55 protein-coding genes and 1 tRNA gene (1 of these 56 running past the window's edge) are annotated in these 115,343 nt (G+C 57.5%); 29 read left to right on the top strand and 27 right to left on the bottom strand.

Features of this window, described 5'->3' with window-relative positions:
• The 3 genes from LOC68_RS00870 to LOC68_RS00880 all read left to right on the top strand — a co-directional run.
• A partial coding sequence (locus LOC68_RS00870; RefSeq protein WP_230214460.1) for a hypothetical protein occupies positions 1 to 805 on the top strand: 805 nt, incomplete at its 5' end.
• Positions 806 to 812: 7 nt separating this feature from the next.
• On the top strand, positions 813 to 1,046 hold the full coding sequence (locus LOC68_RS00875) for a hypothetical protein (RefSeq protein ID WP_230214462.1): 234 nt from the start codon (positions 813 to 815) through the stop codon (positions 1,044 to 1,046).
• 104 nt (positions 1,047 to 1,150) lie between these two features.
• Positions 1,151 to 1,366, top strand: coding sequence for a hypothetical protein (locus LOC68_RS00880; RefSeq protein ID WP_230214464.1), 216 nt, complete (start codon positions 1,151 to 1,153; stop codon positions 1,364 to 1,366).
• Positions 1,367 to 1,965: 599 nt separating this feature from the next.
• Here LOC68_RS00880 and LOC68_RS00885 read toward each other — a convergent pair.
• Entirely contained in the window at positions 1,966 to 2,505 is a 540-nt protein-coding gene (locus tag LOC68_RS00885) for a PsbP-related protein (RefSeq protein ID WP_230214465.1), read from the bottom strand.
• A 617-nt stretch (positions 2,506 to 3,122) separates the two neighbouring features.
• Positions 3,123 to 3,665: a hypothetical protein gene (locus LOC68_RS00890; protein ID WP_230214466.1), complete on the bottom strand. Its 543-nt coding sequence runs from the start codon at positions 3,663 to 3,665 to the stop codon at positions 3,123 to 3,125.
• Positions 3,666 to 4,005: 340 nt separating this feature from the next.
• Between LOC68_RS00890 and LOC68_RS00895 the strand changes: the two genes are divergently transcribed.
• Positions 4,006 to 4,584 carry an ECF-type sigma factor gene (locus LOC68_RS00895; RefSeq protein ID WP_230214467.1) on the top strand — a complete coding sequence of 193 codons (579 nt, stop codon included), beginning with the start codon at positions 4,006 to 4,008 and terminating at the stop codon, positions 4,582 to 4,584.
• Positions 4,585 to 4,678: 94 nt separating this feature from the next.
• Here LOC68_RS00895 and LOC68_RS00900 read toward each other — a convergent pair whose 3' ends face one another.
• The 4 genes from LOC68_RS00900 to LOC68_RS00915 all read right to left on the bottom strand — a co-directional run bounded on the left by LOC68_RS00900 (position 4,679) and on the right by LOC68_RS00915 (position 15,572).
• Positions 4,679 to 4,972, bottom strand: a complete 294-nt coding sequence (locus tag LOC68_RS00900; protein WP_230214468.1) for a hypothetical protein — start codon at positions 4,970 to 4,972, stop codon at positions 4,679 to 4,681.
• Positions 4,973 to 5,192: 220 nt separating this feature from the next.
• Positions 5,193 to 10,091 carry a protein kinase domain-containing protein gene (locus LOC68_RS00905; RefSeq protein WP_230214469.1) on the bottom strand — a complete coding sequence of 1,633 codons (4,899 nt, stop codon included), beginning with the start codon at positions 10,089 to 10,091 and terminating at the stop codon, positions 5,193 to 5,195.
• 410 nt (positions 10,092 to 10,501) lie between these two features.
• A complete protein-coding gene (locus LOC68_RS00910) occupies positions 10,502 to 14,449 on the bottom strand; it encodes a tetratricopeptide repeat protein (RefSeq protein WP_230214473.1) in 3,948 nt (1,315 codons plus the stop codon).
• A gap of 445 nt (positions 14,450 to 14,894) precedes the next feature.
• Entirely contained in the window at positions 14,895 to 15,572 is a 678-nt protein-coding gene (locus tag LOC68_RS00915; RefSeq protein ID WP_230214475.1) for a hypothetical protein, read from the bottom strand.
• A 247-nt stretch (positions 15,573 to 15,819) separates the two neighbouring features.
• On the opposite strand from LOC68_RS00915, the gene LOC68_RS00920 reads away from it, so the two are divergent.
• Positions 15,820 to 16,434, top strand: a complete 615-nt coding sequence (locus tag LOC68_RS00920; RefSeq protein WP_230214478.1) for an RNA polymerase sigma factor — start codon at positions 15,820 to 15,822, stop codon at positions 16,432 to 16,434.
• A gap of 16 nt (positions 16,435 to 16,450) precedes the next feature.
• Here LOC68_RS00920 and LOC68_RS00925 read toward each other — a convergent pair whose 3' ends face one another.
• The 5 genes from LOC68_RS00925 to LOC68_RS00945 all read right to left on the bottom strand — a co-directional run bounded on the left by LOC68_RS00925 (position 16,451) and on the right by LOC68_RS00945 (position 59,895).
• Positions 16,451 to 20,581, bottom strand: a complete 4,131-nt coding sequence (locus tag LOC68_RS00925; RefSeq protein WP_230214481.1) for a serine/threonine-protein kinase — start codon at positions 20,579 to 20,581, stop codon at positions 16,451 to 16,453.
• A 118-nt stretch (positions 20,582 to 20,699) separates the two neighbouring features.
• Positions 20,700 to 20,972, bottom strand: coding sequence for a hypothetical protein (locus tag LOC68_RS00930; protein ID WP_230214484.1), 273 nt, complete (start codon positions 20,970 to 20,972; stop codon positions 20,700 to 20,702).
• A gap of 1,440 nt (positions 20,973 to 22,412) precedes the next feature.
• Positions 22,413 to 22,598 (bottom strand): hypothetical protein, encoded by a 186-nt coding sequence (locus LOC68_RS00935; RefSeq protein ID WP_230214488.1) that lies wholly within the window; start codon positions 22,596 to 22,598, stop codon positions 22,413 to 22,415.
• 777 nt (positions 22,599 to 23,375) lie between these two features.
• Positions 23,376 to 48,092, bottom strand: a complete 24,717-nt coding sequence (locus LOC68_RS00940) for a right-handed parallel beta-helix repeat-containing protein (RefSeq protein ID WP_230214492.1) — start codon at positions 48,090 to 48,092, stop codon at positions 23,376 to 23,378.
• Between the two features lie 373 nt (positions 48,093 to 48,465).
• Entirely contained in the window at positions 48,466 to 59,895 is an 11,430-nt protein-coding gene (locus tag LOC68_RS00945; RefSeq protein ID WP_230214495.1) for a hypothetical protein, read from the bottom strand.
• Positions 59,896 to 60,741: 846 nt separating this feature from the next.
• Here LOC68_RS00945 and LOC68_RS00950 point away from each other — a divergent pair.
• Positions 60,742 to 62,802, top strand: a complete 2,061-nt coding sequence (locus LOC68_RS00950; protein ID WP_230214499.1) for a serine/threonine-protein kinase — start codon at positions 60,742 to 60,744, stop codon at positions 62,800 to 62,802.
• A 332-nt stretch (positions 62,803 to 63,134) separates the two neighbouring features.
• Positions 63,135 to 67,097, top strand: coding sequence for a CHAT domain-containing tetratricopeptide repeat protein (locus LOC68_RS00955; RefSeq protein WP_230214502.1), 3,963 nt, complete (start codon positions 63,135 to 63,137; stop codon positions 67,095 to 67,097).
• Positions 67,098 to 67,790: 693 nt separating this feature from the next.
• On the opposite strand, the gene LOC68_RS00960 is transcribed toward LOC68_RS00955, so the two are convergent.
• The 6 genes from LOC68_RS00960 to LOC68_RS00985 all read right to left on the bottom strand — a co-directional run bounded on the left by LOC68_RS00960 (position 67,791) and on the right by LOC68_RS00985 (position 77,001).
• Positions 67,791 to 68,993 carry a hypothetical protein gene (locus tag LOC68_RS00960; protein WP_230214505.1) on the bottom strand — a complete coding sequence of 401 codons (1,203 nt, stop codon included), beginning with the start codon at positions 68,991 to 68,993 and terminating at the stop codon, positions 67,791 to 67,793.
• 55 nt (positions 68,994 to 69,048) lie between these two features.
• Entirely contained in the window at positions 69,049 to 70,833 is a 1,785-nt protein-coding gene (locus LOC68_RS00965) for a c-type cytochrome domain-containing protein (RefSeq protein ID WP_230214507.1), read from the bottom strand.
• Positions 70,834 to 70,947: 114 nt separating this feature from the next.
• A complete protein-coding gene (locus LOC68_RS00970; RefSeq protein ID WP_230214510.1) occupies positions 70,948 to 74,322 on the bottom strand; it encodes a caspase family protein in 3,375 nt (1,124 codons plus the stop codon).
• A 225-nt stretch (positions 74,323 to 74,547) separates the two neighbouring features.
• On the bottom strand, positions 74,548 to 75,183 hold the full coding sequence (locus tag LOC68_RS00975; protein WP_230214513.1) for a hypothetical protein: 636 nt from the start codon (positions 75,181 to 75,183) through the stop codon (positions 74,548 to 74,550).
• 304 nt (positions 75,184 to 75,487) lie between these two features.
• Complete coding sequence (locus tag LOC68_RS00980; RefSeq protein WP_230214516.1) at positions 75,488 to 76,402, bottom strand: hypothetical protein; 915 nt, start codon at positions 76,400 to 76,402, stop codon at positions 75,488 to 75,490.
• The gene (locus LOC68_RS00985; RefSeq protein ID WP_230214518.1) at positions 76,399 to 77,001 is read right to left on the bottom strand and encodes an RNA polymerase sigma factor; all 603 of its coding nucleotides are present in this window, start codon (positions 76,999 to 77,001) and stop codon (positions 76,399 to 76,401) included. The genes LOC68_RS00980 and LOC68_RS00985 overlap by 4 nt, the downstream gene beginning before the upstream one ends.
• 455 nt (positions 77,002 to 77,456) lie before the next feature.
• On the opposite strand from LOC68_RS00985, the gene LOC68_RS00990 reads away from it, so the two are divergent.
• From LOC68_RS00990 to LOC68_RS00995, 3 genes are all read left to right on the top strand, one after another.
• Positions 77,457 to 78,584, top strand: a complete 1,128-nt coding sequence (locus LOC68_RS00990; RefSeq protein ID WP_230214521.1) for a hypothetical protein — start codon at positions 77,457 to 77,459, stop codon at positions 78,582 to 78,584.
• Between the two features lie 87 nt (positions 78,585 to 78,671).
• Positions 78,672 to 78,917 carry a helix-turn-helix domain-containing protein gene (locus LOC68_RS28705; RefSeq protein WP_390623320.1) on the top strand — a complete coding sequence of 82 codons (246 nt, stop codon included), beginning with the start codon at positions 78,672 to 78,674 and terminating at the stop codon, positions 78,915 to 78,917.
• A gap of 27 nt (positions 78,918 to 78,944) precedes the next feature.
• Entirely contained in the window at positions 78,945 to 80,129 is a 1,185-nt protein-coding gene (locus tag LOC68_RS00995; protein ID WP_230214524.1) for a tyrosine-type recombinase/integrase, read from the top strand.
• Between the two features lie 206 nt (positions 80,130 to 80,335).
• On the opposite strand, the gene LOC68_RS01000 is transcribed toward LOC68_RS00995, so the two are convergent.
• Positions 80,336 to 80,425 (bottom strand) — tRNA-Ser (locus tag LOC68_RS01000).
• A gap of 265 nt (positions 80,426 to 80,690) precedes the next feature.
• On the opposite strand from LOC68_RS01000, the gene LOC68_RS01005 reads away from it, so the two are divergent.
• Positions 80,691 to 82,304: a M20/M25/M40 family metallo-hydrolase gene (locus LOC68_RS01005; protein WP_230214527.1), complete on the top strand. Its 1,614-nt coding sequence runs from the start codon at positions 80,691 to 80,693 to the stop codon at positions 82,302 to 82,304.
• Here LOC68_RS01005 and LOC68_RS01010 read toward each other — a convergent pair.
• The 3 genes from LOC68_RS01010 to LOC68_RS01020 all read right to left on the bottom strand — a co-directional run bounded on the left by LOC68_RS01010 (position 82,291) and on the right by LOC68_RS01020 (position 85,266).
• Entirely contained in the window at positions 82,291 to 83,298 is a 1,008-nt protein-coding gene (locus LOC68_RS01010) for an FAD:protein FMN transferase (RefSeq protein ID WP_230214530.1), read from the bottom strand. The two genes, LOC68_RS01005 and LOC68_RS01010, sit on opposite strands and share 14 nt — an antisense overlap.
• A 107-nt stretch (positions 83,299 to 83,405) precedes the next feature.
• Positions 83,406 to 85,082 carry a SulP family inorganic anion transporter gene (locus LOC68_RS01015; RefSeq protein ID WP_230214532.1) on the bottom strand — a complete coding sequence of 559 codons (1,677 nt, stop codon included), beginning with the start codon at positions 85,080 to 85,082 and terminating at the stop codon, positions 83,406 to 83,408.
• A 28-nt stretch (positions 85,083 to 85,110) separates the two neighbouring features.
• The gene (locus LOC68_RS01020; protein ID WP_230214535.1) at positions 85,111 to 85,266 is read right to left on the bottom strand and encodes a hypothetical protein; all 156 of its coding nucleotides are present in this window, start codon (positions 85,264 to 85,266) and stop codon (positions 85,111 to 85,113) included.
• 248 nt (positions 85,267 to 85,514) lie between these two features.
• Between LOC68_RS01020 and LOC68_RS01025 the strand changes: the two genes are divergently transcribed.
• Together LOC68_RS01025 and LOC68_RS01030 are read left to right on the top strand one after the other, a co-directional pair.
• Positions 85,515 to 86,186 (top strand): response regulator transcription factor, encoded by a 672-nt coding sequence (locus tag LOC68_RS01025; protein WP_230214537.1) that lies wholly within the window; start codon positions 85,515 to 85,517, stop codon positions 86,184 to 86,186.
• Positions 86,187 to 86,410: 224 nt separating this feature from the next.
• On the top strand, positions 86,411 to 87,910 hold the full coding sequence (locus LOC68_RS01030) for a sensor histidine kinase (protein ID WP_230214540.1): 1,500 nt from the start codon (positions 86,411 to 86,413) through the stop codon (positions 87,908 to 87,910).
• Between the two features lie 177 nt (positions 87,911 to 88,087).
• Here LOC68_RS01030 and LOC68_RS01035 read toward each other — a convergent pair whose 3' ends face one another.
• The 4 genes from LOC68_RS01035 to LOC68_RS01050 form a co-directional block, all read right to left on the bottom strand.
• Positions 88,088 to 89,179 carry a PQQ-like beta-propeller repeat protein gene (locus LOC68_RS01035; protein WP_230214543.1) on the bottom strand — a complete coding sequence of 364 codons (1,092 nt, stop codon included), beginning with the start codon at positions 89,177 to 89,179 and terminating at the stop codon, positions 88,088 to 88,090.
• A 77-nt stretch (positions 89,180 to 89,256) separates the two neighbouring features.
• On the bottom strand, positions 89,257 to 90,126 hold the full coding sequence (locus LOC68_RS01040; protein ID WP_230214546.1) for a PhnD/SsuA/transferrin family substrate-binding protein: 870 nt from the start codon (positions 90,124 to 90,126) through the stop codon (positions 89,257 to 89,259).
• Positions 90,127 to 90,212: 86 nt separating this feature from the next.
• Positions 90,213 to 91,481, bottom strand: coding sequence for a hypothetical protein (locus LOC68_RS01045; RefSeq protein WP_230214549.1), 1,269 nt, complete (start codon positions 91,479 to 91,481; stop codon positions 90,213 to 90,215).
• 303 nt (positions 91,482 to 91,784) lie between these two features.
• Positions 91,785 to 93,185, bottom strand: a complete 1,401-nt coding sequence (locus LOC68_RS01050; protein ID WP_230214551.1) for a hypothetical protein — start codon at positions 93,183 to 93,185, stop codon at positions 91,785 to 91,787.
• 212 nt (positions 93,186 to 93,397) lie between these two features.
• Between LOC68_RS01050 and LOC68_RS01055 the strand changes: the two genes are divergently transcribed.
• From LOC68_RS01055 to LOC68_RS01105, 11 genes are all read left to right on the top strand, one after another.
• Entirely contained in the window at positions 93,398 to 94,186 is a 789-nt protein-coding gene (locus LOC68_RS01055) for a hypothetical protein (protein WP_230214554.1), read from the top strand.
• A 223-nt stretch (positions 94,187 to 94,409) separates the two neighbouring features.
• Complete coding sequence (locus LOC68_RS01060) at positions 94,410 to 96,116, top strand: GspE/PulE family protein (protein ID WP_230214557.1); 1,707 nt, start codon at positions 94,410 to 94,412, stop codon at positions 96,114 to 96,116.
• 57 nt (positions 96,117 to 96,173) lie between these two features.
• Positions 96,174 to 97,379: a type II secretion system F family protein gene (locus tag LOC68_RS01065; RefSeq protein WP_230214560.1), complete on the top strand. Its 1,206-nt coding sequence runs from the start codon at positions 96,174 to 96,176 to the stop codon at positions 97,377 to 97,379.
• Between the two features lie 39 nt (positions 97,380 to 97,418).
• Positions 97,419 to 97,826, top strand: a complete 408-nt coding sequence (gene gspG, locus LOC68_RS01070; RefSeq protein WP_230214562.1) for a type II secretion system major pseudopilin GspG — start codon at positions 97,419 to 97,421, stop codon at positions 97,824 to 97,826.
• Between the two features lie 6 nt (positions 97,827 to 97,832).
• Positions 97,833 to 98,453, top strand: coding sequence for a prepilin-type N-terminal cleavage/methylation domain-containing protein (locus tag LOC68_RS01075; RefSeq protein WP_230214564.1), 621 nt, complete (start codon positions 97,833 to 97,835; stop codon positions 98,451 to 98,453).
• The gene (locus tag LOC68_RS01080) at positions 98,450 to 99,070 is read left to right on the top strand and encodes a type IV pilus modification PilV family protein (protein ID WP_315858990.1); all 621 of its coding nucleotides are present in this window, start codon (positions 98,450 to 98,452) and stop codon (positions 99,068 to 99,070) included. Before LOC68_RS01075 ends, LOC68_RS01080 begins: the two co-directional genes overlap by 4 nt.
• The gene (locus tag LOC68_RS01085; RefSeq protein WP_230214569.1) at positions 99,067 to 100,062 is read left to right on the top strand and encodes a PilW family protein; all 996 of its coding nucleotides are present in this window, start codon (positions 99,067 to 99,069) and stop codon (positions 100,060 to 100,062) included. Before LOC68_RS01080 ends, LOC68_RS01085 begins: the two co-directional genes overlap by 4 nt.
• Entirely contained in the window at positions 100,059 to 101,825 is a 1,767-nt protein-coding gene (locus LOC68_RS01090) for a type II secretion system protein GspK (protein ID WP_230214572.1), read from the top strand. The genes LOC68_RS01085 and LOC68_RS01090 overlap by 4 nt, the downstream gene beginning before the upstream one ends.
• Before the next feature lie 17 nt (positions 101,826 to 101,842).
• Positions 101,843 to 103,411, top strand: a complete 1,569-nt coding sequence (gene pilM / locus LOC68_RS01095; protein WP_230214575.1) for a type IV pilus biogenesis protein PilM — start codon at positions 101,843 to 101,845, stop codon at positions 103,409 to 103,411.
• Positions 103,408 to 104,589: a putative Ig domain-containing protein gene (locus LOC68_RS01100; RefSeq protein ID WP_230214577.1), complete on the top strand. Its 1,182-nt coding sequence runs from the start codon at positions 103,408 to 103,410 to the stop codon at positions 104,587 to 104,589. Before pilM ends, LOC68_RS01100 begins: the two co-directional genes overlap by 4 nt.
• A 274-nt stretch (positions 104,590 to 104,863) precedes the next feature.
• Positions 104,864 to 108,502 (top strand): secretin N-terminal domain-containing protein, encoded by a 3,639-nt coding sequence (locus LOC68_RS01105; protein WP_230214579.1) that lies wholly within the window; start codon positions 104,864 to 104,866, stop codon positions 108,500 to 108,502.
• 1,072 nt (positions 108,503 to 109,574) lie between these two features.
• Here the strand turns inward: LOC68_RS01105 and LOC68_RS28710 are convergent.
• Entirely contained in the window at positions 109,575 to 109,910 is a 336-nt protein-coding gene (locus tag LOC68_RS28710; RefSeq protein ID WP_390623331.1) for a BON domain-containing protein, read from the bottom strand.
• Here LOC68_RS28710 and LOC68_RS01115 point away from each other — a divergent pair.
• The 3 genes from LOC68_RS01115 to LOC68_RS01125 all read left to right on the top strand — a co-directional run bounded on the left by LOC68_RS01115 (position 109,849) and on the right by LOC68_RS01125 (position 112,421).
• Entirely contained in the window at positions 109,849 to 109,995 is a 147-nt protein-coding gene (locus LOC68_RS01115) for a hypothetical protein (protein WP_230214583.1), read from the top strand. The genes LOC68_RS28710 and LOC68_RS01115 overlap by 62 nt on opposite strands.
• A gap of 9 nt (positions 109,996 to 110,004) precedes the next feature.
• On the top strand, positions 110,005 to 110,211 hold the full coding sequence (locus tag LOC68_RS01120; RefSeq protein ID WP_230214584.1) for a hypothetical protein: 207 nt from the start codon (positions 110,005 to 110,007) through the stop codon (positions 110,209 to 110,211).
• Positions 110,212 to 110,612: 401 nt separating this feature from the next.
• A complete protein-coding gene (locus LOC68_RS01125) occupies positions 110,613 to 112,421 on the top strand; it encodes a DUF3352 domain-containing protein (RefSeq protein WP_230214586.1) in 1,809 nt (602 codons plus the stop codon).
• Between the two features lie 7 nt (positions 112,422 to 112,428).
• On the opposite strand, the gene LOC68_RS01130 is transcribed toward LOC68_RS01125, so the two are convergent.
• Complete coding sequence (locus LOC68_RS01130) at positions 112,429 to 113,550, bottom strand: Gfo/Idh/MocA family protein (RefSeq protein ID WP_230214595.1); 1,122 nt, start codon at positions 113,548 to 113,550, stop codon at positions 112,429 to 112,431.
• A 228-nt stretch (positions 113,551 to 113,778) separates the two neighbouring features.
• Between LOC68_RS01130 and LOC68_RS01135 the strand changes: the two genes are divergently transcribed.
• Both LOC68_RS01135 and LOC68_RS01140 read left to right on the top strand, forming a co-directional pair.
• Positions 113,779 to 114,168, top strand: a complete 390-nt coding sequence (locus LOC68_RS01135) for a response regulator transcription factor (protein ID WP_230214598.1) — start codon at positions 113,779 to 113,781, stop codon at positions 114,166 to 114,168.
• Positions 114,169 to 114,789: 621 nt separating this feature from the next.
• On the top strand, positions 114,790 to 115,343 hold the 5' portion of the coding sequence (locus LOC68_RS01140; RefSeq protein WP_230214601.1) for a PrkA family serine protein kinase. The gene runs 1,489 nt beyond the window's last position; the window shows 554 of its 2,043 coding nt (coding positions 1–554); the start codon lies at positions 114,790 to 114,792; its stop codon lies off the right edge, out of view.

The raw sequence follows: 115,343 nt of genomic DNA on the forward strand, positions 1-115,343 counted from the left end.
AGCCGCCGAGTCGTTTGATGCGGCTGGCGATTTCTTAAGCGCCGGGAAAAAACTGTTGGATACGCGATGCCCCGCCTTCAAGGCGGTCTCGGCCGTTCGCAATAACGCCCGCGGCTACTGGCGAGCGATCAGCCTGCCATTTCCCGAGCCCGCGATCCGCCTGATCCCGCAGAATCGGCTGCAGGCGTTTCAAGACGAAATGGGACGCTTTCGCGACGATCTGACGCTCGCGGTGACGAATCTCGACGCAGAGTTTGAGGAGCTCAAGTCAGCTGCCCGGATTCGACTCGGAACGCTCTACAACGAACGGGACTATCCTGTTTCCTTGGACGGCGCTTTTGAGGTGAGCTGGGATTTTCCGAGCGTCGAGCCGCCGACCTACTTGCGACGGCTCGATCCCGAACTGTTTGAAGCCGAGTCACGCCGCGTCCAGGCTCGATTCGACGAAGCGGTCCAAATGGCGGAGCAGGCGTTCGTCGAAGAGTTGGGTCGACTCGTCTCTCACCTGACGGAACGATTGACTGGCGAAGCGGATGGACAACCGAAAGTCTTTCGCGATTCCGCGATCGGCAACTTGCAAGAGTTCTTCACTCGCTTTCAGTCGCTCAATCTGCGATCCAGCGAGCAGTTGGATTCTCTCGTCGAGCAATGCCGACAGATTGTCCAGGGCGTGCGTCCGCAAACGCTGCGCGATGATGCAAATCTGCGGCGAGAAGTCGCCAGTCAGCTATCGGGCGTGACCGGGCTGTTGGATGACCTTCTCGTCGACCGTCCGCGCCGTCGGCTGCTGCGGACTCCAAAGTGAGGTTCGAATGCATCTGATCATCGAAACTGACGGCCAGATTCGCTGTCTCTATGAAGAAGCGATCGACCTCTCGCAGATCGGCCAGTTGACGATCTCTCGCGGCTCCTTCGTTGAGCCAATTCTAAATGGAACCTGGTGGGCCGATCTGACGCCCGTCCAAGGTCCGCGGCTCGGCCCGTTCACTCGACGCAGCGATGCCCTTGCGGCCGAAGTCGCCTGGCTAGAACTCCATTGGCTGTAACCCAGTCAGGTCTCTGTTCTTCAATTCAGCTTTCTATCCCCGGCTGCGCCCAATTACGCGCGGCTGGGGATTTTTTTTGCCAATTAACGATCAAGGAATACAGGATGCGTTTACGAGACATCCATCGCGCCGTCGCCGCTGCGACAGGCGAATCGATCAGTCGGATCGGCCGACTCGGGTTTCAACTCGAGATGTCCCTAGAGGAACTCGACCAGTTTGAGGACGTCAGGAATCCGCAAGTCGTCGACTGGGACGAGTTAGAAGCGGAGCGGTATCAACGGGCTTACTGGGGGCCGAGCGATGCGTCGCGTGCCGCTTAGAAATCCAGCTAAGAACATATTCGGGTGTCGACAGGAGAATCTGCGCTTATTTCTCAACAGTCGGAGGCGTGGAGGTAGAGAACAACGGCGGAGAACGCGGTATTCGCTGGCGAAGCAGAACCCAAATGAAACGCTACCTTTACGCGGAGGTTAGCCTGAACCGGTGGGAGCGTCCGAAAGGGCGCTCCCACCGGTCTTTTTTTTAGATATCAGTGCTCTGAAGGCTAGATTTTGGTTGAATCATGGTCAATCTTTTCTGACGTACGAAGTAAGCGTTGTAGGATTCGCCGAGCAAAACGTTTAGCGATAGGCGGCGCCATTAACGTTTCCATCTGGTTCTCATCTGGGATCCGCTACCGATTGGGGAATCGGATCCATAGCCGCAAAGGCTACCATGTTGGCCGAAGCCGTGGATCGCGACGGCGCTAAATCGACTTTGTGTCAAAATGAACGAAGCGGGCCGCCCCAAGGGCGGCCCGCCGTTTTCATTCTTTTGGCTATTCCGACATGCGATTTGGTTGCTGTTTGGTATGCCAGCGGCTTCCAGTGTGTTCTGTTCGTTGCGAATCTCTCTTAGAACCACAATTCCAACAGTGCTGCTAAAGAAGGCGGATCGACTTGATCATCTCCGTGACTTGCGTTGGGCTCGTTCGCGTCGACTTCGAAGCCCACGTGATGGCGTAGAGTCGGTGCTTGTGCACGACTAGCCAGTGATTGATTCGGTGGCATTCTCCTTCAGCTTCCCACCAAGCGCTGAGCTTCCAAGCTGATTTTCCGTCGATGGTCGTTCTTTTCGGTCGATCCATGGTGGCGTTCGGCAAAAGCTCCTTTAAGTTCTTCTGGACGAACAGCGGAAAATTCGGGTCATAGAATGCCTCCTTGGCCTCGACGCTGATCTCCGTGGCGAGAATGGTCACGTTTTCCTGGAATTCATCATCTGGGACATAGACTGCAAAATCCGCTTCCATTTTCGAGGTATCGGCCTGAACCCAGCCATCGGGTATGGTGAGGGTGAATCGGTGTTCGGAGCAGACGTAATGTTCGGCGGCAATGGTCGAGGCGGCTTGAGTTGCGAAAAACGTGACGACAAGCAGTTGAGAGAAAACGAAGAGTCCTTTGGCGGTGCGATTTTGGAACATGGCTTTGCTCACTTTCTGAAGAAGATTTCGGACGAATGATCGGTACACTGGTCACTCATAAACGGGCTGCAAGACGGGCGGATGACTAGACCTCCGGGGGCGTTGTCGTTGCAGTATCAACGGGAGCGGTCGTTTGCGAGTCAACGTTGCTTTGGCACGGCGCCGTCGCTACCCGTGAATGCCTGAACTGCGGCCGATACTGAAGACAATTCTGGAAAAATCTTGCGGCTTGCAGACAACTCTTCAAGCGATCTGCCGCCGTGATCTGAAGTCCCTTCGCGTGGAATAGTTAGCAGGGATACTTCGATGCCTACGAGTGCCTGGCACCGAAGGGCCTAACCAGTGGGGGCAAGGTGGTACGCTTGGTTCATAAGCAGGTGAAATGAGCGAGGCAGCTAGGAAGTTGGCTGGGTTGTATGTGTGAGCTGTTCTTCTAGAGCCTGGCGTAGAGGTTCCTGCGAAATACATGAATCGAAATCAGCGATCCGAATAAATACCGCTGGAAACGGAACGCATAGAAGTAAAAGCAAAGCCGCTGGCGACATTGCCAACGGCTTTTAGTTTCGTCCGGGTGTTCGTTTCAGATTCGTTTTAGCTCGCATGACGAATGCTGGTTGCTATCTAAATTTTAAGTCTTTCACAATGGCCGTCGCCTCTTTTGCATTTGTGGCGTCCGTGTGCGCAGACCAGGTGATGGAGTATAGTCGCCACTTGTTAACAACCATCCATTGATGAGTAGTCACCGCCCGACCTTCTTCAAGTTCCCAATCGTAATTGAACTTCCACGCATAGTTTCCGCCCACGCAAAGCGGACGCGGTCGCGAGAAAACCGCTCCGGGTATAATGGTCTCGATATACTTCTGGGTCGCCAAAGCAAGGTTCGGGTAGGTAACGCCGTCCACTACCTCGGGTGAGGCAGTCGTTACGTTTACAATTAGAATCTCCGTGAGATCGCTCCGCATATTATAGACACCAAAAGTTTCGCTCGTTTCGTCCCCGCATATATGATCCCAGCGTGCTGGAAGCGTTAGTGCGAACTTATGTTTATTGCTTACGAACTCTTCAGCATTGGCGGTCGAGGCGGATTGAATCGCGAAGAACGCGACGACAAACAGTTGGGTTAAAGCGAAGAATCCTTTGGCGGTGCGATTTTGGAACATGGCTTTGCTCACTTTCTAAAGAAGGCTTTGGAGAAATTAGTGGTACTCGGGTTACTCAATAAGCTGGGCTGCAAGGCGGGAGGGGGAATTGTCCTCCGGGGACGTCTTCGTTGCTAAAGCGTCTGGAACCGTCGTTCGCGGTGGTACGTCGCTTTGGCACGGCGTCGTCGCTACTTCTGGATGCCCATCGCGTTCCCGATACTGAAGGCAATTTCCAAAAAATCTTTGCGGCTTGCAGATAGCTTTTTGGGGGGACGCGATGGTATGATCCGTTGACAGGTTGTGATGGGCGGATAGGAGGCAAGATAAGATGACTGAACCGCACGCGACGGAAGAGCTCTTGGCCCGCGCCAAAAGCGGCGACAAAGCTGCTCAGACGCTGATCGTCAGCCGGTACATGGACAAGCTGATGTCCGCAGCTTCTCGGAATCTCGCGACCTATATCCAGAGGCACATGGAGCCGGAGGATGTGGTTCAATCGACCTTTCGCACCTTTTTTCGCCGACATCAAGCTGGCAAGCTTGACGGGTATAACTTCAATAGAGAGGAAAAGGACGGCTTCCTTGGATTTCTCATTTTGATCCTGATTCGGAAATGCCAGCGGGCTGCGCGAGAAGCGGCCAAACTTCCCAAGAATCCGGCAGGGGGCAATGGATCAGAAGACGAATTGTCGAGTCAGGATTTGGACGCCATTTCTAAAGAACCGGTGCCGCAAGAGATCGCCGCGTTTAGCGATCTGCTGATGGCGCTCACCGAGCGGCTGAAGAATCCGCGGGATCAAGCCATACTTGAGCTCAGAATGGCGGAAGTGCCGATCCGCGAGATTAGCGAGCACGAAGACGTTCAATGCTCGGAAAGAATGGTTTTTATCGCGCTGAACCGGATCAAGGAGCAGCTGCGAAAAATCAGCGAAGATTAAACCCCCATCTTGCGATAGTTTCGCTTGGGAGCGTTACAGCATCGCCTCGCCGCCCCGAGGCGGATCGCATCGGGGCGAGGGACTTCGCAGCTTACTAGCAGGCGGCTTTCGTGCACTCGATTTTGACCACAAAGCCCGCCGCCTTGAAGTAGGCCGCCTTCGCTTTCGCAGCCGAGATAGAGTCAAAGCATTCGTCGCATTTCACCCACGGCCCATCGTCGCAAACGGCGAAATAGACGTAATAGTGATGACAGCTGTCTTCGATAACCCGCGACTGGGCGACGCTCGAACGTCCGCATTCGGCGGCGGGCGCCAGAGAGCCGGTCAACATGGCGGCGACCAAGGCAAGGGCGGCGGGAACGTGACGAAAGGAAGTGGCGGTGAACATAGCAAAGTCTCCGATTGCAGGTTGACGCCGACCGAGCACTGGCGGTCAGTCGCGTTCGTATTGGGCGAAGGTCCGACGCCTTCGCTATACATGAATGCGATTCAAGCGGCTTAACTGCACGGAAATCTAGAGATAATTTTCTGCCCCGATGTCGCGTTGCTTATTTCGCCGATAAACCGCCCCCAGAATCGGTATCGCAGAATGGAATGTTAGATCGACACTACTTAGGCGTTGGGGCGGACGCTGCACTGGAAACTTCCCTCTCCGGCAGGCGCCACGGAGTATCCATCAACGATTCATGAAAGACGACGCACAACGGAAGCGCCGCCTGAAGTTTGGCGGCGCCTTCGGCGGTAACTTTGGTGCGGTTGATGTCGAGGATTCGCAAGCTCTTTAGTTTTGCGAGATGGGGAATAGCGCCATCCGTGATACTTGTGCCTAGCAATTCCAGGCGGTTGAGCTTCTGTAAGGATTTCAAGTGCTCGATCCCACCGTCCGTCACGTTCGGGCTACGGGTCAATATAAGCTGTCGCAGGTTGACGGCCTTGGCAACCTGCTCCAATCCAAGTTCGCCAAGATGCGTATCACTAAACTGCAGGTCGCGCAGATACGGAAAATCTGCCAGGACGAACAGGCCGGCGTCGTCCAGGGATTTACATCTCGACAAAATTAACGTTTCCATTTGGCGGAATCCCCGGAGATGTTCCAATCCCTTCGCCGTCAAATCGGAACCATCAAGACGCAAACTGATAACGCCTTGCAGGGAAGCGATGCGTTCGACGCCGGCGTCCGCATTTTGCAGATTCGGAAATTCGATCGCCGCTACGTATTTCAGCGCCGACAGGTTTTGCATCCCGGTTGCGATATCAGGATCGCTCGCATCGGCAAATACGATTCCCGTTAGCGCGAAATCCGTGGCGCCTAGCTGGTCGATGTTGCTCTTGTCGGGAGCAAACGGCGACCAATAGGAAAATGCCCTCCCACCTTGCTCGGCTACCCAGCGAATCGCATGAAGTTCACCGCCTTGCGTTGGCAAGTCTGGATGAAGCACGACGCATTCCGGCAATAGCTTCTGTAGTTCGGCGGCGCCGGTGCTGGTAATTCTGGTTTCACGAAGTTCTAGTACGCGGAGATTTTTCAGCGTCCCTAGATCCGCCACAACAGAATCGTTCAAGTTGTTGCGCGACAGCAGTAGAACCTGGAGATTCTCGGCGTTTGCCAGTTTCTTGACCCCCGCGATCGTCACCCATGGGCACCCAGAAACGGAAAGCTGTCGCAGCGAAGCGGAAGTCGCGAGCCGTGCGACCCCGACGTCGGTAATCTTTGTGTTGTGAACGTCGAGATCGCGCAGAGATTCCATCTTTGCGAATTGCGTGCAGGAGTCGTCCGAGAGGTTGGTGTAAGCGGCATGAATCGCGTAGGGGCCTTCGCTTGTCGACAAGGATAAGATGTCCGTGTCCGATACGTTCGAATAGTCGAACCAGACATGAGCGTAGGGCAAGTTTCGCTTTAGTCCCGCAACGCCTCCTGACGGGAGACGTGTTTTGTGCAGTTGCAGTTCTTGTAACGACGCGACCTCTTCCAATTTTCTCCAGTCCGCCGCCACATCCAATCGGCCATCCATAAATGCGATCAATTGCACGGCCAGGCGACCTTTCGGTAAATCTCCAACGTCCTTGACTACGTGACGACTAGTGCTGGCAAATACTTCAACTACGCCTCCTCGATCGAGGATCATCTCTGCCAAGCTGTGCTGTGGGTCCTGCATCACAAAAGCCGACTCCGATTTCAACTCCGGCATCCGCCACGGCGTATTCTCCAGCGATTCGTGAAATACGACGCATAGTGGCAATGCGGCCTGAAGTTTGGCGGCGCCTTCCGCAGTGATCTTCGTACGACTGACGTTGAGGGTCCTTAGGCCATTTAGTTGGATTAGATGTGGAATTGCGGCGTCGCTAATTGGCGTGTAGACGAGTCCTAAATGATTCAATCCGGCGAGCGGAATCAGGTGCGGCATACCATCGTCGGATACCTTGTAGCAATGGGACAGGTTTAACTCTCGCAAGTTTTTCGCTTGCCCGATTGATTCAAGACCGGCATTGGTGACTTGCGTTCCCGAGAGAGTTAGCAGACGCAGTTGAGGATACTCCGCGACGACGGAAACCGCTCGGTCGTCGATCTGCTTACACTGACCCAATTTTAAGATTTCTAGTTGTTTAAGGTCCTTTAAAAGTAGCATTCCATCCGCAGTTACGTCCGATTCATTTAGGAATAGTTGCGTTAAACTGTCAAGCGAAGAAATATGGGCTAGGCCCTCGTCGGCGTTTGTTAGTTTGTGCAATTCCAAAGCGAGGAGGCATTTCAAATCGGTTAAATTGCGAAGTCCGGTCGCGATGGCAGGCGAACTGGCGTCCGAGAACAGGATCCCATTAAACGCGAAGTCATATTCCGGAATCGCATCCACATTGTTCTTGTCAGGAATGAACGGCGACCAATGTGAAACGATTCTGGCCCCGTTCTCAATGGCCCATCGCGCCGCTTGAATTTCGCACTTTTCTGTTGGCACGGCAGGGTGCAGGACGATGCAGTTTGGCATCAAGCGTTGTAGTTCCAACGCTCCGGCACTTGAAATCTGCGTATCTCGAACATCAAGAACGCGGAGATTCGTAAGGGACGCAAGATCGGCGATCGCCGAGTCATCCAACTTGTTGTGCGTCAGAAAAAGGACTTCAAGATTCCGGGCCTGGTTCAACTTTCGAATCCCCGGTCCTGTCACCTTGCAACTGGCGATATTCAACCCTCGGATCGTCGGTGAATTGGCGAGATACGTCAAACCCACATCCGTAATCTCCGTATGGGTAAGATCAAGTTCCCTCAGTTGCGACATCTGTCCCAAATGACGACAAGCGGCGTCCGATACTGTCGTAAACGGCAATTGAATAGCCAATGGGCCCCAGTCAGTAGAGAGCGACTTCACCCCATGGTCCGACACTTGAGTTCGACCGAGAGAAAGTGTTAGGTGGGGTAGATGACGATCGAACGCTGCGAGCCCCTGGTCCCCTAGCCGCGTGTTGTAAGCAAACAGCCCGGCCATTCCAAAGCTGTTTTTCAACAAGTCGAAATCGGGATCGGTTATGTCCGGATTGTTTTCGCACCACAGAGTTCCTACGGCAAACCTAGTCGGCGGCAGTTGTTCGAGCTTCGATACCTTGCCCCCGTCGGTAAAAGAGACGATGCCCACGACACCGCCTCGATTTATCGCCATTTCTGCGATCCGGCGATGTGGATCCTCCTGCATCGCAATCGCCGCCGGCTGTTGTTCCGCTTTGGTTGGCGAAGACGCCGAAGGGGCCGGCGTCGTATTTTCCGCTTTTGCCACCTCTACAGGGAGCGGCTCCAGTCGCACGCGGATCGTTTCGTTGGCTCCTCCCTTCACGCGAAACTCCTTCGTGAATGTCTCAAACCCTCCTTTGACCACCTTCAGCGTATGGGTTTTTTCATCGGCCGTTACCTGAAGTGGTTCTTGCCGCTCGCCGGTCTTGATGGTGATTCGCTTTTGGCCATCGACCGTGACCTCGGCGCCGGCGATTTCAGGCTGGTCGATTTCGAGAATAATCGTCCCGGCTGGAGTTTCGACCTTCAGGAAGATCCCGGCCGCCCAGGCGCCGCCGAAACCAGCCAAGCCGAGAAGGCATGCTGCGATGAGGCCCCAGTGCCCGCGGCGGGGCGGCAGAGTCGCAGATGGCGCTGGGGGGGGCAATATTCGGCTGGTTTCGATCGTGGTTGCGGTATCGTTGAAGGCTTGTAGGTCAGAGTCGAGTTGCGGGGGGCGTGCCGCGACATCCTCGCTCGGCAGCGTCAATTGATTCAACGCATCGATCAATTCAGTCATACTCTGAAACCGATCCTCCGGCTTCTTCGCTACCATGCGGCGAAAAACGAGATCGAGTTCGACGGGGACGTTGTCGCTCTCGAGGGAGGGGATCGCGTTTTCGCGGTGGGCGAGGATCGTTTTGACCATGGTATTCTCGACAAACAAAGGGCGTGCGGTCACCAGGTAGTAGAGAGTGCAGCCGAGCGAATAGATGTCGCTGCGAGCGTCGGCAAGACGGGTGTCCAAGGCTTGCTCTGGCGCAAGAAAAGCCACCGTTCCCATAACTGCACCCGGTTGGGTGAGGTCGAGCGACGATGTTTGTTCGGGATGCGGCTCCGTCGATTCGATCCGGGCCAGTCCCATATCGAGAATCTTCACGGTCCCGCTTTTGTCGAGCAGCAGATTGGCCGGCTTAATATCTCGGTGAATGACGCCAAGCTTGTGGGCATGCGCGAGACCGGCGGCCGCCTGGCCGATGTAATTGACTGCTTTAGCCGGGGAGAGTGGTCCGCTTGTGCGAACCAAATTGGCCAGGTCGAGCCCGTCTACATAGGACATCGCCAGAAAAAGAGTTCCCTTCGATTCACGCGCATCGAATGCGGTGACAATATTGGGATGTTCCAGTTTTGCGGCAGCTTTCACTTCGCGTTGAAAACGTTTGGTCTTTTCCTCTGAATCAACAATCGCCTTGGGAAGGATCTTGAGAGCCACGACGCGATCCATCTGCTGATGCAGGGCCTTGTAAACTTCGCCCATGCCGCCGGCGCCAATTTTGTCGAGGATGACGTATCGATCTAAAACCAGCGGCAGATCACGACCGTCGAGTAGGACCGTCGCCTGAAAATGGGTCAGTTTCGTGCCGTTTACCAACTGGTTTGCAAAGGAGACCGCGTCGGATGCTGGGTAATCACGGCGGTAGAGATCGAGATGGCTCTCGTCTACCAATTCGGAATCGACCAGGCTTTGGCAGAACTGATCGAGCGTAAGCGCGGAGGAGGGGAGTTGAACTTGGTTCGCTTGACCATCGACAGCAGCGGCAGCAGGCTGTTGCAGCGCGTCGCCGGAGCGATTTTCATCAGTGTCAACGAACGACTGGAGAGCGTCGACGTTCTTGATTAACTGCGAGAGCTCGCCAAGTAGCTCCGGGAATTCGGCGCAAAGTTGTTCGGCCGAAAGCTGTTCGCCTCGTTCCAGGGCTTCGCCCCAACGCACCAGCATTTCGTAGAGGCGACCATCGTCACTCATCAGAGTTACCTGAGGGCCTCGGAACGAAATCACGAGTCGTCTGACCGACGCTGGCGTCCATGAACTCGAGATGTAGGTTTGTGTCGTCCACCAAGATATCGCCTGCCAATTCGACAGCACAAATGGTCAATTCAAACACATGACCATCTTATCAAGGGACTCTACTGGATTACTAGCTTCTTCCCCTCCTTTTTAATGGCCAGGGCAGGGCTAAAAGGGCCGTCATGGACGTGGCGGGAAGGAAGAGGAGCGGCGGCAATCTATTGTAAAATTCCCGCCAGTCCTCTGGGGTTAATCGGGCATTCTTTCATCTTCTCTTCCTTCTTGAGCCTCTCTCTCTTCATCCAGCCAATTGCTCCTACGGAATAGGAGCGAGCGAAGTGGGCACACGAATCCGGATTCGTTGTCGGTCATTCGTCGTCCCGGTAGGGCATCCCTTGCTGGTACAGTTCCAATCGCAAGCGAAACCCATCTAAATCCTCGTCCTGGCTCTTCGTCGCCAATTCGACCGCTGTGGTTTGCGTCGCGACGGCATTCTCAAAGTCTCCCAGTTCGGCATAGGTCGCGGCAAGTGTGCCAGTTAAATACGCGTCCGGTTCAGTGCTGAGAGAGGTCGCTAGTTTTGCATTCGCGACTGCCTTGGCTCCATCCCGAAATTGCGGATCCGGACAGGTTGCTAGGAACCAAGCGAGTGTATTGAAGTTCCAAGCAGACTCAGGGTCGATCTCAATGCATTTGGTGTAATCGGCGATCGCTTGGTCGTAGTCTTTCTTGTCGCAATTGACGTCACCTCGATAAAGGTAGGCCAGGGCCTCTTGAGGGTCGATCTCGATCGCCTTGTTGATGTCGGCGATCGCTTTCGCATAGTCCTTCTTCATGCGCCAAGCGTCCCCGCGTTCTCGGTAGGCTGCCGCGTCCTTGGGGTCGATTTCAATGCACTTGGTGTAATCGGCGATCGCCTGGTCGTAGTCAGCCTTGTTATACCAGGCGTCCCCGCGACTTTGGTAAGCTACGGTGTCCTGAGGATCGATCTCAATGCACTTGGTGTAATCGGCGATCGCTTGGTCGTAGTCTTTCTTGTCGTAATTGACGTTACCTCGATATCGGTAGGACCGGGCCTCTTGAGGGTCGATCTCGATCGCCTTGTTGATGTCGGCGATCGCTTTCGCAAAGTCCTGTTTCATGCGCCAAGCGTCCCCGCGTTCTCGGTAGGCTGCCGCGTCCTTGGGGTCGATTTCAATGCACTTGGTGTAATCGGCGATCGCCTGGTCGTAGTCAGCCCTGTTATACCAGGCGTCCCCGCGACTTTGGTAAGCTACGGTGTCCTGAGGATCGATCTCAATGCACTTGGTGTAATCGGCGATCGCTTGGTCGTAGTCTTTCTTGTCGTAATTGACGTTACCTCGATATCGGTAGGACCGGGCCTCTTGAGGGTCGATCTCGATCGCCTTGTTGATGTCGGCGATCGCTTTCGCAAAGTCGTCTTTCATGCCCCAAGCGTCCCCGCGTTCTCGGTAGGCTGCCGCGTCCTTGGGGTCGATTCCAATGCACTTGGAGTAATCGGCGATCGCCTGGTCGTAGTCAGCCTTGTTATACCAGGCGTCACCGCGATTTCGGTAAGCTACGGCGTCCTTGGGGTCGATTTCAATGCACTTGGTGTAATCGGCGATCGCCTGGTCGTAGTCTTTCTTGTCGTAATTGACGTTACCTCGATATCGGTAGGACCGGGCCTCTTGAGGGTCGATCTCGATCGCCTTGTTGATGTCGGCGATCGCTTTCGCAAAGTCGTCTTTCATGCGCCAAGCGTCCCCGCGTTCTCGGTAGGCTGCCGCGTCCTTGGGGTCGATTTCAATGCACTTGGTGTAATCGGCGATCGCTTGGTCATATTCCTTCTTGGAATGCCAGCAGGCACCGAGGTAGCTGTAAGCGATGGCATCCAGAGGGTCGATTTCGACTGCTTTTTTAAGATCCGATATCGCTTGATCGTCGTCGCTCTGGAAATACCAGCAGCGCCCGCGTCGCCGATAGGTCTGGGCGTCGAGTGGCGCGATCTCAAGGGCCTTGGTATAGTCCGAGATCGCTTGATCGAAATTGTCCTGGAAATAATAAGCGTCTCCACGCACTCGAAACGCGTATGCGCTTTGGGGATCGATCGCAATCGCTTTCGTGAGATCTGCGATCATCCGGGATTCATCGCCGACGAGTTTCCAGGCATTGGCGCGGTCGAGATACGCAACGTAAGCCGAGTCGGAAATGGCAGTGACAGCTTGACAATAGTCGGCGTCACGATTCTCCACTTCGCCAAGTTTCTCCCAGGATGAACCGCACAGAACAAACGCTGCCGCAAAGCCTGGATCATGTTCAATGGCATGAGAGAAATCGCTGATGGCCCTCTCAAAGTCGGCTTGGCGATAGAAAGCTTTGCCTCGATCGTAGTAGAGCGAGTGGTACTCCGGATCAAGTCGAATCGCATTATCGAATTCAACTATCGCTTTGGAATAGTCGCCAATCGAAACGAAATATTCCGCGGCGCGAAGATGAACCAGGCTGCAGTCGGGGGCGGCTTGGATGGCGGCCTCGAATTCCGCGATCTCGGTTGCACCCCTTAGCGAGTTCTCCAGCGTCTGTTCCTGAGGCTCTTGGATTCGAATCGTCCGATGTAGCCCGGCCGAATTGTCTTGTTCAATTCGCTTCCAGTAGCAACCCTCTTGTCGGAACTCATGGGACAGCACGAATGGGGTCTCATCACAGGGAATCGTGAGGTCAATGATCATCGATCGGCCATCGCTCAATTCGACAAGACAAGCCATGTGACCGGAGGCGCCGAAAGACATTTCCTCGGCCGTTCGGTAGATCTGAATGAAACGAATAGGCAAGCCGACGGAGTGTCCCAACACGGAAATAACCTCTGAGTATCCACGGCAACTTGCCAAGCCTTGGAGGGTGACTTCGTCTAGATGGCCGCAGTTGTAGCCATAGTTGGGAATCATTGACTTGATAAGATCCTTTAGTTGGTCGACGATTTCGGACTCGGCCAACGCGGCGACTGATTCTGAGATTTCGTCTTTATGCATCAGGTCGCGAATGCCATCAAGTTCCGTCTTTAGATGTGCTAAATCCTTCGCATTGCCTCGGAACATTGCAGTGAAGTCGTCGGCGACGTCGCCCGAGTAGCCTAACGCGATTACCTCACGACGCATGGCGTCGGCAAGCGGGCGAAAATCCTGGGCGACTTCCGGAACGAGGGTGTCGTAGGCGTCAAAGTATCTGACGGCTCCCGCGTGGTCTCCCAAGCGATAGCGACGATTGCCTCGATCTCGAATTAAATAGGCCTTGTCGGGATCAAGTTCAGTACACTTGGCGTAATCGGCTAGTGCCCGGTCAACATCGTTCTTGCTTTCCCACGCATCGCCGCGATACCAGTAGGCTACCGAATCGTTGGCATTCTCCTCGATCGCCTTGGTAAAATCGTCAATCGCTTTGTCGTAGTCCCCCTGGTAAAACCAGGCGTCGCCCCGATCACGGTAGAATTCGCCATCCTGAGGGCGGAGCGCAACGGCTTTATCAAAATCTTCGATTGCTCGGTCGTAGTCAGCTTTGGCGAACCAGGCGAGGCCGCGTTTGCGGTAGGCGCGATCATGATCAGGATTCAGTTCAATTGCGCGACTGAATTCCGCAGCCGCTTCGTCGTAGTCCTCCGCCTCCAACCCCTCAACCCCATTCCTATAGGCGACCTCGGGATCAATTTCGTCGGCCTTGGCGAGATCTTCGTACGCCCATCGCCGCTTTACGTCGGCGATGGCGGTCCAGCATTCGGCGCGTAAACGGTAGTAGAGCGGGGCGCCGGGGTCGATATTGATCGCCTTGGAAAAGTCAAGTGAGGCTCTTTCGTAGTCGCCGTTGCCGACGAAGGATGATCCTCGATAGCGAAAGGCTTCTGCGTCTTGCGGGGAGAGTTCGATGGCCTTGGATAGATCCGTGATCGCTTGGTTATAATTGAGTTCGTCGTATTGAACGATTCCGCGCTGGCGATAGGCAGAGGCGTTCTCGGGGGCAATCTCAATCGCCTTGGTAAAATCCTGGACTGCGTTCCCCGGCTCTGGATAGTTTTGCCAAGCGAGACCACGGCCATAGTATCCGGCCTGGTTCTGCGGCTGCAGTTCGATCGCTTTGTCGAAATGCGCTATCGCTTTTTGGAACTCATCGCCCTCAAGGCACTTCATGCCGAGGGCGTAGACGTCTTCGAATTCCGACTGTGCGCGGACGACGCTGCTGGTGGTGAGGGCGATTGGGATCGCAATTAGCATTCCGACGATCGCAACAAAGCTCTTCATGGAACGACGGTTGGGAGCGTACATTCGAAACGCCTCGCTTGATAAAGGAAGTCTGGTATTCCCGACTGGCGACTGCCGTGGCTATGTGTGGATGCCAATTGGGGAGTTCGACCTGCAACGGAATCCGCGGTTTTTTTAGAGAATTCGGATCCGACGTCGATTGTTCGTCTTGGGATGGGCCGCCGGGCGGCCTTTTCCGAGGAAAAAGAGATGCTGCGGAGCTAGGGTCTTAGGACGCTACGTTACGCGAAATCGCGTGGGAGAACTGTCCGAATGGTTGGAAATGAAATGGTGGGACCCCGTTACGGTCCTCACAAAGTCCGTACACTGGAATTCACGCACGCGTGGTTTCCTCCTCTCGGACACAGTCGGAAAATCGCATACGGACGTGTACAGTTGGACGTCTACTCCGCGGCTAGCAAATGGCCATTTACCCAAATTCGCGGAATTTGCGTGGGATTCGATTGCGTTAAGCTAGGTAATCGCCTTCCGATTCCATCCAGTCAAACTTGTGCTCCCAGCGAACTGCCACGCGGTAGATCACGATACACGAGCAGAATCCCAATAGTGACCATAGGAGGCGGCGAACGCCTTCACCGGCGACTCGGTTCCAATTTGGATTGAAGCCGAAGTATTGAATTCTAAGAGTAGCGTCAACGATCGCGTGATTCGTTGAATCGTGGGAAATATCACTCGCGCGAGAGTGCGCTCCGACCTCGATCGTGTATTCGTTTCCATTCACGGAAAAGCTGTAGGTATCGATTCGTTCAACCTCAGATGAACCGGTTCTGACTTGAGCGACGCGTTTAGCTTCTGAATGCGTTGGATCGACCAAGGACGCGTCCCGGTTGCTCGACGAAACGAGTCTTGCCGTCGCAGTCGGTGCGAATAGCCAGACTGTTTCACTGCAGATTCCATACGCGGAACAGAAGACGGCGGCGGCCAAAAAACTACATGCGCCTTTGACGGCGAGCGTAAGAAATTCTTTAAAAATCTCTAGGCAGACCACGTATTGCCAGCTTTCATGGACCGTAACATCTGGGGCCGCTTTCACTGAAGCGTCATGCGCCATAGCGTTCTTTGCCATAGCGGCGTCGCTCTTGGTATACGCCTTAGAAGCAAGGACAAAGAACGGCAGGATAAACATGTGGGATTTGGGCGACTAATGGTGAACATAAACGTGGTAGTAAGGTGCGTCCGACTGGCGTTTTGTCAGGAACTAAGACCAATCGGGGGTATCGACTGAAAGCAGGGCGGCGACGGCCCCAGAGAGTACATGCCAGTTGGCCGTTTTGGACTGCAATGAATTCTTGAAATATTTAGATGGTGATTCGGCACGTATCGAAGATAGAATTTGGGGCGACGTTTCGCTTCCGGGATTCTAGGGGGATGCCATGACCGATTCGTGGGACATAACGGAAACGTTGGCGCGCGCCAGGAACGGAGATCGGGAGGCCCAGGAGTTCCTAGCGATGCGTTATCGCGACCATCTAATGCGAAAGGCGTCGCTTAAGCTCGCGCCCTACGTAAGAAAGCATCTGGATCCAGACGACGTGGTCCAGTCTACGCTGCGGACGTTCTTTCGGCGTCATCAGGAGGGGAAGTTTGACAACTTCGATTTCAACCGCGAGGAGCAGAAGGACGGACTCCTGCGCTTGCTCTGTACGATTCTGATTCGAAAGTGCCAGCGAGTCTCACGAGTAGGACGTCGCGAAGAAGAGGCTCCTGCCTTATTGGGCGATGACGGAGAGTTGTTTCCAAACGACATCCTCGAAGGCATTTCCAAGGAACCGAGCCCCAAAGAGGTCGCTGAGTTAGAGGAATTGGTTCGGGTTGTCAGCGAGCGGCTGATTCATCCGAGAGATCGAAAGATCCTGGAACTTCGAATAGCCGGATATTCGATTCGTGAAATCTGTGAGCATGAAGAGGTGAAATGTTCGGAGAGTATGGTCTTTATCGCGCTACGCCGAATTAAGGAACAGATGCGTCGATATTTTGAGACGAAATGATCGATATTCTGTGGCGTCAATCAGCGGATGGTCCCTCGGCGTCTCGCAGCGGCAACTGTAACTGATCTAATAGGGGCTCCATAGTTGGATCCGAAACGTCCAGATAGCTGCAGCCTATCGCTCTCTGGCGGCAATCTTCGGAGAGGTTGAGGAAGCGATAGTAGTCGCTGAGCGCCTCCTTGGTGGACGAGTTCTGCGCAACTTTGCTTGCGCAAAGAGCATAGCAACATGCAGCGGCATATAGATCTTCTTTGCTCGACGGAGATCTCCAAGAGAGAATCATGGCGGCAAGTTCCGTTTCGGTAAGGCTGTCGCGAAACGTCAACAAGTCGGGGATCTCATTCGGCGGCTGTGCGAGTATCGCATCTAGATCCCCGTATAGAGCGACGTTCAACTGGATCATTTTTTTACTGCGAGAGGAATGCATAGTCAGCTCGTCTAGGAGGTCGCTTACACGGTCGCCGGCAAAGCCGTTATGTTGCGCATCCTGCAGCATTTTTCTAGCGGCCTCAAACTGGGAAATTGCCTCATCGTGAAGGCCAAATCTTTGGTTAAAGATGGCGAGCGATATTCGAGTATTAAAGAGATTTTGTCGCGTCTCGCTTTCATTCTCTTGTTCCGCCTTATTGGCGGCCTCGTCAGCGACCAGTACTTCCGCTTCCAGGCAATTCTTAAACATCAGGAAGTCGGACTCATCTAGTTCATACTGCGCGTCCTGAGTGCTACGAACCGCTTCTAAGAATGCGTTGATATGCTTCTTCGCATCGGAGAAATTGCGATCGTTCATTTCCAAAACGATTAGCGAATGCTGAATCTCCATCCGTTTCTTCAGGTAGAAGCGGCTGGTTTCTTCGTCCGCGATTACCAGAGGGGTCGTGATCAGTTCTTCCGCCTGGTTCAAAAGGCGACGAGCCTCGGCTATATCATGGCGTGCGGATACAAGATTCCCTAGGTTGTTCGTGGCGCCCGCTTGGCGGGCGATCCAAATTGGTTGATCTGGCGCCATTGCTGCGATTTGAGCGAAAATTGCGACTGATGTTTCCGCAAATTCTATAGCCTGCGCCAGGTTTGAATTTGCGTCATCCAAAGGAAGTTGTGAGTAACAGATCACGATACGTTCGCAGATTTGCGAGCGTGTTTGCAGGTTCTCAATGACGGGAGCTTCGCCAGGCGTCGATTGTTGACTGGCCTGAAAAGCGGCTTGGTAATGGTTAAGAGCTTCTGAAATATTCCCGTTTGCGAAATCGGGTTCCGCAAGGCGCCAGTGAGCGAAAATTAAACCTGCTTGCGCTTCTTTTTTCTCCGGCCACCTTTGAAGAATCAGGTTGCTTGTCGTCAGAATCTGCTCCAGCAAATTCAAATGTTCTTGGGGATGTTCGTCGTGTACCAATTCCGCAAGATCGCACCGCAGTTCTAACTCGCGAAGGAGAACGGTAAGGTTAAAACTCCCATATAACGCATCGAGGGATTCGAAGCGGTCATATTCTTGGGAAGCGTGGCGATAGTAGTCAATCGCCTCTGGGATATCGCCAATCCGTTTGCGCATATTGCCAATGTGCACTTGAATCTCCGCGTACTCGGCCGACCGAGACGATTTCTGGGGATCGGCATTTCGAACGTATTCAGCAATCTCAATACAATCAAGTTCCAGTTCTTTAACTAGCTCACGGTCCTGGCCACCCCAGGCACACTGCAGATAGTTAAGCCCGGCGTACTTGCAGATATCCCACGCTTCACCGTTCCGAGGATTGCGTTCGACCAGCGTGCAGGCGATCCGAAAACCTTGTTCAAGCTCTCCCTGGGAATCTGCCAGGGAATTACCTCTCTTGAACATTGCGAGCCCTAACATCGTGTGAGCGCGAGACGCCAGAAGCTGCGCCGGAATCGACGAATTGTCAGCCGCGGAGGCTTTTTCTGCGATTTGGAGGCAATTCTGAAAGGCGAGTTCCGCCGAATCAAGATCGCCCAAGTGCAGTTGCATTTCGCCCATACCATGAATCGCTTCCGCCAACATAAACAGATGGTTCGAGTCTGCACGATTCGTCAGTAAGTCGTGCGTTTGGCGATAATACGTGAGGGCTTCGGAAAGGTCGCCCGCGTTTTCGCAAGCGGTTGCCTGTTGGTAAATTGCACTTGCCAAGTTGTGCCGATCCGCGTCGTTGTGCGGTCGCGAATTGGCAACGCGTTGGAATTCCGCAATCGCCTGTTGGTTAGACTCGCTTGCCGCTGGAGCGTTTCCCTGCGATTCTTTGAGGAGGCCTAGTTTCTTGAAGATTTCAGCGCGTTCCCGTATCAGATCCAGATTGTCCGGGTCCGCCTTCAGGCTGGTTTCGACCGCGCGCATTGCTGCCAAATAGAGCGGTTCGGCTTTGTCATCCGCTTGGATGGCGACGTAGGAGTCTGCGATCGCCAAATAAGCCGTGGCAGTCAATCGCGTCACCTCGTGGTCGTCGATGAGCGATTTTTGCAGGTCTTCGAGTCGTAAGACGCTAGCGTTCAGCAGGCGTTCGCTAACGGCATGCAATTCTGGAACGTTCTCCACGGCGGAACTAACCTCTTCTATCAGCATCCGAAGGCTACCGATCGCAAGTTGTCCCCTTTGTTCAGCAAGTTGCGCGTTCGCTCGCGCCGTGTTTGCATTCCGGGTCGCCTCGGCGGCGAATGCCAGCGATACGATCGTACCGATGGCGAAAGTCGCGGCAATGGCTGAGGTAAAGCCTGCAACCATACGATTCCGTTTGCACCACTTCCAGGCGCGACGAAATACGCCCGGCGGACGTCGGAGGATACTCTTTCCGGTAAGAAATCGTTCTATTTCGTCAGCGAACTCCTGGGCGCTCTGGTACCGATCTTGAACTTGCTTCGACAACGCACCTAAGCAGATTGTCTCAAGATCGGCCGGAATCTTGTGATTGACCTCCCGAAGACGACGCGGTTCGATTGCATCATCGCTGATTTGAATAATGACGTCATTTGCGCTGTAACCACGAAACGGCCGTTCGCCGCACAGCAATTCATAAAGAATGACGCCCATGCTAAAGACGTCGCTTCGTCCATCGGCATGACGAGAATCCCCACGAGCAAGTTCCGGGCTCATATAGGCGGGCGACCCCATCTGATCACGACTGAGGGTGAGTAATACCTCACTGTTTACGAGCTTGGCGAGTCCAAAGTCCAAGATACGGGGTCCATCGTCGGTTGATATCATGATGTTGGCCGGCTTCAGATCGCGATGCACAACGCCGGCCGCGTGTGCGGCCGCCATGGCTCTAGCGACGTTCAAAACGGTTCTGGCTGACTCGGCGAATGTCAATTGTTTCGCCGAATCGCCATGTTCGGCGGTAAACTCGTGAAGGTTTACGCCTTCCACGAATTCCGAGACGATATAGGGGATGTCTCCGACTGAACCTACTTCGTATACCGGAACGATGCCTGGATGTCGCAATTTCGCGGCGCTAACCGCCTCGCGTCGAAAGCGATCGTCGTCCGAAGCGGGAAGGAAGTGGTGATGAGGAATCTTGATGGCGACTACCCGTTTCAATTGCGTGTCAAACGCTTGATAGACGGTTCCAAAGGCGCCTTTTCCGACTTCCGTCAAGAGTTGAAACTTGCCAAACGTGTGATTAGTGAGTTCGGTGGGGTTAACGACATCGAGTTCCTGCTCGCACATCGGGCACCGAAGTCGGTCTTCATCTGGTCGATTCGCTTCATCGAAGACCTGATTGCAACGCGAACAGCGTCTTGGCGATGCAGCAAGCGTTTCCAATTCCCCGCGAATTCGCGCAGCGTAAGCCGGAAAGCGTTCGCAGAATTCTTGCGGATTGACCAACGTGTTACGTCGCTGCCGGTACTTGTACTCGGATAGGAGCAACTGGATGACCGTTTCATCGTTCGCTGGAAGGTTGGGATACCGTTCGAAATAGTGTTCGACGCGAATATCTTCTCCGGCGAGTACTCGAAACTCCAAATCGGAATCGAGCACGTCGGCCAGCAATTGGACGTTCGAGGCTAACTCCGGCGGAATATAGTCCTCGATGGCTGGCAACAGTCCGGCCTGCCAGGATTCGTTCAACGCTTCTAAAGCGTCGTCCCGAAGTTGCTCCAGGAGCGGCCAGGAGTCGTTTGGCGCAGAAGGGTCCGCGTTCATAGGGATAGCCAATCATTTAACGTCGCGAATGCTTTGCTAGATTACGCAGGTTGTAGCCTGGATTCGCCGCACCAGACTCCGAGGCTTCTACGCCTCGAAGTCTCAGGTTTGCTGGCTACTACTCGCAAACAATCCTCGCCGGGTACCCCCGGTCCTCGAATTGGCGTTTCACCTTCAGGGCCTCACATCGCGTTTCAAAGCAGTCGTCATACTCATGCCATTCGCCACTGCACCAGAATTGGACGAAATAGTGGTGGCTGTACGCCACCGTTTCGGTTTGGGCCGCCAGGGCTTGATGGGACGGTTCAGCCGCGGACGACATCGAGCCCGTCAACTGCGAGGCGATCAGGGCGATGGCGGCGAACTTCAGGCAGCTCGTGAAATTGATCATCTTTCGATCTCCGGATGACGTTTTGACGCGACCCAAGCCGGGAAGGGCAGTCGCGGCGGTTATTCGTTACGGCACGTCGCCGTCACTAGTAACAGATGCATTTCGGGGCCCGCGAGCTGTAACGAATTCTTGAAAAAAGTCGGGAAGCACTCCGGGCGCTCCACCCAGATCGGTCGAGAAGCGAGAATAAAGTCTCGCTAAAGTCGCCCGGTTGAGCTTTTCCAGATGCCAGGCTATCCGCATGTTCGTGATATGGCGCAAACCGCCGGAAAGCGATTTTGGATCAAGCTACGCATTCCTGGATTTCAGTCGCGTATCGCATCTTTTGTCGCATTCAAATATGTTGGCGCTTTCGCTTCGCTTGAAGAATTTCCCAGCCGCAATACGCGAGCACTGGAAGTGCGACGCAGGCAAAAATCCCAGCAAATGACATGAAGATGCTCCGTCGCCCCATGCTCTCACGGTTTATTTGAGGAAAGTTTTTTACATATTGAACCGTCACGGGCGGATAGTCGTCCGTGGGGATATTCGATCTGTCCAGTTGGGTGGAGTTGTTTGAAAAACTAGGAGGTACAGATCGTCCCTCGATGAATGATGTCGAAGAGAAAAAGTACTGGTGTCCGTCCACTGAAAATGCGTATTTCACATTGCGATCGATGCCCCATTTGTACAAGGGATGAGTCGTTCTGACTTTAGGTGGAGACGCCATCATCCTTAGAGAGTTTTGTTCGATTATGGAGTGTATTTGTGCTGTGGCCGTAGGCTTGAATAGCCAAGTCAGTTCCGTGAAGTACACGGAAATGCATACGTAAAATAGTGTAAGCCACAATGACGAGAGGAATAGTAAAACGATTGTGGGAAGGTCAGGCAACGGACTCCCATGCAGATCACCGTACGAGACTACTGGAGTTTTTGGCGATTTTCTCGGTTTGATTTTCGGCTGCTCCGAGTTGACGTTATTGCACCGGCAATTACCTTTTGAGTCGACGATAAAATCGGCTTCCCAATCTCTCGGTTTGATTTTTGGCTGCTCCGAGTTGACATCATTGCACCGGCAATTGCCTTTTGAGTCGACGATGAAATCGGCTTTCCAATTCATGTGTATCTTCTCGAAAAAGGACAGCGAGGCCAAAATTCCAATTCCACTCGTGCGTACGTACTTGTTTAGTCTGCCGGTTTCGTCGTTGATATTGAGTTCGTAATACATCTAGCGATGACAAAGCCAGTGGCGACTCCGAAAACGGACGAAATTACCAAGATTTGAGTTTGCGAATTCAATCTGTTGATGGCTTCCTTTTCGTTTCGAGGAGGTTTCTCAGCGACGTTAATGCCCAAGACAACGGCGAGCGCGAGCGGTGCGAGAAGAAAACCGGCCAACATCGTGAAAGAAAAAAGCAGAATGCGCATGGCTAGGTACTCCTACTGGGATCCGCAAAAAAGTCACTGGTAAGTAGTCGGTTTCAAGTATTGCTGAATTAACGCCAGCAGCGCCGGCCCCGCCCCCAGGAAGTCCGCGACGATCTTCTCGAAGCGGGTTGGGATGTGGTGGATTTCTTTCAGCCAGCCGATGAGTCGCTTGACGATGTTGCGGCGGCGATCAGGGCGATGGCGGCAAACTTCAGGCAAACATCGAACTTGAACATTTCGATCGACCATTGGCGTCTTGACGCAACCTAAGCAGATACGGCGGTCGCGAGTTATTAGGGGCAACTCGTTGCTCTAACTAATAACTAATGCATTTCGGGGCCTGAGAGCTGCAATGAAATCTGGAAATCATTTGGGAGAGCTTTCCGTCTGCAGGTTTCCAGTGATTCGATTCGTTACTGGATGGATAAGGTGCCAGAGTTTTCAGCTACAGGGGAATGCCGACCGCCTACTGTTCTAAGGGGGTTTGCGGACAAGAAGGCGACGGAGTTTCAAGATTCCCAGACCACATTCTGATGGCGGTGGAGCAGAAGCTGGGGACCACGCCAAGGGCAAACTAGAACGGAAGAAATCGTAAACCTAGAATTTGTAATGGGTTCGGGCTGCAAAACGCGATCAACGTTTCCATCGCATTCTCATCTGAAGGCCAGATTTTGGATTGAATCATGGTCAATCTTTTCTTACGTACGAAGTAAGTGTTGTAGGATTCGCCGATCAAAACGTTTAGCGACAGGCCGCGCCATCAAGGTATCCGTCAGGTCTTCATCAAAGAGCGCGGAATTCGCTGGCGAAGCAGAACCCAAAGAAAACGCTACCTTTACGCGGTGGTTTGCCTGAACCGGTGGGAGCGTCCTAAAGGGCGCTTCCATCGGTCTTTTTTTATATATCAGCCCCTGTCTCAGTCGGGCATTGGGTTGACGGAAGATGGGTTGTCATGGTCGGCTCAAGCTGCCAGCAGCATTGGGCGAAAGCGTTCGACTAGTTGCTCTCCTGGCGGTTCTTTGGCCGACGCAACGATCCGTCGAAATGGGGACGGAACTCCTCTTCCAGTTTTTCGTGGAGCAGGAACGTCGTGACGTCGTCCGTTGGATCGGTGGTCGCCGATTCTTGCAGCGCCCAATCGGGAACGAACGAGGGACGCCGCGAGTCGCGGTCGTCGGAGATCGCTTGGACGATCGGGTCGTCCGCCGCGATTTCTTCTGCGAATTGCCAGCTATCTTTCTGTGGGTCGAGAGTACCAAACGCGGCGTCGATGTTGGCGGCGTCAAAGCTCTGCGGCGGCGTCGTCGGTTGGAGAAGAACCATCTCGCCTTCGAGGAGAGAGCTTCCAGCTACCGGCGCAAGGGGCTCGACATACGCGATATTTGGATCCGCCGACTCGGCGGCAGTTTGATCCGAATTGGTTTGCGAAGAGATCGACTCGCTTTCCAAGGGGGCTGTGAGCGTTTGCGTCTGCGGTAGGGGAGGCAATCTGACGCTATTTCCGTCGTTGGAGTTGATCCCGACGTTGCGAATGAAGTACGCCAGATCCACAAGCGAGACGACGCCATCTCGATCGAAGTCAAATCGATAGGCGGCCGGCGTCGAGTTAACGGAGTCGCCAATTCGCCGAATCAGGTGGGCCAAGTCGACCAACGAGACTACGCTATCGTCGTCGACATCATACGGGACGACCCGCATTTGCGTCGTCGGCGAAGCTGTCTGCTCGGCCGCCACGTTTCCGTCGTTGGCGAAAGCCAGTTCGATATTGGTCAGCCCAAACTGCAAATCGGTAACGGTTTCCGGATAGGCGCCAACGACGTTATTGGGCAGACCGCCGCTGGGATTGGGCTGGAAGCGGAAACTGCCGATCAGGAAATACACATCCCTTCCAGCGTCGGCGGCGGAAAGTTGACTAGCCGTTACGACGAGAGAGTCGCCGTTGTCGACGACCGACAATTGCCCGACTCCGCCGCTGCGGGTCGAATTCTTCAGCTTGAACCATGTGTTGTTGTAGTTCAGGTTCAAAGTGACGCCGGTTAGATCGTCCGAATACTGTTCGTCGTAACGTATCCAGACGTTGACGGTAAAGGTCTGCCATTCGTGAATGAATTGCAAATCGCCAGGCAGGGAGATCACCTCACCGGAGGCGTCGGTCGCCGCCGGTGCGTCGCTAATCGTGAGAAACGCCTCGGCGAGCGGCAGAACCGTCAATTCAAACGTCGCCTGCGTGACTCCGTTGTCTCCGTCATTGACGGTAATGGTTACCGTCTGGCTATCGCTCAGCTGTGCATTGGCCAGCGACCATGACCAGGTGCCGTCAAGATTGTCGACGACGTCGCCAATCGACGCGGTGAAAACGAGTTGGTCATTGCCGAGATCGCTGTAAACGCCGGTCGCTACCGCCGTGCGACTAGCCGATGCGACCACCGAGGCGGCGTCGACCGTCAGAGTCGGCGCTACGTTGTTAACGACCAGATTAAAGGTGACTTCGGTCGTTTGGTTGGTTGCGTCCGTCGCTGTAATCGTGACCGTCTGCGACTCAGCAGGACCGTTTGTGGTGGCGAAGGACCAGGTCCACTGGCCGGTTTGGTCGTCTTGGAGAACCGTTCCCACGCTGGATGAAAGCGTTACGGCGCCTCCTCCCGACGTGCCGAACGTTCCGCTGTTGGTAGCGGTCGAGCCTTCGTTGACCGTCACCAGGTCGTTATCAATGGCGACTTGCGGCGCGACGTTGGCCTCAACCGAGACCGACACGCTCCGCGTCGCCGACCTGGGAGGAACTCCGTTGTCCGTCGCGACGACGTAGAGAATATGCGAGCCGAGATCGCCTGACTGCGGCGTCCACGAAATCACGCCGGTCGTCGGGTGAATCGATGCGCCGGCAGGACTTCCCGCTCCGAGCGTCCAGGTGATCGAATTGGCGGGCGCGTCGGAGTCGGTAGCCTGCATCGTCAGGTTCCAGGCCTGTCCGACGCCGACCGTCTGCGATGATACCGGCGTGATCACCGGAACCGAATTCACTTCATCGACCGTAACCTGGAAGGTCACGACGGTTGATAGCGGTTCCGGCGCATCGTCGGTCACTTTGATGCGAATCTCGTAGACGCCAGGCCCTTGCCCTTCGGTCGGTGTCCAAGCGAAAAGACCGGTAGCCGCGTTGAGCGTCGCTCCCTCTGGTGGAGTCGAATCAAACGCGTAGGTCAATGTTCCTTGTTCGGGATCGGTGGCGGCGACTTGCAGCGAGAGTTCGAGCAGCTCGGACACGCGCTTGTTGGTTATCTGGGGCACGACCGGCGCATTGTTCTGTTCGCTAACCTGAACTTGCAGCGTCGTCGAGGCCGATAATCCGCCAGGGCGATCCTCGGTGGCGAAGATCTCGATCGTAAAGGTTCCCGGGCCTTGCGATTCCGACGGCGTCCACCGGAAGACCCCAGTATTCGGGTCGATGGTAGCGCCTGAAGGAGCGCCCGTTCCTAGGCTGAAGATCAATGCGTCTTGCTCAGGGTCCGTCGCCGACGCCGTAAAAGTTAGTAGGTTACCCTCGACCACTTGCTTGTCGGAAATCGACGCAATCTCGGGGGCGCCGTTAACTTCGTTCGCGGTGATTTCAAGGGTGGCGCTAGCAGGAAGCCGGAGTAGGGAGAGATCGGTCGCGATCACTTCGATCTGATACGAGCCGGGCGCCTGATCTTCGGACGGCGTCCAGCGGAATTCGCCGGTCATCGGGTCGATCGTCATGCCGGGGAGCGCTCCCTTTCCAAGCGAGTAGCGCACGCTATCGAGATCCGGATCGGTCGCGGAGATCGTCAGGACCAGCTCGCTTCCTTCGTCGACTACCTGTGGGCTTGGCTGAGTAATTACGGGAGGACGATTGGCGATGGGCTGTTCGCCACCAGGATTGCCGTCGTTGTCGCCGTCGAGCTTCAGACCGGCCAAGTCGTGAATGGTCGAGTCGGCTCGCAGGAGAATCTCCAAGGCAGTGCCGTTAAGACTGGCGGCGTCCGTCAGCAGTTGCAGCGTGACGGTAGTGGATCCCGCTTCGTAGTGCGGAATCGAGGCGATGATCAAGTCGTCGCCGTCGCCGAGCACTTGATTCGCTCCACCGCTACGAACGACAAAGTTGGCCGGAGCGTTCGCGTCGATTGGGTCTAACGCTTCGCTGAAGGTGAGAACCATTTGCGGGCCGTCGGCCGTAATGATTAGTTGACTGTCGAGCAACTTGGGGGGAGTTTCGTCGAGCGACGAACCTTGAAATTCGTAAGCGCCGATGTCCACGAACGAAGCTTGTTTCGTTAACGTGAGGGACGAAGCGCTGCTTAGATCCGTACGCTCGCTGTAGCTGGCGACGTACGAATCGCCATTTCCGTACCCGATCCCGATCAGCGGGGTGGCCTCGCTGCTGATCGGGCCATAGCCGAACGTCACTGAACCGTCCGCGTAGAGAACGGCGGCGAACAAGGCCTGGGCGCCGCTATAGTCGGATGCGTCCCAAACGACGGTGATCTGCCCGGGGACGTCGTCGACGACGTAAATGTTATTCTTGTCGGAGTCGCTCGTGTTGAACGAGCCCCAATAAGGTGCGATTCGTACGTCGTCGCCGAGGGCGTAGGCGATTTGGCTGCCATCGCCGACGAACGTCAATGAACCATTCGCAGCGACTTCTACCTGGGTGTAGGAATCTCCGGCAATGGGGAAACTGAACGGCAGGTCGAGCATCCAGGTCGATCCCGCGCCATTCCAGTTCATCGGTTGACCAGGGATCTGATAGAACTCGTTCTTGCCGAGGGCGCTTTCCGAGTAGACGGGCCGCGTCACCGGTTGAACGACAATTGAGTTCGCGTTCTCCAGCGAGGCCGCATTGGAATACGATTCGATGTCGACGACATGTTCGTACGATGCGGAATTGAAGCCGACAAACATGGAATCGGCGGCGTTTCCTGCTCCGTAGTCGAATCGGAAGGAGCCGTCGGCGAACAGCGTCGTCGAGAAATTGAACGGGGAATCGTCCGAATAGTGGGAGGCCTTCCAGCGGAAGGTAACTTGCTGAGACTGGGCGTCGATAAAGATGTCGTCGCCTGACAACAGCGTCGTCAGGTCGGTGTTCAGCGGCTTGATCGACGCGTAGGCCCCAAGCTGAGCGTCGTAGAAGGAGAGATCCCCGTTTAGTCCAACGAACACGGCGTCAAACGACGTTCCATAGAACTCGAAAGCAAAGGGCAATGCGTATTCAAACTCTTCGTCGTCCCCAATCCAGCCCTGCGGTTGTCCGACCTCTTGGAATTGATTGTCCTGCTGAATGTTCACCTGATACGTGCCGATAGTAGCGGTGAATTCCAGGGAAACCGCGTCGCGTAGGTTGGCGGCGCCATCGTACGAGGAAAGGAGCACGCTGTCCGACGTTCCGCCAGAAAGTCCCACGGTAGGCGTAAGATCGGAATTGGCGGCGCCGTAGTCGAACAGGATGGCGCCGTCCGCCTTCAAGGTCGCCGCAAACTGGACGTCGCTACCGCTAATCTTGTGCGTTGCATTCCAACGAATGGTCACTTGGTCGGCAATGGACTCGTCGATAAAGATGTCGTCCCCAGTTCCATCGGTTCGCAAGTCGTCCCACAGCGCCGCGATGCGTACGCCGTCAGCCAATGCCGCAGCGCTGTTGTTCGGATCGGCCGCGCTGCCCGTTCCTCCAAATTGCAGCAAGCCGTTGGATGAGACTTGCAAGCTCGACCAGTCGCTTCCTTGGTAGGGGAATGCGAAAGGAAGAACGTACGACCAGGCTTGGTCGTCTCCCTGCCAACCTTGGGCGACTCCCTGAGCCCGCGCCGTAAAGAGGGGCGCCGAAATCTCCTCAAACGTGATCTCCGGCCCGAGGTTAGCGGTACCGGGATCGTCGACGCGGGAGTTGCCATCCAAATCGATGGGAGATGCGTACGCGGGATCGCCTGCGTCAATGGCGGCGGATTTGGCGGATAGATGGAAATTGTCGTCGCGGCCCCCGTCGATTTTCAGGCTGCGGTCATAGCCCAATTGGTTGTCGGCCCCATTCGGATCAATCCACAAAGGATCTCCGAAAAACGAATTGGAGTCGCCGCTGGTCGCCGTTTGCCAGTCGAGCAACGTCGACTGTTCGGCGTCGTTCCATAGGCCCACGCTGCTGCCGACGCCGACGGAGAAGAGATTCCGGTCGCTACGGAAATTGTTTTGGCTATCGGCGGCGATGCGAACGGCCAATCCAGAATCGACCCGAATCACGTTGTTGAGGAGCGTAACGGCGTTCGATTGGGATTCAACTTTTACGGCGTCTCCCAGACCCTGATAGATCGTATTGTTTACGACTTTCAGGTCGTTGACACGAATGATCTGCAAGCCGGCGTCCGCGTTGCCGTAAATCAGGTTGCCGTTGACTTCGATATCGTAGTTGCCGTAACCCGGCCGATCGGCATACACGCCGATGTCGTTTGAAAACGCCACATTGCGGAGAATCAGGCTGTTACTGCCTGCTTGAATACCCCAGTGATTGCCGAAGATGCGATTCTCTTCGACAGTCGACCCGTTGGAGAAAACGCCGACAATGTTTTCGTATATCTGATTGTTGGACACGTCTGACAGAAAAGATTCGATACCAATACCGCTCCCCGACGTGTGAGCGTATACCTCGTTGTTGGCGATGAAGGAATAGGAGTCGCGAATGCCGTAGTCGCTATTGTGGTGGACTTTGTTGCCCACAATCTGGTACGGCATTGCGTAGGGGCTCGACGTAGCGATCCCGGTTGTGTTGCCGAAGACTTCATTTCCGCGGATCTCTACCGCGGAACCGCCGCCGACGTCGATCCCATAACTCTGGTTTTCGTAGACGCGACTTTGTTCGATGAGGACGCCTTGGGCGTTTCGCGCGTAGATTCCAACCCCGTTGGAGTAGGCGTCGACGTTTTGAATCGTCAAACCGCTGGTTGCGGAGTCTTCGCTAAAGACGCCCCATTCGCCGCCGGTTAAGGCAAGATGCGAAAGCGTGACGTTGGTTGCGCCGAGCAGTTTGAACACAGCCCCTTGAAGAGCCTGTTGGGCCGTTCCGCCGGCCGTGATCGTCGGCTGGTGCTGGTGATCAAGGATCGTTGGATGCGCAGGGTTTGTTGAACCCTGAATGTTTACGCCGCTATCGTCCGCTAGGAGCGTGATATCGGTGAGCAATTGGTAGCGACCAGCGTCGACGTAAATGGTATCCCCGGGGACCAAGTCGTACATCCGCAGTAAAGCGCCCAGACTGGCCATCGGCGCGTCAGGCGTCTTGCCGCTGTTGGCGTTGTCGCCGGCAGCGGTGGTGTATTCGTTGTCGGAGAAGTCGACGTCGCCAGCGATGTTAACGTAGTAGGACTGCCCGGCTGGCGCCACGAAGAGCGGCGCGGAAACTTTCGACTGCAGCGTCTGGAATCCCGCCTTGGACGTTAGCCGCAGGAGCGTCGCTGAGCCGACATCCGCATTGGCGACGTTCCAGCTGAAACTGCCGTGCCCGGTTACGTCGAGCGACAGGTTGGTCGCGAGCGTCCGCCAAGAGCCGCCTCCGTTGGTTGAGATTTCCAAATCGGTGCTGACGTTGGCTGGAGCGTTGGGAACCGACCGCCAGAGTTCCAATCCGGAAAGGATGGCCGGCCACTTGCCTGCTTGATTCGCCAGGAAGACCTCGATGGGGGCGCCGCTGGTCGTTACGTCGAACTCCAGCACCAACGCCTTGTTGAGATCGCCGGCAATTGCAAATACATCGACGTTCGCCTGACGAAGTTCGCCGTTCACATATACGTCAAAGACGCGATTGCCGACTCCGGTCAATTGCGTCTCGGCGAGGTGCAAGCGAACGCGGTAGGTTCCTGCACTAGCCGGCAGCTGGTAACGAAGTCCCTCCCCGTTGTCGAACCGGAACGACTGATAAACTTGCTGCGGGGCAGGCGACGTAACTCCGCTGAGATTGACCGACTCCGCTTGGGTGTACACCGTGCCGACATTGACGAACGGCGAATCCGCAACCCAGGCGCTCGTCGGATCGCTTGACGCGTCGATGCGCGCCGCAATCTCATATGACGTCATTCCCGCCGCTTGCCACTCGATGAGATGCGTCTCGCCAACTTGGACGCGATCGCCTGGTACGGGGAAGAGGTACTGAATTGCCGGCGAATTGCTGGAGGTCGCCTCGCTGGTGTTGCCGTAGGCGCCTAGGTTGGCTCGCAGACCGTTGGGCTGCGGCTCTCCCGCGAAATAGGCGGTGGGATCGGCCCGGTCAATCGCCGGTGAAGTCGATTGAAGATGGAAGTCGTCATCCAGCGAGTAGTCGACGCCGCCGGTCCGATCGAATCCCAAGCGTCCATCGGCGCCAACTGGAGCGACCCACTTCGGATCCGTGGAAACGCTTTGGACGTCGCGGCCCAATTCGAGCATCCACCGACTGAGGTCGTTGATTTCATAACCGGCAAAATTGGCCAGCGTTCCTGATGGTCCCACGAAAAGCAGATTCCAATTGCTTTGGAAATCTTCTGCGGCGCGTCGTCCGACGTCAAACAGGATCCCTTGTTCGACCGCCAGGATGTTATTGGCGATGTAGACTGCGCCCGGGCTGTCGTTTACCTGGATTGCCGTGGCGACCGGTTCAAAGATGGTGTTGAACTGGAAGTCAACGCGTCCGTTCCACTGATTCATCACACTGACGGCGACGTCATCATGTCCGTAGAGGAGATTGTTCGTAATCCGGCCTTGGAAAGTCGATTCCGTTTGGATCCCAATTCGGTTGGAAAAGATCACGTTTCCAGCGACATTCCCTCGTACCGCTACCACCCCAAAGTCGTTGTCGAAGATGCGATTGTCCTCGACTTCGCTGAATGACCGGACGCCGGTTTGGTTGCCGTGAATCAGGTTGCCGCGGGCGATACCTTCCCCGAGATAAAGTCCCGTTTGATTGCCAAACAGGTCGTTTTCCAGGACGCGCACATTTAGCGTGGTACGAACGCCGACGCTGCTGCTGTGGATAATGTTGCCGACGATGTTGGTCCAATCGCCGTCGGGAAGCGCTTCGTAATAGCTTGTGCCGGCGCTCGCGACGATTCCTTCTTCCTCGCCAAAGATCGTGTTGTACGAAATCGTCGCTCCCAGGCCATTGCTCTCAATCCCGGCGGCGAAGAAGTTCGTATGATTGCCGTGGATCAAGTTGCGGGTAACGGTTGCGAGCTTGTTACCGAGCCCAATGAAAATCCCGCCGTCGGCGTTATCAAAGATTTCGCTATCCTGGATCGTGAAGTTGTCGCTTCCGCTATCGCCCGCGATATAGGTCCCGTAGCTGGCCCCAGTCAGTCGCAAGTTGGAGATTGTTACGTTGTCCGCATCGATGAGCGTGAATACGTAGCTGCCGCTATTGAGATTGCCACGATCGAGCGTCGCCACCTTGCCTGGCTGCGTGGGTCCTTGAATCGACACGCCGGAGTCGTCGCTGCCGATCACGATGTTATTGGGCACGACGTACGTGCCGCTGTCGATATAGACGACGTCCCCGGGATTGAGATCGTACGCCGCGAGCAGTGCGGCGAGGCTGGCCATCGGACGGTCAGGCGTCTTGCCAGAATTGGCGTCGTTACCGGCGGCCGTCGTGTACTGGTTGTCGCTGAAGTCCGAATCGCCCGCGAGGTTCACGTAATACTCGTTGGTATTCGCGACGATCAAAAAGCCTTGCTCGCTGGTCGCCTGCGGGTAGGTTCCATCTTTGCTGGAAACGCGGATTCGCGCCGTTGGGGTCGCCAGATCGATCTTCGACGGTACCAACCAGGTAAAGGAGCCGGATCCGAGGTGATCGACCGATTGGTCTTCCGCGATCAACTGCCAGGTAGCGCCGTCGTCGAGCGTCAACTCGATGTCAAAACGGGGATCTGCGATTCCCAAGGGATTCGCGCGCCAGATCTCGAGGCCGGAAAGAATCGCTTTATAGGACTGATTGGGCTCGAAGGTTGCAAGCTCTAGATCGATTCCGTCTTGGCCATTGGCTTGGACCGTCAGCTCTACGACGACTCCTTTTTTTCCGCCGCCAGCGAGTTGAACGATATCGACCCCTTCGACCGCCAATTCTCCTTGGGCATAGACGTTGAATACCCGATCCCCTGTGGACAAAAAGGCGTATGGCTCGGCCAGATGTAGTCGGATCTGGTACGTTCCGGCCGGCGCATCAAAGTGATAACGAATTTGATCGCCGGTCCGATAGGATTGATACACGCCGGATTCGGCCGGATTGATCGTCTGGGATAAGTCGACCATCGGGTCGATCGTGCCGGCGGTCGCATCGCTTTCGTAAGCTTGCTCTTCCAACCAGCTGCCGATATCGTCTCCCCCTACGTTCATGCGCAGGGCGGCGGAATCTAGCGATAAGCCGTCGCTTTGCCAGGCAATCTCCACCGTCGAACCCGCTTCGATGCGTTCGCCCTGGCTAAGAGTCAGCAACTGAACTTGTTGCAGCGGGCCGGTTGTCGCGCGGCTGGAATTTCCATCGGCGCCCAAGTTGGCCCGTCCCCCGGCCGGCGTCGGTTCCGCCACGTAATACGACTGCGGATTGGCCCGATCGATACCCGGAGAATCTGGTTGTAGTGCGAAGTCGTCGTCGGCCGAGCGGTCTCCAATGATCTCAACAACGCGAATTGCATCGGCCACGAAGGAGGTGGAGTACGAAGAGAGCACGTGAACGGTCATCGACGTTGACGTTGCCTGGAAGATCCCCAAGCGATTCCACGCTTGGTCGTCGTCAACAAAATCATCTGGAGTATACCGCTGATCAAAGTACTTCAGGCCAATAAGCTTGCCGTTTTCGACTACTTCATAGCGAACGTAATTCGAGTTGTAGGAAGCGGCGGCCCAAGTCGTCGACAAATCGTACCAAGCGCCCGGCGTCAGGTTATCAATCGTAAAGATCGCCTCCTGGCTGCTGCGGTAACCATTTTCCGACCAATCGTCAAACGAATCGTCGGGCGACGTGGGGGAGCGATGATAGTCCCCCGCATAGTATTCGTTCGTTAAATTGCCTTGCACCGAATGAGGAGTCTCGCCATTGGCCAACCCCACCGCAATTGGACCTCCGCTGATACTGAGTTGCGCCATGGACGCGATCGAAACGGAAGGCGTTCCGCTGACCGAAACCATGACGCTGTTCTCACTCGATTGATCGACGCTGCAACTGGCGCTTCCCAAGTCGGCAATGGCTAGTTCGCAGTACTGGGAAGTCAATTGCGGATGATTTGGCCACTCCACGAACACTTCGAATTCAAATGGAACGTCCTTTACCAATTGGACCGGCCATTCCCAGTACGCGCCGCCGGTTCCCTCTAGGAACGGACTTTGCATATTGCTCCAAGGATCGTCGCCACGGAATTCCGCAACCTGGTCGTTGATGATCCGGGGGGCGGCCGTCGCCACGGAAGAGAAGCCGAGCGTGCTATCCGCTCCTTGCGGAGATACGAACAGCGGATCTGCGGCGAGGCTATTCCGATCGTAGGGAAGCGTTCCCATCCAATCGGCAAGGGTCGCGAACGAGTTGCCTCCGTAGACGCCCAATTCCGTTCCTGCCTGCAGATCGAACAGGTTCCAGTCGCTCTGGAAACCAACCTGGCTGTTGGCTTCGACCTGGATCGCGACGCCGTCGCTGATCGAGAAGATGTTGTTTCCGACGTTCACGTTTCGCGATTGTTCGCTAACGCTTAGCGCTGCCGTTCCTGCCTGGTGGAACGTATTGAATTCGATCACCAGTCCGTTGTTAACGCGTGATGCGCGGAGGCCATAGACGTCGTTGCCGTAGAAGACGTTGTTGGTGATCCGCCCCGTTACATAGTACGTGCTTCCGGCGTCCGCCCCAACGACGTTTGAGTAAACGCGGTTGTTGGTGAATGACCCCGAGACTTCGCCCAGAAACCCAAAGAAGTTTGCGAAGATGTCGTTGTCGGTTAATTCTCCAGGGGCTCCATAGATGCCGATTTCATTGTCGAACACGCGATTGTTGCGAAAGATCGTATGGTCCGACAATTGGGCGCCGGTTCCGCCATTACGCGATGCGGCGACGTCCGCGTAAGAGAAACCTCGCCGATGTCCGTAGATGTCGTTTCCTTCGGCGATGGCGTTCGCGTTTAGAACAAGCCCCACATATTCGTTGGCGAAGATGCGGTTATCGAGAACCTGAATCCAATCTTGCAGCTGGATCGTTTCGTTGAAGTCGTTATTCAGATTCGTCCGAATGCCGGTGTACTGGTTGTAAATGGAGTTCTGCGAGACAAGCGTCCGGTATCCGAAGGCTTCGATCCCAACGCTGTTGTTGTCGTGGATCGAGTTGCCGACAATTTGCACGGAACTGTTGATCTTGCTCGCCATGTTTACGCCGTAGTAGGCGTTGCCGAAGATGTCATTCCCGGATAACGTCACTTCGTCACTGTCATTGACGGAACTGAATTCGACGCCGGTATATGCCCCTGTGATCCCCAGGTTGGCGATGGTGACCCCATCGGCGTCGTTCAGTTCAAACACGAAACTGCCGTACAAATCGTTACCTCGGTCGAGAACGGCATGTTTACCGGAGTCAGTGGGACCCTGGATGACGATTCCCTGGTGCTGCGTCGACAGAATCATGTTCCTTTCGCTGGCGTAGATGCCGGTGTCGATATAGATCACGTCGCCTGGCTTAAACAGAATTCCGCTTGCCAACAGCGTTTGCAGCGAATCGACCGGCGTGGACGGCGAGAGACCGTCGTTGGCGAAGTCCCCTGGCGCCGTGGTGTACTGATTGTCGCCAAGGTCTACGTCACCAGCGACGTTCACAAAATAGGCGTTCACCGGCGGACTGATTTCGAGCGTACCGCTGGTTGTCGTCACTCCATCGGCATTTCGAGTCACGCGCAGCGAGTAAGTCCCAGGTTCGATCCCTGCAGGAACGACCCAGCGGAATTCGCCATTATTGGCGGCGCTGTCGGTTAGAAGTTGAACCACGTTTGCGCCGTCCATCAGTTCGATCGTGACCGAGCCGGCCGTGTCGTGAGAACGCCACGCGATAAGTACCTCGCGGTCTATCGGCCAGACAGCGCCGGTGGCCGGCCGCAACAGCGTCAGGTATTGCGTTGGACTCAGCGAGGCCTGGTTCGTATTGCCGTACGCGCCGAGGTTGACGTAACCGCCAGAAGGAGTCGGCTCTTGCGAAAAGCCGCTCGCCGCATCCCCGCGATCGAGCCCAGGCGAATTCATGGCGTCTGGCGTTAACGTCGCGGAGAGGAATTCCGGCAGTCCCGATGTTCCTCGAACCGGCGCGAGAGAGCCGCCGTGGAAACTTCCCGTGGCGCTTTGCAGGTGAAGGTCGTCGTCGGCGCCGCTGCTAGCGCCCGCCGCTCCCAATACGCCGTCGGCGCCTTTGGGGTTTACGAACAGGGGGTCGGTCGAAAGGCTATTCGCGTCGCCAGAGGTGGAGGCTTGCCAGGATCGTAACGTCGTTCGGTTGGCGTTCTGCCAACGTCCTACTACGCCGCCGCCGGTCACGTAAATCAAGTTGTAATCGCTGTCGAATCCACGATGCGCGTTACTCCCCACCGAGATGCCGACGCCGTTACCGACAACGACCACATTGTTGCGGACGCGGACGTTTTGCGATCCCGTAATTTCGATCCCGTCGGCGACCGGTTCGTAGATGGTGTTGTTTTCCAGCGCAAGGCCGTCGCCATTTCCGACTAACAGACCGACGCTGCCGTTTCCATAAACGACGTTGTTGCTCACGATCCCATCGACAGGAGACGAGTATTCGGAATATCCGCGGATATTGAGGCCCACGTCATTCGAATAGGCGACGTTCCCCACCGCGGAGATTTGATAAGTATGAGTCAGGATGCCGGTATCGTTTCTGTAGACGCGGTTCTTTTCGACTCGGCCAAACCCGAGAATCTCGATCCCCGTCGTATTGTCGTAGACGACGTTCTGGATCGCGTCGATCGCGTAGCCGGTAATGCCACTGACGTTCCAACCAAAATGGCCATGGACCGTATTGCCTGCGATCAGAACAGAGCCGGAAGCGGAGATCCCGCTCCGACCGTTGAACGCGACCTGGTTGCCAAGTCCCAGCGTCAGATCGAGATTGCCAACAACGGTTGTGGAGTCAGCCGCGTCGTTGATGAGAATCCCTTCCTCACCATTCAAGCGGACCGTATTTGCAGCGACGATCGCGGAATGGGGCATTTCGAGGTAGATGCCGCGCCCTTGATTGTTTTCAAGGATGCTGGACGTCACCTTTTGAATCTGACCGTACGCCGCGATCCCATCACCGCCGGCGCCGGAGACTCTGACCGATTCGATGGATGCGCCGGTGGAATCCCCTTGGATCAAGATGCCGCCGAGTCGCGGATTCTGAATGGTCAGGTGATCGATCCGTAGATTCGTGCTGGAGTGATCGACCAACAGCCCGTGGTCGCCTCCGATCAGCTTTAAGTAGCTCATCTCGACGGAGTCGGCGTCATCCAGTTCGATCAAGTTGAACAACACGGAACTTCGATAGGTTTGTAGCGTGGCTTGTCCGTTCCCCGTCGATGGGCCGACGATTCGAAATCCTTCGTCGTCGCCGCGAACGCCGGCGCCGGAGATTACCAGCGTCGAATACAAACGATAATTGCCGGAATCGACGTAGACGGTCTGATTGGGAGTCAGCTGATACGTGCGAAGAACGTTCGCCACGCTCGGCTTGGGCGCGCTGGCGATCTTGCCGGTGTTTCGATTGTTCCCCAGGTTCGACGTGTATTCGTCTGCGGCCAGCGATCGATCGTTCACGTAGTAGTTCGCCGTGTTCTCGGGAACGGTGAACGACTCGGCGGAACGATCAAAGACCATGCTACTGCCGACGAGCGAAACTTGGATTCTCAGTCCGTAAGTTCCGTAAGCGACCAAATTGTCGATCGGCTTCCACAAATAGCTGCCGTCATCCGCCGTGGCGGAGGTAATGTTCGCGACGAAGGTCGGACCATGGGGGCCGTCCTGCAACAAGTCGATACGGACGGTGGCGCCGGCGTCGTTGCCGAAAGTTTCCCAGCGAATTTCCTTGAGCTTGTCCCGTTCCCAGTCGACGTACAGGTCCGGCGAACGGAGCACGATTCGCGGCGCCGTGGCGGCCAGGTCGTCGGCCGTTCCTGCCGAGGCGCCCAAGTCGGGGGCCACATTGCGGGGAACAAGTCGCACCGTAGCTTCGTCGAGGAACGCCGTATTCGCCGGTCCGGCGCCCCGAGTCGCTACATATTCGAAGCGGAGGAAACGCGTACCCACCGGAATATTGGCGCGGGTTCCGATTAGATCCCAGTGATCCACCGAGGCGACGGAATTGGTTTCGATCCGCCCTAGCTCCTCTCCCAGCGAGTTGAGGTAGACCAAAGAAATCTGACCCGTGTCGGGGTTTGACTCGTTCGACGTACGCACGCGACCGCCGAACACGACGCTCCACTGGTCGTCGTCCAATTCGGCCGTGGAGTATCCCCAACTGCTGAGGTTGATCATTTGTTGCAGCGTTCCCACGGCCACATCGCCAGGACTGAAGTATTGTGCTCCCTGATAGGCTGCGAAGAGGGACGATGTCGTCGTCGATTGCGCGCTGGCGATCCAGCCGGTCAATCCCGATTCAAAACTGGGGTTGGCGAGCAGATTCGCATAGCTTTGTTGGATTCCGGCGCTCGACAAAGCGCTGTTGCGATCGACCGTTACGCTTGACGATTCAAGCGTCGCCAGGGGGTTCCAAACGGTGAGATCGCCGTGATAGGGATTCTTCCAAGCCGGCAAGGCGCCCAACGGCGCCAGGACCGTGGTTCCGATCGAATGTAGGTCGTAGCGGTTAACGTCGACTTGCCAGTCGAGAATGTCGATGAAATCGGTATCGGCGAAGTGGACCAGAATCCCCGCCTCGCCCCGATGCAGCAGGTTGAAGTCGCTGGCGAATCCGGTTTCGCTGTCGGCCGCGACGTAGATGGCGTACCCATTCTCCGCCCAGATGATATTGCCGCGGATTTCAACTTCGCGGCTGGACTGAAAGGCGTGGATTGCGTTTCCGGTGGGGGCGAAGATGCTGTTGTCCAGAATCAATACGCGCGTCGCTCCGCCAATCTCGATGCCGTGATTGGTGTCGCCGGAGAACCAGTTCCGCTCAATCTGCTGATTGTTGGTCGCCGAAATATGGACGGAGTTGGCGACAAACTTGTTGAAGCGAATCGTTCCGTTGAATTTCGCTCCGACTTGGTTCCCCTCGATAAGATTTGCCGTCTCGATCGAGCTTCCGCCCAGTACGCCGCTGCCCGTAACGCCGGTTCCGTTTCCGCGGATGTGCTGGCGCTCGAGCGTACCGGCAACAATCGAAACGCCGACTTGATTTCCGGAAATGAGGTTGGCGCCGCTCTGCGAGGAGCCGAGTCCTCCAGTGGCAAAGTCGAGGATTACGCCGGTCTGGCTGCCGGTGATGAGATTGTCGTGCAAGGGTATGTCGGCCCGATATTCCACCGCGACGCTTCCGCCGCCGATCGTATTTGCGGAAATATCGCCGGTGAAGTTCGCCAGCGCTTTGAGCGAACCAATTGTGTTGTGGACGACTGTGACGTCGCCTGCCGTCAGAAGCTGCAGCTCGGCGATCTGGTTGTCCTTGATCGTGTTCGAACTCCCACCATGGACCTTTAAGGCGCCGAGAGTTTGGCCGGTCGCCAGTAGGTTGGCCGTTCCGGAAAGCGTTAGATCTCCGGTTACGATGTTGCCCGTCAATTGAACGCCGGTTCCGCCGGTGATCGTCATATTGGTCGCGGCGGTGTAGCCGACGGTCAAGTTCATCGCGTCGTCCGCCGTGACGTTTCCTGCCACCGTCAGTCGTTCGATGGTGACGTTTGCGGCGCCCTGGACTTGGAGGCTTCCGTTGAGGAGGCTCTGCCCATCGCCGAAGATAGTGACGCCGGAATCATCCGGGCCGATCACGACGTTTTCTGAAATGGCGCCATGAACCAGAATGATGTCGTTCGTACCCAGGCTAGCGGAGTTCAAAATATCCTGAACGGTAAGTCCGGGAGCGTTGTACGCATGGTGAATCGTGATTGGCGCTGGCTGTTCGACGCGGATTTGCAACGGTCGCGATTCAGAGCCCAACAGACCGCTGAGCGTCAATGCGGTTCGTCCCGTGGCGTCGATCGCTCCGGCCAAATGGACAGCGTTCGACGTGGTTGTTCCGGGGACGCCGAGCGTTGACTCTTGCGGCAGCGCTTCCGCAAAGCTGCTGCCGTTCAGCACCAGGCTGCGCACGGACGAAGGTTGATCGACCTCGGCCGATTGAGATCCCGCAACCCACAGCAACCGCAGCTTGCCGCCGCCAGACAACAGCAACGGTTGGCTGGCAATCTCGCCGGCCATGGAGATATTTCCGGGAGCGCTTGTGCCGGCGCCAATCGCGGTCCAGGCCGCGCCGGTGAATCGCGAGGCGAACAGGTACGATCCGGCTTCCCCTTCGGCGATGCTCGTTTGTCGCCAGGCGACGACCGGCGCGCCGGCGTAGTAGGCGACGCTGGGCGTGACTGCCGCAAGGGCGGAGCCGCTGATTCCTCCATTGGAGGCGCTGCCTGCGAGCGCTGACCATGCGCTGCCGGCGAATTCTTTCAGATAGATGGCGCTCCCACCGGACGTCGGTTGCGACCACGCGACGGCTATTTTCGTACCGTCGGTCGCCAAGCTAAAGGACGTAACGCCGGTGGCGGAAGAGGTGACGCCGCCTGAGGAGTTGCTGCCGGCCAGTTCGACCCACTGGGCGCCGTTGAAGCGAAGAGCCTTCACGTTGGCGACGCCAGACGACGAATCGACCCACGCGGCGACAACGCCCAGGTCGGTGCGAACCAGTTGCGGACGTTCCGCTGCGTTTGTCCCGCTGATCCCGCCGGCGCTGTCGGAGTTATCCAAAGCGACCCAGGCTCCGCCGCCGCTGGCGTCCCAGCGCAGCACGCGGATATTGGAACCTGACTCCGTCCATTCTTCCCACGCCACGACCGGTTGTCCCAGACTGTCCAGGACGATCGTTGGGCGTACCGATGCGCCAGTCGCCTGCGAAATTCCTCCCGCGGTCGCGCTGCCGCCCAGGGAGTGCCAACCGGCGGCGTCTTGGTACGCGACATAGATTTCGTGATTGCCGTCGCGCGTGTCGCTCCAGGCGACATATTGCGTGTTGTCGGCGGTGGCCACGGCGACGTCCTGAGCTTGTTCGGCCAGGCCGCCAAGCGGACCGTGCACGGCCGGGTTCGTCCAGCTTCCGTACGTCACGCCGGTTGCCGGCAATTCATAGTCGATCAGGTCAGCATTTTGCACCGGCAGCAGTGCAGGGGAGGGAGTCGCCGCTGGAGCTATAAAGTCCGAGGGAACGGCCGTTTCGCCGCTACCGTAGTTCACGCTGTCGTTGGTTCCGCCTCCGGCCACGATGAGGTCATCTCCCCCTTCGCCGAAGAGGAAGTCGTTGCCTCCTTGACCAAAGAGTTGATCCTGACCCGCCGTCGGTTCATTACCATTGGTACCGAAGTCGCCGTACAGGTAGTCGACGCCGTTGTCGTCACCAGCGCCTGATTGCGAATGGCCATACAGCGTGTCGTGATGGCCTTGGCCGAGCAGGATGTCGGAACCAGCGCCACCTTCCAGTAAGTCATCGCCGTCGCCGCCCAATAGGATGTCGTCTCCTGCATCGCCTGACAGGTGATCGTTGCCCCCGCCTCCGGACAGGCGATCGTTCCCATCTCCGCCGAACATTTCGTCAGCGCCGTCGTCCGAACCGAAGAGCGTATCGTTGCCCGCATCGCCGAAGAGCTGATCGCCGTTTCCGCCTCCTCCATGCAGTTCGTCGTCGCCGGTCCCACCGTGAATCACATCGGCGTCGCCGCCGCCATCCAGGATGTCGTTATCCGCGCCGCCGTCCAATTCATCCTGACCCCCTTGGCCGTACAGGGTGTCGTTCCCTGCATCGCCGAACAGGCGATCATCACCCACCGGCGAACCGTAGATAACGTCGTCGCCGAGCCCGCCGTAGATCGTGTCGCCGAGATCGAGGCCCGCGATCAAGCGATCATTGCCGTCGCCCCCGAGCACATAGTCAGCACCGGCGCCGCTGTCGACGAAGTCGTCACCTTCGCCGGCGTCGATATAATCCGCTCCAGCTAGCGCATAGATTCGGTCGTTGCCCCGCCCACCATAGATTCGATCGCCGACATAAATCGCATCAAAGAAATTGGGATCGATTGGCGGGCCATAGTCGGTGCCGTAGATCACGTCATCGCCGTCGTCCCCTTGCAGAATGCCAGGCAGTCCCAGGCCCGCCACGAGAACGTCATTGCCGCTCCCGCCTGAAAGATTGTCGGCGCCATCACCCCCGTCGAGTTGGTCGTCCCCTTCGTCGCCAAACAGTTCGTCGTCACCCGCTCCGCCATCGATTCGGTCATTCCCCGAATTGCCGTGGATCGTGTCGCGTCCGAGTTCGCCGTAGATGCGGTCGTCGTCGGCGCCCCCTTCGATATTGTCATCGCCATCGCCGCCGTAGATGAGGTCGTTCCCAGCGTCGCCGCGCAAGATATCGGCGCCAGTCAGCCCATAGATCTCATCATCGCCGTCGCCGCCTGAGATCGTATCGTTGCCAACTTCGCCGAAGAGGAGATCGTCTCCTCCTTGACCTTCGATCGTGTCGTCATCATCGCCGCCGTAGATTTGGTCGTCGTCGTCGCCGCCGCGGAGAATGTCTTGGCCTGCTCGACCGTATATGACGTCGCGGCCCGCCTGACCATCGACCTCGTCATCGCCTGCGCCTGCATCGATCCAGTCATCGCCGTCACCGCCGTAAATCTTGTCGCCGCTTTGATCGGTATCGTTCGTAGGAGAACCGCCCCACAGCGTATCGTCGCCGCCGAGACCGAGTAACACATCCTTGCCTAGGCCCCCAACGATGAGGTCGTCTCCTTTGTCGCTGCCGATCAGAACGTCGTCGCCGCTTCCGCCGTCCAGATTAGATCCGACAAACAGCGGTTGTCCGTTGACTAGAAGCTTTCCACTGCTGCCGACCAATTTGTCATCACCATTACCGCCAAGCAGCACGTCCCACGTCGACGTTGGATTGGCGCCGTCGGGACCGGGGCCCGCGCTCAAGTAGTCGTCACCGTCGCCCCCTTCCAAATAGTCGCCGCCGGAATCTCCTGACATCACGTCAGGACCCGATCCGCCGTAGAGTTGATCGTCGCCAGATCCGCCGCGCAAGACGTCGTACAACAGGCTATCGGGTTGGTTGCGATACTTACCGAGGCCTGGGCCGCTCGGACCGGCTCGCAGAATGTCAGCGCCGCTGCCGCCCAGCAGGACGTCATTGCCGTCGCCTACCGCCTCTTCGTCATTTTCATTGGCGCCGATCAGCAGGTCGTTTTCACTTCCCCCGTCGAGATAGTCCGATCCTAAACCGCCATAGAGTTTGTCGGCGCCCTGGCCCCCTTGCAGCAGGTCGTCACCGGCTTCGCCATACAATTTGTCGTCGCCAGTTTCCGCGCCAAGGCGGTCGTCGCCGATGATCGTATCGTCGTCGGCGCCGCCGTAGATCGTATCGTTTCCACCTTCGCCGATAATGACGTCGGCCCCGATACCGCCATAGATCGTGTCGTTTCCGTCTCCGCCCAAAATTGAATCCGATTCGGCGGTCACATCGTAGTTGACGGCCAGAAGCGGGCCGCCGTAGATTATGTCTATCCCAGCGAAACCGTGGATCTTGTCGGCCCCGTAACCGCCATCCAGGAAGTCCCCACCGGCCGATCCCAACATGGTGTCGTCGCCATCGCCGCCGTACATCATGTTCACTTCGGACGTACGATCGATGGAAACCTCGCTCCCTTCAAAATCGTAAAGGCGCGATTCGTCCAGAATGTCGTCGCCGTATCCGCCTTCCAGCGTATCGTTGCCGGTCCCGCCGACGAGCAAGTCGTTGCCGAAGTCGCCACGCAGCGTGTCGTTGCCTGCGAGACCAAAGATCTTGTCATTTCCGGTTCCGCCATCAAGCAAGTCGTCGCCGGCGCTGCCGATCAAAACGTCATCACCTCCCAGGCCGTACATTTCAACGGCAAGCGAGGTAGGAACGGACGCATCGGCAATCAGGTAGTCGCCGTAGCTGGAGCCATTGAGGACCACGCGATTAAAATCGGTCATCTCAATTTCAAATCGATTGGGGTAGACCACGTCCACAACTAACAGTTCGACAACCTCCTTGGTAAAAAGGCCTAAAGTCGGATCGAATTCATAGCGAACTCGCTGACCTATGACGGTAGGTACAACAAAGTCGGCGCCGTCGACGACAATCTTGCCGTTTTCAACAGAAAGTCTCAGTTGGGCGCCTTTGAAGCCTCCTTGTTCGTAAAGTGCGACATCGATGTTTTCGTCCCAGTCGATAAACAAGGTTCCCTTGGACTTCGTGATATCGAAGGTCGTTTGCGCTGAAATCGTTTTCTCCGACGACTGCCACAAAGGCTTGCCGACTTTAATGCCGCCGGTGGGGTTGGAAAGGACGCTGACAGCTTTGTCGACGCCTTGGCTTCCTGCGGTGACGAGGTCGGCCTGGGCGTCAGCGATCTCCTGCGCGGAGGGAAAGCCGAGTTCGGGCGGAAGGTAACTGTTCAGCGCGTCTAGCGACTGGAGTGGTTTGGTGGGATCAAGCAGCCACTCTTGCAGCTGCTTGACGGTAACAGGAAAAAGAACTCCGTCTTTTAAATCCTCTTTGATCTGGTCGGCCCTTTGCTGGATCGCCTTTCCAGCTCGCCGGGCCGCCTCCTGAGCGATTTCGATATCCCGTTTGATCTTGTCGGCCGCGTCTTTCAGGAAGCCATCTACGCCTTCCTTGACCTTCTCCGGATCGATCATGATTTCGACGGGACAGAGATTGTAATACTGCGTCGCCCCGATCGCGCCGCACAATCGCAAAGAGTCGATTCGCTGCTTGAGATCTTCCTTCGCTCCTTCGAAGTCGTTCGGAATCAAGTCCGCTGCGTTGATGGTTCTCTCATAAAGGCGTCGCGTGCCATGGTATTCCTTCGTTTCCCTTTCGAAGTTGGTTCCCTCAATGAAGACCTTGCCTTGAAGCGTCCAGTCGAGATCGATGTGGATCGGGATCACGAAGAAATTGTTATCGGCTCCTTCATCGAACTTGATGCGAAAACGGTTCTTCGACGAGTCGTACTCGTAAAGGTCGCTGCCGCGAATCTTGCCGTCCGTACGTTCGCCAAGTTGCGCCGTGGGGATCCGAACGTCGATGCCGCCGGTCGCAGATAAGGTTACGGTTCCTAGCAGTTCGACAAACTCGATATTGAGGTCGATGTCGTCGACGTTTGTCCCCACATTTCCGGCCAGTCGCGGTTTGCCGGTGATTTCGCCGCGGATATAGATCGCCTCTTCTTCGTCATCGCGAATGAAAAAGCCCTTCGTGTCGAAACCGAGTTCGACGTCGACGCCGAACTCGAAACCGAATACCAGATCCAGACCAAAGGTCGCGTTAACGACCCCCATGTACGAAGCGATCGTCGAGTTCGGAACGATCGTGTAGGGATCCGACTCCCGCACGAAGATCCGTTTCAGATCCAGGCTAAAGATGTCTGCGGTTTTGCCGCTCAAGAAATTGATGATGTTTTGCGGGTCCTCGAACCCGTACTTCAAGATCGTATGTTCGCCGCTGTTCTCGTCGCCGTCGTTGACCGATTGTTCGACGTTGGATTGCCCTTGATACGATTTGGGGTTGATCAGGATTTGAGCTTCGCTCCCCATTCCGGCGAGCTCGGCGAGAGATTGATCCCAGAACGGGAGAGGCTGCGTCAGAAAGTCGCGGAGTTCTTGCGGGAGCGGATTGTAATTGTCCAACTGCTCCAGGAATTCGTCGCGGAGTCGATCCTGGATTCCGACAAAGATTGGCGCCGTTTCGATGTTGTAGTCGGCGCTGCTCGTCTCGTCCGTGTACCAAAGGTAGTCCGCCGTCGCCTCCCAGCTGAAGGCTTGTTGAAACGCCGCTCGTAAAAACGAGGGCAACTGCGTCGAAGGCGAATCGACCGACAAATGCAGATCGAGATGGACGCTCCCCTCGGTCTCGACCGATCGTTCGTCAAGGCGATTCTGTACGAAGACGCTCAGCGTCGATACGTAAAACTTCTCCGCTGGGTATCCGTCAAAGTCGCTCAGGACGTAGATTGCCGAAGCGTCGAAAACCGCCGTTCCCGTCGCCGTTACATCTACCAGGTCGCCGATGTCCACCTGCCCGGTAACAGTGACCGTGCCGGCGACGGTGCCCGTCAGCGTACTTCCCTCTCGGAGATAGACCCCACCGGAAGAATCGATCCCAAACGTCATGTCGAAGAAGAGTTCGGGATGAAGGCTGCCTGTTGCACTTAATGTAGCGTCAATTTGCGCACTGCCGCTTCCCAGCGGTAAAGTCCCGCTCGCCGAAAACTGCGGAAGATCGACTCCGACCGTTTTTTGGAACCGTAGCTCTAGAAGATTTTCGCTCTTGTAGTTGCCGTTTAGGAAACTAACGGGGTCGATCACGCTGACGATGGTCAATCCGCGTTCCGCCAGATAAGTAGTGGCGGAGCCCAATTCGTTGTCGTACGAGAAGGCGTCGACCACGCTGCTCGTCAATTCACTTTGAAGTTGGTCGCCGATTACGACGATGTCGCCAAAGCTGTCCAGCATTTGACTGGCTTGGGCGGTCAAGTTATTTAGTCCGCCCCCAATCGTATCGGCCAGCGAGTTGACCAGCCCGATCGTATCGAAACCAGAGCTATTTTGATCGAGCGTGAATCCGCCTCCGTTGGGGTCTAGATCCCAAACCCAACTGCCGTTGAACCGCAGGCCGGTTCCCGTGTCGCGTACTGGATAGCGAAAATCGAGATCGACCGCTGCGTCGCCGTTCATCTCGAAGCTGACGTTCGAATTGAATTGGGATGAATCGGTCCCCAAGTCGGACAGCCGCAGTCGACCATCCGCGGAATTCGTAACGAGCGTAACTTGAGGAACGAAGCTAAGCGAAGCCGCGCCTTTGATCTCGCCTCCGTTGGCGGTTCCAGAAATATTGCCGCCCACCGCGAGTTCGGCCGTCAAACCGTTGCCCGGAATGAAATAGAAGCCGCCCGAATCGACGCCGAACGCGAGCGTGAACGAAATGTCAGCCATGACGTCCAAGTTGCCGCTGAGGGAGATGCCGGCCAGGTCTCCCAACCCTTGCAGAGCGCTGCCCGAGAAGGCGGTGGAGCGAACGATCTGAGCCAGCGTGTAGGTTCGACTGAATCGGACAAAATCGGCTGGCGCATTGGTCGGCAAACCGGCGAGTTCGCTGTCGGTCAAGGAAAAGTCGACCTGAAACCCAGCGCTTGTCATCATCGACGAAAGTTGCGTCAGGCTCGAAGCCGACGAAACGTCAACCGAGCCGATCGCCGACGTTAGCGCCTGCGGCAAATCAAGGAGCGTAGCCAGGTCTTCCGTCATCATCGGCAGCGCCCCCGACGGAAGATTCAACTTTGCCGCGAATTCGGCCAGGTAATCGTCACGCAGCGTTGTGAGTCCTGTCGTTACCAGCGCCGCAATATCGGAGGCGGTCGTTCCGTCGGCAGTTCCCTCCATCGATGCAGGAACGTCAGTTTGAACGGAAGTCGCAGTGGAACGCTCTCCGCTGTTCAGACCGCGAAGTGGAGGAGATTGGCTGTATTGAGAGGGCGCAGATACGGATGAGTTTGGGACGATAGTCTGTACATAGTTTCCGTTCGCGTCGGTGCGAAGAGATTCGCGAATTTCCGACGCAGCATTGACATGCATCAATGAGCCGGAGCCAACGGGCGGCGCAACGTACATGACGTGCTGAGCGTCATCCAGAAATCTCGCGGTCGCTGGATTCGAATTCGCCAGCGTATTCATAATATGGTTGTAGTTCGCGGGAGACACGGGACTCCCTGGCGAACTCTCATATTCATCCTCAAGATCCGCAAGTCCCCACAGGTGCCCCAATTCATGGGCGACCGCATAAGCGACTTGATTTGTGAAATCGATCGTGGAGATTTGCGCGGTACTCTTCCAACGATAGTCGCCGGACGCCAGGTAGTCGGCGACTTCCCCAGCGAAGACGTAACCGTAGAACTCAATGTTTTGCCCGGTGTACGCCTGGTAGGCGAATCCGATCTGCCCGTCTTTGTTCAGCGGATGCTGATCGCCGACGTAGATTACGTAAACGTTGTCTTCGTCGGACGCCTGCCCTAATGCGAGCCGCTTTTCCCCCGCACCTGGATCGGCGTCGCTTTGCAGGTCGCGGGTATTCATGACGACCAGATCGATGTCCGGGTCACTGGCGAACGGCTTGAGCAGCGTCGTCACGCGGCTCGCGATTTTCTCGGCTGCGAGCTTCGCATCCTTTTGGTCAAGAACGTTGTCTTTGTCGTAGTAGTTGAGAAATTGATTGCTCGTCGTCACCGCGCTGCCGTCGAACACGTCAGCAAACTTTCCAACTGCGTACTCGCCCGTGATGACGTCCGGGGTGTAATCGATGATCACGTAATTGGTAAGTAGTCGGCGTTGTTCTAACTGCTCGACTTCGGCCCGGCGATGATTGGAGATAAGCCGGTTTTTCGCCTTCAGAGCTTGACGGCGTTGTTTGCGCACACGCTTGCTGTCATGAGACGACGAATTGCGCTTCATATAGATTCCGCGGAGAGGAACGAAGGTGTCGGTGCTACGAGAGAAGAAGCTCTCTCTGGAAGTCGTGTTTGTTCAACGACGAACGACGGCGAGACAGGTCCCGCGTCGAGCCCCCTCCAGCGAGTTGTAGATATCAAGCGACTTTGATTGGTCGCTTTGAGCTTGATGTTAGCCACCCAAAATATGGGCGTCAATTAGCAGAATCGATAGAATTTGCACGCTCGGGGGGGCTGCATAAACCCAGAAATGGAAGGTGGTTAGGGGGGAATACGTAGATCCGATCGATGGACTTGTATTTGTTGATCCGATGCAAATGCCAAGGTTCGAAATGGACCGCCAAACCATTCCTTTTGACGCCGGATCCGAACGAAAGCTAGGGTCGGCGCGGTATCGATGGTCTTGTCCGTGTGGTTTGACAGGGTTGGTAATTTGGGCCGCGGAGCAATTGATGGAATGGTGGACCGGCCTCTTCTTCCATTTCTTCGTGCCACTGTCGCGTCGTACCGTCAAGAATGTCGATGATCGCCGACTCGTGCAGCACCCAATCCGGGACGTACGAGAAACGCCGCGGATCTTGGGCGTCGGTGAGCGTTTGGACGATTGGCTCATCCTCTTGCGATTCCGCCTGTGACGTTGGCCAATCATTCGGCGAGTCGAGATTTCCAAACGCCGCGTCCACGTTGGCGGCAAAAAAGTGCGGCGCCGGCAGCGTCTGCTGGGGAAGAATCATTTCTCCTTCGAGGAGCGGGGTTGAGCTCGCGCCAGGCAGAATCGTATTCGTCGCAAGCGAAATCGACTCACTTTCGAGCGGCGCCGACAGCGGTTGCGTTTGCGGCAGCGGAGGTAAGCGTACGCTGTTTCCGTCGTTTGAGTTAATCCCGACGTTCCGAATGAAGTAGGCCAGGTCGACCAGAGAAACGACTCCGTCTTGATCGAAGTCGAAGCGATACGCGGCAGGAGTAAAGTTGACGTTATCGCCAATTTGGCGAATTAAGTACGCCAGGTCGACTAAGGTGACCGTGTTGTCGTCATCAATGTCGAACGGCACGACGCGCATTTGAGTCGTTGGCGAAGCGTTCAGCTCGGCCGGCAGGTTCGCAGCGTTGACGAACATCAGTTCCACGTCGGCCAGCGCGAACTGCAAGTCGGCAACGGCTTCCGGATAGGCGCCGACGACGTCGTTGGGAAGGCCGCCGGCCGAGTTCGGCTGAAAGCGAAAACTGCCGATGAGGAAGTAAGCGGTACGGCCGACGTCGCCGGCCACTAGTTGACCAGCCGTCACCTCCAGCGCGTCGCCGGTGTCGACGACCGACAACTGCCCAACGCCGCTGCTGGGCGTAAAGCTGTGCAAATCGAACCACTCGCTATTGTAGTCCAGCTTCAGCGAAACGCCGGTTAGATCGTCGACGTATTGTTCGTCGTATCGGATCCATACGTTGACGGTAAACTTTTGCCACTCGTGGATCGATTCCAAGTCGCTCGGTAAGGTGGCCGCTTCCCCGGAGGCGTCGGTCGTCGCCGGCGTGTCGCTAATCGTGATAAACGCGTCCGCTTGTGGGAGAACGTTCAGTTGAAAAGTTGCCTGGGAGATTCCGCCATTGCCGTCATCAACCGTAATTTCGACCAGCTGGCTATCGCTAAGTTGCGCGTCAGCCAGCGACCAAGACCACGTGCCGTCGAGATTGTCGACGATATTGCCGACGGATGCTGAGAAAGCAAGCAGGTTGCCGCCGGGATCGCTGTAGGTTCCCGTTGCAGTCGCCATGGCGCCGGGAGAAATGATGACGGAGGAAACGTCGGCCGCAATCATCGGCGGGACGTTTTGAACCGTAAGAATCGCCGCGGCGTAGCGGATGACTCCTTGGTCGTTGGCGTACTTCAAAACAATTTCGTAGACGCCGGCGCTCCCCAGTCCGAACGATGCTAGGGATGCCGCCGAGATTGTCGGCGCCACGCCGCTCGCGTCATCGTACTGACCGTCCCCGTCCAGGTCCCATTCGTAGCTGACGACGTTTGCGCCAGCGGTGGAAGCGTCGAGCGTTAAATCGGCGCCTTCGTCGATTGCGTATGGTCCACCGGCTTTTGGGAAGAAATGGAACAGTTGGGAGTCGATTTCGTAACTGCTGCTCTCCAGCGAATACGTTGACCAGGCAATGACAAATTTGCCTTCCGCGCTGACCGCGGCCGATGGGAGATACTGATTGCTCGCAGTGGTAGAATTGACGCGAAACTCTTCACCATCGGGCGTACCGTCAACATCGTAACGCTGGGCGTAGACGCCATAGCCGCTGCCGTCCTGTAGATTGCTCTGCCAGGTGATGACGAACCGGCCGTCGACGCTGATCGCCACCGTTGGGTTGGCTTGATGGTCTTCCGTGGTGGAATTGACCTGGAACTCGGGGCCATCGGGAGTGCCGTCGGCCAGATACCGCTGGGCGTAGATTCCCCCGCTGCTGCCGTCTTGCGAATTGCTCTGCCAGGCGATGACGAACCGATCCGCGTTCATCGCTACTGATGGGAATTGCTGTTCGTTTTCGGTGGTGAAGTTGACGCGGAACTCGGGGCCATCGGGCGTTCCGTCGACCCTATATCGCTGGGCAAAGACGTCATTGCTGCCGTCCACATGATCGCTTTGCCAGGCGATCACAAATCGGCCGTCGGCGTCGATTGCCGCCGTCGGACTGGATTGACCACCTGAGGTAGTGGAATTGACGCGGAACTCAGTTCCGTTAGGCGTGCCGTTGGCCAGGTACCGCTGGGCGTAGACGCCCAAGAAGCTACCGTCTTGTTGATTACTAGACCAGGCGATGACGAACTGGCCGTCGGCGCTCATCGCCACTGTGGCGGCGCCTTGATGGTTTTCGGTCGTGGTATTAACGCGGAACTCGGGGCCGTCAGGCGTGCCATCGGCGAGATACCGCTGGGCGTAAATGCCATCGCCGCTACCGTCCTGCGAATCGCTCTGCCAGGCGATGACGAATCGGCCATCGGCGGACATTGCCACGGTGGGGAGCTGTTGATTGTTTGCCGTGGTGGAGTTGACGCGGAACTCGGGGCCATTGGGCGTTCCGTCGGACAAGTACCGCTGCGCGTAGATCCCCGTGCCGCTGCCGTCCTGTAGATTGCTATTCCAAACGACAACGTAATCGCCGACAGCGTTCGTCGCGATCACAGGGTTCGTTTGTTCGTCTGTCGTCGTCGTATTGACCCGCACTTCCGGTCCTTCGGTCGTGACGCCATCGACGAAGATCGTTTTCCTGGCTTGGCTGCTCCCGCCTTCTTGATCCGTGACGGTCAGTACGATGTGGAAACTTCCTCCGGTCGTCGGCGTGAACTGGAAGGTCGTCAGATTGACGCCAGAACCGGTGAACGCGGGTACCGTGACGCCGTCTTGGAAGACTTCGTAACGATAGGTAAGCGTCTCCGGAGGATCGGCCAGATCGGTGGCGCTGCCGATGACGTTGATCGGTTGGTTGGGAATGCGAACAAGAGGAGTCGAGTAGAGGCTCGCCTTCGGCGGGGCGTTTACTACCGTGACCGTCGCCGGAGCGACGCGGAAGTTCCCTTCGTCGTCGGTCATGCGGAGCGCGATGGTATGTACGCCGCGAGCGTTCAAGCCGAGCGTCGCCAAGGTCGCCGCCGAGATCGTCGGCGTAGCCCCGGTCGCGTCATCGTATTGACCATCCCCGTCGAGATCCCAGGCGTAGCTGACGACGTTGGCCTCGGCGACGGAAGCTGCGAGCGTTAAATCGCTTTCCTCATTGATCACGTACGGTCCGCCCGCTTCCGAGACGAAGAGGTACCGCTGGGCGTAGATGCCATAGCCGCTGCCGTCCTGCAGATTGCTTTGCCAGGCGATCACGAACCGTCCGTCGACGCTCATCGTCGCAGTGTGAGCAAGTTGCTGATCTTCCGTAGTGGTATTGACGCGGAACTCCGGGCCCTCGGGCGTGCCGTCCGCGAGGTACCGCTGGGCGTAAATGCCATACTCGCTGCCGTCCTGCAGATTGCTTTCCCAGGCGATGACGAATCGACCGTCGCCGCTCATTACCGCCGTGGGGTTGGCTTGAGTGTTCTCCGTCGTGGAGTTGACGCGGAACTCCGGTCCGTCGGGCGTGCCGTCGGCCAGGTACCGCTGGGCGTAAATGCCATAGTTGCTGCCGTCCTGCAGAGCGCTATCCCAAGCGATGACAAATCGTCCGTCGCCGTCAATCGCCACGGTAGGGTTAGATTGAACGCTTTCCGTAGTCGTATTGACGCGGAATTCTGGTCCGTCGGGGACGCCATTGGCAAGGTACCGCTGGGCGTAGATCCCCGTGCCGCTGCCGTCCTGCAAATTGCTTGTCCAGGCGATGACGAACCGGCCGTTGGCGCTCATCGCCAGTGTGGCGTACAGTTGACTCTCTGCCGTGGTGGTATTGACGCGGAACTCCGTGCCCTCGGGGGTTCCGTCGGCCAAGTACCGTTGGGCGAAGACGCCCTGGTTGTCGCCAGATCCGTTACCCCACCAGGCGATGGCAAACCGCCCGTCGGGCGTTATGGCGGCCGTAGGGCTGAGTTGCGGTCCAGCCGTGGTGGAATTGACGCGGAACTCGGGGCCGTCGGCCGTACCGTCGGCCAGGTACCGCTGGGCGTAGATGCCAAAATCGCTGCCGTCCTGCTGGTTGCTTTGCCAGGCGATGACAAACCGGCCGTCGGCGCTCATCGCGACCGTGGGAGCTTCCTGGTAGATTGCCGTGGGAGAGCCGACGCGGAATTCCTGACCGTCGGGGGCGCCATCGGCCAGGAACCGCTGGGCGTAAATGCCGAAGTCATTGTCTGGGCCGTTGCCGTACCAAACGACAATGTAATTGCCAACTGCGTCCATCGCGATGACGGGGGACCGTTGCTCGCCGATCGTGGTCGTGTTGACCCGCGTTTCCGGCCCAACCGCGGCGACGCCATTGACGAAGATTGTTTGACGGACCTGACTGCTCGCGCCTTCTTGATCGCTGACGGTGAGTACGACCTCGTAACTTCCTCCGCTCGTCGGCGTGAATTGGAAGTTGGTCAGGTTGACCCCCGAGTCGGTGAAGGAGGGGACGTCGGCGCCATCTGCGAAGATCTCGTACAGGTAAGTGAGCGTTTCCGGCGGATCGGCCACGTCAGTGGCGCTGGCGACAATGTCGATCGCCTGGTTCGCAACGCGATCCGGCGAAATCGCATCGATGCTCGGCGTTGGCGGCGCGTTTACCACCGTGACCGTCGTCGGAGCGACGTGGAAGTTCCCTTCGTCGTCGGTCATGCGGAGCGCGATGGTATGGACTCCGCGAGCGCTCAGGCCGAGCGTCGCCAAGGTTTCCGCCGAGATCGTCGGCGTGGCCCCAGTCGCGTCATCGTATTGACCGTCGCCGTCGAGGTCCCAGGCGTAGCTGACGACGTTGGCGTCTGCGACGGAAGCTGCGAGCGCTAAATCGCCTTCCTCGTCGATCACGTACGGTCCGCCCGCTTCTGAAACGAAAGTATACCGCTGGGCGTAGATGTCCCAAAAACTGCCGCCTTGCAAATAGCTTTCCCAGGCGATGGCGAACCGGCCGTCGGCGCCAATCGCCACACTGGGCGATTCCTGATTGTCTGCCGTGGTGGTGTTCACGCGAAACTCCGGGCCGTCGGGCGTTCCGTCGGCCAGGTACCGCTGAGCGTAGACGCCAAACGCGCTGCCGTCCTGCAGTACGCTTTCCCAGGCGATGACGAACCGACCGCCGGCGTTCATCGCTGCCGTGGGTTGGACTTGATCGTTTGCGATGGTGGAATTAACGCGGAATTCGGGACCATCGGCCGTGCCGTCGGCCAAGTACCGCTGGGCGTAAACGCCCCAGCCGCTGCCGTCCTGCAAATTGCTGGTCCAGGTGATAACGAATCGGCCGTCCATACCGATCGCCACACTGGGCAAGGCCTGATTGTCTGCCGTGGTGGTGTTCACGCGGAACTCTGGCCCTTCGACAGTACCGTCGGCTTGGTACCGCTGGGCGTAAATGCCCAATTCGCTACCGTCCTGTCGATAGCTCTGCCAGGCAATAACGAACCTTCCGTCGGCGCTCATCGCGAGAGTGGATTCCTGTTGGTTGTTCTCCGTCGTAGAATTGACGCGGAACTCGGGGCCATCGGGCGTACCGTCGGGCCGGTACCGCTGACCGAAAATACCATCGCGGCTGCCGTCTTGGTTGCTACTCTGCCAACAGATGACGAACCGGCCGTCGGCAGCCATTGCCGTAGCAGCAGCCGTTTGCCCTCCTGTCGTAGTGGAATTGACGCGGAACTCGGGACCGTCTGGCGTGCCGTCAGCCAGATACCGCTGGGCGTAGATGTCGTAGCCACTGCCATCGGTACGTTCCCAGGCAATGACAAACCGGCCGTCGGCAGTCATTGCCGCCGCAGGAAACCCCATAGCGCCTTCCGTGCTGGAATTGACGCGGAACTCCGGGCCAATCGGGGCGCCGTCGGCCAGGTACCGCTGGGCGTAGATGCCGTAGTCATAGTTGCTGCCGTCTTGTAGATAGCTCTGCCAAACGACCACGTAATTGCCAACTGCGTCCATCGCGATGACAGGGGACCGTTGGTCGCCGAGGGTGGTCGTATTGACCAGCGTTTCCGGCCCAACCGTCGTGACGCCATTGACGAAGATCGTTTGACGGACCTGGCTGCTCGCGCCTTCTTGATCGCTGACGGTGAGCACGACTTCGTAGTTTCCTCCGGTCGTCGGGGTGAACTGGAAGGTCGTCAGGTTGACCCCCGAGTCGGTGAAGGAGGGGACGTCGGCGCCATCGGCGAAGATTTCGTACAGGTAAGTGAGCGTTTCCGACGGATCGGCCACATCAGTGGCGCTGGCGACGATGTCGATCGCCTGATTCGCAACGCGATCCGGCGAAATCGCATCGATGCTCGGCGTCGGCGGCGCGTTCACCACCGTGACCGTCGTCGGAGCGACGCGGAAGTTCCCTTCGTCATCGGTCATGCGGAGCGCGATTGTATGGACTCCGCGAGTGCTCAGGCCGAGCGTCGCCAAGGTTTCCGCCGAGATCGTCGGCGTGGCCCCAGTCGCGTCATCGTATTGGCCGTCCCCGTCGAGGTCCCATGCGTAGCTAACGACGTTGGCCTCTTTGACGGAGGCCTCGAGTGCTAAATCGCTGCCGTCTGCGATGACGTAAGGCCCGCCTGCTTCCGAGACGAAGAGGTACTGCTGGGCGAAGATGCCATAGCCGCTGCCGTCCTGCAGATTGCTCTGCCAGGCGATGACGAATCGACCGTCGATACCCATGGTCGCCGTGGGAGCAAGTTGCTGGTCTTCCGTAGTGGAGTTGACGAGGAACTCGGAGCCGTCAGGCGTGCCGTCGGCTTGATACCGCTGGGCGTAGACGCCATAGCCGCTGCCGTCCTGAAGATAGCTGCGCCAGGCGATGACGAACTGACCGTCGGCGCTCATCGCCGTTGCGGGAGCAATTTGCTGGTCTTCCGTCGTGGAATTGACGAGGAACTCCGGTCCGTCGGGCGTGCCGTCGTCCAGGTACCGCTGGGCGTAGACGCCATAGCCGCTGCCGTCTTGTTGATAGCTATGCCAGGCGATGACGAATCGGCCGTCAGCGCTCATCGCCGCCCTAGGGAAAGCTTGCGTGTCGCCGGTGGTGGAATTGACGCGGAACTCGGCGCCGTCGGGCGTGCCGTCGTCCAGGTACCGCTGAGCGTAGATGCCCCAGCCGCTACCGTCCTGTAAAAAGCTCTGCCAGGCGATGACGAACCGGCCGTCGGCGCTCATCGCCAGTGTGGCGTACTGTTGACTCTCTGCCGTGGTGGTATTGACGCGGAACTCCGGTCCGTCAGGCATACCATTCGCCAGGTACCGCTGGGCGTAGATGCCATTGTTGTCCCCTGGTCCGTTGCCGATCCAGGTGATGACGAACCGCCCGTCGGCAGTTATTGCCGCCGCAGCGGAGAGTTGTTGGGCGTCCGTCGTGGAATTGACGCGGAACTCAGAGCCCTCGGGCGTGCCATCCGCTTGGTACCTCTGGGCGTAAATTCCCCAGCCGCTACCATCCTGCAGATCGCTCTGCCAGGCGACGACGAATCGGCCGTCGGCGTTCATCGCGACCGTGGCGAACTGTTGATTGTTTGCAGGGGTGGCATTGACGCGGAACTCAGGGCCATTCGGTGCGCCGTCGGCCAAGTAACGCTGGGCGTAGACGCCGATGTTATTGTCTGGGCCGGCGCCATGCCAAACGACAACGTAATTGCCAACTGCATCCATCGCGATGACGGGGGACTGTTGGCCGCCGAGCGTGGTCGCGTTGACCCGCGTTTCCGGCCCAACCGCTGCGACGCCATTGACGAAGATCGTTTTGCGAACCTGACTGCTCCCGCCTTCTTGATCGCTGACGGTGATTACGAGTTCGTAGTTTCCTCCGGCGGTCGGCGTGAATGCGAACGTGGTCAGGTTGACCCCAGAGCCGGTGAAGGAGGGGACATCGGCGCCGTCTGCGAAGATCTCGTAGAGGTAGGTCAGCGTCTCCGGCGAATCGGCCAGATCAACTGCGCTGGCGACAATGTCGATCGCCTGGTTCGCAACGCGAACCGGCGAAATCGAATCGATGCTCAGTGTCGTCGGTGGCGCGTTCACCACAGTGACCGTCGTCGGCGCGACGTGGAAGTTCCCTTCGTCGTCGGTCATGCCGAGTTCGATTGTATGGACTCCGCGAGCGTTCAGCCCGAGCGTCTCCAAGGTCGCCGCCGAGATCGTCGGCGTGGCCCCAGTCGCGTCATCGTATTGGCCGTCCCCGTCGAGGTCCCAAGCATAGCTGACGATACTTGCGTCTACCGTAGACGCTTCAAGCGTTAAATCACTTCCTTCTTCAATCACGTAAGGCCCGCCCGCTTCCGAGACGACGACGTACCGTTGGGCGTAAATGCCATGGTAGCTTCCATCCTGCTCAAGGCTCTGCCAGGCGATGACGAATTGTCCAGCGGCGCTGATCGCCACCGTCGGGTCGTATTGGTGGTCTATCGTCGTGGAATTAACGCGGAACTCGGCGCCTTCTAGCGTGCCATCGGCCCGGTACCGCTGGGCGTAGACGCCAAAGCCGCTGCCGTCCTGCGAATTGCTATCCCAGGCGATGACGAACTGACCGTCGGCGTCGATCGCCGCTGTGGCGCGGCCTTGACCGTTGACTGTGTTGGAATTCACGAGGAATTCTTCACCGTTGGGCGTGCCGTCAGCAAGGTACCGCTGGGCAAAAACGCCGTCGGAGTCTCCAGGGCCATTGCCATGCCAGACGATGAGGAACTGGCCGTCGCCGGTCATCACTGCCGTTGGGGCAACTTGACTGCTTGCCGTGGTGGAATTGACGCGGAACTCGGGTCCGGCTGGCGTACCGTCAGCCAGGAACCGCTGGGCGTAGATGCCGTAGCCGCTACCGTCCTGCAGATTGCTCTGCCAGGCGATGACGAAGCGTCCGTCGGCGCTCATCGACGCCGTGGGAAACTGTTGATCGTATTCCGTGGCGGAGTTGACGCGGAACTCCGAGCCATTTGGCGTGCCGTCGGCCAGGTATCTCTGAGCAAATATGCCAGGGTAGTCGCCAGGTCCGTTGCCATGCCAGGCGATAACGAACTGACCGTCGGCTCCAATGGCCGCCGTGGGGGCGTATTGAGTGTATTCCGTTGTCGAATTTACCAGAAACTCTGGTCCGTCAAGCGCGCCATTGGCTAGGTAACGCTGGGCGAAGATGCCCCCATCGCTGCCGTCTTGCCGATCGCTTAACCAGGCGATGACGAACCGACCGTTGGCGTTCATCGCGACCGTGGCGAGCTCTTGGATGTTGGCCGTGTGGGCATTGACTCGGAACTCAGCGCCATTAGGCGTGCCGTCGGCTAGATACCGCTGGGCGTAGATGCCGGAGTTATCATCTGGGCCGTTGCCGTACCAAACGACCACGTAATTGCCAACTGCATCCATCGCGATGACGGGGGACAGTTGGTCGCCGAGCGTGGTCGTGTTGACCCGCGCTTCCGGCCCAACCGCGGCGACGCCATTGACGAAGATCGTTTTGCGTACTTGACTGCTGCCGCCTTCTTGATCGCTGACGGTCAGTACGATTTCGTAGTTTCCTCCGCTCGTCGGCGTGAACTGGAAGTTCGTTAGGTTGACCCCAGAACCGGTGAAGGCGGGGGCGTCGGCGCCATCTGCGAAGATCTCGTACAGGTAGGTGAGCGTCTCCGGCGGATCGGCCACATCAGTGGCGCTGGCGACAATGTCGATCGCCTGGTTCGCAACGCGAACCGGCGAAATCGAATTGATGCTCAGCGTCGGCGGGGCGTTCACCACCGTGACCGTCGTCGCAGCAGCGCGAAAGTTTCCTTCATCATCGGTCATGCCGAGCGAGATTAAGTATTCCCCACGAGCAGCCAAGCCGAGCGCCGCTAAGGTAGCCGCCGAGATCGTCGGAGTCGCGCCGCTCGCATCGTCGTACTGACCGTCCCCGTCGAGGTCCCACGCATAGCTGACGATACTAGCGTCCGCGGTGGAAGCGTCGAGCGTCAAATCGCTCCCTTCGGCGATCACGTAGGGGCCGCCTGTCTCGGGAGAGAAGAGATACCGCTGAGCGTAGACGTCATAGCCGCTGCCGTCTAATGGATTGCTGGGCCAAGCGATGGCGAAGCGACCATCGGCGCTCATCGCAACCGACGGAGCGGTTTGAAGTCCTTCGGTGGTGGAGTTAACGCGAAACTCGTCGCCGACGGGCGTTCCATCGGCCTCGTACAGCTGGGCGTAGACGCCCCAACTGCTACCGTCCTGTACAAGGCTTTGCCAAGCGATGACGAAGCGGCCGGCGGCGCCGATCGCCAAGTTGGGAAGAGACTGATCATTTGCGGTGGTCGAATTGACGAGGAACTCGGGGCCATCAGGGGTGCCATCGGCCAGGTATCGCTGGGCGTAGACGCCATAGCCGCTGCCGTCCTGCACATTGCTGGTCCAGGCGATGACGAATCGCCCGTCGGCGCCCATTGCCACCGTGGGGCTTGTTTGATCGTTTGCGGTGGTGGAATTGACGAGGAACTCCGATCCGTCGGGCGTACCGTCCGCCACATACCGCTGGGCGAAGATGCCGTATCCGCTACCATCCTGCAAGTTACTTGACCAACTTATAATGAACCGTCCGTCTGCCCCCATCGCCGCCTTGGGCGCGGTTTGACTGCTGTCTGTGGTGGAGTTGACGAGGAACTCGTCATCGACAGGGGCGCCATCGGCGGAGAAGCGTTGAGCATGGATGCCGCGGGAGTCCCCCTGGCCATTGCCATACCAGGCGATGACAAACCGGCCGTCTGCGCTGATCGCCACCGCGGGCAAGGCTTGACTGCCATCCGTGGTGGAGTTGACTTGGAACTCCGAGCCGTCGGGAGTGCCATCTGCCAAGTATCGTTGGGCATAGACGCCGTTCCCGCCCCCATCCTGCAGATTGCTCGTCCAAGCGATAACGAACCGGCCGTCGGCGGTCATCGCTATCGTCGGTTGCTGTTGATGGTCCTCGGTGGTGGAGTTAACGCGGAACTCTGGGCCGTCGGGGGCGCCATCAGCCATGTACCGTTGGGCGTAAATTCCATACCCGCTGCCGTCCTGCAGATTGCTCTGCCAAACGACGACGTAGTTGCCAATCGCATCCATCGCGATGACCGGGGCCGTTTGGTCGCTTTCCGTGGTCGTGTTGACCAAGTATTCGCTCCCCACGGTGGAGACGAATTCAGCGTCGATCAGGATCGGATCGACCGTCAGCATTGCCCGGAGTTCCAATTGCTCGAAAGCAGGCGAAGTGCGACGCGACGTCAGGGAGTTGCGAAGTCTAAGCGGACGAGGATTCAGGGACATATAGGGGATGCCGCGGTGAAGCTGACTCGAAGAGGGAGGTTGGCTAGAAGATCGGGATCCATTCGACCCAAAGGACATCGAGCTTGGATTATGGGAACATTTTGACCAAAATGCCCCAATCGGGGGTTATGCGTTGGCTCTTATTGCTGGTGTGATAGTAACCAGCTTTTTTTGTTTGATCAACGGTTTTCAATATGTCTCTGTCGCTAAGAGCGACATTTTGCGGATCAACGGCGACGTTTGCGGCGCTTTGGGGGCGAGGAGCCAGGGAACAGATGAGAGGAACAGCGGCTCTACGAGATATGCAAAGTCACAATGCAGACGAATGCGTTCTTGCTGCCCGCTTGTTCACGAGCGACGAGAAAGAGGGCGGATTGGTTTCGGGCGCGTTCGCCGATAACGCTCGTGATGGCCCTTAATCGGGAGTGCGGCGATCAGTGGTGGAGCTATCGGACCACTTGGTTGAAGTGGCCTTACTTTCTCTGCTCTTAAGGAAGCGATACGCCTTTTCCGTAGATTCCGGTGGAGTTTGCTGCGCGTTTACTCGTTTAAGAACTGATTGGGAGAGTAGTTGGGTTCATTTCTCGCCATCAAGGTTTCCATATGATTCTCATCGATCAAAATTTCGTTTGAGACGTTGCCTATCGGAGGTTTTTGATGCAAACTACTTCGAGCTGATCAGCGACCCCTTCTAATAGGCGTTTCGCAGTCGGGAAGGGGCGACATGGTTATGCCTCTTGTTGCGAAAGTTAGCGCATGGACGATGTGCAGCCTGACGAGACAATCGCGCGAGTAACGGCCTTTCAAGCGATTTGCGAGCGATTTGAGGAAGCGTTCGTCGACGGCGCTATGCCGGCGATTGAAGACTATCTTCCCTGCGTCAGCGCCGACGAGCAGGCCAAACTCTTGGAAGAGCTTGTCTTCGTCGAATTGGAGCTTTTGCAAGCGCCGCTTCCCCCAGACGTCTCGAGCTACTTGGAACGGTTTCCTCAGCACAGCGATGCGATCCTCAGCGCAGCGGAGCAATACGAGCGGGATAGCGGGAAGAAGGGGAGAAACGCCCCTTGTGCGACGATCTCAGGCGGAGAAGTCGCGGAGTCGGATTCACAACAAGATTTTGAGATCGCCGCAGAAGTCGCTGAGCGAGCGCGGGTCAAACCGCCTTCCATTCGCCGCTTTCGGCTTGAGAAGCGACTGGGGAAAGGAGCCTTCGGAGCGGTCTATCTGGCGGAAGACCTTCGTCTGCATCGCAAGGTAGCGTTGAAGTTTCCGTTGCGAAGTTCGGAATTGTCCGCCAGCGAACTCCAACGGTTCTTTCGGGAAGGTCAGGCCGCCGCAGCACTTCGTCATCCGAACATCTGTCCTGTCTATGAGTTGGCCCAGGAGGATGGCCAGGTCTACATCGCCATGGCCTATATCGAGGGGGCGACCCTGGCGAAACGAATCGCCGAGAAGAGGTGCGAGCTTCTCGAAGCGGTCTTGTTAGTCGAAAAGCTTGCGCGAGCGCTGGAGTACGCGCATCGCAAAGCAGTTGTTCACCGCGATCTGAAGCCTAGCAACATCATGTTCGACGCCGAACATGATGAGCCGGTCATCATGGACTTCGGACTCGCACGTTACCAAGAAGTCGACAATACGGCCCTCACGCGGAATTCCGTCATCATGGGGACCCCAGAGTATATGTCTCCGGAGCAGGCCCGCGGCGACGCCAACAAGGTGACGGGACAATCGGACGTCTTTTCGCTAGGAGTGATTCTTTACGAACTTTTGACAGGCGAGGTTCCCTTTCAAGGGAGACTGATCGAGATCCTGAATCAGATCCTCAGCCATGAGCCGACGCCTCCGGCCGAGAAGAACCCCAACATCGACGACGCGCTGCAATCGATTTGTCTAAAGGCGATGGCGAAGGACCCAGCGGAGCGGTTCGCGTCGATGCAAGAGTTCGCCGACGCGCTACAGGGATGGCGCCAGGAGACCAACCAAGACAATCGTTCGATCGCTCTTCCCCCGCCGTCTTCCTCGCTGAACCTCAAGGGGCCGGTTAATGGCAAGGTTTTGGCGGCGCTTGTGGCCGTCATCGCCGTCGTCGCCCTGATTTTCGTCGTCAAACGACTTTCTACCTGGTACGGCGGAGAGAACAACGCGGCCAGCGTTACCGCACCGATGACGACGAAGGCGATCGCTGAGCCAAACGATCCAGGCATGACGTCGCCGGTCGTCGACGAGTTGGAAGTCCGTCACTTTCGCCATGAAAACAATCGAGAAGTCGCCCTGGGAACGCTCGGTACGCAGACCGGGCGTGTGCAAGTGGGCGACGATCTTCGCGTTCTCGTTCGTTTTCAGGAGCCGCAGTATGCGATGTTAATCGCGGTGAATACTGATGGTTCGGTCCAGCTATGCTTGCCTGAGGAAGAAGCGGCGATTCCTCAAGCGACCCAAGAATTGAACTTGTACGAGAACCCCAACGATTACTTCACCCTGACCGAAGGGGCCGGGGGACAATTGTTCTTCGTCGTCGCCTCTAGCCAGCCGCTCCCTTCCTTTCAAACCTGGAAAGAACGTCTCCAGCGCGACTTGGTTGCAATTACCGAACCGACGTCGATCTGGCAATTCAAGAACGGTCAGTACCTGCGCACGAGCCTCGACGCCGCCGGACGTCCGATCGACGCGTCCATCTCACGCGGTACCAAAACCCGACGAAACCCACCCAGCCAACTGCAAGAGGCGCTAAACGTCTTACAAACGCTCCCCGACGTCGAAACCGTCGAGGCGATTTTGTTTCCAGTGGTGGAGCCTGAAGCGAACGGCGGAAATTAGTCGGCTCAATCGAAAAGCTTCCATGTCCCAGAATGCCTGCCATGATAAAGCGTCTATTCTTGGTCATTCTCGGAGGTTTCTTTACCGCGAGACCGCTTGATCACATTAACGCTATCGGTATCAGACCGAAAATCGAAATGAATTCCCAATAAGCCGTAAACTGCACTCATTGACTTTTATTTCGCAGTCGGCGTCCGGTTAAGCGTGAATCGAAAAGCCGCGGCTTTCGAGAGGCGTCCAGGTCGCTTCGCAGATTGCTTTTCAATACCCGCCGATACAATAAGCCTTGCTGAATAGGCCGTGTCTCTGGAGTCTTCTAAGTGGAGCAGGCTATGTGGAAGAGACTGTCTCTTGCGATCCTTTCGGGAATCTTGGCTGCAGGATGTGGGAAAGCCCCCATTGCCGACAAACAGGAGCAGGCAATCGTTGAGCAGCAGGTCACTGAGGAACAGGGAATTGTTTTCTTAGCTGAGGATGGCATGACGCAGCGCGTCCTAAAGCTTCCCGACGATCAAGCCGAGTTGCTGCAGTTGGTGAGCTACTTGGACACAGCGACTCAAAATGCCCGTGATGTCGGCGCTTGGACCAAGGAAAGCGAGAACCTTGAAAAATCGATTGCCGTCAGTAAATACCTCTTCGAGACTTATGAGCGTTTAGGCTACGAACGAGAAACTGTTGACTCGTGGTTAGATGTTTATTTTGCAACGGCTGCATCTCTATCCATGTCCTACGTGCGCCAAGGTCAGTTTGAGAGGGCGACGTCCGTTTCAGAATCGTGTTCTCGTTTAGCCCGCATGCACTACGGTGCATCACATTGGAAAGCCACCGACCAACAGCTAAACTTAGAGGTGGTGACAAAGCTCAAACAGCTTACGTCGGAGGATCGCACAACCTATTTCCAAATGTGGGCCAAAGATGCTCAAATTGACCGCCTGGACCGTGAGGGAAAGAGCGGCTTGGCGGTTGATGCTGCCAAAGAAATCGCAGAGTATCATCGCTCCGTCTTCGGCGAGTGGCATCCCGACTACGCCACCAGCCTCGAAAACCTGGCTTGGCTGCACCACTCGATGGGGGACTACGCGCAGGCCGAGGTCCTGTTTCAACGAGCCCTCGAAATCCACAAAAAGGTACTTGGCGAGCGGCATCCACGCTACGCCGCCAGCCTCCACAATCTAGCCTGGCTGTACGGAGCGAAGAGGGACTACGCCCAGGCCGAGCCCCTTTATCGGCAAGCCCTGGAAATCCGCAAAGAGGTACTCGGCGAGCGGCATCCCGACTACGCCGACAGCCTCCGCAACCTAGCCTGGCTGTACGGCGAGAAGGGGGACTACGCGCAGGCGGAGCCCCTTTACCGGCAAACCCTCGAAATCCGCAAAAAGGAACTCGGCGAGCGGCATCCCGACTACGCCGCCAGCCTCCACGAACTGGCCTGGCTGTACGGCGCGAAGGGGGACTACGCGCAGGCGGAGCCCCTTTACCGGCAAACCCTGGAAATCCGCAAAGAGGTACTCGGCGAGCGGCATCCCGACTACGCCGCCAGCCTCCACAATCTGGCCACGATGTACGACGCGAAGAGGGACTACGCGCAGGCCGAATCCCTTTATCGGCAAGCCCTGGAAATCCGCAAAGAGGTACTCGGCGAGCGGCATCCCGACTACGCAATCTGCCTCCGCAACCTGGCTGAGTTGTACCGCGAGATGGAGGACTACGCGCAGGCCGAGCCCCTTTCTCGGCAAGCCCTGGAAATCCGCAAAGAGGTACTCGGCGAGCGGCATCCCGACTACGCCGACAGCCTCCACAACCTGGCTATGCTGTACGGCGCAAAGGGGGACTACGCGCAGGCCGAACCCCTTTATCGGCAAACCCTGGAAATCCGCAAAGAGGTACTCGGAGAGCGGCATCCCCACTATGCCGCCATTCTCCACAACCTAGCTGCGCTGTACCGGGACATGGGGGACTACCTGCAGGCCGAGCCACTTTTTCAGCAAGCCTTGGAAATCCACAGAGAGGTACTCGACGAGCGACATCCAACTTACGCCACAAACCTCGACAATCTGGCTTTGTTGTACTACTCGACGGAGGACTACGGCCAGGCAGAGGTACTTTATCGACAAGCCCTGGAAATCCGCAAAGAGTTACTCGGCGAGCGGCATCCCCACTACGCCGCCAGCCTCCACAACCTAGCCCTGCTGTACGGCGCAAAGGGGGACTACGCGCAGGCCGAACCCCTTTATCGACAAGCCCTGGAAATCGACAAAGAGGCTCTGGGCGAGCGACATACCCTCAACGCTACCAGCCTCGACAACCTCGCTAAGCTGTACCACGAGATGGGAAACTACGCCCAGGCAATGCCCCTTTTTCGGCAAGCCCTGGAAATCCGCAAAGAGTTGCTAGGCGAGCGGCATCGCCACTACGCCGGCAGCCTCCACAACCTGGCTTTGCTGTACCACGCGATGGGGGACGACGCCCAGGCCGAGGTTTTAGCCGGCGAAGCTTTGAAGATTGTGGCAGCGAACTTAGACTCCAGTTCGATGGTTCAGTCACAGCGGCAGCAGATAGCCATGAATGACGACGTTCGATATCATCTGAACAGCTATCTGTCCGTATCGCTGAGCGATTCCGTGAGCGCAAACGGTGATCGAACTTACGCGAACGTCTCAGGCTGGAAAGGGGCTGTCCTTGCCCGTCAAAACGAATACCGGCAATTAGCTGCTGATCCGGCCCTGGCGTCCCAATTTACCTCGCTCCGGCAGACAACCGCTCACTGGTCGGCCCTCTCCTCTCAGCCACCGACCACGCCGGAAATGCTCGAATCCTGGCGTGATCAGGTCGAGAAGCTTCGCCAAGTGAAAGAACGATTGGAAGCCGACCTGGGCCGCCAAAGCGCTGCGTTTCGGGAAGCAAGGACACCGTGGAAGCCAAGTCAACTACAAGAGTTGCTTCCCACCGGGACCGTGCTGGTGGATCTGCTGGAGTATACTCATTTTGATCGCGATCCGAATCAAAAGGGAGAGGTCAAGAAAACGCGGTCGCTGGTGGCTTTCGTGATTCCTGCTTCTGGCAAGATTCAGGTCATCCCGTTGGGGCCCGCGGCCGAAATCCATTTGGCCATCCAAACCTGGCGGCAATTGTTGGGAACCGCACCCGCTGCCCAAGCCGCCGGAAATCTTCTTCGCGAGAAACTGTGGGAACCAATCGTTCCGTACATCGGCGATGCCGAAACGATCCTCATTTCGCCCGACGGCCAATTGGGAACCTTTCCGTTTGCGGCATTGCCCGGAAAACAGCCAGGAACATATCTGCTGGAAGACCATCGCATCGCCATGCTCCCCGTGCCGCGCCTACTCCCCAAGCTGATGCGCGAAGAAACGACTGAACTGCCTAACGACCTGCTCGTCGTGGGCGGGATCGATTACGAACGACGAAGCACCGAGCAGCAGCAGCTCGCGGATAGTGGAACCAATGGCCATGCATTTTCGGTACGGGGTATCACGGAGCATCTGGTTTGGCCGCAGTTGGACGGCGCCCAAAAGGAAGCCGAGTTCATTCGCGGTCTGTACCAACGAAGTTTCTCTAAATCGGTCGAGCGACTGCAGTTTGTCTCAGGCGCAGCCGCCACGGAGGACGCATTTCGCCGTTTGGCTCCGAAGTGCTCAATCGTGCACGTGGCGACCCATGGCTTTTTTGCTCCCGCCAAGTTCCAGTCGGCGTTGAAGGCGAACCCGCAGGATCAGCAGCGCCTGCTTGGGCTCGGCAAGGACGAGGTGATCCGCGGTTACGATCCCAATCTCCTTTCGGGACTGGTCTTCGCCGGGGCGAACCATCCGCCGGAACTCGATGCAACGAAGTCCGAAATTCCCGATGACGGCATTTTAACGGCCGAGGAAATTGCGTTTCTCCCGCTCAATGGGGTCGATCTGGTGGTCTTGAGCGCCTGCGAAACAGGTTTGGGGGAAGTAGCTGGCGGAGAGGGCTTGTTGGGCTTGCAGCGGAGCTTCCAGATCTCTGGCGCCCGCTCGACGATCGCCAGCTACTGGAAGGTGGACGACGTGGTGACGCAGCGTCTGATGGAACGCTTCTACACGAACTACCTGGAAAAGAAATTAAGTAAGCTGGATGCCTTGCGGGAAGCTCAGCTGTGGGTTCTGAACAATCCCCAGGAGTTCCCGCACATCGCAAAACGCCGCGGCGACAAGACGCGACGTGATGTTCCCGTTGAACAGCAAAAGGAGTTTCTCCGCCTGCCCCCGGAATACTGGGCCGCATTCAGCTTGTCTGGCGATTGGAGAAACTAAGAAAGGAAAGGCTGGAGCGTTTCATCATTACTCTTAGCCAAGAGTATGCGACCCTTTCCGGAAGTCTCCGGTTCGAGCAAGGTCCAGTCAATCGGCGAGCGCACCCTTTTTGTAGTGAAGCCGTGCCAGGACAGCGGTTGTGACGCCGGGGACTACTCAATACCCGTCAGTGTATCTCTTTGCAGCGTCTTGTTGTCTGGAGTGCATTCAACCCCAATGCGGCGGAGATCGTAACGCTAGTAACAGTCGATGGTTATGCGAGGTAATCTGATCAAGGTTTCCATACGGTTCTCATCCGATAACCTGACAAATACCTTGATGACGTTGTCGGCCAATTTGAAGGCGATCGCTTCCCAGGAAACGAGAGGATCAGCAGCCAGTCGCCTGCGGCGAATTTTAATTACGTAATTAGAATCTCCGCGTCGCCTACCCCGCCGCCCGCGTCTTCAGCTTCTCCAGTGCCAACCCCGCTCGGATCTATGCCGAGTTGTTCGCCCGACGGCTTAACTCCTGCTGGATATCCATGCTCTCGATGATCGCATCCATAAACTCGTTCTGCAGGTCAGTCTAGCCGCCGCCTAAGCCTCATGACCTTCTAATTTGCAAGGAGTATTGGAAATCGATGCTTCTCAGCATTTTAGACCTGTGACTCTGAATCAATCTTGCGCTATCAACGGCGCGTTCTAATCGAGTTCAGCGGTCATATCGAATCGTCAAAAACTCGCTGGGGGCGGTCGCTGTGACTTCCGCTCTCTCGTAGCCAATGGTTTCTCGCTCACCGGGGGTAGTGAACTTGGTTGCATCTGGGTCACGTAAATTTCCCGTGACAAGTCGACACGGAAAGAATTGCAAGTGGATGGCGCCGGCGTGGGGTGGCCGGGGGAAGCGAACTTCCGGAGAGTTTGAATTTCCGTAACTGGAGACCAGAAAGCGAGCGGAATTGTTCGCGCCCGTCGCGCTCAATATCCACCCTGGTAAAGTAGTTGTCATGGGAATCACCTGGCCTTCGGCGTTCGCTTCACCGGCACGAACCAATTGGTGCTTGATCGCAAGTCGTTTCGTGTTTGGATCACGACAAGTATCATCGGCGAAATGAAACACGCTTAGTCCATCAATCGACGTCGCGACAGCGAACGGCAGCGTCCCATGGTTGGTCACTTGAATCTTGTATTCATGGCCCAGCGGAATGCTCACAAAGGGTTGTCCCTGCTTGACCACGGCGGAAAGCGGCTGGAAATCGCCAGAACTGCCGGCCCGCCGCGAAACGATCTGGACTTCGATCTTGCTGCCGGCATTCGACTTGATTTTCGCCTCACTGGCAAAACCGGTAGGAGTCAAAGCCAACCGGGCGAGTTGTTCACGCGAGAGGTCGCTTGGAGACGCGTCCACGTTCGCTTTCGTCGTTACCATTCCGTTAACGCCCAGGGCCTCGCCAAGTACGTTCGGTTCGTCAATCTTTACCGTCGGCAATTTCGGAGAGTCGACTCGGATCGGTGCGATTTCGACGGGACTCCTTCCCCGTCGCGTTTTGAGCGAGAACTCCACTTCCAGCACAATTGGGTCATCGGCTTCGATCGACTTTCGATCATTCACCGAAAAGGTGGCCAACAGCACATGATCGGCCTGATCGTTTTGACGGACGCCCAGCTTTTCGCACGCTTCGAGAAACTGCGCCTGCAACCCTGGAGCAATCCGTCCGCTGACTTCCGTCTGCGCGTTGATGTCGGTAAAAGCCCGGACATCGATGGTCGTCGCTCCTTGAATCGATTCTTTAACGACAGTCGCGACTCGTTGAAACTCTTCCTCGAGCGACGCCGCTTCGACCTGCTCTTGACTGGCGAACGCCAGACCAACGGCCAAGCTGAACAGGAACGATTGATACCAGACTTTCGACATGAGAATGTTATCCTTCGACTGCCAATAGGATCCAATGCTCTGAGAAACGTCAGCGCTATTGAACAGGCGTGAATCCGACCTCGAATCCCAAATCGTGAGCAAGCGACCTTCCCCCCAATCCACTACGAGACTTCGTCGCTTCCCAGAGATTTCGACTGATGGTCGCCTTGCCGCGAAATACCGCATCCAACCCCAACACGCGAACCCGTTCGCTGCCAATCAGCGACCGCAGTTCTTGCGTCGTGGGAATATCAAGTTCCACGGCGATATCCTCAACACCGAGATAGACGAGACGGTATTTTCGCACCACTTCGCCGATCGGTTCGGGCGCACTGGGGCCGGTCAGATATTCCGTATCTGAGATGCCTTCGACAGTCTTGGCTAACGCCTGCTGGAATCGCTTTCGATCGGCATCGACTAACGGTCGCATGACCTCGTGCGCAAGGTAAATGCGATCGACCTGTTTCGCAGCATCCCCAAAGACGCCGCTTGCGCCACGAATCTCGTCGCGAAAATTAATCACTCCCTCGCGATGACAGGCCATGCACGATTGTCCATTGACGATTGCCGGCGTGCCGGACGTTTTCAAGGCGTCGCTGACGACATCAATTGGTCCTTCATCGATTCGCCCCCCGTCCCCATTGACCAGCAAGTACGCTTGCAGCCCATTGGGAAGGGAAAAAATGATTTCGCCGCCATCGTGTTCGAAGGCCATATCGTCGAACGATTCCTGTCCGGCAAGACCGCGCGGCCCAAGCGGAAAACGCGTCAAGCTTCCCCGCTGCGTGTTGGGCTTGAAGTCATAGCTCTTCCAGTAATAGCCAAGCGAGCTTTGGCTTCGTTCGACAAGGCGGTTTTGTGCCGAGACTCCACTTCTGGAAAAGCCGCCTCTGGCGATCGCGGAAGGTTCGGGACTTGTCAAGGCTTTGGCGATATCAACTCCTAGCGTCTGTTCCAACTCTTGCGCGGTTTTCGGCAGATCCATCAAGTCGTGATAGAGAGGAGGCCTTGTCGCCGTGGCGATAAACCAATCGGCACGTAAGACGGGTAGATGAGTCGAGATGCGATCACCCAGCAATTGCCGAACTTCCGTCAGCAGGTCCTGCCGCTCATGACTGTGAAAGTCTGCATACGAGAACCCGTAGGGATACGCCCGAGAGAGTGCGGTCCAGTGATCCAGTTCGCTCCAGGACTGACCAGACCGAATGACGAGGTCGCGAAGATCAACGACGTAAACGAGGCGAGTTTCGTTGTCGAGCGCTCGGGGAGCAATGACTTCAGGTCCCCAATTCAGGCTGTTGATCGCTTTCGACAACGCGAAACGGTGCAGATCCAGATCAGCGTCGCTCGTAAATTTGCGATTGGCGACCGTATGCAGGGTAAAGAATCGAAAATAAGGGCGATCGGCTTCGTCTTGCGACTTTAGAAAGTCGCGAATCGACCGCAAGACTTTCTCGACGGAGTGAAAGCCGCGCTGCGTCGAGGCGATCGTAAAGTCTGGGGCGCCGATCTCGACCCAAGCTCGCAGTTCGGCAATCTCCTCGGGGCTGATCGGATTTCTTTGGCGTTGCTCAAGCGGCGGCATCGACTGCTGAACGAGCCGTTGAATCAAACTCGATTCATCGGGAATACGGGGAACGACTATTCCTTTCTCCACCAATTCTTGACGGGAAAGAAAGTTGACGTCTCCACCGGGGGAGCCCGGCCCATTATGGCATTCGTAGCAGTAGCGGCGTAAAAACCGGCGAGCGTTGACGGAAGCGTCTGGCTCCGCCGCCAAAACGACGCTGAGCAGCGACAACGAAGCGACAATCGCGGAAAAGAAGATGATTCTTGTCATTGCAAAGTCTCGATCTCACCCACACACGTTATCGAACTTGATCGATACACGTCCGCCAAGCTGAAATCTTCCTCTTCGATTTCGGCGATTATGCACGCAACGTCTCCAATCGGTTCACGGAATCACGACTGGCGCGAGGACCAATTTGCCAATTCCCAAGCGATTCTTCATCGAGGGATGTTGCACTATGCCCAGTTCCGAAGCCAGATTCGGCACCTTATTGTCTAAATAGACGGAGATTTCCTTCAAACTAATCCAAAAGTCGCCGTCATAGTCGGCCACGGAGCCTGACAGCGCCTCGAGCATCGCCTCGGTAAACGCTCCGTTCTCCCACAGGTTCGACTCGACGCTTTCTTGGTCATCGTTGCAAGACGCAATCACCAAGGTATTCGTCTCGCGCCAAATGTCTTTCTCCTGAGGATGCCTGGGCAGAAATCCCATCTCTCGGACAGCCTTCGTCGCGTGACACGTATCGGTGAATAGAATCTTGTCGCACGGAAGCTCGTCATCGAGCCAGCCGGTCAACTCGTCATGACCAATCCCCGTCGCACGGAGCCGGTCTCGATCTAAATTCACTGCGCCGAAAAACCATCCGGCGCGACGTTCGTAAACTGCGTGACCAGCCAGGAATACGAAGGCCAGATCCTTGTGGGGGCGGACGGAACGAGATAGCCAATCCATCGCGTCGCGAATGTTGTTCGTCGTCGCTTCTTCATCGACCAGAACCTTCGAGATTACTTTCGAGTAATGTTGGCCTTCGTAGCGACGCCAAGCGTTTGCAAAGTCGATCGCATCTTTATGTGCAAATTGCAATTTTAGACTTGGATTTTGATACTCTGAAATCCCGATCGCCAGGATGTAAAGGTTGGGGGTTTCGTCGTTCATTACTTCCGCTGGCTTAATGTTGATTTCGCGGCGTTCAGTGGTTTGGGTGCTCTCCCCGATTGCCTCAACCGTGATGACGTTCTCCCGAGTCGGCAGCGGCACCTCGTGCGTCAAGACGCGAATCCGCTGATTGCCGACGACCTGCTCATGCTCGTCGATGGGGAGAACCAAAACCGGTTGGCCGTTCGAGCGGACATCAATCTTCTTGACCGGCTTGTCGACGGCAGTTGCGACTCGCGTTTCAACCAAGACAGAATACCGCCCTCCATTGGGTGGCAATGGCTTGTGCGACACGGCGACCTCTGGCGGTCGATGCGCTTCGACAGTGTCACGATTGCGAAAATCGAGATTATCGTCCGGAGGATTGGGCATTTCACGGAGCTCCCCATTGGCCAACTGGATCGCTTCGCTTTCGTCGGCCAGGCGAATCGTTTCACGTACAATATCCGGGCGATATAACTGGTCAAACTGACCCACCGCATAGAACTCAGCCGTTTGATGACGCGCTCGGTTGAGGTGCCAGCCGACGTACTGTTGTCCTTGCGGGGTGCCGTCAAAATAGCCGCGCGGCGTGTAACCGACCCACTCCCCATGTCGATCTAAAAACAACGTCAGATACGGCTCGACAATTTCAGGAGCAGGGCTCAGACGGATCGTCTTCGTCATGACCTTCCACGGGGACAAGGGGTCGCTCTTGCGAGCGATCTTGAGATCAACTTCGGCGCCCGGCAACAGCGAGTCTTGCGTGAATAGGTAGTTTCGTTCAAAGAACGAGCCGTCATTGAACTTGACGATCACATCGCGAGCAATAATCCCGGCTCGCGCCGCTTCGCTGGCCGGCGGAACATTCGTGACGCTAGAACCGTCGCTGGCGAAATCGACGTCGCCCTGGGGCGCTATGGGGCCCAACTTCCATAATCGGATCGTGCCATCCCAGGACGATGTCGCCAGTCGTGTGCCGTCGGGAGAAATTGCGACCGATGTGACTGCTCCCGTGTGTCCGACAAACTTGCGAATGACAAGCATCACCGGAGGCCCGGTACCTTTCACGGGAGCGATCTCAAATTGCATTACCTGTCCTGTCTTCGAGCCGACAATAATCGAATGAGGACCGCCCCCTTGACCGCTATGGGGATTCGCCGCGTAGGACCAGGGAGAGCCAAACTCGCTCTCGCGAAACAGACGCGTTCCTAAGATCTGATTCCGAACAGGGTCCGGCAACAAATGCGGATTCAAGTTGTACCTTTTGTCATTCACCTTCAGCGTCAGATCGCGCGTATCCGCCGGTGCGTCGGGGCTGTTGCGGAGCGAAGACAAGACGCTTGCAGGCCCGCCTGACTTCGGATCGACAATGTCGATCGCCTCGGCCTTGTCAGGAACCGGGGCCGCATCACGGAAACGCCTCGTTTCCAGGTCGAACGCTAACGAGACCGGACCAAAATGATTGAAGTGGTAACGGGAAGGATCAGAGTAAAAGGAATCGGCCAGCAACAATGTCTTGCCGTCATCCGACCAGTCGGCCCGATAAAGCTGCTTGTTTTCTGGACGAAGGCGTTTGAACTGCGCACCGGTCCGCGCGTCCCAAATGTGAACCTCGCCAAACGCATCGCCGCTAGCGACCAAGCCCGTGCGTGGGTTGTAGTCGATTGAGGTGGGGTCAATTCGATGCTTCCTGTAGACCGTTGCAGGGAGATCCGAATCTTCTTTCCACACGGCGGCCCAAAAATTGGAATTGTCCGATGTGCCTGCCATCGCCGTCCAGTAAGCGCTGCCGATAGCGAAATCCGACGCGCTTGCCGCTCCCCCAACCCCTGGCAATTGTTGACGACTCATAAGGTGCATCAGGTTGTGTGCGGCATTTGGCCAATTGTCGAAATGCTGTTCGATGCGGCCGGTCTCGGTCGAGATCATGCTGCACTCCGTCGGCGACGTCCACATTATCCAGTCATCATCCAAGGGCATGATGAAGTTCGGTCTCAGCGAATATCGTGGACCATGCTTTTCATCAAAAGGAGCAGGTATCCCCTCCAACGATCCGTACACGAAATTTCGGTTCGGCTGCCACCTTTCTCGATCACGGTCCCACCGCAAGACATAAAGCATGCCGTCGCATCCAGTGGTAGCCAGCGTTTGTCCCGAAGGAGAAATCGCCAGGTTCTGCGTACAGCCGAGATGACCTTCGATCAATTGGTGAATCTCGTTGGGATTCGTCAAATCATAAACGCGAGTCGAACCAAATTCCGAGTTGTCGGTAACGGCGACCAGCAAATGGTGGCTGTTGGGCATGAAGCGGACGACGTTGATCGTACCGGAACTGAAGCCGCCCGGTTCTCGATAGCCGCGCAATGTCGTAATCAGCTGACCAGTTTGCAGGTCCCAGACCACCACCTGCTTGCCACTGGCGGCCGCAACGTACTGACCGTCGTCACTCATCGAGACCGACACGACCGGCTCGCCGGTAAGCCCTTTGGGATCGATCACCAATTGCGGCATTACGCTCTGCACCGATTCGTAGGCGGCCTCGCCGGCGGCTGCAAACCCGACGAAATTGTCGCAGCCGACGATAATCGCGAGGATGGTAAGAAGTGATCGGATGCGATCCATAGCGAAGACTCCTGAGGCGATTTCAAGCGATCGTCGTATACGGTCAGGAAGCATGTTGGCGCTTTCGAGAATTCTCTTCAAGCCGCGCCCTTCGTCGATCGTGGGAAAATGAAGGCGGCGGCGAACCTGAAGAAACAGATAAACTACCAATCAACGCTAAGATATGCGAGAAAAAAAGCCTCCCACTCTATCTACAGAGTGGGAGGCTCCCCTTTCGACCGCACGCTAGTTACCTTCCGCAATCGTCACGGTCTTCTCCGTCGAAGTCTTCAAGATCGTTCCGTCAACGGTGGAAGTTTCGGCGATTTCAGCTTCTCCCCGAGACGGAACCGCGAAGCCGGGATCAGGGTTCTTGTAAATGACGATTCCAGCTTCTGGGGTGAGCGACATCGGCAAAGCTCGCACGATGCGGCCATCGGGACGCACGACTTCCAGTTCGATCGGCGTGGCGGACCGCAGTCCCAGCTTGGGAATGTTGAACGCGACGCTGTTGGTTGACCACTCCAGGATTTCGCACGTATGCGTAACCGGTCCGATATGAAGCAGGACATGTCCCTTTTCCGTGCCCAGGAAGCTAACGGCCGCACGGACCGTTGAACCAACTTCCACTTCCGGCAGCTTCACTTCGATCTGCGGTGGTGCAGCGACCTCAGTCTTCACCGCACGAACCGCCGTAACAGTTGTGCTTTTGGCGACGGTCGCGACGCTTGCCTGAACCGTCCGCACAACCGGCGGCGGTGAAGTATGCGAATAATAAACGATCTTGCGTCCGTCGTTGGGGCAAGCGCTGGCCGCCGAAGTGGAAACAATGACGCCGGTCAAAACAGCAGCGAACGAGAAAAACGAAATGCAACGAGTCATGATTCAGTTCCTTGGAATGTAAGCTATGTGCTTCATTAAATGAAATTGCGAAAAGGGAAGGCTCGATCCTGAGTGCACAAAGCAGCTCAGTCTCTCGAAGATTCGCCGCCGTTTTTCTCCTTTCCAATCGTTTGGCGGCCCTGTTTGGTTACCGATTGAAAGGGACACGCGGCCCGCGGAGAAATCTTCCCGGCGAATTCCCAAAAAAAAAAGAGAAAGTCGCTTCGCCACGCCGCATAGCGAGAGAAAGCGATGCGGCAAATCCCTTAAGCGGCAATGAGTTAGATGCGCCGCTCGACGAACGCTACGACTTCGCAGGCCGCAGGCGTAATTCGTCTACCATGTCGCGGACCAGATTATCCATCGACTCGCGAACTTCTGCGGCGGGGTCCCCTTCTTCAAGACGCACGATGTGATCGTCGATCTCGCCCGCCCAAAGTCGACATTGGCGATAGAGCCATTGACGATCCTTGTCCGAAACGACGCTATGCTTGGCCAGCATGATTCGCGAACAGCCGCCCCGAAATTCGGCCAGTCGCTGCGACAGATCGGCGGCATCCACAGGACGCTGATCAAACCACGCTTCGGCTCCATCGGCCAGATGTTCAAAGTAGGCCTGGGGAGCCTTTGCGTCCGCGAGCAAGTTGGGGTCGGACCATCCCCAAACCGCCGAGTCCTTCGTGGGAATTTCGCTTTCGGGCCAATAGCGGCCAATCGCGATACCCAACGCCAAACACGCCGCCAAGGCCAACCACCAACCCATCGTGCTGCGGCGGGAAGAACCAGTAGCCGCAGGCGGCTTCGCCGGAGAGGAACTGGAGGAATTCACCTCGGCTTCCGGCGGGGGGGACGATATCCTGGCCTGCAGCGCGAGCTTGCCTCGCGTGCAACTCTCCCGCGTCGTTTGATCCAAGGCAGCTTCGTTCCACCAGCAGTCCCCGCCGTGTACGACAATTTCGTCGTAGAGATCGATCAAACGCCGAGGATTCTGCAACAGCAAAGCGATCGATTCGTGAGAGACCGAGCTAAGCCCGTTCTCCCAAATCAACGAACGATCCGCTCCCAGAATCTCGCTTAACGTCGGCCCGTTTTCGTTGATTCCGTGACAAGCGGCAAGTTCCGAGACTAGTTCAGGCAGATGGAGACTTACGAGCTGCAACTCCAGCCAACTCGCCAGTTCTTCATCTTCCACCGGCATATCGATCATGTGGAGCTTCATCCTTCCGCTCCTTGAACGCAATCCGACATGCGCCGCTTGGCGTCAAAGAGAATCCGGTGGGCCCTTTCTTTCGAGATCTCCAGGACGGCGCAAATCTCCCCAAATCTCTGGCCGGCCATCCGCGACCGGAAGACTCGCGCCCAGGTAATATTCGCCTTTTCCAGCCGTTTCAGGCAGTTTTCCAGAATCGACATCCGCTCCAATTCAAGCGTCAGCATTATTGGATTGGCGTGGTTGTCAGCGGCGTTTTCCCATTCCGAATGGCCATCCGCATTTTTGAACTTGCCTGCCGCGCGAAACATATCCATTCCGCAATTTCGGGCGACATGGAACAACCACGGGCGAAACCAGGAGCCTGACTTATAGCCGTTTTCCGGCAGCTTATCCCAGACCTTTTGCCACGTTTCCTGGGCAGCATCCTCGGCGCGACTATGATCCAAGCCGAGACGACGCAGGAAAGTGAGGACTCTTGCCGAATACCTCTCGTAGAGCTGTAGAAACGCCGCTTCAGCAGCCGTTGTACGCCCGTCGTCGGCGACGACCGCCGCTAGCGACTCGTCCGTCGTGATTTCCAGCGTGGATTGATTTTGCGCGCTCATAATGCCGGATTATGGAAGATCGCTACTTCCTTGGCAACTAAAGAATTTTGCCTTCCTGGCGTCATTATTGGCGGTCACGTCGTCTGATGCGCACCGTCCCGCGCGTATCGTCAATTAATCGTTCCGTGCGCCGGCGTTGGAATTTAGCTCCGGGAGTTTCGGTCAGCACTTCGTGCACACAGACTCGCTTTCGATGGAGTAGAGTGCGGATCCAAGTATAAAATCCGTCCGCAACAAACGCGAAGCGTTTTGCTACCCAAGTCGGCGCCAGCGACGGACGCCGCTAAAAAGTCGCGGCGATCGTGGCATAATAGAGAAAAAGGCTTCACGTCCGTGAGCCGATAAGCGGCGTCGCTGCGCTAAATTTTGGCCGGCTTTGTGTCATAATACTTGTTGGTGATGTTTAACCATCGGACCGAATCACCCGCGTTGCGCAATGAACGGAGACGCCTGGGATGTCGAATGGATCGGAGTCGTTTGACGAGTATCCCTATTTCTTCTTGCCGCGTCCTGTCGGGCAGCTAAACTCACTGCCGGTTGAATTGAGGTGGGAGGTTACGCGACGACATCCCTTCTACATCAGCTTTTGGTCAGCCGCGCGAGATCATTTTGCCCGCGTTCCTAATCAATCGTTGCAGGTGCAGGCAGTTCGGCAGATTGCCGCTGGAATCGTTAACGCAGTGGGGGTGACGGCGTCCGTGCCTGATCCTAGGCTGTCGTTCGAGGAATTGGACGAAGCGACGAATCGTAGTAGCTGGTTAAACAGGGCGATCACTCCCGTTTCGTGCCGGGGTTTGCTTGGGCGTTTGTTGGCTATTCTCCCACCGGCGGAGTTTCTGGATGTGATGTCGCGAATTACGAATGCCATGCAGGCGGAATCGGACGAGATCTCACAGCGGTATGCTGGGCTGCTTGAAATGCAAAGTATCGAGGGGACTTTAGACTTTGGCGGGCCGGAGCCGCTGGTCAGCATCAACCCGCGACTGGCCAACGGAATCATTCAGCGGGACCTCGATAATTTGCTGGAGGAGTGGCGTGACCGGCTTGAGATTACGGTAGGTCGCGATCGGTCCGATAGCATTCCCGACTTTTTGCAAGTCTGGGATTCTCGAGAAGGCTGGCGCGAAGGGGCTTATCATAGCGAGGAAGAGCACACGCTGAAGGAGGTTGCCCAACTTCTAGATATATCCGAATCGAATGCGAATAGTCGCTATCGCAGGGCCTTCGAGCTAATAACGGGCTACGAATACTCGCCGACGATGTGGGTTCGATTCATGGGCATCGTCAAGATTTCGCAGGTTAGTTTGAAAAGACTCGGACGCGTTGCGAGAAGTCGCCCGTTGAAGGAGCGGGGGCCGCGCGAGGTTCCCGAATCAACGTTAGCCAGCTCGGGCGATTCTCGTGGAGTCATAAATGGTCTCTCCGAGCAAGTCGTCCAGGATAACATTGAGATAAGGGACCTGATGATCGATATTTCCGAATGGGCGGAAGCTGGGCTTACTGACGCTGAAATTCACGACAAACTCAAAATCAGCGAAGACATCAGCGATGTAATTCAGTTCATCAGGACGCGCGGCAACTGAGGGGCCTGCGGCGTAAAAAATAAGCCGCTCGTTATTTTGCAACCGGAAGAGGATAGGAAGTTCATCCTCTTTTTTTCCGGTTGAAGCATGTCCGATTTTTCAGATGAAGCAGCGCAACTGCTTTCGATTCAAGAGCTAAGCGACCGCTCCGGCGTTTCCGTCGTCACTCTGCGGCGATGGGTGAAGTCTGGAGCGATTTCGTATTTTCAGCCAGGCGGCAAGAACGGCCGCCTTCTTTTTCCTGCGGATGCGATTCAGGCGTCCGCGTCAAATCTCCCCGCGTCGGAGCGTCCATCGCCCCGAGCGGGGCGACGTCCGAAGTGGCAATCGTAGGTGGCGAAGACCATTGCGGAGTCAGAAATGCGCAAGACACTAGACGAGGCTTTGAACTACAACTGGCGCGTTTTTCAGCGTCGCCAGATGTACTACGCGGACGGCAGGTCGAATTCTCCCGATTTAGGGCGACATTCTCTCGGAACGCGCAACCGAGCCGAGGCGAATCAACAACTCCACCGGCTAGATCGCAAGCTGGCCATCGAGAACGGCATCGTTGTTGAGCACCTTGGCGAAACGGCGTTTCCTGCGATTCCGATCGAAGTCGGTATGGGCCAATACCTTGATCATTGTCGTCGCCCGCGAGTGATGGGGGGAAAGACGGAAGGGACGATCAAGCGATACCGGTCCGTTGGCGACAAGTTCGCCGCCTATTGTAAGAAAAAGGGGGTCGCTTCCTGGCAGGGCGTCTCCAAAATGATCATCGAGCAATACGGCGGCGACTTGGACCGACAAGAGTACGCGCAACGAACGATCTCGTTGGAAATGCATCTCGTCCAGCATGTCGTCCATTGGTTCATCGACGAAAAGCGACTTCCCGAGCAGATGCGAATGAAGTTGGGCCTGAAGAAGCTGACTGGCAGCGATACCTACTGCTATTCGCGCGCGGAAGTCAGTGCGATTCTCGATCACTGCAAATCCGACCCGGATTTGGCGTGGTTGTACGACTTGTTGGCGACCCTGGCGATGACCGGAATTCGGATCGGCGAAGCGGTTCAATTGCGGCACGCCGATATCGAATGGGAGCCGCGGCCGATTTTGAGAATCGCCGACGAAGGGGCTAGTCATCGGAAGGCGAAAATGAAGTCCGCGCGAAAGACGAAAGGGAAGCGCGGGAGAATTGTCCCGATTCATCCCGACCTGGCGCCGGTCCTGCAGCGGATTGAACGGAACCGCGACGGGTACGTCTTTCACGGTCCTCGGGGTGGGCGGCTTAAGGCCGATACGGCCCGCGTTATTTTTAAACGTGACGTGGTCGAACCGCTCGCGGACCAATTTCCGACGGAGGTGGGTGACATCGGCTTCGTCCATGCCCGGTTCCACAGTTTTCGGCATTACTTCGTCAGTCAATGTTCGGCCGCCGGCGCGTCCGATGGACAGATCATGGACTGGGTTGGTCATAAAGATTCAGAGATGGTGTCGATTTACCGGCATCAATTCGACGCCGCTGGCCAAGAGCGGATGCAGTCGATCCAATTCACTTCTCCCTGACGGATTTTTTGGCAGGGCGTCTGCCGAACGTTTGGGAGAGCGTGTTGTTTGTTGAGGAGGCCGTCTAGAACGAAGAATCGAGAAGAAACTAACCGGCGGTTTTCTCCGTTTTTGGCCCAATCTTGACCCAATCGATTGGGACAAAAAATAAGGCTCGTCGTAAAGCCTTTTTTATCAGGACCTTACGGCGAGCCTTATTCGTAAAGCGGAGAGAGCGGGATTTGAACCCGCGGAACGGTTTTACACCGTTCACCGGTTTAGCAAACCGGCGCATTCGACCACTCTGCCATCTCTCCTTGGGGAACGCACAGGTTAACTTTTGCCTTCGGTTTCGGCAATGGGGAGACGCAGAAATCGTTGCCCAGGTTCGATGGTTTGCGGTGGAATTGTCGGACTAATCGGTACAGATTCCATGGTTTAGATGGGAAAACACGGGCAAACTGGCTTAAATATGGCGTATGGTGGTTTATCTTTCGATCCCGCCTATTGGCCCCCGCTTTGTCGAAATTTTCTCGGACCGTTGCGGTGGGTAAACCAGTTGCTTTCCCTCGGAGCTTCCGAATGACCCGCCTGACCTCGATTTTGGCCCTGCTGCTGTTGTCACCCCTGGCGGTTGCCGGGGAGGCGAGCCTGGGGGAAGCCGTCAATTCGATCCAAAGCGGCGAGATCAAGCGGCATGTCGATACCCTCGCCGATGACTCGTTTGAGGGGCGCGAAGCGGGGAGCCGCGGCGGGCGAGCGGCTGGAAATTACATCGTCGAGTTTCTGAAGGCCCACGGTCTGAAGCCGGCCGGCGACAAGGGGACCTACTTCCAGTGGTTCGGGAGTGAGTATCGCAACATCCTGGCGATGCTGCCGGGCAAAGATCCGCAACTGGCCGAACAGGTAATCATCGTCGGCGCGCACTATGACCACGTCGGATACGGAAACTCGACCAACAGCTTTGGCCCGACCGGCTACATCCATAATGGAGCGGACGACAACGCCAGCGGGACGTCAGGACTGTTAGAAGTCGTCGAGGCGTTCTCGAAGCTGGCTGAACCGCCGCAGCGGAGCGTCTTGTTCGTCTTCTGGGACGGAGAAGAGAAGGGGCTGCTCGGATCGAAGCATTGGCTGCAGGATCCGACCATCAACCTTTCGCGGGTGAAGTTTTACATCAATCTCGACATGATCGGCCGTCTGCGCAAAGGACGAGTCGAAGTGTCAGGCGGTCGTACGTCGCATGGTCTTCGTCGTCTGATCACCAATGCGAATGAAGGGACGCAGTTGGCGCTCGACTTCGATTGGGAAGTGAAACCGAATAGCGATCATCACCCGTTCTACGAACGAAGCATTCCGTTCGTCATGCTCCATACGGGGCTGCACGATCAATACCATCGCCCGCAGGACGACGTGGAGTTCATCTCGTGCGACGGCGCCGAGTCGGTCTCACGGATGGCCTTCCAGTTAGTCTGGATGTTGGCCAACGAAGAGACGTCGCGCAGCTTCCGCGACATGGCTCGCCGCGAAGGTCCCTCGCAACGCAAGCAGTTTGAAAGCGCCTACCTTGGTCGCGGCTCGCGCTTGGGGATTCGTTGGGCGACCGACGAAGAGATGTCGGACGGATTGACCGTGAAAGAGGTCACGCCAGGTTCGCCGGCTTCGCGGGCCGGTGTTCGCGCCGGCGACAAGATCGTTCAATTCGCTGGGCTTCCGGTCAATGAAGTCGAGCAGTTTTTGATCAACGTCCAGGCTTCGCCGAACGACACGACGATCACGGTCGCGCGAGACGGGGAAGCGGAGCCGCTCGAGTTGCCGCTGACGCTGAACGAAAAACCTTCGCCGCTAGGGATTCGCTGGCGAGCCGACGAGGCGAACGGCGATTTGATGTTTCTGACGTCGGTCGTGCCCGGCTCGCTCGCTTCGGCGTGCGGATTGATGACAGGGGATCGCGTCTACGAGGCGAACGGCCAGAAGTTCAGCGACGGCAATCAGTTCTATGAACTGGTGACCGACTTTACAAAACCGCTTCGCCTGGTGGTGGAACGTCAAGGACGTCTGAGCACGATCGAAGTCGAAACCTCGAAGCTGCACGCGATCCTTGGCATCGGTCCGATGACGGAAGAACCGACGACCGACGCAACGACGGTTCTGGAAAACCCCGCTCTGGAAAACCCCGCCGCTAGTGGGCAGTAATCCAGGCGTCGAGATTCGGCGTCTTTTCGACGACTAACGCTTCGTCTTGAAGCGTTGTGACGGCTGCGGCGTGATTGGCTTGCTGCGAGAGAGCGGCAAACCCTTTGGTCGGACCAAGCACGCTGATGGCGGACGCCCAGGCGTCGGCCTGCATCGCGGTTGGGGCAAAGACGGTGACCGTGCGACTTGTTGTGACGCCGTACCCGGTGTGCGGATCGAGAATGTGCGAATAGCGTTTGCCGTCGATCTCGACGAACTGGTAAGCGTCCCCTGAGGTGGCGACGCCGCAGTTGGCGAGTTCGACCAGCATCACTTCGGCGCCTTCTTGTTTCGATTGAGCGACCGAGATCTTCCAGCCGTCGGATGAAGGGGGCGGATCGCCGATCGCCATGTCTCCGCCGGCGTCGACCAACGCCTGTTTCAAACCGTACTCGGCCAGCTTTCGGAGCCCCGCGTCGATAATCGAACCTTTGGCGACTCCACCGAGATCGATGCGCATGTCGCCGGCGATCACTTCGGCGGTATGGGTAGCCGGATCAAGCTTCAGCTTTTGGTAACCGACCGCCGGCAGCAGTTCGGCGATCGCTTGGGAATCGATCTCTTGGCGGCGGCGCATCCGTCGCCAGGCCTTGGTCAATGGACCGACGGTCACGTCGAACGCGCCGCCCGTCGCGTCGCTAACCGTTTCGGAATAGGCGAGGACATCCCATAGCTCTGGTCCGATTTTCATTTTGCCGGGACTCGCGCGGCCAAGGCGGGTAACCTCGGAATCGGCTTCGTAGTCGCTCAGAATGCCGTTCTGGCGATTCATCTCCGCGAAGGCGGCGTTGATCCCTTCCTCGGCTTTCTCTTGCGTGGGAGCGTAGACGATGATCATCGCGGCGGTCCCCATCAAGGGACGGACGCTTTCGTAACGCTGTAACGGAGGCGCCGCGGCGGCAAATTGCCAAGAGGCGAAGAGAGCAGGGACTAGGAACAATACGGAGCGAAGCATCGGGAACTCTGTCAGGCGATCGAACTTGCGGATGCAGTATTATACTCTCCGCTATTGGGAAAGTCGCTTGTTACGCAAGAGTCGGCGGCGCTTGACTTTTCCGCTGCTTACGACGTCGGGTCGAGGGGGAGCTGAGGTCGTTTTCTGGCGGCGTGAGGGTGTGCTGAGAGGGGCTGGTGGTTATCCAGACCAATGATCTTCAATTGAAGCCCTTCACGTTCAAAATCGCGTTCCAGTTCGTGCAATTTTTCCATGACGGTGTGATCAACCAATCTGGCGTCCGTTAGATCAACCGAGACGTTATGTCGTTGAACCAGGCCGGCTTCGACGATTTTTCGGCGAAACGCCAGCCAGTTGCTGAATACCACGGAGTTGGCGGCGACGATGCGGTAGGTCCCGTCCTGTTCCTCCAGAACCTCGATCTCAGGTAGGAACAGCGATTTGAGCGGCGCACCGTTGAAAATGTGGATGCAAAATTTGAGAGCGATGCCAATGCCGACGCCAATCAACAAGTCGGTCGCCAACACGGCGACGAGCGTCGTCACGTAAATGACGAACTGTTCTCGACCGACCTTGAAGACGTGCACGAATTCACGGGGATGAGCAAGACGGAACCCGGTGTAGATGAGCATCGCCGCCAGGGCGGCGAGCGGAATCTGGTGAATGACGGAGGGCAAAAGCGCGACGCACCCCAGCAGGAACAAGCCGTGGAACAAATTGGCGAATCGCGTTCGCGCGCCGTTATCGATATTTGCGCGACTACGGACGATCTCGGAGATCATCGGCAATCCGCCGATAAACGAGGCGATCAGGTTCCCCACGCCCACCGCAACAAGGTCGCGATCAAGATTGGTCTTTCGCTTCCAAGGATCGATCATGTCGACCGCTTTCGCGCTTAGCAGCGATTCCAGGCTGCCGATTAACGCGTACATCGCCACCCACTTCCACGCGAACGCGTTTTGCAGTCCCGAAAAATCGGGGAACGTGATCGCATTCAAAATGTTAAACGGCACCGAGACCAGGTGCTGTTCGCCAACTTCGTAGACGTGGTGGTGCAGCGTATAGGTATGGTCATGCGCCAAATCAAAATACATCCCGAGCGGAATCGCCACCAAGATGACGACCAGTTGAGCGGGAACCAGCTTGACGTACTTGTTCTTTATCAGCGGCAACCCGAATAGGATCAGCAAGCTGATCGCGCCGATCAGGCCGATTTCGGGATTCATGTGCATCAGCTTATCCGGTATCTCGCGGAGCAGTTCCAGCGGCTCTCCCTTGGCGCTTAAACCGACTGCGACCGGGATTTGCTTTGCGATGATGATCACGCCGATGGCGGCGAGCATGCCATGCACGGCGGCGGTGGGGAAGAACTCGCCTAAAATTCCGGTGCGAAATATCGCGAATAGGATTTGAACGGCTGCGGCGGCCATGCCGACTCCCAACGCCATTTTGTAGGCTTGCATGTCGGCTGCCGGATCTTGGCCGCCCGTGTAGCCGAATTCGTTCATGCAGCCCAGCGCGATCACAATCAGTCCAGCGGCGGGGCCTTTAATCGACAGTTCCGAATCGCTGATGAACGTTGCGACGAGGCCGCCGATCACGGCGGTAAAAATTCCCGCAATGGCCGGGTAACCTGACGCCAAAGAAATCGCCAGGCAAAGCGGCAACGCGATCAAGAAGACGAGGAATCCGGAAACCAGGTCGAACTTGAGGTACTTGCCGAGGTTCTTAAGCGAGCCGATCGGGATCTCTTGATCCTGTAAAGCGTTCGAATCGGTCGCCATTGACGTAACTCCTAAGTGTTGTAAATCGTTAGCCGAACTTGGCTAGTTTGGTGGCGGAATATGCTAAATCGCCAATCGCCTGAACGCGGGGAGAGCGACCAGGCTGGCGATTCTTATGCAGGTTTCCGCCGAGGTAGGGGGGACGATCAGCGGCGAGGCCGCCAACTCGTACGGAGGTTTTCATTTGGGAGGGGGCGTTTCGGTCGCCTCTTGCGCGGGAAGAGTCTCCGTTTCCGCCAGTCAATCTGGCGAAAGTCGCGTTCATCAGAGGTGATGCAATTTTCCGTCGAGATGCAGAAAGGTGCAAACGTCGCTAAAATTAAAAAACATTCATATTCGGGCCGAAGTCTCTCTCCCGTACGGTAGATTTAGGCTTTTCAACGGCAAATCGCCCGCCGCTTGGAATGTTGAAACGACGCTCGGATCGCCGTTATGCACATTTTGGTAGTCGAAGACGAACAGCTATTGGGGAAGTCCCTTTCTCGCGGTTTGACCGAGGCCGGGCACGAATGTACCTGGACTCGTAGCGGCGAAAAGGGGCTGGAGTACGCCAAGACCCAGCAATATGACGCCATCCTGCTCGACTTGATGCTCCCCGGAATCGGCGGTTTAGAGGTGGTTCGGGCGCTGCGCGAAGAAGGAATTGGTACGCCGCTGTTGATCCTCACCGCCCTCGGTTCGGTCGATGATCGCGTCCAGGGGCTGGATCATGGCGCCGACGATTACATGGTTAAACCGTTCGCCTTTCCGGAGTTGCTCGCGCGATTGAACGCGATGTGGCGTCGCGCTAGTCCTCGTCCAGCGCTGAGCTATGAAGCGGGCCCGCTCGCGCTCGACTTGGGAAGTCGCAAGGTGACGCGCAACAACAAGGAGATTGATCTGTCGCCGTCGGAGTTCAGCATTCTCGAACTGCTGATGCGACATGCCGGCCAGATCGTGTCGCGCAAGATGCTTAACGAGCATCTCTGGGGACAAGACTGGAACGGGATGACCAACGTCATCGACGTTCACATCAACCATCTGCGGCAGAAAGTGGATCGCGGATTTGACGAGCCCTTGATCCACACGGTGCGGGGCCGAGGCTACGTGCTGCGGACTTCTTGATCCGAACGGCGAGCAGCCTGTCGCTCTCGTACTTTGCACGTCGATCGCGCCGCCGGGGAAACGCGTGAGGGATTCTATCCGTCGCGTCGTTTCGGCCATCTTCATAACCGAAGCTCGGATAGTAAACTACGTTATACGCTGGGAAGTCTCCGGGCGAACTTGCGGCCAAGACGGCGGCAGGCGAAAAAGTGGGAATGCATGAGCGCAATTCTCGTAGGTATAGCATGAGTTCGTTACAAAACTGGTTCGGCGAACTTTGGAAATCGTTACAAACGACGTCGCAAACGCTTCGTTTTCGGTTGATGGTCTGGAACGCCATCGTCGTGGTCCTCGCGGCTGGGGCCACGCTGGCGGGGCTCCGCGAAGGGGTACGCTTCGCCCTTTATCACGAAGTCGACCAGCTGCTGGCTGAAGATACGCGACAGATCGTATTGATGCTCGATGAACGTCCTGTTGATATCGCCGACATGTATCAAACGCTCGAACAGCATGCCGAAGGTCACATTCAGCACGGGTGGTTCGTCGAGTTCCTCGGGGCCGACGGGAAGGTCGTGTGGGCGAGCGCCAAAGCGCCGGAAGAAGCGCTGAATTACGCCAAGCCGATTTCCGACTCGCGTCCGATTGAAGTTGGTTCGATTCGTTTTGCGCAGCACAAACTCGACAAGCCGTCCGAAGGGATCGTCGCCATCCGGCTGGGGACCAGCATGTTGCCGATCTGGAACGATTTGGCCCGCGTCGATCGCCAGGTGTTGGTCGGCTCCGGTATCGTGCTGCTGCTCGCGCCTCTTTGCGGCTATTGGCTGGCCGGTCGTGCGACCGAGCCGCTGTCGGACATGATTCACGCGTCTGCACGCTTGCGTCCGAGTCACTTGGAGGAACGGTTGCCGTGGCGCGGCGCCGGCGACGAACTCGACCAGCTCGCCGCGACCATCAACGGCTTGCTTGATCGGATTGCCGTCCATGTTTCTAAAAAGCAGGACCTGCTGGCGAACGCGGCCCACGAACTGCGCACCCCTTTGGCGGCGATCCGCAGCAGCATCGAGGTGACGCTGAACGAAACGCGGGCGGTGGAAGACTACCAAGAATTGCTTGGCGAATTGATTGAAGAGAATAACCATCTCGAAACGCTCGTGAATCAACTGCTGCTGTTGTCCGAAACCGAATCGGACCGGCGATTCTTTCACTTACATCCGATTTCGCTCGATCAAGCGGTCCTCCGTTCGGTCGAAATGTTCCGCGGCGTCGCCGAAGAAAACGGATTGACCCTAAATTCAAAACTGGAGCCTAGCTGGGTCAAAGGCAACGTCGAGCATCTTCGCCAGGTGGTGAATAATCTGCTCGACAACGCCGTGAAGTTCACGCCCGAAGGAGGCCGCATCGACGTTACGATTCGCAAGTCCCCCGACCTGTCGACCGTCGAACTCGCGATCGCCGACAACGGCTGCGGCATCCGCGAAGAGGATCACGAAAAGGTCTTTGAACGCTTCTATCGCGGCGATCGCAAACGAGTCCCCGGCGAACCGACGCAAGGAACCGGATTAGGACTTAGCATCTGCGCCGCCGTGATCGCATCCCACGACGGCACAATCAGACTAGAAAGCGCACCCGACGTCGGCACCACCTTTCGCATCACCTTGCCGCTGTACGATCCCAATACTGCCGAAGATGGTCGGGAAGTCGACGAAGAAACAGTCGGCGAATCGGCCAAACAAGCGGCGAAGTAGGCGAACACTAGCCCGCAGCGCAAGCGAGGGAAATGCGGCCGCAAGCAAATGACTAATGTCTAAACCCTAATGTCTAATGACAGATCGTGTCTTCAGAATTAGACATTAGGGCTTAGTCATTAGACATTTCCAAATCCATTCCCTCGCTTGCGCTGCGGGCTAGTGTTAGACGTCTCTCTAGTTCGCCAGCGACCAGCAGTAGATCGTCGCTTCGTCGCGCAAGTAGAGGCGATCGCCGACCAGCGCTGGGTGCGAAAAGATCTCCGTCTTCTCCTGCGAGAATTTCTGCCGCGACAGCAGCGTGAACTTGTCCGCTTTGGCGTCGACCAGCAGCAGGTCGCCGTTGCCGATCACCAGCAGTCGATCCTGATCGGCGATGATCGCGCCGTAGTCGCCGAGAGCTGCATCGCGCTGGCGGTACGTTTCGTTCAGGTTGTTTTTCAGGTCAAGGCAGTAGAGAAACTTGTCGACGCAGAAGACCTTGTGTCCGACGACGACCGGCGAACTCATGTCGGGAGTCAACTTCTGATTTTCCAGCACCGGCGTCGGCTGGATCGCGCCGTCGGCGTTAAAGGCGAAGAGCCGGGCGCCGTTGTTTTCGGTGACGATCAGCAGTTTGTCGTCGACGACCAGGGGCGTCGGCACATTGAAGTCGCCATCGAGCGGCGGTTTGAGCTTCCAGAGGCGTCTGCCGGTTTCCGCGTCCCAGCCGCCAAGCGAGTCGACGTCGTGCCCAACGATCTGACGTTTGCCGCCTAGCTGGGCGACGATCAGGGATCCGTAACTTGGCGCCGCGCCGGGAGAACTCCACGCGACTGACCCGTCACCCAGGTTAAACGCGACCAGCGACGCTTCGGCGCCGCCGGCCTGGACGATTACTTTGTCGCCGATCACCAAGGGAGAACCGCAATAGCCCCATGGCAATTCGGCGGCGACCGAAAACTGCGAGCGGAGGTTGGTTTTCCAAACGACCGCGCCGTCGGCTAGTTTGACGCAGTGAAGGTCTCCCATGGCGCCGAGCAAGATCGCCACTTCGCCGACAAGATTGGGAGTCGTGCGGGACGATTGCCCGTAGTCCAAGGCGCCGATCGCGAGATACTCGAGCATCCAGAGCGACTTGCCGGTTGCGGCGTCAAAGCATTGGTAGACGTCCTGGAAGTCGTCGAAGTCGCGATAGCTGACCAGAACATATTTCTCATTGGCGGCGATACCGCCAAGACCGTCGCTCGCCAGATCGGCTTTCCAGATTTGCTGCGGCTCGGCAGACAATGACTGGGGAAGTTGCGGGTAGCGTCCGTCACGGTTCGGTCCGCGCCATTGGTTCCAGCCGGGAGCGGCGCTCGCGCTTACTTTTTTTTTACCGCCTCGCTTTCGTCAATCGGCATGAAACCGATCAGCGACTCGAGCTTGCCGCAGAGCTGCGAGTCCTTGACCACTTCGGCCAGGGCCGCGCTCAACTCGGCCTGATCGGTTTTCGTCAGAGCGCCGGTGGCGAAGGCGGTGACGAACGGCACTTCCTTCGTCTTGGCGACGACTCGCAGGTCTCCCTTTTTGATCGTGCCGCAACCTTCCAGCAGCGGCGCGGCGTAGCTGGAAATGACCGCGGCCGATTTGCCGTCGAGCTCCAGAATCTTACAGGCCCCGTCGCTGCAGGCCGCCGAAACTTCCAACTTCTCCGGAAGGGTGACGCCGGCGGCAGTCAGCAGATCGATCGCGGCTTGATGCTTTTCGGCGGCGTCAACGTCGCCGAAGATGACGTGATAGCCGGCCAGATCGCCGGCCGATTGAGCCGGGTCATCCTTCGGCACGACGATCATGCCGTATTGCGTGGTCGAGCCGGTCTTGTCGGTCAAACGCGCCAGCGCGGTGACGTCGATCCCACCCTGCTTCCCTTCATAGCGAACGACCGAATCCTTGCCGATGATCAGGCTGACCGAATTCAACGTGATCCCTTCCTTCTTCAGCGCGGAAAGGGTCGGGACGAAGTAAAGGCGAATCGAGCGATCTAGTTTCGTTTCGAGGAACGACTCGAGCGCTTCGTACTCACGCTGGGCGTAACCTTCGACGCAAGGGCAGGAAAGAGGAGCGGCCAGCGGATCCATCACCACCATCGTCAGTTCCGACTTCAGCGGCTTGGTTGGCTCGTCCGCATGGAGCGGAGCGAGGGTGAGGCCAAGGAAGAGGGCCAGCGTTGCGACGAAGAGTTGGGTACGCATGGATCGAACCTAAACAGCGAGAGTGAGAAAAGACGAGCGGCGCAGCGAGGCGAAAGATTTCGCCTCGCTCTCTTGCGGAGTCGAAATTAGAGCGTCGAAGCGGCGGTTTCGGCCGATTTGACTTCGGCAGGCTCCGTCGCTTTCGCTTCTGCCGACTTCCGCTGCATCAGGACAATGTGGTTGCGAGTAATGTCGAGCATGTAGACGCGATCGCTGTCAGGCGAGACGGCGATCGAGACATTCTTGCAACCAGGGACCAGTTTGACGTCGCCGACAAATTCTTTGAACGTGCCGTCGGCGGCGAAGCGTTTGATGCGGCCGGTGTTCGATTCGGCGGTGTAGACGTCGCCGCTCTTGTTGAAGCAAACGTTCATCGGGTTGCAGCAGCTGGTAAAACCATCTTCGCCGCTCCGATCGGCTTTGCCCCAAGTGACGCCGGCGGCGCCATCCGCACTGAAGCAAGCGACCCGATGCCGGGCGTTTTCAGCGACGAACAAACCTTGCTCACAGGCCTGCACGTCCATGTGTCCGCAGCAGCCGCGGAGATCGGCGACGACCACTTGGGCGTCGGTGAATTCGGGCGACATCCGCCAGACGTCGAAGGTATACCCTTTGATCGACGGCGCGGCGACGTAGACGTATTTGCCGTCGCTGCTAACCGAAGCGACGTGCAGCTTGCGCTGCATCAGCGCCTTCATCCGTTCGGTGATTTTGTCATCGGAGGGGCCTTCCGTTTTCGGCCGCGCGTCTTCCGCCGCCTTCTGCTCTTCCAGACGCGTGATATGATCCGGCAGAATTTTCAGGACGTTCTTTTCCTGTTCGTTCAGCTCTCCCTTTTCTTCCTTGGCTTGAAGCTGTTCCATCATCCGCGTGTAAGCTTCGATCATCGCCGCAGCCGGACGGGCCGTTTGCTTCAGCTGTTGTTCGGCTTCTTTGCGGATGTCTTCCTGGTGTTCTTTCACCGCGGCGGCGTGGGGCGATTCGGCCTCAGTCAGGAGCTTCCCTTCCGGCGAAAACCGCATCACCTTGCCGTCGCCGGCGACCAGGATTGTGCCGTCCGGGGCGGTGTTGATCGCTTCCGGTTTGATTTCGAGTTCCCAGCCGGCGACTTTTTCGCCTGCGGAGTTGAGGATACGAATTTCGCCGGGGCTGTCCCCCATGGCGGTCAGGATCTGACCTTTCGCATCCAGGCAGAAGGCGTTGACCGGAATCCCTTTGGGGATCTCGATCAGGCCGACTTGCTCGTGCGTCGCCTGTTCGTCAATGTTGGTTGGTTGTTCGACGGCATTGGCCAGATGAAGGCTGGATGCCGCAAAGATCAACGTTAGGACATATCCGAATCGATAGTTCCGCATAGCACGTCTCCCCACGCGTCAAAGAAAAGAATCCGTTTTGAAAAGCAGAAGCGTTTGCTCCTTACGTGCGATTATGTCGCTTGGTTGTTCAATTTCCCAAGCTTTTGAGGGTGAGAATGCGCACCTTTTCTTGAACTAAATCCCTACGAGAATCGGGATTTCTCTAACACCAGTTTTCGTGGACCACGGTTTGTGCATTTCCCTCATCATGGAGACGAATTAAGCACCAAGTCCGTTTTCTCTGCGCAATAGCGCACTGTCTGCATGCAGCTAGAAAGCAAATCGAGATTGCAGAGTTGCGGACTAGCGCCGGCCGAAACCGAAGCCGCCGCCGCCGGGAGGGCCAAAGCCACGGGGACGATCACCACCACGATCGCTGGAGCTGCCGCCTCGATCTGTCGACGAGCTCGATGCCGTCGACGTGGAGGAGCGGCTGGAGGACGATGAAGTCGACGAAGCCGTCGAGGAAGTCGACGGAACCGACTTGCCATCGGCGCCGAGCGCTTCTTTCGGCGTGATGAAGCCGTCGCCGTTCAAGTCGTAGCGTGCGAACTCTTCCGCTTTGCTTTCGGACCAGACGACGGAGTATTCGCTCATGTGGATCTGTCCATCTTCGTCGGCGTCGTTGGCGTTGAACCAATCTGGCAACCCCTTCGGCAAACGTTCCAGCGGGGTGAGGAATCGATAGGTATCGACTTTTTCACCATCGCCACGGCTGGAGAAAGAGGATCGGCTCGCGAATCTGGAGATGCGAGCCGCCAGTTCATCGCTCGAGATCTTGCCATCTTTGTTCTTGTCGTAGTCGGCCAGATCGCTTTTGAACCACTCGCTCTTTTCGAGGTAGCCGCTCTTGTCTTTGTCGTATTGATACATCATCGACTTGGCGTTCTTTTTAATGTCGTCGCCGTCGCCCGATTCGCGGCTGCCCCCTTCGCTACCTTCCTGCTTTGGTTCCGACGAAAAGCCGGAGACCCGCTTCGCCAGTTCCAGGCGATCGAGCTTGCCGTCTTTGTTCAGGTCCGAGCCTTCCGGCGGCGTGCGCCACCGTGCGCCTGACCATTCGTAGTTGTCGAGAAAACCGTTTTTGTCCTTGTCGTACCGCTCGAGCATGCTGTTGACGCTGTCGATCGTCTTTTGATCGAACTTGTTCTCCAGCGCCAGATCGCCAAGCGGCGGGGGAGCGTCAAAGCCTTTGGCCTTTTCCAGACCGGGATCTTCGCCGAAACCGGGTACCGTGCCGCCGTCGCCTGCTTCGCGCTGCTTTTTCATCGCGGCGGTCAGCTTTTCGATGTTGATCGGACCTTTGTCGGTGTAGCCAGCGCCTTCTTTCATCCGATCGAGAAAGCCGCGAGCCCGGTCAGAGACTTCGTTATCTTCCAGGACGCCGTTGCCGTTCTGGTCCATCCGCTTCAGCATTTCGGTCGGGTCGAAGCTGCGACGACGATCGTCGTCGCCCCGGTCGGATCCCCGATCGCCCCCCCGATCATCTCCGCCGCGTCCACCCCAGCTGCCGCGATCTCCCCCGCGGTCGTCGCCTCCACGGCCGCCCCAACTTCCGGGAGGGCCACCGGAGCCGCGATCCCCACCACGATCTCCCCAGCCGCCGGGAGGGCCGCCAGGTCCACGATCGCCGCCGGGGCCTTGGGCGCTGGCGAGAACGGGAAAGAGAAGGGTTAAGGTGAACAGTAGTAGGAGGTTACGCATTGCGAACAATTCCCGGGCAGGGCCCGCTATTAGGAAATGCGAAATAAGGGATCCCTATTATTAACCGAGGCTCGGCCAGCTTGTTTCGGTTTTCGAAGAATCAGCCTGAAAACGCCGGAACCTCGGGCCCTCTCGCGGGTTAGATTGCCATAAGAAGTTGTTCATAGCGCCCTGTAGCGCTTGGTCATAATCTAGTCGCGGAGTCTCAGGTCATGAATTTGCGGTTCGCTCGATTGTCGCTAATGGTTGCGGCGCTTGTGGTTACGATTAGTTCCGTCTCGCTGGCCCAAGGTCCCGGAGGCCCCGGCGGCTTCGGTGGTCGTGGACCGGGCGGTTTCGGCGGCCCAGGTGGTCCAGGGGGATTTGGTGGCGGCGGCGACGAGTTCGGCCTGCTGATGAATCCGCAAGTTCGCGAGGATCTCGAGATTCCCGAGGCTCAGTTCGAAGAAATCCAGGAAATCATGACCTCGGTTCGCGAGAAGATGCGGGAAGTCTTCCAGGGGATGGGGAACTTCCGCGACATGACCGAAGAGGAACGAACCGAGTTCCGCGAAAAGATGCAGGCCAAAATGGCCGAAGTTCAGGCCGAAGTGAAGGCCGACCTGGAAGAGGTTTTGCTGCCGCATCAGCTGACCCGCTTGAAGCAGATCGCGCTGCAGCAGCAGGTGGCTCGCGGGGGCGGTCCCGGCGGCGGATCGGGCGCTGCGAACGCTCTGACCAGCGACAAAGTGGCCGAATTGCTCGGCCTGACCGAAGAACAGCTCGCCGAACTGCGTGAGAAGCGCGAAGAAGTCGCCCAGGAACTCCGCGAGAAGCTCCTCGCCGCTCAGAAAGAAGCGGAAGAGAAGCTGCTGAGCGTTCTGACCCCGGAACAGCAAGCCAAGTGGAAAGAACTGCTGGGCGAACCGTACGAACTGCAGTTCCGTGGTTTCGGCGGTCGCGGCGGCCAGAATAATCGTCCGGGCCAGAATAATCCTCCCGCAGGCGACGACAGCATCTAGTCGTGCGAGTGAAGATTAACCAGTAATCAGCCCCTGGTTCGCTCGCACGAGCCGGGGGTTTTTCATTACGGTTTGCACGATTTGCGAAACTTTTGGGTGTTTTGCGGCGTTGGAGCATAGTAGACGCGCAAAGCGATGAACAAATAGACCCTCTCTAGGGGACGAAGGAGTACAATGAATTCTCCTCGTCTCATTCACCTCTAATCCCCCATCTGCCTCAATCATGGTCGAAGCCGGCGAAATCCTGGTGCGTCACGGACTGATCTCTGCCGAACAGCTGGAGATTGTGCGCCGTGAACAAAAACTGCCTGGCGACGCCGTGGAACGCGCTGTGGAGTTGGGGTTCGTTGATGAGGAAGACGCGCTCAAGGCGCTCGGCGTCGAAGTCGGTCTCGACTACGTCGATCTGACGACCGCCGATATCGATCTGTCGCTGCTGAAGACGTTGCCGCAGCGTTTGATCTATCGCCAGTCTCTCTTTCCGCTGCAGCGCAACAACGGCAGCGTGATCGTCGCGACCAGCGATCCGTTTGATCTCTATCCGCTCGATGAAGTCGCCGCGGTGACCGGACTGTCGGTCGTGCCGGTGTTGGCCGCGCGCAGTGAAATCGCCAAGCTGATCAAAGCGAATCTCGGCGTCGGCGGCGAGACGGTCGAAGGGTTGCTCGCGCTGAAGGAAGAAGAGTCAGGCGACGAAGTCGAACTGCTCGACGACATCGAGTCGGACGGTTCCGAACTTTCCGAGATGGCCCAAGAGGCCTCGGTCGTTCGGCTGGTGAATGAAATCATGCTCGAAGCGATCGAATCGCGAGCGAGCGACATTCACATCGAATCGCAAGGGAACGGCCTGGTCGTCCGCTACCGCATCGACGGCATGCTGCACTCGCAGCCGGTCCCGCCGGAAATCAATTACTTCCAAGCGGCGATCATCAGCCGTTTGAAGATCATGGCGCGACTCAACATCGCCGAGAAGCGTCTGCCGCAAGACGGTCGCATCAAGCTGAAGGTCCGGGGCCGCGAGATCGACATCCGCGTTTCGATGATCCCGATGATTCACGGCGAAAGCATCGTGATGCGTGTTCTCGACAAGGGCTCGCTCACGTTCGACTTGCGCACGCTCGGGATGGACGACGACGTCTATCAACAATTCAAACAGATCATCTCGCTGCCGCACGGCATCATTCTGGTGACCGGTCCGACCGGTTCGGGTAAGACGACCACGCTTTACAGCTCGCTGCTAGAAATCCAGGACGAAGCGACCAAGATCATCACGACTGAAGACCCGGTCGAATACCAGCTCGACGGGATCAACCAGATTCAGGTTCATCCGAAGATCGGTCTGACCTTCGCCGCTTCGCTCCGCAGCATTTTGCGTCACGACCCGGACGTGGTGCTGGTGGGCGAAATCCGCGATAAGGAAACGGCCGAGAACGCGGTGCAAGCGTCGCTTACCGGTCACTTGGTGTTCAGCACGCTCCACACCAACGACGCGGCCGGCGCCTTTGCTCGTATGATCGACATGGGGGTCGAGCCGTTCCTGATCGCCAGCACGGTCGAAGGAGTGATGGCCCAGCGTCTCGTTCGTAAGCTCTGCCCGCATTGCAAGACTTCCTACGTGCCGAAGCGGTCCGATCTGCCGTCCGACTTCCCGTGGGATGAGTTCATCGCCAAAGGAGGCGAGCTTTCGCAGCCTGCTGGATGTCGTCAATGTCGCGGCGTCGGCTATCGCGGGCGTATGGGTATCTACGAACTATTGATCACGACCGAAGAGATTCGCGAACTCGCTCACGAAGGACTCAGCACGCACAAGATCAAACAAGCGGCCCAAAAGAACGGCATGCTCACCTTGCGACAGTACGGCTGGCGCAAGGCTCTCTCCGGCGAAACGTCGGTCGAAGAAATCTTGCGAGTCACCAAGGGAGACGTCTAAGACGCCCCACACTAGTTTTTCATTCCTTTCGTACACACTCCACGCTCTTAGTCGCCGATGCCCGATTACAGCTATATCGCCCGAGATTCGACCGGCCGCAAGGTCAACGGCGTGCTGTCGGCAGCGACCGAGCGAGACGTGATCGCGCTCCTCTCCGGCAAGTCCCTCTTTCCGATCGAGGTAAAGGCCGAAACGAAGGGAAGTGCGTTTCGTATTGGCGGCAAGCGCGTGAGCGCTCAGCAAGCGGCGATCTTCTACGCTCAGCTTTCGTCCTTGATCCGCAGCGGCGTTCCTTTGATGCGCTCGCTGAAAGTGCTCCGCGAACAAGCGTCGAACGTTGCGATGCAGGAAGTTTTGGACGACATCGTCAGCCGGGTTGAAGAAGGCGCCGCGCTCGACGAAGCGATGCGTCGCCATCCGAAGGCGTTCAGCGAGATGGCGGTCAACATGGTCCGCGCCGGCGCCGAAGGTGGTTTTCTCGAAGACGCGCTCGATCGCGTCGCCCGGTTCACCGAAGACCAGGAAGACCTGAAGGGGCGCACGATGAGCGCCTTGGCCTATCCGGTCTTCTTGGGCGTCGTCGGCTCCTGCGTCCTCGGCTTCTTGCTGCTGGTCTTTGTGCCGCAGTTTGACGAGTTGTTCGGCCGCTTGCGAGAACGAGGACAATTGCCGGCGATCACCGACTGGCTCCTTTGGTTCAGCACATCGGTCAAAAGTTTTGGCTTGCCGATTTTGATCGGCATCGTTGGGCTGGGTTTCTTCCTCAGCCATCAACTGCAAACCGAATCGGGGCGTCGTCGCTGGGACTGGATCAAGATCAAGATTCCGCTGATGGGACCGATCTTCCTATCGCTGGCGGTGGCGCGGTTTTGCCGCGTGCTCGGCACGATGCTTAAAAACGGCGTGCCGATTTTGCGTTCGCTCGAAATCAGTCGTGACGCCGCCGGAAACGTGATTCTGGCGAAAGCGATCGAAGACGCTTCTGAAAACATCAGCGCCGGCGAATCGCTGGCGACTCCGCTCTCGTCGTCCGGCTACTTCCCCCGCAACGTGGTTGAAATGATCAGCGTGGCGGAAGAGTCGAACTCGCTCGATACGGTGCTGGTCGAAATCGCCGATGGTCTGGAAAAACGAACTTCGCGCCGACTCGATCTGACCGTTCGGATGTTAGAACCAATGATGCTGTTGGTGATGGCAGGCGTGGTGCTTGTCGTCGTCATCGCCCTCTTGCTGCCCATCTTCCGCATGAGCAGCAGTTTGTAAGGCCCCATTTCGTTTTTCAGGTTAGGAGTGACTTTAGAAATGTCCCAACAGCGCAATCGTCGTCGACGCCGCGGTTTTACGTTGCTCGAAGTGTTGCTGGTGCTCGTGATCCTCGTGATCCTCGCTTCGTTCGCCGGCGTCGCGATCTTCCGCGCCTATGATCAGGCGAAGGGAGACAGCGTGAAGGTTCAGGTCGAAATGCTGAACCAGGCCTGCAAGCAGTACATGCTGAACGTCGGCCAACCGCCGCAAGCTCTCCAAGACCTGGTGAGCGCTCCGGCCGGCTCGACCAAGTGGAAAGGTCCTTACCTGGAAAAGGCGTTGCCGGAAGACGCTTGGGGTAACCAGTTCAAGTACGAAGTGGTCAACGGAATGCCGCGCGTCTTTTCGGCCGGCCCGGACGGCGTCGAAGGAACCGACGACGACGTTCCGACGAAAGAATCGTAATCAAGCATGCAACGGAGCGCGACAATTCGAAGACTCGGCGGCTTCTCGCTGCTGGAATTGCTCGTCGTGCTGACGTTGCTGGTGATTTTGTTGTCATTGGCGGCGCCGAGCATCTTGGCGCCGCTACGCGGTTCGCGGCTGAAAAACGCCGCCGACACCATCTGCGCTGAGTTCGCCAAGGCGCGCGTCGAAGCGATGGAATCGGGACGCGTCCGCATGTTCCGCTTCCAAACCGATACCGGCAACTACCAGGTCGAGCCTTGGCTCCGCGCCAGCGATACGCAAGAGAATAACATCGTTGGCGAAGGAGAACGGGTCATCGGCAACGGCTTGATCGAGCAATCGGTCGAAGCGACGACCCGCCAAGGGACGTTGGCCGAAGGGGTCACCTTCATGGGAGAGCAGGTCGACGTCGACATGCGCTCTTACGAAACGACCGACGGGCAAATCGCGGACGGCCAAGCTGGATACTCACGGCCGATTCTCTTCTATCCCGACGGTACGACCTCCGACGCGGCGGTGGTGATGAAGTCGGAAGATGGCGGCATGACGATGGTCAAACTCCGCGGGCTGACCGGAATCGCCAAGATCGGCGAATACCAATCGACGGAGGACCTTTCGCAGTGATCGCGTCTCTTCGTCAAAACCAATCTCCAAATAGTAGCCCGAAGCGCAAGCGAGGGAAATGCGCGCTTTCGCTCACCGCTGGTTCGAATTGCCGATCGCATGCGCCTCGGTCGCGCTTCGGGCTATTACCGGCCAAACGCACGTCGCGCGGCTTCTCCCTCATCGAAGTCGTTTTGGCCTTCGCGATCCTCGCCGGTTCGCTCGCGGTGCTGGGCCAATTGATCAGCATCGGCTTCCGCGCCGCTCGCGAAGCGGAGGGGCTGACCGAATCGCAGATGCTTTGTCAGACGATCATGGACGAGATTATCGTCGGCGTTCGTTTGCCCGATCCGGTCAATGAGATCCCTATCGACATGCTGACCGACTCGAGCGTCATCCTGCCGAACCGGATGGCCGAGTGGGTCTACTCGATCGACTCGCAGCCGGCGACGATGGAAGGACTGCTCGCCGTCCGCGTGACGGTTCGCCGGATCAACGCCATTTCGCTGGCCGATGCCGATCAGTTTCAGCTGGTTCGCTGGATCCCGGATCCGGAAGCGGAATTGCTGGAGATGCCGGAGTCGAGCGATCCGAATTCAAGCAGCAGTAGCAGCGGAACGACGGGAGGCGCCCTATGAGTTCGCCTCGTCACAGCCGTCGTGGTTTGTCGCTGTTGGAATTGATCGTCGCTTCGGCGATCGCCGTCGTTTTGATGGCGGCGGTCAGCGCGGCGATTCATATGTACTCGAAAAGCGTCGACATCGGGCGGAGCGACGTCGAAGAAGCGCAGCTCGGTCGCGCCGTCATGAAGTTGATGGAAGACGATCTGCGGAATTGCATCTGGAAAAACGATATCGACTTTTCGTCGGTTGAAGCGCTCGCAGCCGATCAAGCGTCGAGCGCCGCGAGTTCGCTTACCGACGCCGCCAGCGGCGCTGGACTAAGCGGTGGAGCCGACCTGGCGAGCGAAGCGGACGCCGCGTCGAATACGACCGATCTCGCCGCCTCGACTTCGCCGGCGATGCAGATCGGACTGTATGGAAACGCGACCGAGCTTCAGTTCGACATGAGCCGCTTGCCGCGGGTTGACGAATACGATCCGGAATACGTCGGCTTTCGCTCGTTGGCCCTGGCCGACAAGCCGAGCGACGTGAAGACGGTCACGTATTACCTGCTCGTCCCCGGTACCGCTTATCAAGGCGTCGTCGGCGATCCGGCCGATCGGACGGCTGAGCAGACTGGCCTCGTTCGTCGCGTACTTGATCGTTCAGTCACGCAATGGGCGCTCGAGAACGGCGATACGCGGCAGTTGGACGCGAGCGGCGAGATCGTCGCGCCGGAAGTTTGCTATCTGAACTTCCGCTACTTCGACGGCTATGAGTGGTACGAAGAATGGGACTCGGCGGCGATGGACGGCTTGCCGCTGGCGGTCGACATCGTCCTGGCGATTCGCTCCGCCGACGATCGATCGAGCGCCAATCAAAGCGACGAACCGTTTGTGGTTGGCGTCGCCGAAGGGGACATGGTCTATCGCCGGTTGGTTCGCATTCCGATCGCTGTGCCGATTGATCCGCTGGCGGAAGAGGAAGAGACGACCGAATCTGGCTCCAGCACGGAGTCCGCACTATGAGCCGTTCGACGAACCGCGAAGGCGCCGTGCTGATTGTGGTGCTGGTCGTGATCATGATGCTGTCGCTCGGCGCGTATGCGTTCACCGAGTTGATGCAGACCGAAACCCACGCCGTTCAGCTAACCGGCCGGCAGATTCAAGCCCGCGCGTTCGCCGAGTCAGGCGAATCGTTCCTGGAAGCTTACCTGGCGCAAGAGCCTGATTTCATCACGGAGCAGGGGGGAATTTACGACAACCCCGCGATGTTCCAAGGTCAGTTGATCGTTGACGACGAAGAGGATGAGCGACAGCGTGGGCGATTTACGATCCTGGCCCCGCTGGTCGACGTTGATGGATACCTGAACGGAATTCGCTACGGCTTGGAAGACGAATCGGCCCGGCTCAACCTGAATGCGTTGTTGATGTTGGACGAACAATCGAGTACGGCTTCGGCTGCCGCCAGTTCCGCAGGATTGAGCGGCGCGAGCGGATCTTCGGGTTCGGCAGGATCGTCCGATGCGAGCGCCGCGGCCGCGATGTCGGCTTTATCAGGCTCGAGTTCGTCGACCCTCAGCGGTTTGGCGAGCGACGAATCGCTCACTTCCGGCAGCACCGGGCGCCAACTGCTGATGGGCTTGCCCGGCATGACCGAAGAGATCGCCGACTCGATTCTCGACTACCTGGACGAGGACGACGAGCCGCGCGAATTTGGCGCCGAGATCGACTATTACTCCGGGCTTGATCCTCCCTACGCGCCCAAGAACGGGCCGCTGGAAACGGTCGAGGAATTGCTGCTGGTTCGCGGCGTCACGCCGCAGCTATTGTTCGGCCGCGACGAAAACCGGAACGGCGTGATCGATCCGCAGGAGCAAGCTGTTTCGACGACCGACGATCGGACGGATCAACAGATGCTCGACGAGGTTCCGGAACGGGGCTGGTCGTCGTACCTGACTTTGTACGGGATGGAAAAGAACTACGGCGACGACGGGACCGAAAAGATCTTCATCAACGATGAAGACGTCGAAGCGCTCTACGGTCGACTGCAGGAAGTTCTGCCGCAGGAGTGGGCCGACTTCATCGTCGCTTATCGCATGTATGGCGCCGGATCCGCTTCGACGAACAACACGAATCAGAATTACGTCACCTCGGCCAAGTTCAACTTCAGCCAGCAACCGAAGGCGACCTTTTCGAGCGCGCTCGACTTGATCGACGCGGTGGTCAACGTTTCGCAGCAAAGCGGCGGCAACTCGCAGAGCGGAGGCAATAGCAGCGGTGGCGGCGGGCAAACGCAACTGATGAAGTCGCCGTTCACGCAGCTGAATGCGGCGGAGTGGATGCCCGACTTCATGGAACTATTGACGGTCAACGAGTCGCCAATTATTCCGGGCCGCATCAACATCAATCAGGCGCCGCGCGAGATCCTGGTCGCCATTCCCGGCATGACCGAGGAAGCGGCCGCGGCGATCATCGAGAATCGGCTGCCGAATGCGGACGAGGATAACCCCCTGAGGGCCTACGAAACCTGGATCTGGGTGGAAGGGCTGGTCACGCTCGACGAAATGAAGACGCTGTTGCCGCTGATCAACGCCGGAGGGGACGTCCACCGCGCTCAGATTGTCGGTTATTACGAAGGTGGACTCGCATTTAGCCGGCATGAGGCCGTAATTGACGCTACTCAGCCCCAGCCGCGCCTATTATTGTGGAGAGATATCAGCCATCTCGGGCGCGGCCATCCCCTGGAAGTGCTGGGTATCGGGCTCGGTTTTTCCGGCGCCGCCAACTAACTCGGAGCGTACGCCTTATGGCGAAGATGATTGGAATTGAATGGGACGGCAGCGAGATTCGCGTCGTCGTCGCGCGCCCACGATCGGGCGGCGTGACGGTTGACGCTGCGTTCGCCGCCCCGCGGACTAGCGATCTGGCGGATTCGATCCGCACGGCGCTGGCCGATCGAAATATCGCCGCCGGACCGGTCAGCGTGACCTTGTCGCGCAGCGCCGTCGAACTGCACGTGTTGACGTTGCCGCCGGCGCCGGAAGAAGAACTGCCCGATATGGTCCGCTTCGCGGCCCTGCGCGAATTCACGGCGCTGACCGACGATTGGCTGTTGGACTTCACCCCGATCGAACAGAACGCAGTCGGTCAATCGACCGTGCTCGCGGCCGGCATCTCGGGCAAAGGGCTGAAGGGAATTGAAACTCCTTGCTCCGGCGCCTCGCTGACCGTTGAGCAAGTGGGCGTTCGTCCGCTGGCCGCCGCGTCGCTGATGGCCCGCGATCCGCAACATGCTTCCTCGGTCGCGATGGTGGTCGAATCAAGTTCGGACGATATCGAACTGACCGTCATCGCCGACGGCGCGGTCGTTTTCTCTCGTTCGACCCGCTTGCCCGGCGAAGAAGGGAGCGAAGAGCGACAAAAGGCGCTGCAACTGGAAGCGCGACGCACCCTGATCGCCGCCCGCAATCAACTGGGCGCGCATAGCGTCGAGAAGATCATCCTGCTCGGCCAGGAAGAACTTTCGCCGATGAAGGCGAGCCTGGCCGCGACGTTGGGTCTGCCGGCGGAACTGTACGATCCGTTCGCCAGCCCGGCGGTGAAATACGCCGGCGCCGACAAGCTGGTCCATCGCGGACGTTACGCGGGTTTGCTCGGCTTGCTCGCCGATCAAGCGGCGCCATCGCTCCACTCGCTCGACCTGCGCAATCCGCGGAAGCGTCCGGCGCCTCCGAGCAAGCGGCGCATGTACGTCACCTACGGGACGGCGGCGGCGGTGATCGCGCTGTTGGTCGCTGGGGCGATCTGGATGCGACTCGGTTCGCTCGACACGCAGATCAAAGAAGCGCAGGAGAAGCTGGCCGGGCTCAAGGCTTCCAACAAAGAAGCGGTCCTGCAGCAGAACGACGTCGAGAAGATCGACCGTTGGCTCGATTCCAACGTGCAGTGGCTCGATCAGGCTTACTGGATGGCGAGCAAATTGCCGCCGGCCGAAGCGACCATTCTTTCGCGTCTGCAGATGGATGCGTCGCAGGTCGAAGGGGGCGTGATCACGCTCGACGGCTACGTCGGCGACGAAAGCGGCATCAAAAAGCTCGAAAGCGCCCTGCGAGACGAAACGCACCACGTCAGCAATCTCGGCAGTAAGCAGTCGGAAGTTTCGGGGTACGCGTGGAATTTCCAAGAACGGATCACCGTCGCCAAATCGGCGACCAATCCCTTTACCGACGAGCCGGAAGCGAAGCAGCCGGTCGAAGCGGCGCCTCCGACCGAAACGCCGGCGAAAGACGAATCGAATAAGACCGAGCCGGTTCATACCGAGCCGTCGGAAGACGCCGAAGCTCCGCAAGCGGCGCAGGAGGAGGCCAAGTCATGAGCAAACGTGAAAAAGTCCTCGTCGGCGTCGTCGGCATGCTGGTCGTGCTGGGAGTTCTCTACTTCGGCTATAGCCGGTACGCGTCGGCCTACGATCAACGGGCCAAGCAGCTCGAATCGCTCAAGCAGCAGATCGACCGGGAAGAGTTTACCGAGATCCAGGCGATCTTCGCCGCCCAGCGGTTGGCGATCTACCAGGAACATTGCCTGCCGGAAGATTACCGGACCGCGCAGTCGGTTTATTCCAACTGGCTCCACGAGAAGGTCGGAGAAGCCGGTTTTGAAGATGTGGTGATCAAGCCGCTCAGCGGGAAGAAAGTCGGCATGCATGCCGAGTACGCGTTCAGCATTCGCGCGAAGGCGCCGCTGGCGCGGGTGACGCAGTTCTGCTACGAGTTTTACTCGTTCGATGTGCTGCACAAGATCAAGTCGATCGTCCTCCGCCCGATGCAGGACTCGGAAGACCTGGAAGTCGCTTTGACGGTCGAAGCGGTCGGCATCAAGCAAGTCGCCGACGTGGTCGACCCGAAGAAGCAGCGGCACGAGTCCCTCTCGCACGGCAAGCTAGCGGATTACCAAAAGGCGATCCTGGCTCGCGACTTCTTCCGTCCCGGCAACAAGCCGCCGAAGCTCGTCTCGACCACCAAGCACACGGCCGAAATGGGAAAGACCTTCAGCTACTCGGTCAAAGCGGAAGATCCGGACAAGAAGGATAAGCTCTCCTTCCAGTTGGGAGAAGGTGCGCCGGAAGGTTTGCAATTGAGCGAACGAGGAACGTTGAGCTGGAAGCCAGGGGCGCTCGGTGAGTTCAAGTTCAACGTGATGGTGCATGACGATCGTCAGCCGACCGTGATGGACACGAAGGAATTCACCATTGCAGTCATTGAGCCGAAGCCGCCGGAGACCAAGCCGGAATCGAAGCCGTCGTTCGACGACGCCCAGCACGCCTTCTTGACGGCGACGATCATCTCGGGCGAACAGCCCGAAGCGTGGGTTAGTCTGCGGACCAAGAATAAGATGCTCCGCCTGAAGCCAGGCGAGACCTTCGAGATTGGTCAGCTCAAAGGAAAGATCGTGTCGGTCGGCGATAAAAACGTCGAAATCGAAATCGGCGGCGAGACGGTGCAGCTGCGAATCGGCCAGCCGCTGAGCGAAGCTCGTGGTTCCGGCGATCTCTAATTTTGCGACTTTCCATTCTGGAAAATGCCTTGAAGCACGCCACCCGATGGGGCGTGCTTTCTTTGTTGGTGCATGCAGTGCTAGCGCTGGCGCGACTGCGATGGCGCTACTTGGCTTGCCCATGTGTTATATCTTGACATTCGAAGTCAAGATGTGGCGCTAATACCAGCGGGAATGCTTGTAGGGATTCCTCCTCGTGTTCCGATCAATCCAAGTAGTAAAAGTGCGCGGTCGATTCGTCCATTGGGCGTCACATCCGAAGAAGGGTTTACTGATGCTTCATTGCATTTCGGGGCAGAGACTACCTCTCGTCGTCGCACTGCTCATTGCGACCTGGGTTTCGTGCGCGGCTAATCCCGCAAACGCCCAGGTTCCTGCGACTGCCAGCTCGCGTGAAATTCGCAGCTATTCAGTCGAGCCGGAACGACTCGGTAACCTGCTTGAAGTCTTCCGACAGCTCTACGCCCAGGAGCAAGGGGCCACATTCACTGCCGACGCTAGCGGCGGCATGCTGGTCGTTGCCGCGACGCCGGAAGTGCAGACGCAAGTCGAGACTTTCCTGAAGCGTTCCGGCTATCTCCGCGAGCCAGGCGCCAAGCCCGCGGCGGTTCGCATGGCGACTCCTGCCGTAACGAAGGCTCCGCAGCAAGTGACCCGCTCGCTTGGCAACGGCCAGGTCGAAGTCGAAGTCAAGCTGAATCAAGCCGATTGGCGTCAATTGGAAACCCGCACAGCACAGTTGCTGGGAGAACGCCCGCCGGTCGCCACGACGGCCGAAGGGGCGATCGCCACGTTGACGCTGCCGACCAACGGCGACAAGAAGATCGCCATGCAGATCTACCGTAAAGACAACGTCGTGGTCCTCCGCGGCGACGAAGCGGGCGTCAAAGCCTGGTCGCAGGTGGTTGGTGCGATCGACGCTCCTGCTCGCAATGATCAATACCGCACCGACCTGGTGTCGCTCCGCAACGCCAAACGAGAAGACGTCGCCGAAGCGCTCGCTCCGCTGACCGAAACCGAAGCGGCTACGACGAAGAAGGAAATTTTCGAAGCGCTGAAGAAAGTCGCCGGCAAGCAGCAGTTGCGCTGGAGCGGCGACATGGCGGCGATGATCTTCCAGCCAGGCGACCAGCAAAATGCGGACGCCGCCGATGACGCTCAACCAGCCGCCGACGCGCAGCCCGCCGATCAGCCGATGGAGCCGGTCGTTGGCGAGGAAGTGACTCTCGGTCCGGACGATGACGCCGGTTTGATTGGCCCAGTTCAGATTGAATTTCTGGAAGGGCTGGACGTGATCGTGGTGAAAGGTCACCGTCGCGACGTCGAGCGGATTACCCGCATCATCAACGACATCGAACGCTTGAGCGCCGAGACCCAACCGGTCATCGAAGTTCGTGAACTGCTGCATGCCAACAGCGAAGCGGTCGCCGCGACCATCCAGCAGCTCTACGAAGATTTGCTGCAAACTCGCTATGGCCAGGTCAGCATCACGCCGCTGGGGCGCCCGAACGCGATTCTGTTGATCGGTCGCCAGCAAAGCGTCGACGGCATCCTCGAACTGATCGCCAAGCTTGATCAGCCGACTACGCCGGATCGTCTGCTGAAGGTCTTCCAGTTGAAGTACATCTCGTCGGCCGACGCCCAAACCCGCGTCACCGAGTTTTACGCCGATCCGGTCAACCTGAACCCGCGCGTTCGTTCGACGGCCGACTATCGCAGCAATGCGTTGATCGTGCAGGCCAGCCCCCGCGACATGGCGGAAGTCGAATACCTGATTCGCCAGATTGACGTCCCGGCGGCGGAATCGACGCTGGAGCTGAAGGTCTTTGAACTTCGTAATTCACTCGCCGAAGATTTGGCGGCGGTGCTGCAGTCGGCGATCTCCGGAACTCCGGCGGCCGGAACCGGCAACCAACAGCAAGGAAACGCCACCGCGGCCCAAGTTCGCGCTGCGATGCTTTCCTTCATGACGCTCGACTCGCGCGACGGTCAGTTGCTGAAGTCAGGGATCCTGACTGAAGCGCAGATTACCGCCGATACCCGCTCGAACGCTCTCGTCGTGCGAGCCCCGCGGGAAAGCATGGATCTGATCGGCGCCCTCATCCAGCGATTGGATTCGCAACCGTCGGCCGAATCGCAGATCAAGGTCTTCACCATCGTCAACGGCGATGCGACGCAGTTGGCGACGATGCTCGAAACGCTGTTCGGCGTCGGCACGCAGGCCAACAATCAAACCCAATTGCCGGTCAACGTCGGCGCCGGCGGCGAAGGATCGCTGATTCCGATTCGCTTCTCGGTTGACGCTCGTACCAACAGCATCATCGCGTCCGGTTCGGCCGCCGAACTGGCGATCGTTGAAGCGATCCTGCTTCGCTTGGACCAGGACGACGTCCAACAGCGTCAGATGCTGGTTGTTCGCTTGAAGAACTCAAACGCCGAATTGGTCGCGGCTTCGCTGACCGATCTTCTGCAGACTGAAAGCCAGTTGCAGCAAATCGATCCGACGCTGACCAGCTCGTTCCAGCAGGTCGCTCGCGAAGTGATCGTGGTGCCCGAAACGTTCAGCAACAGCTTGATCATCACCGCGACGCCGCGGTACTTCAAAGAAATCGTCAAGATCGTGGAAGAGCTCGACGCTCGTCCGCCGATGGTTTCGATTCAAGTGCTGATCGCCGACGTCCAGTTGGGCAAGATCGAAGAGCTGGGTTTTGAGTTTGGTCTGCAGGATTCGCTCCTGTTTGACCGTAGCACGGTTTCCAACGGCAACTTCAGCCCTGGTTTTGACTTCAATAACCCCACCGTGGGCTTGGGCAACGCGGCGACGACCGCCAGCTTGTTGACCGCCAACCAGGTCGGTTCGCAAGGGATCTCGGACTTGGGGCTCAGCCGGACGAATTCGGGGCTTGGCTACGGCGGTTTCGTCTTCTCGGCCGCCAGCGAATCGGTCAACGTCCTGATCCGCGCGTTGCAACAGGACCAGCGGCTGGAAGTGCTCGCTCGCCCGCACGTGATGACGATGGACAATCAGCCGGCGTTCATCCAGGTCGGTCAACGCGTCCCGTACATCACCGATACCCAGGTGACCAACCAAGGTACCGTCAACTCAATTACGCTCGAAAACACCGGCGTTATCTTGAATGTCATTCCCCGCATCAGTCCCGACGGCATGGTCGTGATGTACGTTCAGGCCGAACGTTCGGAGGTGGGGAATGAAGCGGACGGGATTCCGATCTCGATTAACCAGAACGGCGACGTCATTCGCGCTCCGCGAATCGACACCCAGACGGCGACGACGACCGTCAGCGCTCGATCGGGCCAGACGATCGTCTTGGGGGGGCTCATCCAAAAGCGTACCACCGTCGTTTCGCGTCGCGTGCCGATCTTGGGGGATATTCCGCTGCTGGGAACGTTGTTCCGCTACGACAGCTTTGACGGCGATCGTAGCGAACTGATGATCATCCTGACGCCGACGGTCGTCGACTCGGATCAGGACGTGGAACGCGTTCGCGAACAAGAGATGGGTCGGATGAGCTGGTGCCTGGCCGACGTCGCAGACATATACGGCGCCGAAGCTTTGTATGGCGTCGACCACTCGATTCCGGAAGGGGATGTCATGGAAATCCATCCGGACTCGAATCCCACCGGCGAAGCTCCCTTGAATACGCCGAGGATGCCCGGGGCGGAGATGATTCCGTCGCCGATGATGCAGCCGACCGGCTCGGGGGTGATGATCCCGCCGAACATGCAACCGGCGGTCTACAACAATTCGGTCGATCCGACGGCCGCGCCGCCGCAGTTGACGCCAGCGTCGTTGCAGCCGGCCAATGAGTTCGGAGTGGCGCCCGCCGCCTATAACGGCGCGGCGTATCCGCAAGGACCGCAGATGATTCGCTTACCTGCGACCGGCAGATAGTTTGTTCGCGACGTAGAATCCACGTAGAAACAACGACTAAGACGGAAAGGGACAAGGATGTTCCAGGCTTCAACACGCGGCGCGATCATTGGGTTTTTGATTCTGGCGATTGGCGTTGGGTGCAATACGATTACCCGTAAGGCCCCGCGCATGCCTTGGCAGGACAAAGAGGAAGACGAGTACGGCGAACCGGCGAAGCTGGTCGCCATTTGGAAGGACCAGGTGATGGTCCCCTCAGGTGGACGCGCCACACGCGGTTTCGGCGGTCGCGTTTATTTTTACGACGCCACGAACAAGCCGGTACGCGTACGCGGCACATTGACCGTTTACGCCTTCGATGACGACGCCAACGAAAGCCGTCGTAGCGGCAAACCGGATCGCAAGTACGTCTTCGAAGAATGCGATCTGCAGAATCACTACAGCGCGTCGAAGATCGGGCACTCTTACAGCTTCTGGATTCCGTGGGATGCGGTTGGCGGCGAGCAGCGCTGCATTACGTTGGCGCCATTCTTCCAAGCCAAGGAAGGCGCGCTCGTCTCCGGCGAACAAAGCCGAACGATGTTGCTTGGTCATGTGCGGCCGGAAGAAACGTTGCCGCCGGCTGAACAGGTTCCCCAGGGGCCGGTGGTGATCAACTACGACACGCAGCCGGTTTCGTACATGCCGCAGATGCAGCAGCCGACGCAACAAATGGCCCCGCAGCCGACGCTGAATCGCGAACACCTACGTACGACGACGATTCCGGTCCCGTCAACGTTGGAGCAACGTTTGATGTTGCAGAATGACAGCGGCATCCTCCGCAATCAAGTTCCCCAACAGAATTCGCCGGCGGCGTCTCCAAATCAGACGCCGGGACGTTATCAGCCGAGGACCTTCTATCAACAAGGCGCCTCGCAATACGTTGATCCGCAGCAGCAACAACAGCAACCGCGAACGGCGAATGTGCAGACGTACCAGTCGTGGCAACGAGAAGGGGCCGGCGGCATGCACGCCGGCGTGAACATCCGGAACTATCGCCCGGACTTCCACAACTCGGCCCAATTCAGCGAATATCTGGCGACCGGGCGTCGGCCTACTGCGGAAGCGGCTGTGGAGCAACCTGGAGGTCATTCTTTACCTCCACAACCCCTGGCTCCATCTTCACAAACCGTTCCGCCACAGTTTTCAGGTCCTCAGATTCAACCGTACCAGTCAACGTGGCCACAGAACCCTCCATCGCAACCGATACGTTAGGCCAAGGAAGAGAGCGACGGAGCGAACGGCCGACGACGGCGGAATTGATGGTCGGGTGATTGAACTTCACGACCATCTTGGTGGGGATTTGCTTCTGTTCGGAGGAGTTCCCCATGTTCTGGCCAAATCCCTGGTTGCCGAACATAGCGCTCATGCCGCGGGCGAACTGGCTCATCGCCGAGTTGCGGTTGCTGGATGACGTCGAACCGGTCGCTGACGAGCCGAACGGGTTGATCGCGTTGTTTTGCTGCATCTGCTGAGCGGCGGAGTTGATCTGCCCGGTACCGGAACTGCCCGTACCGGTCGAACTGCCGCTGGCGCTCGTTCCGCTCGAACTCGAGGAGCCGCTGGTCAGCGACTGGGGAGTGACCTGCGTCGCGTTAGAAAACGCCGAGGCCGACGGCGTAATCGAGTTGCCGATATTGCTGTTGCTGTTCCCGAAATTGCTCTGCGCTTGCGACAGCGTTTGGCCATGAACCAGACCGGCCAGCGACAGCACAGCGGCAGTCGGAAGCGCAGCCGTCAAAATATTCCACCGCATTTCGGCAAACTCCAAAAGATGAACCGCGCAGCACATCGCTATCATTGTCGCGAAAACCGGCCTGCCTGACAATGTTTTTCCGCGCCCGAAGGGGCTGGAATCGGCGGCGGACCGGGGCGTTTTCTGATCATCGACCAGCTAGCCCCCGTCGGTCACGGCATTTCGCTGGCGCCGAAATCTCCTTTGCGACCCCCAAAACCGGCGCCGTCCGGAGATTCTCGCATCAGTAACCTTCGAAACTTTTCCACAACCCGCGAAGTAATTGCTTACGTAACCCAAAAGAAGTGGTCCGGTTTCGGCCATTATCCTCCATTATTCGCAAGAAGGCGTTCTGACATGCGTCCTATTCTCGCTACCTCGCTCGTGCTCGCCGGCTGGTTTTTTGCCGGTGCAGCGTCGCTTCAGGCGGCTCGTCCCGCCGCATCCGACATTTTGCCTGACAATACGGTCATTTACGCTCGGCTGACCAATGTCAACGAGGTCAAAGAGAAGTTCGGCCAGACCTCGATCGGCAAGATGATGAACGACCCCCAGATGCAGCCGTTCGTCGCCGGCGTCTGGCTGGCGATCAACGATTCGGTCGCTCAGGTCGAAGATCAGGTCGGAATCAGCCTGGACGAGGTCCTCTCGATCCCCCAAGGGGAAATCGCCTTTTCCCTGGTGCCGCAGGAAAGCGGACCGCTGGCCTTTGTGATGTTTATCGACCTGGGGGACAACCCGGCGACTGCTCGCAAGGCGATGGAGACTCTGGAGGAACTCGCAACCGGCGACGGAGCGACCCTCGAATCGGAGACCTACAAAGAAACGAAGCTGAACATCATCAACGGACGCCGCGGACCGCTGGTTTACTGCGAACAAGATGAGACGCTCCTGTTGTCGAACCGGACCGAGGCGCTGGAAGATGTGATCGAGAACTGGGATGGCCTCCGTGAGAATCCGCTCTCGCAAAGCCAAAAGTTCGTCACCATCATGTCGAACTCGCGGGGGACGAAAGACGAGCCGCCGCAATTGTTCTGGTACGCCGATCCGATCGAAGCGGTCCGAGAGATCTCGGCCGGCGGCGCCGGGTCAGGCTACTTGCTCGCCTTTTTGCCGGTGCTGGGACTCGACGGCGTGAAGGCGGTCGGCGGCAGCCACATCATGGCGACCGAAGACTTCGACGCGATCTCACATCTGCATGTGATGCTCGAACGTCCGCGAACCGGCGTGCTGGCGATGATCGCGCCGCAGAATGCCGAGACGAAGCCGGAGATGTGGGTTCCGGCCGACGTCACCACTTACATGACCGTCAACTGGGACGTGGAGAAGACGTACAACGCCCTCGAAACGCTCTATGACAGCATCCGCGGCGAAGGGAAACTGGCCGAAGATATCGATCGCCGGATCAATAACCGGCTGAAGATCGACTTCAAAGCCGACATCATCGACAACCTGGATGGTCGCTTCACCCTGGTGCAGTGGTACGAGCCCCCGGCTCGCATCAACAGCCAAGGAACGCTGTTGGCGGCGAAAGTTCGCGACGCGGGCGCGGCTCGCCAGACGATGGAAACGATCGTCACCAACTTCTTTGAAGGGGATCTGGGGCTGACGATCGAACGTCACGAAATCGGCACGGCGACCTACTGGACCTTCATTCCGCCCGATCGTCCGCTGCCGGATGACATGGACGAAGTCCGTCGCCGCCGCATCGAGCGAGCTCGGCGGATGCGTCCGGAGCCGACCTTCGGCGTCATGGGCGAGTATATCTTCGTCGCCGATCGCCCCGGCCTGATCGAACAGGCGATCCGCACGCAAGCGACCGGCGATCGCCGTTTGTCCGACGATTTGAGCTACAAGCTGATGCTAAGCAAGCTGCAGCGTCAGGCAGGCGAACGCTCGATCAGCGCGATCAGCTTCTACAAGCCGGAACAGACGCTGCGGATGTGGTACGAACTGGCCGAAGCCGATTCGACCAAGGAGTTTCTCGGCAGTCGCGCCGAAGAGAACCAGTTCCTTGGGAACTTGAAAGCGCAAATGGAAGCGAATCCGCTCCCGCCGTTTTCGGTCATCTCGAAGTACATGGCGCCGAGCGGCGGCATCTGGATCAACGACGAATCAGGCATCCACTACATCGCCTTCCAGCTCAAGCGTGAGGAAGGCCTGTAACGGATCGCTACTTTTTGTCGATCGGCAATCGCCGGATCGCGCCGGGAACGACCGTTTGATGGGTCTCGGTGCTATGGATCGCGGCGAAGCAGAGCGACAGACTGAACAGATTGTCGGCGGCCGAGTGACTCGGCCGCCGATTTTCTTCAATCGCACAGAGCAGTTCCCCCATCGACCCATGAAAGCCGTCGGGGAACCAGCTGCCGACCAGATCGGGCTGACTGACGCCGTCCGCCGTGTAGAGCGTCAGCTGTTGCTCTTTTTCGTTCGGCCCGATGCTGTAAACGCTTCCCTGGTCGCCGGCGATATAGGTGCGATCCTGACGGCCGTAAATCGTTGCGGCGTCGAAGGAGAGGGACGCCTGGGCGTGCTCAAATTCGAACGCCACTTGGGCGCCGAGCGGCGGCATCATCGTCTGCGTCTTGGTTCGGGTGGTCGAAGCGAAGACCCGCAGCGGCGTTTGATTGCGGAGGAGGCAATGGATCATGTCGAACCAGTGGATCGCGTAGTCGTAGAGGATCAAATGCTTGATCTCGGCGAACGGAGTCCCCTCGGTCCAGCGATGGTCCCATTCGATCGACATGTGAACGCCGTTGACGTCACCCAGCAGCCCACGACGAACCGCTTCGCGGGCATAACTGAAATGGGGCGCCCAGCGTCCGTTTTGATTGACCGCCAACTTGCGATCGCAGCTCTCCGACAGCGCGACCAGGCGTTCGCCGACGTCGAGATCGAGCACGAACGGCTTTTGACTCAGCACATGCTTGCCGGCCAAGAGGGCCGCTTCGATCAGCGGAGGGCGGACCGCGGGGTGCGTTGCAATGTCGACCACTTCGACGTCGTCGCGAGCCAGCAGGTCGGCGGCGTTTTGAAAGACGGCGGCGTCGGGATAGAATTCAGCGCGGCGCCGCTCCGCATTTTCGAGATTCACATCGCAGAATGCGACAACACGATAGCCGGCCGCTTTGTAGGCGGTCAGGTGGTCCTTGGTGATTCCGCCGCAGCCAATCAGGCCAATTCCCGGATGGTAGCTTTGCGGGTCTTGGGGGCGATACGGGAGGTCAGGCGCGGGTACGAGATCTTGTGAGCCAGACGGGGGGACGGTTTTTCTCGTTTTTTCCGGAGTCACGGGGAAGCGGAGCCTCGGGGTGCAAGGGAAAATGTCGTCACAATGGGCGATGGTCAGTTCGCATTTTGGGGGCGAATTCGATGTCTATAACAGTAGGCTTCGGTCGCCGGGAAGCAATTCTAGAGAAGCGTGGGGATGTTGCATCTGGGACGTAAATCAGGTAGTACTGGAGAATTACGCACCAGCTGCTTGCATCGGCAACCCACCGGACGTAGGGCGATATACCGCATGAGCGAAGACACGACCAAAGAAACGGACAGGAAGCGAATTCTGTTGGTCGACGATGACGCCGAAATCGTCGAGACCCTCCGTTACGCTCTTGAATCGCGCGGATACGAGACCATCGTCGCTCGCGACGGAAATCAAGGTCTGGCGCTGGTCGAACGCGAAGATCCCGATCTGGTGATCCTCGACATGATGATGCCGAAGCGGAGCGGATTCCTGGTGCTCGAGAAGCTGCGCCAAACGCGTCCTGTCCCAATTCGGGTCATTATGGTGACCGCTAACGAGGGGAGCCGGCACAAGGCCTACGCCGAAATGCTGGGGGTCGACGACTACATCCGCAAGCCGTTCCCGATGGACCGGCTGCTCGAAAGCGTCGAAAGACTGCTGAAATAGGCTCGCAGGAAGTCCTTATTCCTGCGTATTTTCGCGCCGATCTGGCAATCTACGCCGAGCTGGAAACAGTCTCACGCGAAAACTCCTGCTCATTTCTTGAGATTTTAAAAAATTTGCAGGGGTGGTTTTCGATTCTTGAAATGTACGAAAACCATTGTGATTCAACGGCTTTCCAATTCGTTCCATTTTTCACAATGCGGCCGGTCGACGCAAACCGCAAAAACTTTCTATTGCTACGTATCGGGAGTCGACCGATACTTGCAAGTGAGGGTTAAACGTTATCAGGCTCGTGGTGGTAAATGCGCCTGCATAACGAGGTTTTCGTTCCTCGATTAACCTTCGCTTCTTTCGTCGCGATCTTTTTAAATCTCTGCGCGCCGTGTGGTTCATGCTCTCCATTGGGAACGTGCATGCGCGTGCGCAGAAGGAAAAGGTCGTAGCGGGAAAGCGAGCGGGTCGTGGTACGACCGCCTCCCTGGTTCATCGCATTAGACGTAGGCGCAAGTCGACGTCGCATCAAAAATTCTCCGCCCCAGTCGGCTCATGCGCCGATCGACGCATTTTTCGTTTCGGCGAAAGTAAGCAGCTTGGCTGCCGTGGGAGAAGGAGGGTGATATTCGGATGGCGAAGGGCTCAGACATCGTCGCTCTGCTTACCGAGCGACAGAATCTAGAACAGTTCCGCAAAAAGAACTGGCAGGGAAGCTTTCTGGAATACCTCGACCTGGTCGCGGAAAACCCGCTGATCGTCCGCAACGCGTTCCAACGCTGCTACGACATGATCATGGGTTATGGCGTCGAACAGTACGAGGAGTCACGGGAACTCCGCACGCATTACAAGTTCTTTGATGATCCGGTCGACGGCGGTCGCGACGCGATCTTCGGCCTGCGAGACGCGCAGATCCAATTGGTCAACGCACTGAAGAGTGCGGCCAACGGCTACGGCATCGAAAAACGCGTTCTCTTGTTGCACGGACCAGTCGGCAGCAGCAAAAGCACGATGGCGCGGCTTCTGAAGAAAGGGCTCGAACGCTACTCGGCGCAAGACGATGGCGCCCTTTATTCGCTCGGCTGGGTCGTGCCTGGGGACGACAACGTTCATTGGTGCCCAATGAACGAAGAGCCGCTTCACCTGATTCCTGACGCTCATCGAGCGGAAGTCGCGGCGCGTTTTAA

The sequence above is a fragment of the Blastopirellula sediminis genome (assembly GCF_020966755.1).
Lineage (GTDB): Bacteria > Planctomycetota > Planctomycetia > Pirellulales > Pirellulaceae > Blastopirellula > Blastopirellula sediminis.

Bases quoted from the DNA above. Each gene is read 5' to 3' on its own strand.
- LOC68_RS00875 (WP_230214462.1), top strand. From the start codon at position 813: ATGCATCTGATCATCGAAACTGACGGCCAGATTCGCTGTCTCTATGAA.
- LOC68_RS00880 (WP_230214464.1), top strand. From the start codon at position 1,151: ATGCGTTTACGAGACATCCATCGCGCCGTCGCCGCTGCGACAGGCGAA.
- LOC68_RS00885 (WP_230214465.1), bottom strand. From the start codon at position 2,505: ATGTTCCAAAATCGCACCGCCAAAGGACTCTTCGTTTTCTCTCAACTG.
- LOC68_RS00890 (WP_230214466.1), bottom strand. From the start codon at position 3,665: ATGTTCCAAAATCGCACCGCCAAAGGATTCTTCGCTTTAACCCAACTG.
- LOC68_RS00900 (WP_230214468.1), bottom strand. From the start codon at position 4,972: ATGTTCACCGCCACTTCCTTTCGTCACGTTCCCGCCGCCCTTGCCTTG.
- LOC68_RS00905 (WP_230214469.1), bottom strand. From the start codon at position 10,091: ATGAGTGACGATGGTCGCCTCTACGAAATGCTGGTGCGTTGGGGCGAA.
- LOC68_RS00910 (WP_230214473.1), bottom strand. From the start codon at position 14,449: ATGTACGCTCCCAACCGTCGTTCCATGAAGAGCTTTGTTGCGATCGTC.
- LOC68_RS00915 (WP_230214475.1), bottom strand. From the start codon at position 15,572: ATGTTTATCCTGCCGTTCTTTGTCCTTGCTTCTAAGGCGTATACCAAG.
- LOC68_RS00920 (WP_230214478.1), top strand. From the start codon at position 15,820: ATGACCGATTCGTGGGACATAACGGAAACGTTGGCGCGCGCCAGGAAC.
- LOC68_RS00925 (WP_230214481.1), bottom strand. From the start codon at position 20,581: ATGAACGCGGACCCTTCTGCGCCAAACGACTCCTGGCCGCTCCTGGAG.
- LOC68_RS00930 (WP_230214484.1), bottom strand. From the start codon at position 20,972: ATGATCAATTTCACGAGCTGCCTGAAGTTCGCCGCCATCGCCCTGATC.
- LOC68_RS00940 (WP_230214492.1), bottom strand. From the start codon at position 48,092: ATGAAGCGCAATTCGTCGTCTCATGACAGCAAGCGTGTGCGCAAACAA.
- LOC68_RS00945 (WP_230214495.1), bottom strand. From the start codon at position 59,895: ATGCTGACGGTCGATCCGATCCTGATCGACGCTGAATTCGTCTCCACC.
- LOC68_RS00950 (WP_230214499.1), top strand. From the start codon at position 60,742: ATGGACGATGTGCAGCCTGACGAGACAATCGCGCGAGTAACGGCCTTT.
- LOC68_RS00955 (WP_230214502.1), top strand. From the start codon at position 63,135: ATGTGGAAGAGACTGTCTCTTGCGATCCTTTCGGGAATCTTGGCTGCA.
- LOC68_RS00960 (WP_230214505.1), bottom strand. From the start codon at position 68,993: ATGTCGAAAGTCTGGTATCAATCGTTCCTGTTCAGCTTGGCCGTTGGT.
- LOC68_RS00965 (WP_230214507.1), bottom strand. From the start codon at position 70,833: ATGACAAGAATCATCTTCTTTTCCGCGATTGTCGCTTCGTTGTCGCTG.
- LOC68_RS00970 (WP_230214510.1), bottom strand. From the start codon at position 74,322: ATGGATCGCATCCGATCACTTCTTACCATCCTCGCGATTATCGTCGGC.
- LOC68_RS00975 (WP_230214513.1), bottom strand. From the start codon at position 75,183: ATGACTCGTTGCATTTCGTTTTTCTCGTTCGCTGCTGTTTTGACCGGC.
- LOC68_RS00980 (WP_230214516.1), bottom strand. From the start codon at position 76,402: ATGAAGCTCCACATGATCGATATGCCGGTGGAAGATGAAGAACTGGCG.
- LOC68_RS00985 (WP_230214518.1), bottom strand. From the start codon at position 77,001: ATGAGCGCGCAAAATCAATCCACGCTGGAAATCACGACGGACGAGTCG.
- LOC68_RS00990 (WP_230214521.1), top strand. From the start codon at position 77,457: ATGTCGAATGGATCGGAGTCGTTTGACGAGTATCCCTATTTCTTCTTG.
- LOC68_RS28705 (WP_390623320.1), top strand. From the start codon at position 78,672: ATGTCCGATTTTTCAGATGAAGCAGCGCAACTGCTTTCGATTCAAGAG.
- LOC68_RS00995 (WP_230214524.1), top strand. From the start codon at position 78,945: ATGCGCAAGACACTAGACGAGGCTTTGAACTACAACTGGCGCGTTTTT.
- LOC68_RS01005 (WP_230214527.1), top strand. From the start codon at position 80,691: ATGACCCGCCTGACCTCGATTTTGGCCCTGCTGCTGTTGTCACCCCTG.
- LOC68_RS01010 (WP_230214530.1), bottom strand. From the start codon at position 83,298: ATGCTTCGCTCCGTATTGTTCCTAGTCCCTGCTCTCTTCGCCTCTTGG.
- LOC68_RS01015 (WP_230214532.1), bottom strand. From the start codon at position 85,082: ATGGCGACCGATTCGAACGCTTTACAGGATCAAGAGATCCCGATCGGC.
- LOC68_RS01020 (WP_230214535.1), bottom strand. From the start codon at position 85,266: ATGAAAACCTCCGTACGAGTTGGCGGCCTCGCCGCTGATCGTCCCCCC.
- LOC68_RS01025 (WP_230214537.1), top strand. From the start codon at position 85,515: ATGCACATTTTGGTAGTCGAAGACGAACAGCTATTGGGGAAGTCCCTT.
- LOC68_RS01030 (WP_230214540.1), top strand. From the start codon at position 86,411: ATGAGTTCGTTACAAAACTGGTTCGGCGAACTTTGGAAATCGTTACAA.
- LOC68_RS01040 (WP_230214546.1), bottom strand. From the start codon at position 90,126: ATGCGTACCCAACTCTTCGTCGCAACGCTGGCCCTCTTCCTTGGCCTC.
- LOC68_RS01045 (WP_230214549.1), bottom strand. From the start codon at position 91,481: ATGCGGAACTATCGATTCGGATATGTCCTAACGTTGATCTTTGCGGCA.
- LOC68_RS01050 (WP_230214551.1), bottom strand. From the start codon at position 93,185: ATGCGTAACCTCCTACTACTGTTCACCTTAACCCTTCTCTTTCCCGTT.
- LOC68_RS01055 (WP_230214554.1), top strand. From the start codon at position 93,398: ATGAATTTGCGGTTCGCTCGATTGTCGCTAATGGTTGCGGCGCTTGTG.
- LOC68_RS01060 (WP_230214557.1), top strand. From the start codon at position 94,410: ATGGTCGAAGCCGGCGAAATCCTGGTGCGTCACGGACTGATCTCTGCC.
- LOC68_RS01065 (WP_230214560.1), top strand. From the start codon at position 96,174: ATGCCCGATTACAGCTATATCGCCCGAGATTCGACCGGCCGCAAGGTC.
- gspG (WP_230214562.1), top strand. From the start codon at position 97,419: ATGTCCCAACAGCGCAATCGTCGTCGACGCCGCGGTTTTACGTTGCTC.
- LOC68_RS01075 (WP_230214564.1), top strand. From the start codon at position 97,833: ATGCAACGGAGCGCGACAATTCGAAGACTCGGCGGCTTCTCGCTGCTG.
- LOC68_RS01085 (WP_230214569.1), top strand. From the start codon at position 99,067: ATGAGTTCGCCTCGTCACAGCCGTCGTGGTTTGTCGCTGTTGGAATTG.
- LOC68_RS01090 (WP_230214572.1), top strand. From the start codon at position 100,059: ATGAGCCGTTCGACGAACCGCGAAGGCGCCGTGCTGATTGTGGTGCTG.
- pilM (WP_230214575.1), top strand. From the start codon at position 101,843: ATGGCGAAGATGATTGGAATTGAATGGGACGGCAGCGAGATTCGCGTC.
- LOC68_RS01100 (WP_230214577.1), top strand. From the start codon at position 103,408: ATGAGCAAACGTGAAAAAGTCCTCGTCGGCGTCGTCGGCATGCTGGTC.
- LOC68_RS01105 (WP_230214579.1), top strand. From the start codon at position 104,864: ATGCTTCATTGCATTTCGGGGCAGAGACTACCTCTCGTCGTCGCACTG.
- LOC68_RS01115 (WP_230214583.1), top strand. From the start codon at position 109,849: ATGTTCTGGCCAAATCCCTGGTTGCCGAACATAGCGCTCATGCCGCGG.
- LOC68_RS28710 (WP_390623331.1), bottom strand. From the start codon at position 109,910: ATGAGCCAGTTCGCCCGCGGCATGAGCGCTATGTTCGGCAACCAGGGA.
- LOC68_RS01125 (WP_230214586.1), top strand. From the start codon at position 110,613: ATGCGTCCTATTCTCGCTACCTCGCTCGTGCTCGCCGGCTGGTTTTTT.
- LOC68_RS01135 (WP_230214598.1), top strand. From the start codon at position 113,779: ATGAGCGAAGACACGACCAAAGAAACGGACAGGAAGCGAATTCTGTTG.